The organism is Mesorhizobium sp. M1217 (assembly GCF_040318275.1).
Classification (GTDB): Bacteria; Pseudomonadota; Alphaproteobacteria; order Rhizobiales; family Rhizobiaceae; genus Mesorhizobium.
Window position 1 is genome coordinate 227385 of the sequence record NZ_JAMYMA010000007.1, and the last position, 94133, is coordinate 321517.

General features: G+C 62.7%; 77 protein-coding genes, 1 tRNA gene and 4 pseudogenes (1 of these 82 only partly in view). 35 read left to right on the forward strand and 47 right to left on the reverse strand.

Going from position 1 to position 94133, the window contains the following annotated elements; genetic code table 11:
- Window positions 1-428, forward strand: the end of a protein-coding gene (locus NKH37_RS14685) for a gamma-aminobutyraldehyde dehydrogenase (RefSeq protein WP_352483988.1). 1000 nt of this gene lie to the left of the window's left edge; only the last 428 of its 1428 coding nucleotides appear in the window; its start codon lies beyond the left edge, outside the window; it ends in the stop codon at window positions 426-428.
- Between the two features lie 49 nt (window positions 429-477).
- Here the strand turns inward: NKH37_RS14685 and nhaA are convergent, their stop codons facing one another.
- The 5 genes from nhaA to NKH37_RS14710 all read right to left on the reverse strand — a co-directional run bounded on the left by nhaA (window position 478) and on the right by NKH37_RS14710 (window position 7355).
- Window positions 478-1671 carry a Na+/H+ antiporter NhaA gene (gene nhaA, locus NKH37_RS14690; RefSeq protein ID WP_352640675.1) on the reverse strand — a complete coding sequence of 398 codons (1194 nt, stop codon included), beginning with the start codon at window positions 1669-1671 and terminating at the stop codon, window positions 478-480.
- Window positions 1672-1762: 91 nt separating this feature from the next.
- Window positions 1763-2326 carry an ActR/PrrA/RegA family redox response regulator transcription factor gene (locus tag NKH37_RS14695; RefSeq protein ID WP_023676342.1) on the reverse strand — a complete coding sequence of 188 codons (564 nt, stop codon included), beginning with the start codon at window positions 2324-2326 and terminating at the stop codon, window positions 1763-1765.
- A 63-nt stretch (window positions 2327-2389) separates the two neighbouring features.
- Window positions 2390-3715, reverse strand: a complete 1326-nt coding sequence (locus tag NKH37_RS14700) for an ActS/PrrB/RegB family redox-sensitive histidine kinase (RefSeq protein ID WP_352717814.1) — start codon at window positions 3713-3715, stop codon at window positions 2390-2392.
- Window positions 3716-3806: 91 nt separating this feature from the next.
- Complete coding sequence (gene hrpB / locus NKH37_RS14705; RefSeq protein ID WP_353005335.1) at window positions 3807-6389, reverse strand: ATP-dependent helicase HrpB; 2583 nt, start codon at window positions 6387-6389, stop codon at window positions 3807-3809.
- 75 nt (window positions 6390-6464) lie between these two features.
- Window positions 6465-7355: a DMT family transporter gene (locus NKH37_RS14710; RefSeq protein WP_352640679.1), complete on the reverse strand. Its 891-nt coding sequence runs from the start codon at window positions 7353-7355 to the stop codon at window positions 6465-6467.
- Between the two features lie 26 nt (window positions 7356-7381).
- On the opposite strand from NKH37_RS14710, the gene NKH37_RS14715 reads away from it, so the two are divergent.
- The 14 genes from NKH37_RS14715 to dhaK all read left to right on the forward strand — a co-directional run bounded on the left by NKH37_RS14715 (window position 7382) and on the right by dhaK (window position 20098).
- On the forward strand, window positions 7382-8071 hold the full coding sequence (locus tag NKH37_RS14715; RefSeq protein WP_352717818.1) for a PIG-L deacetylase family protein: 690 nt from the start codon (window positions 7382-7384) through the stop codon (window positions 8069-8071).
- A gap of 210 nt (window positions 8072-8281) precedes the next feature.
- On the forward strand, window positions 8282-9613 hold the full coding sequence (locus tag NKH37_RS14720) for an ABC transporter substrate-binding protein (protein ID WP_023717957.1): 1332 nt from the start codon (window positions 8282-8284) through the stop codon (window positions 9611-9613).
- 122 nt (window positions 9614-9735) lie between these two features.
- Window positions 9736-10683, forward strand: a complete 948-nt coding sequence (locus NKH37_RS14725; RefSeq protein WP_031211681.1) for a carbohydrate ABC transporter permease — start codon at window positions 9736-9738, stop codon at window positions 10681-10683.
- Window positions 10680-11630: a carbohydrate ABC transporter permease gene (locus NKH37_RS14730; protein ID WP_023717959.1), complete on the forward strand. Its 951-nt coding sequence runs from the start codon at window positions 10680-10682 to the stop codon at window positions 11628-11630. Before NKH37_RS14725 ends, NKH37_RS14730 begins: the two co-directional genes overlap by 4 nt.
- Window positions 11627-11827 carry a hypothetical protein gene (locus NKH37_RS14735; protein ID WP_352640685.1) on the forward strand — a complete coding sequence of 67 codons (201 nt, stop codon included), beginning with the start codon at window positions 11627-11629 and terminating at the stop codon, window positions 11825-11827. Before NKH37_RS14730 ends, NKH37_RS14735 begins: the two co-directional genes overlap by 4 nt.
- A 3-nt stretch (window positions 11828-11830) precedes the next feature.
- Window positions 11831-12943, forward strand: coding sequence for an ABC transporter ATP-binding protein (locus tag NKH37_RS14740; protein WP_352495753.1), 1113 nt, complete (start codon window positions 11831-11833; stop codon window positions 12941-12943).
- Window positions 12936-13949, forward strand: a complete 1014-nt coding sequence (locus NKH37_RS14745; protein WP_353005336.1) for an ABC transporter ATP-binding protein — start codon at window positions 12936-12938, stop codon at window positions 13947-13949. The genes NKH37_RS14740 and NKH37_RS14745 overlap by 8 nt, the downstream gene beginning before the upstream one ends.
- Before the next feature lie 67 nt (window positions 13950-14016).
- Window positions 14017-15660 carry a dihydroxyacetone kinase subunit DhaK gene (locus NKH37_RS14750; RefSeq protein ID WP_353005337.1) on the forward strand — a complete coding sequence of 548 codons (1644 nt, stop codon included), beginning with the start codon at window positions 14017-14019 and terminating at the stop codon, window positions 15658-15660.
- An 81-nt stretch (window positions 15661-15741) separates the two neighbouring features.
- Window positions 15742-16344: a dihydroxyacetone kinase subunit DhaL gene (dhaL, locus tag NKH37_RS14755; RefSeq protein ID WP_352847840.1), complete on the forward strand. Its 603-nt coding sequence runs from the start codon at window positions 15742-15744 to the stop codon at window positions 16342-16344.
- A complete protein-coding gene (gene dhaM / locus NKH37_RS14760) occupies window positions 16341-16730 on the forward strand; it encodes a dihydroxyacetone kinase phosphoryl donor subunit DhaM (RefSeq protein ID WP_172220312.1) in 390 nt (129 codons plus the stop codon). The genes dhaL and dhaM overlap by 4 nt, the downstream gene beginning before the upstream one ends.
- A 22-nt stretch (window positions 16731-16752) precedes the next feature.
- The gene (locus tag NKH37_RS14765) at window positions 16753-17055 is read left to right on the forward strand and encodes an HPr family phosphocarrier protein (protein WP_353005338.1); all 303 of its coding nucleotides are present in this window, start codon (window positions 16753-16755) and stop codon (window positions 17053-17055) included.
- The gene (gene ptsP / locus NKH37_RS14770; RefSeq protein WP_352495749.1) at window positions 17039-18655 is read left to right on the forward strand and encodes a phosphoenolpyruvate--protein phosphotransferase; all 1617 of its coding nucleotides are present in this window, start codon (window positions 17039-17041) and stop codon (window positions 18653-18655) included. The genes NKH37_RS14765 and ptsP overlap by 17 nt, the downstream gene beginning before the upstream one ends.
- A gap of 7 nt (window positions 18656-18662) precedes the next feature.
- Complete coding sequence (locus tag NKH37_RS14775) at window positions 18663-19085, forward strand: hypothetical protein (RefSeq protein WP_023717968.1); 423 nt, start codon at window positions 18663-18665, stop codon at window positions 19083-19085.
- A 26-nt stretch (window positions 19086-19111) separates the two neighbouring features.
- A complete protein-coding gene (gene dhaK / locus NKH37_RS14780) occupies window positions 19112-20098 on the forward strand; it encodes a dihydroxyacetone kinase subunit DhaK (protein ID WP_352495748.1) in 987 nt (328 codons plus the stop codon).
- A 282-nt stretch (window positions 20099-20380) separates the two neighbouring features.
- Here the strand turns inward: dhaK and NKH37_RS14785 are convergent, their stop codons facing one another.
- Complete coding sequence (locus tag NKH37_RS14785; protein ID WP_353005339.1) at window positions 20381-21178, reverse strand: DUF2259 domain-containing protein; 798 nt, start codon at window positions 21176-21178, stop codon at window positions 20381-20383.
- A 171-nt stretch (window positions 21179-21349) separates the two neighbouring features.
- On the opposite strand from NKH37_RS14785, the gene NKH37_RS14790 reads away from it, so the two are divergent.
- A complete protein-coding gene (locus tag NKH37_RS14790) occupies window positions 21350-23257 on the forward strand; it encodes a propionyl-CoA synthetase (protein WP_352817051.1) in 1908 nt (635 codons plus the stop codon).
- Window positions 23258-23442: 185 nt separating this feature from the next.
- On the forward strand, window positions 23443-24150 hold the full coding sequence (locus NKH37_RS14795) for a metallophosphoesterase family protein (protein WP_353041119.1): 708 nt from the start codon (window positions 23443-23445) through the stop codon (window positions 24148-24150).
- 102 nt (window positions 24151-24252) lie between these two features.
- On the opposite strand, the gene NKH37_RS14800 is transcribed toward NKH37_RS14795, so the two are convergent.
- Window positions 24253-24420 (reverse strand): Thivi_2564 family membrane protein, encoded by a 168-nt coding sequence (locus NKH37_RS14800; RefSeq protein WP_023717974.1) that lies wholly within the window; start codon window positions 24418-24420, stop codon window positions 24253-24255.
- A 207-nt stretch (window positions 24421-24627) separates the two neighbouring features.
- On the opposite strand from NKH37_RS14800, the gene NKH37_RS14805 reads away from it, so the two are divergent.
- Window positions 24628-25080, forward strand: coding sequence for a BA14K family protein (locus NKH37_RS14805; RefSeq protein ID WP_353005340.1), 453 nt, complete (start codon window positions 24628-24630; stop codon window positions 25078-25080).
- 110 nt (window positions 25081-25190) lie between these two features.
- Here the strand turns inward: NKH37_RS14805 and NKH37_RS14810 are convergent, their stop codons facing one another.
- Together NKH37_RS14810 and NKH37_RS14815 are read right to left on the reverse strand one after the other, a co-directional pair.
- Window positions 25191-25379: a hypothetical protein gene (locus NKH37_RS14810; protein ID WP_352495744.1), complete on the reverse strand. Its 189-nt coding sequence runs from the start codon at window positions 25377-25379 to the stop codon at window positions 25191-25193.
- A gap of 164 nt (window positions 25380-25543) precedes the next feature.
- Window positions 25544-26613, reverse strand: a pseudogene (locus NKH37_RS14815) (sensor histidine kinase).
- Between the two features lie 730 nt (window positions 26614-27343).
- Here NKH37_RS14815 and NKH37_RS14820 point away from each other — a divergent pair.
- Window positions 27344-28056 (forward strand): annotated as a pseudogene (locus tag NKH37_RS14820) (glucoamylase family protein).
- 65 nt (window positions 28057-28121) lie between these two features.
- Here the strand turns inward: NKH37_RS14820 and NKH37_RS14825 are convergent.
- From NKH37_RS14825 to NKH37_RS14850, 6 genes are all read right to left on the reverse strand, one after another.
- Window positions 28122-30542: a polysaccharide biosynthesis tyrosine autokinase gene (locus NKH37_RS14825; RefSeq protein WP_353005341.1), complete on the reverse strand. Its 2421-nt coding sequence runs from the start codon at window positions 30540-30542 to the stop codon at window positions 28122-28124.
- 149 nt (window positions 30543-30691) lie between these two features.
- Window positions 30692-31588: a UTP--glucose-1-phosphate uridylyltransferase GalU gene (gene galU / locus NKH37_RS14830; RefSeq protein ID WP_352483974.1), complete on the reverse strand. Its 897-nt coding sequence runs from the start codon at window positions 31586-31588 to the stop codon at window positions 30692-30694.
- 76 nt (window positions 31589-31664) lie between these two features.
- The gene (locus NKH37_RS14835; RefSeq protein ID WP_023717979.1) at window positions 31665-32615 is read right to left on the reverse strand and encodes a glycosyltransferase family 2 protein; all 951 of its coding nucleotides are present in this window, start codon (window positions 32613-32615) and stop codon (window positions 31665-31667) included.
- On the reverse strand, window positions 32605-33555 hold the full coding sequence (locus NKH37_RS14840) for a glycosyltransferase family 2 protein (protein WP_023717980.1): 951 nt from the start codon (window positions 33553-33555) through the stop codon (window positions 32605-32607). Before NKH37_RS14840 ends, NKH37_RS14835 begins: the two co-directional genes overlap by 11 nt.
- Entirely contained in the window at window positions 33555-34550 is a 996-nt protein-coding gene (locus tag NKH37_RS14845; protein WP_353005342.1) for a glycosyltransferase family 2 protein, read from the reverse strand. The genes NKH37_RS14840 and NKH37_RS14845 overlap by 1 nt, the downstream gene beginning before the upstream one ends.
- Window positions 34551-34561: 11 nt before the next feature.
- Window positions 34562-35734, reverse strand: a complete 1173-nt coding sequence (locus tag NKH37_RS14850; protein WP_353005343.1) for a glycosyltransferase family protein — start codon at window positions 35732-35734, stop codon at window positions 34562-34564.
- Window positions 35735-36026: 292 nt separating this feature from the next.
- Between NKH37_RS14850 and NKH37_RS14855 the strand changes: the two are divergent.
- A pseudogene (locus tag NKH37_RS14855) lies at window positions 36027-37079 on the forward strand (polysaccharide pyruvyl transferase family protein); the annotation flags it as partial.
- A 222-nt stretch (window positions 37080-37301) separates the two neighbouring features.
- Here NKH37_RS14855 and NKH37_RS14860 read toward each other — a convergent pair.
- From NKH37_RS14860 to NKH37_RS14895, 8 genes are all read right to left on the reverse strand, one after another.
- Window positions 37302-38765, reverse strand: a complete 1464-nt coding sequence (locus NKH37_RS14860; protein WP_023717984.1) for a lipopolysaccharide biosynthesis protein — start codon at window positions 38763-38765, stop codon at window positions 37302-37304.
- A complete protein-coding gene (locus tag NKH37_RS14865; protein ID WP_353041121.1) occupies window positions 38762-40048 on the reverse strand; it encodes a glycosyltransferase in 1287 nt (428 codons plus the stop codon). Before NKH37_RS14865 ends, NKH37_RS14860 begins: the two co-directional genes overlap by 4 nt.
- A gap of 70 nt (window positions 40049-40118) precedes the next feature.
- A complete protein-coding gene (locus NKH37_RS14870; RefSeq protein ID WP_023717986.1) occupies window positions 40119-41198 on the reverse strand; it encodes a glycosyltransferase in 1080 nt (359 codons plus the stop codon).
- Between the two features lie 31 nt (window positions 41199-41229).
- Window positions 41230-42561 (reverse strand): UDP-glucose dehydrogenase family protein, encoded by a 1332-nt coding sequence (locus NKH37_RS14875; RefSeq protein WP_023717987.1) that lies wholly within the window; start codon window positions 42559-42561, stop codon window positions 41230-41232.
- A gap of 85 nt (window positions 42562-42646) precedes the next feature.
- The gene (exoK, locus tag NKH37_RS14880; protein WP_352483971.1) at window positions 42647-43513 is read right to left on the reverse strand and encodes an endo-1,3-1,4-beta-glycanase ExoK; all 867 of its coding nucleotides are present in this window, start codon (window positions 43511-43513) and stop codon (window positions 42647-42649) included.
- Window positions 43514-43649: 136 nt separating this feature from the next.
- Window positions 43650-44051 (reverse strand): hypothetical protein, encoded by a 402-nt coding sequence (locus NKH37_RS14885; RefSeq protein ID WP_023717989.1) that lies wholly within the window; start codon window positions 44049-44051, stop codon window positions 43650-43652.
- Between the two features lie 256 nt (window positions 44052-44307).
- A complete protein-coding gene (locus NKH37_RS14890; RefSeq protein WP_352483969.1) occupies window positions 44308-45330 on the reverse strand; it encodes a glycosyltransferase family 2 protein in 1023 nt (340 codons plus the stop codon).
- Window positions 45331-45728: 398 nt separating this feature from the next.
- Window positions 45729-46001 (reverse strand): exopolysaccharide production repressor protein, encoded by a 273-nt coding sequence (locus NKH37_RS14895; protein WP_023717992.1) that lies wholly within the window; start codon window positions 45999-46001, stop codon window positions 45729-45731.
- Window positions 46002-46606: 605 nt separating this feature from the next.
- Here NKH37_RS14895 and NKH37_RS14900 point away from each other — a divergent pair.
- The gene (locus NKH37_RS14900; protein WP_292659405.1) at window positions 46607-47284 is read left to right on the forward strand and encodes a sugar transferase; all 678 of its coding nucleotides are present in this window, start codon (window positions 46607-46609) and stop codon (window positions 47282-47284) included.
- A gap of 193 nt (window positions 47285-47477) precedes the next feature.
- Window positions 47478-48701, forward strand: coding sequence for a polysaccharide biosynthesis/export family protein (locus NKH37_RS14905; protein ID WP_084642532.1), 1224 nt, complete (start codon window positions 47478-47480; stop codon window positions 48699-48701).
- A 124-nt stretch (window positions 48702-48825) separates the two neighbouring features.
- On the opposite strand, the gene NKH37_RS14910 is transcribed toward NKH37_RS14905, so the two are convergent.
- Complete coding sequence (locus tag NKH37_RS14910) at window positions 48826-50097, reverse strand: O-antigen ligase family protein (protein ID WP_352483968.1); 1272 nt, start codon at window positions 50095-50097, stop codon at window positions 48826-48828.
- A 330-nt stretch (window positions 50098-50427) separates the two neighbouring features.
- Here NKH37_RS14910 and NKH37_RS14915 point away from each other — a divergent pair, with 330 nt between their 5' ends.
- On the forward strand, window positions 50428-51180 hold the full coding sequence (locus NKH37_RS14915) for an SDR family NAD(P)-dependent oxidoreductase (RefSeq protein WP_352483967.1): 753 nt from the start codon (window positions 50428-50430) through the stop codon (window positions 51178-51180).
- Window positions 51181-51220: 40 nt separating this feature from the next.
- On the opposite strand, the gene NKH37_RS14920 is transcribed toward NKH37_RS14915, so the two are convergent.
- Together NKH37_RS14920 and NKH37_RS14925 are read right to left on the reverse strand one after the other, a co-directional pair.
- Complete coding sequence (locus tag NKH37_RS14920; RefSeq protein ID WP_023717996.1) at window positions 51221-51802, reverse strand: DUF1349 domain-containing protein; 582 nt, start codon at window positions 51800-51802, stop codon at window positions 51221-51223.
- Window positions 51803-51848: 46 nt separating this feature from the next.
- Window positions 51849-53285 (reverse strand): aldehyde dehydrogenase family protein, encoded by a 1437-nt coding sequence (locus NKH37_RS14925; protein WP_353005355.1) that lies wholly within the window; start codon window positions 53283-53285, stop codon window positions 51849-51851.
- 177 nt (window positions 53286-53462) lie between these two features.
- Here NKH37_RS14925 and NKH37_RS14930 point away from each other — a divergent pair, with 177 nt between their 5' ends.
- Window positions 53463-54494 (forward strand): hydroxyacid dehydrogenase, encoded by a 1032-nt coding sequence (locus tag NKH37_RS14930; protein WP_352483965.1) that lies wholly within the window; start codon window positions 53463-53465, stop codon window positions 54492-54494.
- A 27-nt stretch (window positions 54495-54521) separates the two neighbouring features.
- Here the strand turns inward: NKH37_RS14930 and NKH37_RS14935 are convergent, their stop codons facing one another.
- The 10 genes from NKH37_RS14935 to NKH37_RS14980 form a co-directional block, all read right to left on the reverse strand.
- Window positions 54522-55007 (reverse strand): hypothetical protein, encoded by a 486-nt coding sequence (locus tag NKH37_RS14935; protein ID WP_023717999.1) that lies wholly within the window; start codon window positions 55005-55007, stop codon window positions 54522-54524.
- Between the two features lie 104 nt (window positions 55008-55111).
- On the reverse strand, window positions 55112-57943 hold the full coding sequence (locus NKH37_RS14940) for a nitrate reductase (RefSeq protein ID WP_353041123.1): 2832 nt from the start codon (window positions 57941-57943) through the stop codon (window positions 55112-55114).
- A gap of 3 nt (window positions 57944-57946) precedes the next feature.
- On the reverse strand, window positions 57947-58276 hold the full coding sequence (gene nirD / locus NKH37_RS14945; RefSeq protein WP_352483963.1) for a nitrite reductase small subunit NirD: 330 nt from the start codon (window positions 58274-58276) through the stop codon (window positions 57947-57949).
- Between the two features lie 66 nt (window positions 58277-58342).
- Window positions 58343-60793 carry a nitrite reductase large subunit NirB gene (gene nirB, locus NKH37_RS14950; protein ID WP_023718002.1) on the reverse strand — a complete coding sequence of 817 codons (2451 nt, stop codon included), beginning with the start codon at window positions 60791-60793 and terminating at the stop codon, window positions 58343-58345.
- A 19-nt stretch (window positions 60794-60812) separates the two neighbouring features.
- A complete protein-coding gene (locus tag NKH37_RS14955) occupies window positions 60813-62114 on the reverse strand; it encodes an MFS transporter (protein WP_352483961.1) in 1302 nt (433 codons plus the stop codon).
- Window positions 62115-62661: 547 nt separating this feature from the next.
- Window positions 62662-63459 carry an ABC transporter ATP-binding protein gene (locus NKH37_RS14960; RefSeq protein ID WP_352483960.1) on the reverse strand — a complete coding sequence of 266 codons (798 nt, stop codon included), beginning with the start codon at window positions 63457-63459 and terminating at the stop codon, window positions 62662-62664.
- An 11-nt stretch (window positions 63460-63470) separates the two neighbouring features.
- The gene (gene ntrB / locus NKH37_RS14965; RefSeq protein WP_352483959.1) at window positions 63471-64367 is read right to left on the reverse strand and encodes a nitrate ABC transporter permease; all 897 of its coding nucleotides are present in this window, start codon (window positions 64365-64367) and stop codon (window positions 63471-63473) included.
- A gap of 74 nt (window positions 64368-64441) precedes the next feature.
- Complete coding sequence (locus NKH37_RS14970; RefSeq protein ID WP_352717849.1) at window positions 64442-65758, reverse strand: CmpA/NrtA family ABC transporter substrate-binding protein; 1317 nt, start codon at window positions 65756-65758, stop codon at window positions 64442-64444.
- A 358-nt stretch (window positions 65759-66116) separates the two neighbouring features.
- Window positions 66117-67355, reverse strand: a complete 1239-nt coding sequence (locus tag NKH37_RS14975; protein WP_352483957.1) for a CmpA/NrtA family ABC transporter substrate-binding protein — start codon at window positions 67353-67355, stop codon at window positions 66117-66119.
- Window positions 67356-67357: 2 nt separating this feature from the next.
- Window positions 67358-67957 carry an ANTAR domain-containing response regulator gene (locus tag NKH37_RS14980; protein WP_352548924.1) on the reverse strand — a complete coding sequence of 200 codons (600 nt, stop codon included), beginning with the start codon at window positions 67955-67957 and terminating at the stop codon, window positions 67358-67360.
- 468 nt (window positions 67958-68425) lie between these two features.
- On the opposite strand from NKH37_RS14980, the gene NKH37_RS14985 reads away from it, so the two are divergent.
- Complete coding sequence (locus NKH37_RS14985) at window positions 68426-69361, forward strand: hypothetical protein (protein ID WP_353041125.1); 936 nt, start codon at window positions 68426-68428, stop codon at window positions 69359-69361.
- Between the two features lie 193 nt (window positions 69362-69554).
- On the opposite strand, the gene NKH37_RS14990 is transcribed toward NKH37_RS14985, so the two are convergent.
- From NKH37_RS14990 to NKH37_RS15010, 5 genes are all read right to left on the reverse strand, one after another.
- Window positions 69555-71054 (reverse strand): helicase HerA domain-containing protein, encoded by a 1500-nt coding sequence (locus NKH37_RS14990; protein WP_353005356.1) that lies wholly within the window; start codon window positions 71052-71054, stop codon window positions 69555-69557.
- A gap of 204 nt (window positions 71055-71258) precedes the next feature.
- Complete coding sequence (locus NKH37_RS14995; protein WP_353041127.1) at window positions 71259-71621, reverse strand: alpha/beta fold hydrolase; 363 nt, start codon at window positions 71619-71621, stop codon at window positions 71259-71261.
- 153 nt (window positions 71622-71774) lie between these two features.
- On the reverse strand, window positions 71775-72134 hold the full coding sequence (locus tag NKH37_RS15000; protein ID WP_353005348.1) for an alpha/beta fold hydrolase: 360 nt from the start codon (window positions 72132-72134) through the stop codon (window positions 71775-71777).
- Between the two features lie 143 nt (window positions 72135-72277).
- Window positions 72278-74242 carry a PAS domain-containing hybrid sensor histidine kinase/response regulator gene (locus NKH37_RS15005; protein ID WP_353041129.1) on the reverse strand — a complete coding sequence of 655 codons (1965 nt, stop codon included), beginning with the start codon at window positions 74240-74242 and terminating at the stop codon, window positions 72278-72280.
- 52 nt (window positions 74243-74294) lie between these two features.
- Entirely contained in the window at window positions 74295-80000 is a 5706-nt protein-coding gene (locus NKH37_RS15010) for a HAMP domain-containing protein (RefSeq protein ID WP_353041134.1), read from the reverse strand.
- Window positions 80001-80186: 186 nt separating this feature from the next.
- Between NKH37_RS15010 and NKH37_RS15015 the strand changes: the two genes are divergently transcribed.
- Together NKH37_RS15015 and NKH37_RS15020 are read left to right on the forward strand one after the other, a co-directional pair.
- Complete coding sequence (locus NKH37_RS15015; protein ID WP_023718016.1) at window positions 80187-80594, forward strand: hypothetical protein; 408 nt, start codon at window positions 80187-80189, stop codon at window positions 80592-80594.
- Between the two features lie 1286 nt (window positions 80595-81880).
- Complete coding sequence (locus tag NKH37_RS15020) at window positions 81881-82078, forward strand: hypothetical protein (protein ID WP_031193688.1); 198 nt, start codon at window positions 81881-81883, stop codon at window positions 82076-82078.
- Window positions 82079-82209: 131 nt separating this feature from the next.
- On the opposite strand, the gene NKH37_RS15025 is transcribed toward NKH37_RS15020, so the two are convergent.
- From NKH37_RS15025 to NKH37_RS15035, 3 genes are all read right to left on the reverse strand, one after another.
- Window positions 82210-82413: a hypothetical protein gene (locus NKH37_RS15025; RefSeq protein WP_352548929.1), complete on the reverse strand. Its 204-nt coding sequence runs from the start codon at window positions 82411-82413 to the stop codon at window positions 82210-82212.
- Window positions 82414-82633: 220 nt separating this feature from the next.
- A tRNA-Ala gene (locus NKH37_RS15030) sits at window positions 82634-82709 on the reverse strand.
- Between the two features lie 162 nt (window positions 82710-82871).
- Window positions 82872-83261 carry a TIGR02300 family protein gene (locus NKH37_RS15035; protein ID WP_023676282.1) on the reverse strand — a complete coding sequence of 130 codons (390 nt, stop codon included), beginning with the start codon at window positions 83259-83261 and terminating at the stop codon, window positions 82872-82874.
- 194 nt (window positions 83262-83455) lie between these two features.
- Between NKH37_RS15035 and aroA the strand changes: the two genes are divergently transcribed.
- The 4 genes and pseudogenes from aroA to rpsA all read left to right on the forward strand — a co-directional run bounded on the left by aroA (window position 83456) and on the right by rpsA (window position 87672).
- Window positions 83456-84814 carry a 3-phosphoshikimate 1-carboxyvinyltransferase gene (gene aroA / locus NKH37_RS15040; RefSeq protein WP_353005351.1) on the forward strand — a complete coding sequence of 453 codons (1359 nt, stop codon included), beginning with the start codon at window positions 83456-83458 and terminating at the stop codon, window positions 84812-84814.
- Window positions 84811-85089: pseudogene (locus NKH37_RS15045) on the forward strand (DUF6881 domain-containing protein); the annotation flags it as partial. The gene aroA and the pseudogene NKH37_RS15045, both read left to right, overlap by 4 nt.
- A gap of 30 nt (window positions 85090-85119) precedes the next feature.
- Window positions 85120-85770 (forward strand): (d)CMP kinase, encoded by a 651-nt coding sequence (gene cmk / locus NKH37_RS15050; protein WP_023718022.1) that lies wholly within the window; start codon window positions 85120-85122, stop codon window positions 85768-85770.
- A gap of 204 nt (window positions 85771-85974) precedes the next feature.
- Complete coding sequence (rpsA, locus tag NKH37_RS15055) at window positions 85975-87672, forward strand: 30S ribosomal protein S1 (protein WP_023676278.1); 1698 nt, start codon at window positions 85975-85977, stop codon at window positions 87670-87672.
- Window positions 87673-87762: 90 nt separating this feature from the next.
- On the opposite strand, the gene NKH37_RS15060 is transcribed toward rpsA, so the two are convergent.
- From NKH37_RS15060 to NKH37_RS15070, 3 genes are read right to left on the reverse strand one after another with little or no spacing between them, the layout of a single operon-like run.
- Entirely contained in the window at window positions 87763-88470 is a 708-nt protein-coding gene (locus NKH37_RS15060) for an SDR family NAD(P)-dependent oxidoreductase (protein ID WP_023718023.1), read from the reverse strand.
- Between the two features lie 57 nt (window positions 88471-88527).
- Window positions 88528-90108: a 5-guanidino-2-oxopentanoate decarboxylase gene (locus NKH37_RS15065; protein ID WP_352495727.1), complete on the reverse strand. Its 1581-nt coding sequence runs from the start codon at window positions 90106-90108 to the stop codon at window positions 88528-88530.
- Window positions 90105-90953: a dimethylarginine dimethylaminohydrolase family protein gene (locus NKH37_RS15070; protein ID WP_031193690.1), complete on the reverse strand. Its 849-nt coding sequence runs from the start codon at window positions 90951-90953 to the stop codon at window positions 90105-90107. The genes NKH37_RS15065 and NKH37_RS15070 overlap by 4 nt, the downstream gene beginning before the upstream one ends.
- 218 nt (window positions 90954-91171) lie before the next feature.
- Here NKH37_RS15070 and NKH37_RS15075 point away from each other — a divergent pair, with 218 nt between their 5' ends.
- From NKH37_RS15075 to NKH37_RS15090, 4 genes are all read left to right on the forward strand, one after another.
- Window positions 91172-91981 carry an ABC transporter ATP-binding protein gene (locus tag NKH37_RS15075; protein WP_023718026.1) on the forward strand — a complete coding sequence of 270 codons (810 nt, stop codon included), beginning with the start codon at window positions 91172-91174 and terminating at the stop codon, window positions 91979-91981.
- 54 nt (window positions 91982-92035) lie between these two features.
- The gene (locus NKH37_RS15080) at window positions 92036-92830 is read left to right on the forward strand and encodes a transporter substrate-binding domain-containing protein (RefSeq protein WP_352483947.1); all 795 of its coding nucleotides are present in this window, start codon (window positions 92036-92038) and stop codon (window positions 92828-92830) included.
- A gap of 126 nt (window positions 92831-92956) precedes the next feature.
- Window positions 92957-93688 (forward strand): ABC transporter permease, encoded by a 732-nt coding sequence (locus NKH37_RS15085; protein WP_036244431.1) that lies wholly within the window; start codon window positions 92957-92959, stop codon window positions 93686-93688.
- The coding region (locus NKH37_RS15090; RefSeq protein ID WP_352609988.1) for an ABC transporter permease subunit at window positions 93688-94133 on the forward strand (446 nt) is incomplete at its 3' end. The genes NKH37_RS15085 and NKH37_RS15090, both read left to right, overlap by 1 nt.

Below are 94133 nucleotides of genomic sequence, written 5' to 3' on the forward strand. Positions count from 1 at the left end.
TCGTCGAGCGCGCGTCTGAGCTCAAGCACATCGAGATCACCACGGGCGGCAAGCCGGGCGAGGGCTCCGGCTTCTTCTACCAGCCGACCGTCGTCGCCGGCGCGCTGCAGGAAGACGAGATCGTGCGCCGCGAAGTGTTCGGCCCGGTGGTTTCGGTCACCCGTTTTTCCGAAGTCGACGAGGCGGTGAACTGGGCCAATGACTCTGACTATGGCCTGGCGTCATCGGTGTGGACCAAGGACGTTTCGCGCGCCATGGCGACGGCCGCCCGCCTGCAATATGGCTGCACCTGGATCAACACCCACTTCATGCTGACAAACGAGATGCCGCATGGCGGGTTGAAACAATCCGGCTACGGCAAGGACATGTCGCTCTATGCGCTGGAGGATTATACAGCCGTCCGCCACGTCATGATTGCGCACGGGTAGGGTCCAGATGCGGGAGAAGGTGGCCTGAAGGCCGGAAGTGGCGGCGCGACTATTCTTCCGCCTCGTCCGTCCCGTCCGCCGCCGGCGCCACCAGCAGCACGGTGGCGCCGAGGAGCGCGGCGATGAAGGAGCCGGCGAGGATGCCGACCTTGACCGCGTCCTGCAGAGCGACGTCGCTGGCGAAGGCGAGCAGGCCGATGAACAGGCTCATGGTGAAGCCGATGCCGCAGAGCAGCGAAATGCCGATCATGTGCAGCCAGCCGGCATTGACCGGCAGATCGGCGAAGCCGAGCCGGATGGCAAGCGCAGAAGACCCGAACACGCCGACCAGCTTGCCGGCGACGAGGCCGGCGGCGACGCCGAGCGTCAGCGGCTCGGCCAGGGCGGCAGCGCTGAGACCGCCGAGCGAGACGCCGGCGTTGGCAAAGCCGAAAATCGGAATGACGAAAAAGGCGACGACTTTGTGCAGGCCGTGTTCGAGCCGGTGCAGCGGCGAATGGTCGAGATCGTGGCCGCTGCCCAGCGATATCTTCAATGGAATGGTGAGGGCCAGCGCGACGCCGGCAAGCGTCGCATGGACGCCCGATTTGAGCACCAAAACCCACAGAACGATGCCGAGCAAGACGTACGGCAGCAACGTCAGCACCCGCATGCGGTTGAGCACCACCAGCAGCGCGATGACCGAGAAGGCGGCGCCGAGATAGGCGAGCGACAGGCCGCTGGTATAGAACACCGCAATGATGAGCACGGCGCCGAGATCGTCGATGATGGCGAGCGCGGTGAGGAATATCTTCAGCGAGCCCGGCACGCGGCTGCCGAGCAGCGACAGCACTCCGAGCGCAAAGGCGATATCGGTGGCGGTCGGGATCGCCCAGCCGGACAGAGCGGCCGGATCGTTGCGGTTGATGGCGACGTAGACCAGTGCCGGCACCGCCATGCCGCCGGCGGCGGCGATGCCGGGCAGCACGCGGCGCGGCCAAGTCGAGAGCTGGCCGTCGAGCATCTCGCGCTTGATCTCGAGGCCGACCAGCAGGAAGAACACCGCCATCAGGCCGTCATTGATCCAGTGCGAGACGCTGAGCGGTCCGAGATAGGCGTGGAGGGCGGAGAAATAAGCCTCGCCCAGCGGCGAATTGGCGACGATCAGGGCCAGCGCCGCCGCAGCCATCAGGATGAGGCCGCCGGCCGCCTCGCTGTCGAGGAATTCGCGGAGCATGGAGACCAGCCGCTTTTCGTCCTGCATGTCGCCTCCGTCGTATCAGCGGCAAGGTCCGACACCGCCAAGCGATGATGCGCAAACAGCGCTGGCCGGGCAAGCCTGCAGTCAGAGCCTTTTAGCGCGGCGCGCGCTTGGCGAGGATACGCTGCAGCGTGCGGCGATGCATGTTCAGCCGGCGCGCGGTTTCCGAGACGTTGCGGTCGCACATTTCATAGACGCGCTGGATGTGCTCCCAGCGTACCCGGTCGGCCGACATCGGATTTTCGGGCGGTGCTGCGCGTTCGCCCGCCGTGCGGGTCAGGGCTGCAAAGATGTCGTCGGCGTCGGCCGGCTTCGACAGATAGTCGATAGCGCCGAGCTTCACCGCCGTCACCGCGGTGGCGATGTTGCCGTAGCCGGTGAGGATGATGGCGCGGGCATCGTCGCGCTTCTCGCGGATCGCGGCGACGACGTCGAGGCCGTTGCCGTCGGCCAGCCGCATGTCGACCACCGCATAGGCCGGCGGATTGGCGCGCGCCTTGGCAACCGCTTCCTCGACGCTCTCTGCCGTCTCGACGACAAAACCCCTGGTTTCCATGGCGCGGGCAAGCCGCGTCAGGAACGGCTTGTCGTCGTCGACGATCAGCAGCGAGGTGTCCTCGCCTTCGACCATTGCGCCAATCGTTTCGTCAGTACTCATCGTGCTGAAAATCCTGCTGCCTGATTTTTACGCAAATATAGTTTCGCAACGCTATTGTCCAATTTAGGCCGTGTCGAACATGGTGGCCGAAGCCTGCTCGGGATTGAGGAAGACGCTGCGCGGCCACGATATCTGCACGATAGCGCCCTCGCCGGGCTCGCTCGAATTGCGGAAATCGAGCGTCGCGCCGGAGCGTTCGAGCAAGGTCTTGGCGATGAATAGGCCGAGGCCGAGGCCGCCGCCGGCTTCGGTGCCTTGTCGCGTTGACATATAGGGTTCGCCGATGCGGTCGATGATCTCGGGCGGAAAGCCCGGCCCGTCGTCGATGATCGTGAAGCTGACAACGGCCTCGTTCCAGCTCCAGCGCACGGTGACATTCTTGTGGGCGAAGTCGACGGCGTTCTCGACCAGATTGCCGAGGCCGTAGATGACGCCGGGATTGCGCCGGCCCACCGGTTCCGGGCCGATGCGCTCGCCCGGCCGAAGCTTAATCGAGATGCCGAAATCGCGGTGCGGTGCCGTCACTTCCTCGACCAGTGAGGTCAGCGGCAGGCGCGAGAGATGCACCTCGCTCTCGGAGGACAGGCTGGTCAGGCGCTTCAGGATTTCGCGGCAGCGCTCGCTCTGCGAACGCAGCAGCTTCACGTCCTCGCCGTATTTGGGATCTTCGCCAAGCGCCTTCTCCATCTCCTTGGCGACAAGCGCGATCGTGGCGAGCGGCGTGCCGAGCTCGTGCGCGGCGGCGGCGGCGAGGCCGTCGAGGGCCGAGAGATGTTGCTCTCGCTGCAGCACCAGTTCGGTGGCGGCAAGCGCGTTGGCAAGCAGCCGCGCCTCCTCGGCCACCCGGAAGGCATAGATCGCGGTAAAGGCGATGGAGCAGAACACCGCCATCCACATGCCGGCGACATAAATGAACGGCATCGCCAATGGCGCGCCCTCATGCCAGGGCAGCGGCAGGTGGTAAAAGACCAGCAGCGTCGCCGCCACGATCACCAGCGCGCCGAGCATGGCGGTCAGCCGTAGCGGCAGCGACGTCGCCGAGACGACGACGGGCACGGTCATCAGCAGCGAAAACGGATTGGTGAGGCCGCCGGTCATGTAGAGCAGGCCGGCAAGCTGCAGGCTGTCGAAGGTCAGGATGGCAAAGGCCGAGGGCGGGGTAAGCCGATGCGCCGCCGGATAGCGGAAGGTCAGCAAAAGGTTCATCCAGGCCGAACAAGCGATCAGCGCAAAACACATGCTGACCGGCAGCGGAAATTTCAGCCCGTAAGCGACGACAAGCACGGTCAGGCTCTGGCCGACGATGGCAAGCCAGCGCAACCTGATCAGCGTGTTGAGGCGCAGCCGCTGGCTTTGCTGGAAGTCGGGTGCGTGCAGGATGTTTATCATGGCCAATGATTATAGAGGGGAAACAGCCGGAGGTCTTTTCCGAAAAAGCGCCGAAGCTGGCCTTCCGTTCGGGATAACAGTCCGGGAATCATTAGGTACCGCGCGGTTTGGCGCGGCTCGTTGCGGCGGCGAGAAGCGGGTTCTCCGGCCAGACATGCCTGGGATAGCGGCCGCGCATGTCTGTCCGCACATCGGCCCAGGAGCCGCGCCAGAACCCGGGCAGGTCGCGCGTCGTCTGGATCGGCCGGCGCGCCGGTGACAGCAATTCGAGCGTCAGCGGCACAGTGCCGTTGGCGATCGCGGGATGCCGGTCGAGGCCGAACAGCTCCTGCACGCGGATTGCCAGTACCGGCCATTCGCCGTCATAGCGGATCGGCAGCCGACTGCCCGACGGCGCGTCGAAATGGGTCGGCGCCAATGTGTCGATCTTGCGCTGCAATTCGTGCGGTACCAGCGTCATCAGGCCTTGCGAAAGCACGCTGGGATCGATCGCGGCAAAGGATGCGGCGCCGGAAAGGAACGGCAGCAGCCAGTCGTCGAGGCGCTCGACGAGCGCCGCATCGGAGACATCGGGCCATGGCGCACCGAGGCCGCGATGCAGCCAGCCGAGCCGCTGCCGCAACGTCTCCGCTTCCCTGCTCCACGGCAGCAGCGACAGGCCGTGTTCGCGCAAGGCGTCGAGAATGGCGCTGTCTGCGTCGGCACCGGTCGGCGCCGGCAGCATGCGTTCGGACAACGTGATGGCGCCGAGCCGAGCCGTTTCGCGCACCCGCACCGCGCGCCTATCGCGGTCGAAGCTCACCTCGCGGCGAGTCTCGATCTTTTCCGCCAGCGCGGTGCGGATGTCGGCCTCGTCGAGCGCCGCCGCCGCGGTGATGCGGGCGTTCTGCGCCTTACCCTGCAGATCGGCGACGACGAGCCAGGTCTCGCCGGCCAGCGGGTCGGAGGCGTCGAGCATGGCGCCGGAGCCGTTGGCAAGCACGAAGCGGCCACGCTCGCCGCGCGCTTTAGCGACCCGGTCCGGCCAGGCATGGATGAGGAGAGCGCCGGCGGTGCTGCCCTCTCCCTTGAGGGGAGGGTCGATCCGCGTAGCGGACCGGGGTGGGGTCGGTTCGGGCACGCCATCGGCGACCCCGCCGCGTCTCCCTCGTCTCGCTGCGCTCGGCTCGCTCGCCGACCCTCCCGTCGAGGGGGAGGGTGAAGCCTGCTTTGCCAACCTCTCGGCCAGCTGCCGGGCAGCGGTGGCACGCGGCGATCTTTCGGCATGAAAGCGCATCAGCCGCCGTTCGAGATCGGCACCATCGCCGCCAAGGCCGCGCTCGGTGAGCAGCATGGCCAGCATCGCCGCCTCGAGCGCCTGGCCGGTCCTTGCCGCCTCGGCGACCATGTGGGCGAGCCGGACCGGCAGAGCCAGCTTGCGCATCGCGGCACCGGCCTCCGTCAAGCGCCCTGCCGCATCGACGGCATCGAGCGCGCGCAGCAGCGCCCTTGCCTCGTTGAGCGCCGGAGCCGGCGGGGGGTCGAGGAAGGACAGGCTCGTCGGATCGGCAACGCCGAACGCCGCGCAATCGAGCAACAGGCCGGAGAGATCGGCTTCGAGGATTTCCGGTGGCGTGAAGGCCGGCAGTGCCGCTGTCTGCTCGGCCCGCCACAGCCGGATAGCGACGCCCGGCTGTGTGCGCCCGGCCCGGCCGGCACGCTGGTCGGCGGAAGCGCGGGAAGCACGCACCGTCTCCAGCCGCGTCAGGCCGCTGGCCGGCTCATAGCGCGGCAGCCGCGACAGGCCGGAATCGATGACGACGCGCACGCCGTCGATGGTGATGGAGGTTTCGGCGATCGACGTCGCCAGCACGACCTTGCGACGGCCGGGCGGCGCCGGCTTGATCGCTGCGTCCTGCGTCCTGTTGTCGAGCATGCCGTAGAGCGGCACGATGTCGGTGTCGGCGCCGACCTTGCCCGCCAGCCGCTCGGCGGTGCGCTCGATCTCGCGCTGGCCGGGCAGGAAGACAAGCACGCTGCCCTCCTCCCCGGCAAGCGCCGAGCGGATCACCCTGGCCATGGCATCCTCGATGGTGACGCCGGCCGGCCGCTCGTCATAGCGGATGTCGACCGGAAAGGCGCGGCCTGCGCTCTCGATCACCGGCGCGCCGGAAAGCAATTTTGCGACACGCGCGCCATCGAGCGTCGCTGACATGACCAGCAATCTGAGGTCGGGCCTCAGCGCACCCTGCACGTCGAGCGCCAGCGCCAGCCCGAAATCACCGTCGAGCGAACGTTCGTGGAACTCGTCGAACAACACCGCCGAGACACCAGGCAGCTCGGGATCGTCGAGGATCATGCGGGACAACACGCCTTCGGTGACGACGACGATCCTGGTCTTCGCGGAAGTCCGGTTTTCCATGCGCATGGCATAGCCGACGGTTTCACCGGGCTCTTCGCCAAGCAGTTCGGCCATGCGGCGGGCGGCAGCGCGGGCGGCGAGGCGGCGCGGCTCGAGCAGGATGATCTTTCCGGCGCCGAGCCATTGCGCATCGAGCAGCGTCAGCGGAACCAGCGTCGTCTTGCCGGCGCCGGGCGGAGCCACCAGCACGGCGCTGTTACCATGGCTCAGCGCTTCATTGAGCGCCGGCAAGACCGCGGAGACCGGCAGGTCCGGCAAAGGTTTTGTCGTCATTGTCCTATGATGTGCAGCCAGTTGGCAGCGATCGCATATCAGCGGTGGCGGTCGCCGCGCAACCTTGGTACCAGCTCAAAGTCGGGTCCGCGAAAAAGGGTTCCAGCGCACCGTGCCAAGCCGCACCTCCTCGCGCACCATCGTCAGCAGGCCCGAGCCGCCGACCACGGCGAGCCCGACCAGCGACAGAAAATCGGGATATTCCCTGAAGAACAGCGCGCCCAGAACCACCGCCCAGACGATTTGCGAATAATGCGTTGGCGCGATGCGGTTGGCCGGCGCGTATTTGACCGCCAGCAGATGCAGCAACTGACCGCCGGCGGTAAAGGCGCCGGCCAGCACCAGCCACGCCCATTGCCTGCCATCCGGCAGCGAGAACGAGGTAGCCGCCGCACCGACGCCGTTGAAGAGCAGGCCGTAGCCGATCAGCACGCCGAGCATCGTCGTGCGCTTTTCCTGCGCGGCGAGCGAACGCATCAGGATGACATTGGTGGCGGCCAGGAAGGCGATGATGAACGCCGCCAGATGACCAAGATGCAACTCGCGAAACCCAGGCCTGACGACCAGCATCACCCCGGCAAAGCCAGCGACGACCGCCAGCCACCGCCATGGGCCGACCTTCTCTTTGAGGACGAGCGTGGCCAGGATGGTGACGAACAGCGGCGCCAGGAAGATCAGCGCATAGACTTCCGCCAGCGGGATGGTGGTGAAGGCGTAGACGCTGAGCACGCCGGAGGCGATGCCGGCCCAGGCGCGGGCCTGTACCGCCCAAGGCCGTGTCGTGCGCCAGAAATCGCGCCAACGCTCGCCTGGCGGCCTGGCAAAGAGCAGAAAGCAGCCGGCAAACAATGTCGAGAAGAAGCCGATCTCGAAGACGTTGAACTGCCCGCCCAGGCTTTTGACAACCGCGTCGCTGCACGAATAGCTTGCATAGGCGATGAGAGCGAGCAGAATTCCGTTGGGCACGTTTTCCATTTCCGGGAGGGATGAGAGTGAAGATATTGGCGCTTGGCGCGCATCCGGACGACATCGAGATCTTCATGTTCGGTACGATGGCCGCCTATGCCGCGCAAGGCGCAGAACTCTTTTTTGCCGTAGCCACGGATGGCGCCAGGGGCGGCTACGGCGATCCGGCCGCGCTTGCCCGCACGCGCCGCAAAGAGGCGACGGCGGCGGCCGGTCTGCTTGGCGTGACGCCGCGCTTCATCCATTTTCCCGATGGCGCGCTGGTGGCGGACGCCGCCCTGATCGGGGCGCTGAGAGCACTGATCGGCGAGATAGGGCCGGATCTGGCGATTACCCATGCGCCGAACGACTATCATGGCGACCACCGCGCGCTGTCGGACGGCGTGCGCATCGCCGCGTCATTCTCGGTGCCGGTACTGCATGCCGACACGCTCGGCGGCACCGGGTTTTCGCCGACGCATTACGTCGATACCTCCAGGCATTTCGATCTCAAGGCGGAGGCGATCCGGGCGCATCAGTCGCAGGATCCCGAGCGTTTCGTCAATGCGGCGCGCACGCTGAACGCCTTTCGCGCCGGCCAGTGCAACGGCCCAGCCGGAGCGTTCGCGGAGGCCTTCCGCTTCGAGCCGGTCTTCCCCTTCGCCGACATCCGCGCCCTGCTGCCGCCGCCCCCAGCGATCCGTCCGGTGACGGTCAGCAACAAGACGGTGACCTAGGCGGGCGCCGCAACTCCGACATTGCTCCCCGATTCGACATGCTGCGGTGCAGCAACGAATTCGCTTGCCTTGTTTAGTAAAAATTGCATCACTAAACAAATTACTAAACATCCGACGTGTTGCCGCGCCGTTGTGTTTAGGCCCCGGAGGAGGGGTTTAGCGGGCTCTTGAAACCGTCATCCGGACGCGTTTCGCAAATGGGAGGAAGGCATGAAATCGACCTTGAAACTGGCGTTGGGACTGGCATCGACACTCCTCGCGTCGACAGCCGTTTCGAACGTCGCGCAGGCAGAAGATCTGACGCTTTGCTGGGCAGCCTGGGACCCGGCTAACGCGCTCGTGGAATTGTCCAAGGACTTCACCAAGGAAACCGGCATCGGCATGAAATTCGAATTCGTGCCGTGGACCAACTATGCCGACCGCTTTCTCAACGAGCTGAATTCGCACGGCAAGCTGTGCGACATGATCATCGGCGACAGCCAGTGGATCGGCGGCGCCGCCGAGAACGGCCATTACGTCAAGCTGAACGACTTCTTCGACAAGGAGAAGATCAGCATGGACGATTTCGTGCCGGCGACTGTCGTCGGCTACTCGGAATGGCCGAAGAACTCGCCGAATTACTGGGCGCTGCCGGCTATGGGCGACGTCGTCGGCTGGACCTATCGCAAGGACTGGTTCTCCAAGCCGGAACTGCAGAAGGAATTCAAGGAGAAATACGGTTGGGATCTCGGCCCGCCGACAACCTTCGACCAGCTGAGGCAGATCGCCGAATTCTTCCAGAAGCGCGAGATCGACGGCAAGACCGTCTATGGCGCGTCGATCTACACCGAGCGCGGCTCGGAAGGTATCACCATGGGTGCCATGGACGTACTCTACAGCTTCGGCTTCCAGTATGAAAATCCGAAAAAGCCCTACGAGATGGAAGGTTTCGTCAACTCCGATAAATCGGTGAAGGGCTTGGAGTTCTACAAGGCGCTCTATGATTGCTGCACCCCTCCCGGCGCCTCGAACAGCTACATGGGCGAAGGCGTCGACGCCTTCAAATCCGGCCAGGTGGCGATGCACATGAACTTCGCCTTCACCTGGCCAGGCCTGCAGAAGGACGAAAATGTCGGCGGCGACAAGATCGGCTATTTCGTCAATCCCAAGGGTCCCGACGGCGACCAGTTCGCCCAGCTCGGCGGCCAGGGCATCTCGGTGGTCTCCTATTCCGACAAGCAGGAAGCCGCGCTCAAATACATCAAATGGTTCGCCAACAAGGACGTGCAGTCCAAATGGTGGTCGCTCGGCGGCTATTCCTGCCTCAACGCGGTCGTCAAGGACCCGGGCTTCCCGGCCAGCCAGCCTTATGCGCAGACCTTCCTCGACTCTATGGCCATCGTGAAGGATTTCTGGGCCGAGCCGAGCTACGCACCGCTGCTGCAGGCATCGCAGAAGCGCTTCCACGACTATGTCGTTGCCGGGCAAGGCTCGGCCAAGGACGCGCTCGACGGCCTCGTCAAGGACTGGACCGAGGTCTTCCAGGACGATGGCAAGATGTAATCGGATGTAACCGGCTCCTCCCGAGCCCATGACCGAACCGTCCCGTGCCGCCCTTGGCACGGGACACAGTTCAGATAAATTCCATTCTCGAGACGATCCAAGTGACCGAAGCAGGACTGACTATGCTCAATCGGACGGCGGACAGCGTTGCCCGGGCTACGCCTGAGCCGTTGGCCCGCAAGGTCCGGGGCATCAGCGACAAGGGCCTCGCCTGGCTGTTCATCTCGCCGACGATCCTGTTGCTTCTCGCCATCAATATCTTCCCGCTGTTCTGGGCGATCTATCTGTCCTTCACCAACTTTCGCGCCAATCGCCCCAACGAGGTGGTGAAGAACCTTGGGCTGGCCAACTACAAGCGCATCCTCGCTGACCAGGACATCTGGATCGCCATGCAGACGACGGCGCATTTCGTGTTCTGGACCATCCTGCTGCAGACGCTGATCGGCTTCACGCTGGCCTGGCTGATCGACCGTAAGTTTCGTGGCCACGCCTTCTGGACGACCATCATCCTGGTGCCGATGATGCTGTCGCCGGCGGTGGTCGGTAATTTCTGGCGCTTCCTCTACGAGCCACAGATCGGGCTGTTCGCCTACGCCGTTTCGTTCGTCACCGGCATTCCGGCAACCGAGATCAGCATGCTGTCCAACGTCTCGCTGGCGCCATGGTCGATCATCATCGTCGATACCTGGATGTGGACTCCCTACGTGATGCTGATCTGCCTCGCCGGCCTGCGCTCGATCCCCGAATACATCTACGAAGCGGCCGAGGTCGACCGCGCCTCCAACTGGCGGCAGTTCTGGTCGATCACGCTGCCGATGGCGCTGCCCTTCATCATGCTGGCGGTGTTGTTTCGCGGAATCGAGAACTTCAAGATGTTCGACATGGTCAATTTGCTCACCGGCGGCGGGCCGGGATCGACCACCGAAGTGGCCTCGATCACGCTGAAGCGGCAGGCCTTCGAAAGCTGGCGGACGGGCTATTCCTCGGCCTTCGCCATCATCCTGTTCGTCGCGGTGTTCGGCCTGGCGAACATCTACGTCAAGGCGCTCAACAAGGTGAAGCAGAGATGAGCCTGACGTCAGCCCATTCGGTCGTCGCACCCTCGGCCACGTCGAAGCGCGTCGCCGGCACGATTATCGTGGCCTACGCGCTGATCTCGATCGTACCGCTGCTGTGGATCTTCGCGACAAGCTTCAAGACGCCGCCGGATTCGATTGCCTATCCGCCGAAGATCCTGTTCCAGCCCAGCGTTGAGGGCTACTGTAACCTGTTCACGACGCGGACAAGGCAGACGCCGGAATACATCAACTCGCTGGGGCCGGCGACGGGCCTTTGCGACGAGACGGTGCGCAAGCGCAACATGGTGATCGCCGGCCCCTCGAACTTCATGCCGCGCTTCGTCAATTCGCTGATCATCGCCTTCGGCTCAACCTTTTGCGCAGTGTTCCTCGGCACGCTGTCGGCCTACGGTTTTTCGCGCTTCAAAGTGCCGCTCGCCGACGACCTTTTGTTCTTCATCCTGTCGACGCGGATGATGCCGCCGATCGCGGTCGCGATTCCCATCTACCTGATGTATCGCGAGCTTGGCCTGTCGGACACGGCTCTCGGCATGATCCTGCTCTATACGGCGGTTAACGTGTCGTTGGCAGTGTGGCTGCTGAAAGGCTTCATCGACGAGATCCCGCGCGAATATGAAGAAGCGGCGATGATCGACGGCTACACCAGGCTGCAGGCGTTCTGGCGCACGGTACTGCCGCAGGCGACCACCGGTATTGCCGCAACCGCCATTTTCTGTCTGATCTTTGCCTGGAACGAATATGCCTTCGCTGCGCTACTGACCTCGGGCACGGCGCAGACCGCGCCGCCCTTCATCCCGACCATCATCGGCGAAGGCGGCCAGGACTGGCCGGCGGTCGCGGCCGGCACAACGATCTTCCTGGTGCCGATCCTGGTCTTCACCATCCTGCTTCGCAAGCAATTGCTGCGCGGCATCACCTTCGGCGCGGTGCGCAAATGAGCATGACCGCAAAACGCAAATCGCGCTGGCCCGTTTGGGCCAGGCGCGGGCTGATGGAAAACGTCGCCACGGCGATCATCGCCATCGGCTTCCTGATGCTGTTCCAGCCCTTCGCGCTGGCGCTCTACACCTATTCCTTCATCACCATGCTGGCCGGCACGGCGATGTTCATCATCGTCTCGAAATTTCCGGAGTAGACGATGGCCGAGATCAGGGTCGAACATCTGAGAAAGGCATTCGGCGATTTCGTCGCCGTGCAGGATTCCAACTTCGTCGTCGAGGACGGCGAATTCTTCGTCATGCTAGGGCCGTCGGGCTGCGGCAAGACGACGACGCTTCGTATGATCGCCGGGCTCGAACTGCCGACCGGCGGCAAGATCCTGCTTGGCGGCGAGGACGTCACCATGCGGCGTGCCCGCGAGCGCGACATCGCCTTCGTATTCCAGCTGTTCGCGCTCTATCCGCACATGAATGTGAGGAAGAACATCGGCTTTCCGTTGCTGGCGCAAGGCATGCCAGGCGCTGAAATCCGGGCCAGGGTGGAAGAGACGGCGAAGCTTTTGCGGATCGACCATCTGCTCAACAAATCCGTCTCCGGGCTTGCCGGCGGCGACCGCCAGCGCGTAGCGCTCGGCCGCGCCATCGTGCGGCGGCCAAAGTGTTTCCTGATGGACGAGCCGCTCGGCACGCTCGACACCGAATTCCGCGACCTGATGGTCCATGAGCTGCGCGACCTGCACAACCGCATCCACGCCACCACCGTCTATGTCACGCATGACCAGATGGAAGCGATGTCGATGGCCGACAAGATCGCGGTGATGAACCATGGCGTCATCGAGCAGTTCGGCACGCCGCGCGAAATCTACGACCGGCCGGCAACGATGTTCGTCGCCGACTTCATCGGCTCGCCGCCGATGAATTTCCTCGGCTTCGGCGGCGGCCTTTCAAAGGGCGCCAGGGAAATTGTTGTGCAAGGCGCGAAGGTGGCCGTGCCGGAGGTGCGGGAGGATATTGCGCCGGCCGAGATGGCGCTTGGCATCCGGCCGGAGCACATCCGTTTCGATGACGCTTCGAAGCTGCGCGGCGCCATTTATGGCACCGAATATCTCGGCACCACGCAGATTGTGGCGGTGGAGACGGCAGACGGCATCATCAAGGCCAGGGTACCGGCCGAAATCCGGCTCAATCCGGGCGATCATGTCGGCCTGGCGCTGAGCAGCGCGCGGCTGTCGCTGTTCGCAAAAGGATCCGGCCGTGCGGTGCGCACCGAAATCCATGAGTCGGCCTCCCAGGGGAGAGCGCATCATGGCTGACGTTCACATCAAAGGCGTGACCAAGGTTTTTGGCGAGCATGTCGCCGTCGACAATCTCGACCTGCATATCGCCGACGGGGAATTCGTCGTGCTGCTCGGGCCGACTGGCGCCGGCAAGACGACGACGCTCAGGCTGATCGCTGGGCTGGAGCGGCCCGAAGCGGGCTCGATCCATATTGCCGGCCACGACACGACGACGCTGTCGCCGGCCGAGCGCGACACCGCTTTCGTGTTCCAGCAATATTCGCTCTATCCGCATCTGTCGGTCTACGACAACCTCGCCTTTCCGCTACGCTCGCCGGCGCGCAAAATGCCGGAGGATCAGATCCGCCGCCGCGTCGAGGACGTGGCCAAGATGGTGCGCATCCACCACAAGCTGAATAATCGCTCGACCAAACTGTCGGGCGGCGAGATGCAGCGCGTCGCCATCGGCCGCGCTCTGGTGCGCAAACCGTCGATCTACCTGATGGACGAGCCGCTGTCGTCGCTCGACGCCAAGCTGCGCGCCGATCTCAGGCTCGAGCTGAAGCGCATCCAGGCCGAACTCGGCGCTACAATGCTCTACGTCACACACGACCAGATCGAAGCGATGACCATGGCCGACCGCATCGGCATCCTCGCCGACGGCGTGCTGGTGCAGATCGGTTCGCCGCGCACGATCTATTCTGAGCCGGCAAACCTTCACGTCGCGGCAAGGCTAGGCCAACCGGCCATCAATTTGTTGCCGGTCGGACTGCTGCCGGATGGCGGCGCGCCGGCGGGAACCAAGACGATCGGAGCGCGCACCGAACATCTTTCGATCGAGAAGGCGGCGAACGGCCATGCCGACGGCGTCGTCGATTGGGTCGAGCATCTCGGCGACCAGAACCATCTGCACGTGACGGTGGGGACCAAGAGGCTGGTGACGCTGACCGACCCCGACACCGACCTGGCGCAGGGCGACAAGATCATGATCCGCTATCGCTCGCCGCTGTATTTCGGCGCCGATGGGCGACGGCTGATGTGAGCGCTGCGCGAGTGTTTTCCTGGCACCTTTCAACCGGCAATTTCGGGCACCGGACTGGACCAATTCGATGAAGCATTTTTTCAATCGCAGGGATACGATCGTAACTGAGGCACTGGACGGCTTTCTCGGCACGACCGGCGCCGGCGATCTCGCTCGCCTCGACGGCTATCCCGAAATCAAGGTCGTCCTCCGTGCGGACTGGGATAAGAGCAAGGTCAGCATCATCTCCGGCGGCGGGGCCGGGCACGAACCCGCGCATGCCGGCTTCGTCGGCGTGGGCATGCTGACGGCGGCAGTATCAGGCGAGATCTTTGCTTCGCCGAGCGTGGAAGCAGTATTGGCCGCCATCCGCGCGGTAACCGGTCCCGCCGGGTGCCTGCTGATCGTCAAGAACTACACCGGTGATCGCCTCAACTTCGGCTTGGCAGCCGAGAAGGCGCGCGCCGAAGGCTTCCGCGTCGAGATGGTGATCGTCGCCGACGACATTGCCCTGCCGGATATTGCCCAGCCGCGTGGCGTTGCCGGCACCTTGTTCGTGCACAAGATCGCCGGCCACCTGTCGGAAGCCGGCAACGATCTGGCGACGGTTGCCGCTACGGCGCGGGCCGCGGCGGTGGACATCGTTTCACTCGGCATATCGCTGTCGTCCTGCTCGATCCCCGGCCAGAGCCATGACGAAAGATTTGGCGCCGACGACGCCGAACTCGGCCTCGGCATCCATGGCGAACCGGGCGTTGAGCGGATTGCGGTGCAAAGTGCCGAAAGGCTGGTTGCGATCATGTCGGAGCGCCTTGCCGCGCGGCTCGATCCCGCCAGTGACTACGCCTTGCTGATCAACAATCTCGGTTCGGTGCCGCCGCTGGAAATGTTGCTTGTCACCAATGCGGTGTTGGCTTCACCGCTGGCACGAAAGGTGACGCTGACGATCGGGCCCGGGCAGCTTATGACGGCGCTCAACATGAACGGCTTTTCCCTGTCGCTGATCCGGCTCGATGCGCCTCGCGAAGTAGCCTTGCGGGCGCCGGTCGGCCCTCACGCCTGGCTGCCGGCAAGAGCCGTTCGCCCAGTGAGCGTCGTGCCGGTGGCCAAAGCCACCGGCCCGAACAACGCGTCAAAAGCCAGCCAGGATGCACGCACCGAGCAGTTGGTTGTCGCGGTCTGCGAACGGCTGATCTCGCTTGAAGGCGCGTTGAACGGACTGGATGCCAAGGCGGGAGACGGCGACACCGGATCGACTGTGGCGGCCGGTGCGCGGAGCGTGCTTAGCCGCCTTGAGACACTGCCGCTCGCCGACCCTGCCGCAACGCTCGCCACCGTCGGCGACATACTGAGTACCAGCATGGGCGGCTCCAGTGGCGTGCTGCTGTCGATCTTCTTAACCGCCGCCGCGCAGGCGTCGAAATCTGGCGAAACGCTTCCCAAGGCGCTTCTCGTCGGCCTGGATCGGATGTCCTTCCATGGCGGAGCGAGGGTCGGCGATCGCACGATGATCGATGCCCTGGAACCCGCCTTGAGGGCGTTGGATAGCGGCAGTCTGGAGGACGCGGCGGTCGCGGCGCGACGCGGCGCCGAGGCCACCGCGGCCATGCGCAAGGCCAAGGCCGGGCGGTCCGCCTATATTGGCAGCCAGCTCGACGGCGTGGTCGACCCCGGCGCCTTTGCCATCGCCGAGGTCTTCACTGCCCTCGCTGCGTTGCTCGAACCCGCTTGACTGGGGAAAAGAATGCTTCAATTGCCGGATATGCAATTTTCTCGTACTGCCGGCAGCGCGGAGGCCAGGAGCATGGGTGATATGGCGGTAGCGGATCTTTCCAGGCTAATCGAGGCGGCGGCAAACACCATCGCCGCCCATGCCGAAGAGCTGACCGGGCTCGACCAGGCGATCGGCGACGGCGACCATGGGCTCAACATGAAACGCGGCTTCGAGGCCGTGCGGGCCGAGGCCGGCGCGTTCGCGGCAAAGCCGTTGCCCGAGGCGCTGAAGGCGGTCGGCACCAAGCTGGTGATGACCGTCGGCGGAGCCTCCGGACCCTTGTTCGGCACGCTGTTCATGGCGCTCGGCAAGGAGATTTCCGCCGCGCCGGATCGCGCCAATCTGGCTGCGGCCTTCGGCAAGGCGATTGAAGCGGTGGCCGCCAGAGGCAAGTCGCAGGCCGGGCAAAAGACCATGCTCGACGTACTGCAGCCGGTGCATGAAGCGCTGGTGCAGGGAAAGACGGCAGCGGACATAGTCGATATTGCCGACAATGCAGCCGACGCAACGGTGCCGATGAAGGCCTTGCGCGGGCGCGCCTCCTTCCTTGGCGACCGTTCGATCGGTCATATGGATGCCGGCGCACGCTCGACCGCGCTTCTGGTGCGGGCCGTCGCCGAAGCAATCGAGGCGCGCGCATGAGCAATGTCGGCATCGTCATCGTATCGCATTCGCCGCTGGTCGCCGAAGGCACCGCAGACATGGTGCGGCAGATGGTCGGCGACGAAGTGCCGCTTGCATGGTGCGGCGGAAACGGCCATGGCGGGCTGGGAACCAATGTCGAGGCGATCATGGGCGCCATCGACAAGGCGTGGTCGGAGGCGGGTGTCGCGATCCTCGTCGATCTCGGCGGTGCCGAGACCAATAGCGAGATGGCGGTAGAGATGATCGGCGAACCACGCGCCCAGAAGATCATCGTCTGCAATGCGCCGATCGTCGAAGGCGCGGTGATGGCGGCGACCGAGGCTTCCGGCGGCGCCTCGCTCAAGGAAGTGGTGGCGACGGCGCACGAACTGTCGCCGTCGTGAGTGAACGGGAACTTTGACAAGCATGTCCGCAGCAGCCGAAGCCAGCGTCCTGATCACCCATGAGGTGGGACTGCATGCGCGTCCTTCGGTGAAGTTCACCAAGCTTGCCAAGACGTTTTCGGCCGACGTCGAAGTGGCGGTCGCCGCCAACGGGCCGTGGTACGACGCCAAGAGCATCGTCAAGGTGATGGCGGCCAAGGCGCCGAAAGGCACTGTGCTGCATATCCGAGCCAGAGGCGACGGCGCCGGCGAGGCGGTCGACGCGCTGGTCGAGCTGGTGCGGCGCGATTTCGACGAGGGCAAGGACCATGCCCGAACCGCTTAGGCTGCAGGGCATTTCGGCATCGGCCGGCTATGCCGAGGGGCCGCTGTTCGACCTCGACCAGGCTGCTGTGCGTTATGTCCGCAAGGCGACTGCCGCGGACGAGAAAGCGGCGCTTGAGGCCGCCATCTCCATTGCCGCAGGCCGGCTCGCGATATTGATCGAAACCAGCGACAGCGAGGCGGCCGGGATCCTCGAATTCCAGCTCGCCATGCTGGAGGACGACGCGCTGACCGGCCCGGCTTTTTCGCACATCGCCGAGGGCATGGCTGCTGATGTGGCTTGGCGAACAGCGCTCGACGCCGAGATCGCCGGCTACGAAACATCCGAGCAGGACTATTTCCGGGCGCGCGCGGCCGATATGCGCGATATACGCGACCAAGTGCTACGCGCGCTGACCGGGGGCGGCGACATTGCCGCGCCGGCGGGTGCGATCTTGTATGGCGAGGATATCGCACCGACGCGCTTCCTCGAGACCGACTGGAGTGCCGGCGGCGGCATCGCGCTTAAGGCCGGAAGCGCCGCAAGTCATGTCGCAATGCTGGCACGCTCGCGCGGCGTGCCCATGGTGGTGGGGCTTGGGCTCGTGGGGCGTGGGGTAGCCGGGCCTGGTGCTTCGCCGGCTCACCTTGCCGGAATCGCACTGCTCGATGCCGAACATGGCGGCATCGTGTTGGGGCCTTCGAAAGCGGAGATCGACGCGTTCCGGCGATCGTCGTCGTCTTTCGCGGCGCATCGCGGCAAAGCGGCAGCCTATCTGACAAGGCCGGCGGCAACGAAGACCGGCATAGCGATCGGGGTGCAGGTGAATATCGCCGATCCGTCCGATGTAGACAGCATCGATGTCGCGACGTGCGACGGTGTCGGGCTGATGCGGACCGAATTCCTGTTCGGCAAGACGCTGCCGGACGAGGAGACGCAATATCACGCCTACCGCAAAGTGCTGGAATGGGCCAGCGACAGGCCGGTAACAATCCGTACCGTCGATGCCGGCGGCGATAAGCCTGTGCCGGGCCTGACCGTCGAGGAAGGTAATCCATTCCTTGGCCTGCGCGGGATCAGGCTGTCGCTGGCGCGCCCAGAGGTCTTTCGCGTGCAGATCCGCGCCTTGCTCCGCGCCGCCATGCACGGCAATCTGAAGGTGATGTTCCCGATGATCGCCGTTCCGGAAGAGTATGAACGCGCCACCGCGCTGTTCGCTGAGGAGCAGGCTGACCTTTTGGCGCGCGGCATCGCGCAAAAAATGCCGCCACTTGGCATCATGGTCGAGGTGCCTTCGGTGGCGATTGCGCCGGAGGCATTCGCCAGGGCCGCCTTCTTCTCGATCGGTTCGAACGATTTGACCCAATACGTGATGGCCGCCGCTCGCGATAACATTTCGGTCGCACATCTGAATTCCGTCAGGCACCCGGCCGTACTCCGGCTGATCGCGTCGGTTGCCGCCTTCGGGCGCGAGCATAATATCCCGGTCAGCCTGTGTGGCGATGCCGGCGGCGACCCCGCCTCGATCCCGGCGCTGCTCGAAGCCGGCCTGCGTGACCTCTCCGTCGCTCCCGCCCAACTCGCGATGGCCAAGGCGGCCATCGCGGACGTTTGGATCTAGGCCCGGCATGTCAGACAAGGCGTCGCAATCCGGCCCCGAAGAGGCGATCCGCGCCTACAAGACGATCCTGTCGCAGGTGATCGATCAGCGCCCGTCCGGCATGCGCCAGCGCCTCGCCGACGCGCTGGGCAAGCATCGCAGCTTCGTCACGCAGATTTCCAGCCCGGCCTATTCGACGCCGATCCCGTCGAAGCATTTGCCGGCTATCTTCTCCGTCTGCCATTTCAGCCCGGCCGAACGCGATCATTTCCTCGAAGCCTACCATCGGGCGCATCCGGGAAAGATGTCGCTGGCTGCAGGCATGCGCAAGACACGCCATGTCTCGCTGATCGTTCCCGATTTCGGCGACGACAAGCAGAACGCGGCGCTCGACCGGGCGGTCAATGATTTCATCCAGAAGATCACCAGCATCGCCGGCAAGGGCAGCTGACGCTGGGCTATTTCGGGAGGACAGCCATGAAGAAATTTCTGAATTCGGTCGACACGGTGCTGACCGAGAGCCTCGACGGCTTCGTTGCCGCGCATGCCGACATTCTGGCGCTTGGCGAGGAACACAAATTTGTCCGCCGCAAGCTGCTCAAATCGGGCAAGGTGGCGCTGATCTCCGGCGGCGGCTCGGGTCACGAGCCGCTGCATGGCGGGTTCGTCGGGCACGGCATGCTGGATGCCGCCTGCCCTGGCCAGGTGTTCACCTCGCCGACGCCGGACCAGATGATGGCGGCCGTGGAAGCCGTCAATACGGGCGCCGGCTGCCTGTTCATCGTCAAGAACTACGAGGGCGACGTGATGAATTTCGACATGGCCGCTGAAATGACAGAAGGCGTCATGCAAATCGTGACCAATGACGATGTCGCGGTCGAAAACTCGTCCTACACCACCGGCCGGCGCGGCGTCGCCGGCACGCTGGTGGTCGAGAAGATCGTCGGCGCGGCGGCCGAGCAAGGCATGGCACTGGAGCCGTTGAAGGCGCTCGGCGAGCGCGTCAACGGAGCGACGCGCTCGATGGGCGTGGCGCTGACCAGCTGCACCGTGCCGGCGGCGGGCAAGCCGACCTTCGACATCGGCGACGGCGAGATGGAGTTCGGCGTCGGCATCCATGGCGAGCCCGGAAGGCGGCGCGACACGTTGAAGAGCGCCGACGCTATCGTCGAGGAGATCTGTACCGCGATCCTCGGCGATCTGGGCGACAGCGCCAAAGGCCGGGCGCTGCTCTTCGTCAACGGCTTTGGCGGCACGCCGCTGATGGAGCTTTATCTGATGTACAACAGCGCCCGCAAAACCTTCGAGAAGCACGGCGTGACGGTGACCCGGTCGCTGGTTGGCTCCTATGTGACTTCGCTCGACATGGCCGGCTGCTCGATCACGCTGAGCATGTTCGACGACGAGGCGGCGGCGTTTTGGGATGCGCCTGTGCACACCGCCGCGCTGCGCTGGGGCATGTAGCGGCGGAGAATGCCTCAGAGATAGTCGGTGATAAGACCGACAGCAGCAGCGTGGTGCATCGCCAGACTGTTGTCCTCCTCACCCTAGGTAAGATAAGGGACTCAGCGGGTTTGGGGAGTTGGGGCATGCGTTACAATTGGGATCGGGCGCCGACAGGTTTCGAGCGTCATGGGAAAATGCTGGCAGCCGCCTTGCTGATCGCCGGCGGGGTTGGCCTTATGCTCACTGCGCTGCCGCTTTAGGAATCAACTCGAGTAGCAGACTACTTCTCAGCGGGTTATCTCAACGCGCCCGCCCTGTCACGGCGATGAAACGGCGGTCACGCCCTTCAAATCCCTGGCTGAAACGCTGCACGAGTACGACAAGCACGCCTGCTTTGCGGTCGGGGGTGAATGCGTAAGATTCCGACAGGCTGTAGGAAGTCGGGCAATTCCCCGAACCCGGCACCGCCTTGTCCTCATGCAGCAGCTTGATCGGCTTGCCGTCCTGACCCTGCAGCGTCAGGCGAAAGCCGAGCGCCTTGCCGGTCGTTTCGCCTTGCTGCGTCCCGTCGAAACTCGGTGAACAATCCGCCGTACTGTCGGCAAGGATCTGCTCGAGCTGGATGGTCGAGATGCCAAGCTCGTCATAGTTCGGCGAAAGCCATTTTTGCGAGACTTGCTCGAGGCGCGCAATGTCGTTGTAGGCGACCATGTCGTCGGGAAAGGTGAATTTGTCGAAGCCCGTCCGCTCGCCGCGCAGTGCGATGGCATATTTGGCCAGCAACGGCGCTGCCAGCTCGGCGGCCTGTGCCCTCGCCTGCGCAAGTGTCAGCGTCGAATCCTCCGTCTCGTCAACGATGAGGATCGGCTTGCCGCCGACGAACTCATCGGTGCGGGTGTCGATGATTTCGATCTCCGACCAGCCCGAATCCGAAGCACCGGCATCGAGCGTGCCGTACTGCTCGAAGGCGAAATAGTTGCCGTCGGGCGAAAAGCCGATGATGCGCCGTGCCGCCGCATCACCGGCCTGAGCAGCTGAAGCGAGTGCGAACGCCAGCGTCGCAACGACGGCAAATCCAAGCTCGTATCGCAGTTTCATCGCGCCCTGCCCCTATGTCGAAAATTCGGCCGATATCAGCCCCGCAGACCACGACGACCCTGGATTTGCGGCCGAATTGGAACGACGGCAAACGAAAAGCACAAATACATGGTTACAGAAAGCAGCATACGCTATTTCAAGGACAGCAAACATTCCTGGGGAGGAAGCTGGATGGCGTCACGCTACCACGAGGTCTATGACGGCTGGAAACGCGACCCGGAAAAATTCTGGGCTGATGCCGCCGGCGCAATCGACTGGTTCTCGCCCTTCGAGACCGTGTTCGATGCCAATGCCGGCGTCTATGGCCGGTGGTTCAATGGTGCCTCGTGCAACACCTGCTTCAATGCCGTCGATCGTCATGTGGCGGACGGCCGCGCCGACCAAATAGCGCTTATTCATGACAGCGCGATTTCGGGCACAATCAAGAAATTCACCTATGCCGAGTTGAAGCGCGAGGTGGTTGCACTGACCTCGGTACTCAAGAATCGCGGCATCCAAAAAGGCGATCGCGTCATCATCTACATGCCGATGGTGCCGGAAGCAGCCTTCGCCATGCTTGCCTGCGCGCGGATCGGCGCCGTGCATTCAGTGGTCTTCGGCGGTTTTGCCTCACATGAGCTCGCCACGCGCATCGACGATGCCAAGCCGAAGCTGATCATCTCGGCGTCCTGCGGCCTGGAGCCCGCGCGTGTCGTTGCCTATAAGCCGCTGCTCGACAAGGCGATCGAGATGTCGCGGCACAAGCCCGAAGCCTGCCTCATCCTGCAGCGCGACCAATTGCGCTGCGAGCTCAGGGAAAACTACGACATCGACTATGCCGACGCTGTGGCGCGGGAGCGGGCCGCGGGTGCCAATGTCGACTGCGTTCCGGTGCTTGCCACCGATCCGCTCTACATCATCTACACGTCCGGCACGACCGGCCAGCCAAAGGGCATCGTGCGCGACAATGGCGGCCACATGGTCGCGTTGAAATGGTCGATGGAAAACGAGTTCGGTGTGAAACCCGGCGAAGTGTTCTGGGCGGCTTCGGACGTCGGCTGGGTGGTCGGCCATTCCTACATCGTCTACGGCCCGCTGCTGCATGGCTGCACGACGGTGCTGTTCGAAGGCAAGCCGGTCGGCACGCCCGATGCCGGCACCTATTGGCGTGTGATCGCCGAGCATGGCGTGGTCGCACTTTTCACCGCGCCAACCGCCTTCCGCGCCATCAAGGGACAGGACCCGAGGGGCGAGTTCGTCCCGAAACACGATCTGTCCCGGTTCCGCACGCTGTTCCTTGCCGGCGAGCGCGCCGATGCGGAAACCATCAAATGGGCCGAGCAGAAATTGAACGTGCCGGTGATCGACCACTGGTGGCAGACCGAGACCGGTTCGCCGATGACCATCAATCCCGCCGGACTGGGCCTGCTGCCTGTCAAATACGGCTCGCCCGGCATGCCGATGCCCGGCTACGACATTCGCGTGCTCGACGATGCCGGGCATGCGGTCAAGCGCGGCACACTGGGCAACGTTGTGGTCAAACTGCCATTACCGCCCGGCTGTCTGCCGACGCTGTGGAATGCCGACGAGCGGTTTCGCCAAGCCTATCTCGAGGAGTTCCCCGGCTTCTACAAAACGGCGGATGCCGGCATGATGGACGAGGACGGCTATCTCTATGTCATGGCCCGCACCGACGACATCATCAACGTCGCCGGCCACCGGCTGTCGACCGGCGCCATGGAGGAGGTGTTGGCCGCGCATCCCGACGTTGCCGAATGCGCCGTCGTCGGCATCGCCGATGCGATGAAAGGCCAGGTTCCGCTCGGCTTCGTCGTGCTGAATGCCGGCGTCGACCGCGACGCGGGCATCATCGAAAACGAGGTGGTCGCGCTGGTGCGCGAACGGATCGGCCCGGTCGCCGCCTTCAAGACGGTGGTGACGATCAAGCGCCTGCCGAAGACGCGCTCCGGCAAGATCCTGCGCGGCACCATGCAGAAGATCGCCGACAAGGAGGCATGGGCCATGCCGGCAACGATCGACGACCCGGCCATCCTCGACGAGATCACCGCCGCGCTGAACGGCCGTGGCATCGGTGTGTAGGAGGCCGAAGCCGAGTTGCGTCCGAAGCTCCGGTATGGAACGACCGGCGCCAGACATGGTATCCAGGCGCTGCGTCTTCATGTTGTTTCGGAATCGAGACGCCCCCACAGCCATGCGAGACGCCATTCGTGACCCTGTTCCAACGATCGAGAAAGCCCCCGACGGCGGCGCGCCAGCGGCTCGAGATGGATCTGCAAGACACGGTCGTCTATGCGATCGGCGACGTGCATGGCTGCTATAAGGAGCTTCGCTCCCTGGAGCAGAACATCCTGGTCGATTCTGCGTCTTTCGAAATGCGCAAGCTCATCATCATGCTCGGCGACTACGTCGATCGTGGCCCCCAGTCGGCGCGCGTGCTCGATCATCTGCTGGCGCCGCCACTCCAAGGCTTCCAGCGCATCTGCCTTGCCGGCAACCACGAAGTCGTGATGCTGAACTACCTCGACGGGATCATTTCGAGAGAGTCGTGGCTGGCGATAGGTGGCCTGCAAACGCTGTTTTCCTACGGCGTTGATCCGTCGCGCATGGCCGATCTCTACGGTTCAAGCGAGGAGGTCGACCGGCGCATTCGGGAGATCATTCCAGCCGGCCATGTCAGCTTCATGCGTGCGCTGCCGGTCATGGTCTATTCGGCCAAATTCGTGTTCGTACACGCCGGCATCAGGCCCGGCATCGAGCTGGCCGCGCAAGACGAGGACGACCTGCTCAACATCCGCTCGGAGTTCTTCGAAGCCGCGCATCTTCTCGAACGTTATGTCGTGCACGGGCATACGCCGGTCGACATTCCGAAGCTCGAGGGACGCCGGCTTGGCATAGACACCGGCGCCTTCCAAACCGGCCAGCTGGCCGCCCTCAGGATCGTCGACAACCGCGCGAGGCTGATATTTTCCTAGAGCGGGAAGGTCTCAAGCCGCCTGCTCATGAGTGGGTGTAAAGCGCTGGGTTGTCTTGCTCGCTCGGACGCCAGCAGCGTCGCATATCCCAACCGTGATGGCTTAAAACACTGCGAGGTACTTCAGCAGCGAAATGATGCCAATAATGATCACGACAATCTGGGCAATCTGACGAGTGCGACCATCAAGCGGCAGCCGATTGACCAGATACAGCACCAGAATTATGACAAGGAAAGTGATCAGAATGCTGATCAACGGAGTGCCGGCCATTGTCCCTCACTGTATGAAACGTAGAAAAAAGCCAGCACACCGCATCGTGTGAAGTGCCCATGCTTGTTCGAGCCGTAGCACCTGACAAGTGATTCGAACAGCCTGGCTGGCGGTGTCGAAGGCTGTCTGGCACGCCACGGAATCTTAACCTCTTTAAATCGTTTTAAATCCGAGAAGGGATATCAACCATTCCTTCAAAGGAGATTTATGAACAAGATATTATCCGGTTTGCTCGCGGCCACGTTGTCAGTTTCATTCGTGACGGCAGCCGGATCAGCCGACGCAGCTCAAATGTTTCTGCCGCAGGCACCTTCTGTTTCGTCCGATGTGGCGACGGTCGACTACAAGCCGTGGATGAAGCGGAAATTCAACCGCAATCGCAATTTTTCGCGCAACGATGGCGTAAACTGGAACGGTCATCGCGGCTATCGTGAATACCATCGCGGTTATCGCCGTCATGGTGACTACTGGTTTCCGCTGGCGGCCTTCGCTGCCGGCGCGGTGATCAGCGGCGTGATCATCAACAACAACCAGAACCCGGTCGATCGCGGCGATTCGCATGTACAGTGGTGCTACGACCGATACCGGAGCTATCGAGCTTCAGACGATACATTCCAGCCTAGCTATGGCCCTCGGCAGCAGTGTAATTCGCCGTACTGAAACGTAAGGTTTTTGACCGCATCAACAACCTCGCATCGCGCGGGGTTTTTCGTAGCGGCGCCAAGGCGGCGATGGAAAAGCGAAAGTAGCGTGGATCTCGGCTTGAGTGTCTATTCCAGACGGAATTCGACAGCGTGCGCTTCAGCCTCGGCAATGAGGCCGCCGTCGACGGCGGCTTCGAACGCTTTGGCAAAATACTGATCATCGGAAGTCTGGTGATCCTGGCCCGAAAGATCGATCGGATACGCGCCGATCACCCGGCCCGTAATTTTCTCGATTACTGTCACGGTCCGCTGCATTGGTTTCTTCTTCAATTAAACGGAACCTATAGCACAGAGAATAGGAACATCAGCGGCAGCCGCTCGCGAGCGGCTTCGCAACGTTCGAGCTACACCACCTGAGGGGACACGACCTTCAAGGCGATATTCGGAACAGCCGCTTGAAACGCATGCCAAGCACCAAACTATGCTGCTTTCGGCATTCGCGACGTGAACGTCGCTCTGGTAATGGCAATCGTCGTGCCAGTATTGCCCGTGACCGTGTCAATGCGTGCTTCAAGCTGTTTAACAAGCGCCTCCACGATCGCTGTCCCCAGTCCCGCACCTGGAATGTCGCGAACGGGTTTGCCCCACCCGTTGTCCGATACGGTCAACTTCCAATCCTCAGCATCGGTCTCATAGGTCACCAAGATCAGCGCATCGACCTTTTCTGTCGAGAATGCATACTTGATGGCGTTGAGAACGAGCTCGGTCACGATCAGGCCAAGGCTGACCGCCTTCTGGGAGTCTATCCTTCCATTTTCCGCCATAACGTTTACAGCAATAGCCTGTGCTTCCCCGATCATCGAAGCGGCCAAACTACTGCAAAGCTTCGACAGATAAGAACCAACCTCGATTTCGTCGGCACCGGTTGAGGCATGGAGATGCCGCTGCACTTCTGCTACCGACAGCACGCGTTGATGGGCATCCTTCAGGTGCTGCCGCGTTTCATCTGAGGTGACGGACCGAGCCTTCAGCAGCAAAATGCTGGCGATGATCTGCAAGCTGTTGGCGACCCGGTGCTCCATTTCGCGCAGCAGCACATCCTTCTGCCGCAGCAGGTCTTCGGTGCGGCCGAGAAGTTCTTCCTTTTCCCTTTCTATGGCGCGGCGCGCCGTGATGTCATTGAAGGCAGCAGGATGGTCGCGGCTGAACTGTGGTCGTAAAGGACCTTCCGCGCGTTGAGCAGCATCGTGCGCCGGCCGATATCGGGGAAATCATGCTCGACCTCGAAGCCGTCCATGGCGGTCTTCTCGGGAATGATCGTCTCCAAGAGCAGGTGAAGCGCTGGAATGTCCCACTGGCCGTCGCCCAGCGCGTAGAGCAGCGAGCCGTGCATCTGCTCGGGGTCGACCCTGAAGGTCTGATAGAAGGAGTGGTTGGCCGCCAGCACGCGAAAGTTCTCATCGAGAACGAGGAAGGGTTCGACCATCGTATTGACGATGGCCTGCGCCAGCGTCTGCGCGTCTTCGATATTCGCAATGGGATGGAACATAGGCTTCGAGGCCAATCCAGGGGCTGTTTCCCCTTGATTTTCTTTCTACCGGGTCGCCAGGCACCTGTCGCGAATTGAATCGGCCTGACACGAGTGAGCGGCCGGTCCGTGCGCACAATTGTTTTAGGAATGGCCTTAGGACACCCGAGGCACTAACACCGGCTCGATGATTCCAGCACTCGACCTCCCGGAAAATACTCTCGAGCTCGACGATGATGCGCTGTTGGATGTCGTGCAGCGGCAGACGGTGCGCTATTTCTGGGAAGGCGCGCATCCCGTCAGCGGTCTTGCCCGCGACCGGCAAAAGACCACAGGTGATCCTGCCAACGATCTGGTGACGATCGGGGGGGCCGGTTTTGGCATTGCAGCCATCATCGTTGCGGTCGAGCGGGGATGGATCGACCGCACCGTGGCTTTGCTGCGATTGCACGGCATGCTCGATTTCTTGGAGAACTCCCCGCGCTACCACGGCGTTTTTCCGCATTTTATCAACGGGCGAACTGGTGCGACGATCCCGTTTCGTCGCAAGGACGACGGCGCTGATCTCGTCGAAACCACCTTCCTGTTTCAGGGTCTGATTTGCGCCCGTGAGTATTTCGCCGGGATGACAACTGGCGAAGTGCGCCTGCGCCAGCGCGTGGACGCGCTGTTGCTACAGGCCGAATGGAACTGGTTTACACGCGGCGCTCGGCAACTCATGTGGCATTGGAGCCCTAATTTTGGCTGGGCGATGGACAGCCCGATCAGGGGTTGGAACGAATGCCTGCTCACTTTCGTGCTGGCGGCGGGATCGGCGCGCCACCCTACTGATCCGGGAATCTATCACGAGGGTTTTGCTGTAGGACCTGGCTTTCGAAACGGGCGGGACCATGACGGGATCGTGCTGCCGTTGGGAATGAATTCTGGTGGCCCGCTCTTCTTTTCGCACTATTCTTTCTGCGGGCTCGATCCCCGGGGCCTAAGTGACCGCTACGCCGATTACTGGCAACAGAACGTCAGTCATACGCAGATCATCGGCATTGCGTTCGCAATCCCCATAGCCATTTGGGATATGGACCGGACTGCTGGGGTCTGACCGCGAGCCATGGGCCGCGAGGATACGTCGCGCATGCACCCGACAGGGACTTTGGCGTGATCACTCCGTCTGCTGCCCTGTCGAGCTTTCCCTATGCCCCGGCGGAGGCGATGCGCGCACTGCGTGGCTTCCTGGGCAAGCCTCGAAAACGCATATGGGGCCGCTTCGGCTTTGTTGACGCGTTTTGCGAAAGCCGCAACTGGTACTCCCGAACCTATCTGGCGATCAATCAGGGGCCGATCATCGCGATGATCGAGAACTATCGTACAGGGCTGTTGTGGCGGCTTTTCATGAGGGCGCCGGAAGTGCGCAGAGGCTTGGAGAGGCTTAGCTTCATCAGCAAGCATCTCAGAATGTCAACACCCTAATAGATCTTTGCGACGCCGGGTGATTCCGCTTCGGTGCAAAAATGCTCGAAACGCGCGGACCGCACTCAGGCAGCCGCCTTTGTGCGCGCTTCCGATTTTTCCAGATAATAGCTCGAATATTTGTCGAAGAATTTTTCCGAGCCGCCGATCGCGCCATACTTGGCGAGTTTCTTCAGCTCGACCTTGTTCAGGACCGCGCCAATGATCTTCTTCGCGATATAGGGTTCCGAGCTCAGCATCGATTGCACCATCGCACGCGGCGTGCGTCCCCACTCGGTGACCAGCACGAAGCCGTCGACAAGCGGAGCGAAGGCCTTGGCGTCGACGACGGGCCCGAGCGGCGGCAGATCGACGATGATGTATTCGAAGGTTTCCTTGGCGTTGTCGATGAAACGCCGCATGCCGGCTGAAGACAGAAGCTCGCTGGTATGCGAAAACTGGCCACGCAGGACGGCCGGGATGATCGCCAGTTTGGTCTGCCGGTCGATCTTGCCGACCGACTGCCAGGTCTGCCCGCTCACCACCGCTTCCATCAAACCCTGCTCGGCCTCCATGCCGAGGCTGCGGCTGAGGCCGGGATTGCGCAAGTCGCCGTCGATCAGCAGCGTTTTCGATCCGTTGGCGGCAAGCAGCCCGGCAAGATTGGCCGCCACCGTCGACTTGCCTTCGCCGGGAAGCACCGAGACCACGCCGATGACCCGGCTGCCCTGGCCTTCTATCACGACGTCGAAGGCGATCTTTGCGTTGCGCAGCGTCTCGGAGAACATCGATGCCGGTGCATCGACGGTTACCCGCATGCGCGCACGTTTTTCGGCTGCCGACAATGTTTTGGAGGGCTGGGATTTGGACGACTTGGCGCTCTTGGATTCAACGACTTTGACGTCAGGCTGACCGCCATTGCGCTGGTCATCCTTGCCAGCCTTGCCGATGACCGGGAGATAGCCGAGGAATTTGAGGCCGACACGGTCGCGCACATCTTCGCCGGTCCTGAAGAAGCGTTCTCTGAATTCATTCAGGCCACCAACCCCGGCCCCCATCATTATGCCAAGCGCCAGCGAGAGCCCCAGCACGATGGCCGTGCGCGGGGTTGCGGCCGACTGTGGCATCGTCGCGTCCGAGATGACCCGGATCTTGCCGACTGGGAAGGATTGCTGTTGGGCAGCCTCCTCATAGCGGTTCAGGAATGTCTGGTAGAGCGTCGACAGCGCCGTGGCCTTTTGGTCCAGCTCACGCAGCTTGACCTGCGACTGGTTGTCGATGGAGCTCTTGCCAGCCGCCAAGGCGACATTTGCGCGGAGCGCGGTTTCGCGCGCCAGAGCGACCTCGTATTCGTTGCGGTAGCTTTCGGTCAGTTGCTTCAGCTCGCCGAAAATCTGCGCCGATATGTCGGCCTTCTCCTTGGCGAGCGCGACGGCCTGCGGATGTTGCGGGCCGAAATTGGCTTCGACGTCCTGCTGCCGCTTGGCGACGGTGAGATAGCGGTTCTTCAGCGTCGTAATGACGGAGCTGCTCGGCTGGTCGTTCGATATCGCGGCGTCCTTGAACGCATTGTCCGAGCCGCTTTCGACGATCGACTTGTACTGCTGATAGCGGGCGCCAGCACGTGCGGTATCGGCCTGCGCGACGATCAGCTGAGTGTTGAGATCGGACAATTGCTTGTCGCTGATCAGCTGGCCGTCATTGACGGCCAATCCATGTTCGGCCCTGAACTTTTCGACCGCGAGTGCGGCCGCCTGGGAGCTCTCACGAAGCTCGGTCAGCCGGCCTTGCAGCCAGACAGCCGCCCGCTCGGTCGCGTCGAAGCTGGCATCAAGCTGATCGGCGAGATAGGCGTCGGCATAGGCCTTGGTGATGGCGGTCGCAAGCGCCGGATCCGTCGCCTGAAAGGAGATGCTGATGACAAAGCTTCGGCCGATCCGCTCGGCATCGAGTTGGTTCTGCAGTTTGAAGATTGCGTAGTCGCGGGGCAACGACGATGCGGTGATCGCGTCACGCGTCGCGGCATCAAGCTGAGTGACATCGGTTGTGCTCGCGGCGCGCTTGGGGCGGACAGACTGGATGATACCGCGTACAAAGCTTGCGACCTTAGACAGGGCCGATGTCGGAGGGTTCATGAAAGCATCGTTCTGATCGAGCTTCAGCTTGTCGACGACCACCCCCGCCAGCCTGGCCGACTGTAGAATTTCGATCTGGCTCAGAACGGCGGAGTCGGTCTGCATGCTGACCGACGCCGCCGAAATATCGTCGACGACCTTGTTCAATCCTTCGTCGATCAGCACGCTGCTCGTCGCCACATAGGTAGGAGGCGTGGTCTGCAAATAGAGCACGCCGAGAAAGAGACCGATGATGGCGCAGGCGGCAACCACTTTCGCCTGCCGCGCGGCCATGCCAAGCAGACGCTCGATGTCGATGAAGTCTTCGGCGTTTGCCGCACTCGAAGTCGGCAATGGCGTCCTCTTGTCGACAGGAAAATTGGCATAGTTCATCTTCGGTCCAATTCTAGTTTGCAGGCGCTACCGCCTCGAAGATCGGCACATAGGGTGCAAACCCTGCGCCGGACAGTGCGCGTTACGCGCGGCGCAACGGCCTGTCCTGCGTCATCAGCCGCACCCACAATGCCTCGAAAAAATGGACATTATGCGGCTTCTTCCCGACGCTGATGCGACCGGACGAATTCCTGCAGCATCTCGAAGATCGGACCCTTCATGTCCTCACGCGCCAGCGCGAAAGCGACATTGGCCTGGATGAAGCCCTCCTTCGAACCGCAGTCGAACATGCGGCCGTTGAAAGGCTGGGCGAAGAAGGCCTGCGTCTGTGCGAGACGCACCATTGCGTCGGTCAGTTGGATCTCGTTGCCGGCGCCGCGTTGCTGGCTGCCCAGCAGCGAGAATATCTCGGGCTGCAGGATGTAGCGGCCGTTGATGTAGAAGTTCGACGGCGCGTTGGCCGGTGCCGGCTTTTCGACCATGGCCGTCACCTCGAAGCCGGTGCCGACATCCGCGCCGCGCCCGACAATGCCGTATTTGTTGGTCTCGGTCGGATCGCAACGCTCGACGGCGATAACGTTTGCGCCAGTCTGCGCATAAAGATCGGCGACTTCGGCAAGACACCCTCGCCCGCCAAAGGACACCATATCCGGCAACAGCAACGCGAAAGGTTCGTCGCCGATGACCTCTCGCGCGCACCAGACGGCGTGGCCGAGGCCTTGCGGCGACTGCTGACGGATGAAGCTCGTCGCGCCGGCGACGGGAAGCAGGCTCTCGAGTGATTCGAGCTGCGCCTTCTTGCCGCTCTGCTCCAGGGTTCCGATCAGTTCAGGATGCAGATCGAAATAGTCCTCGATCACCGCCTTGTTGCGGCCGGTGACGAAGACGATGTGCTCGATGCCGGCCTCGAATGCCTCGTCCACCGCATATTGCACCACAGGCTTGTCGACCACCGGCAGCATTTCCTTCGGCATGGATTTGGTCGCCGGCAGGAACCGCGTTCCAAGCCCCGCCACCGGTATGACTGCCTTCCTGACTTTTTTCATTGCATGTTCCTTCTGAGGAGATCGATTTCAACCCTGTCGCAGGCGGCGAAATTTGTCTTCATTCGCCTGCAGCCCTTTACCTCCCCGCCACCACGGCAAACTGTGCCGCTACCCTTCGCAGCCGGACGGCGATCGGCATGCTCATATGCCGAACCGCCGCCGGATCGCTGAGCGCCGTCCATATCGCCTTGAGCGGGGACCGCGCCTTGATGTGCTGAACCAGCGACAGGAATGATGCCGCCCGCCGCAGGCTGCGAGCGCGCCTGGCGAACGCCGCCGCGGCCGCAGCATCCATGGAATGGGTCGCGGCGAAGGTGGCATCGGCCCGGCGCATCGCCTCGACGTGATGAAGTTCGAGCACCCGGGAGATGGAACCGGTGCGAATGTGGTAAATATAGCCCGTCGTCGGCTCGACCACGCATTTGCCGCCTTTGGCCAGAGCACTGGCCAGGAGGATGTAGTCTTCGCCAATGATCAGGCTTTCATCGTAACGAAGCCCGTTCTCGTTCAGGAACCGGCGCTGGAAGATCGGCTTGAGATAGCCGAGATTGAACCTCGATTCGAAGAGGACATTGCCGCCGATGTAATCCGCCAGCGAGATTTCACTGAGCCCTTCCAGATAGTCGGCCGGGAACATCGTCTCTTCCGCAACGCCGTCCTCCCGAACGACCTGCAGATTATCGACCGCGATCTCGGCGCCGGCTTTTTCCGCGCGTTCGATCATGGTGCAGATTCGCCCGGGATAGACCGCGTCGTCGGAATCGAGAACCGCTACCCACCTGCCGCGGGCAAGCTCAAGGCCGGCATTCCTGGCGCCGCCAGGCCCACGGTTTTGCTCAAGCGCGACAACGCGTACGATGTCTTCGGGGTAGGATCTCGCCAGGTCGAGCGTCCGGTCGCGCGACTTGTCGTCGACGACGATGACCTCGAGGCTGACATTGCGCTGGGCGACGGCGCTGGCAATCGCCCGATCGATGGTCGCCTCGGCATTGTAGGCGGCAATCACGAAGCTCACGTCAGGCTGCACGCTTGCCCCCTTGCTGCGGCGAAGACAGGCCGTATTGGCGGATTTCACGAACCCCGACGAGGCCGCTGACGACGCCGACATGCATAATGCCGCGAAGGACGCTGCGGTTCCGTCGGACGGGGTCGATGGCGACCGGAATTGCCGACAGGAAACTATAGCCGGCCTTTGCCGCGGCAATGCCGACCTGCTTGAGCCGGGCAAGGCCGCGCGCGTTGCGCCCCAGGAGGTGACCATGCGTCTGCCCGACGCGGAACCGGCGGCGGCCGAGCCAGTCGAATGCCGCCCTGGCAGGCGGCACCACTTCATCGACCCAAGCCTCTGGCGAAAAGGCGATACTGCCGCCGGCCTTGACCATCTGGTCGAAGAATTCCGTATCTTCGCCGCCGGTCTGGCCACGTGCCAGGCTGAAGCGCCGGCCGCGCAGGCTCTCAGCGCCAATTCTGAGCAGGACGTTGCAGGTGTAGCCGGTGCGGATCTCGCCGCGCACCCAGACCGGCGAGGTCGAGTGGAAATCGCCTTTGCGCATCCAGTCGGGCGCATCCGGCAGGTAACGGGCTTGCACCGGCCCGAGCACGGCCGCAGCACCAGTTGCTTCCACCGCCGCCACCAGTTCGGCAAGCCAGCCAGCGGTGGCCGTCTCGTCGTCGTCGATAAAGGCGACGAAATCCGCCGCACTGGCATCGAGGCAAGCGTTGCGCGCGATCGAAATGTTGCGGGCCGGGGCGTGCCGGTAGGTCACCGGCAGCTTCAACTCCCCCGCTAGCTTGGCGACCAGCGTTTCGGCCGTCGGCGTATCGTCGTTGTCCGCGATGATGACACCGACATCGAATCCCGCGGGCATATCCATGGCTGCTACGGAGCGGAGCGTGTCGACAAGCTCCGGCCGGCGAAATGTGCAGACGCAAATATCGATGCTTCGATTTTTCTTGACCGGGTCCATCACGCTACCCCGCGCTGCGGTCGCGGTGCTAGCAGCTGCAGCCAGAAGCCGACCGACCAGCCGAAATGCATGACCATTGCCGAGACCCCGGCAAGCGCAATGTCGGGTTTGCGCTGACTGACCGCGGTCCAGAAGCCGTAGCCAAGGCAGACCGAGACCCATAGCAAAAGCGGCACGGCCGCCAGCCAGTGGACGAAGGAAAAGGCGGCGAGAAGAACCACGGGAAACACCAGAAGCGGCACCATCTGCCGTATCTTCGGGATCATGCGGTGCTTGAGAGCGTTCTTCGCCCGGCCGCGGCCATAGCCGAGATACTGAAAATAGAGGCCCTTCAGCGAGGAGCGCGGGTAGTAGACCATTTGTGTCTTACCGGTCATCCAGATCCGGTAACCGGCCTGACGGAGCCGATAGTCGAGTTCGGCATCCTCATTGTGGCTGAACGTCTCGTCATAGCCGCCGACCGCGGTGAAGACCGATATCCGGATCAGCGCATGGTGGCCATGATCGACCCATTCCCCCGCCGAAAGGTGCCGATGCTTGGAGCCGCCGGTGCCGAGCCTGGAATTCTGGGCCGCGGCCGCCGCCTTCTGCACCATGCCGCTGCCACTGGTCAGCATCGAGACGACGACCGAATCCGCCCCGGTGGCCTGCGCTTCTTCGACCAGCCGGTCGCAATAGTCGGCGGGATAGCCGCCATGCGCGTCGATGCGAATGAGATAGTCGACGCCCTCCCCGAACCTGGCAACGGCGAGATTGATCGCCGCGCTCTGCAAGCGCTTTTCATTGTGGAGCAGGACCACCCGCTGATCTTTTGCGGCGATATCCGCGACGATCGTCCTGGTGCCGTCCGTACTGCCGCCATCGGCAACGATGATCACGGCGCCCAGCCTCTTGGCCGCAGGGCGGAGCTCTCGAAGCAACGCGCCGATATGGGGCGCTTCGTTCAGGCACGGAACCACGATCATGCAGGATGGGAGCGTTTCGGTTTGCGTCATCGGCCGTCCTTCTATGCCAATGCTTCGGCAGCATATGGACCGGGCGCCGCGGCAAGGCCGCGGAGTTTTTCGACGAGCGCCCGGCAATCGGCGCGGTCGTAGCTCCAGGTGCGCGGATTGCGGGCGAGAACACGTGCCCTCAATGTCTCGAACCGATGCTGCTCCATGGTGCCGAGGGCAGCTTCGAGCGCCTCGGGCGTGGCTTCTGGCAAAAGAACGCCGATGCCTTGCCGATCGAGGAACCGGCCGGTCTCGGTGTTGCCCATCGAGATCGGCACGGCTCCGAAGCGGCAGCCCTCATAGAGACGGTTGGGCAGCAGCCATTCGGAATTCAGGCCCTGCTCAAAAAAGTCGATGGCCCAGGAAAAGTGAACCTCGCGGTAGATCGCCGCCATATCCTCCGGATTGCGATAGGGTCCGCCAAACGAGAGCCAGGGTTCCGATTCAACAAAACCGTGGAAATCGGGAAATTCGGACAACGCCGGGCGGCCTCTGAGGACGATTTCGAAGCGGCCGTCGAGGCGGCGCGAAAATTCGGCCAGAAGCTCCAGGGAGCGGCGGCAGCGGAGCGCCCCGAACCAGCCGATTCGCCAAGGCGGCGCAACGGGATTCTCCTCCGTCATGCGGTCATCCAGGGAAGCCGCGGCTGGCTCGAAATACTTGTTTTCGAGCAGTTCGACCGGCGCGGCAATCTGTCCGAACGGCTTGAAATAATTGGCGATGAAGGCCGGAGAGCTGGTCACCAGAAGCTTCACATCCCTGGCCAGGAAGCGTTCTGCGCCGCGCATCGCCCAGCCCAGCGAATCGTCGCGGAGCAGCAGACGATGGATGTCGAGGCACTCGTAGACAATCGGCACCGTTGCCTGGAAAGCCGACCTGGCCCGCCGGGCAAGCGCCAGCATTTCCAAATTGCGCGCGATAATGAGGTCGGGCCGTTGCATTGAACCCAGCTTGGAGCCGGTCGAGACCACCGCCTTCATGATCGCCGCCAGACGCTGGGCGAATCGGCCATCACGCGTCGGGCCGAGATCGATCGGCTGCAAGCCCTCGACATCAGCAACCGCGCTTGCCGTTCGACGAAAGCCCGCCAGCGTAACCTGGGCGCCGCCTGCCTTGAGCATTATGATCCGCCGGCGCACTGCCGGGTCGGAGACGTCGTGTACCAAGTACAAGACATGCAGCATGAAAACTCGACCGCTGTTGGCCCGCCCGCGACAATGCTAGTACAGCTCTTGCTGCATCGCAACATTTTTGGTTGCAGCGTAGCAAAGATCCACATTTTTTGTTGCACTGCAAAATCGATGGGTTAATCTCGCTCTGCTTGGGCCGCATGGACCGCGCGTTGGCCCTGCCATTGGGCTGCGCGCCAATAATCACGACGCGAGGACCATCCTTGGCGTGCAGCATTTTCGGCCAACCCGCACCTCGGCATCCGTCGACCGAACCGCGGGACTACTCACGAAATGAGGTCATTCAATGAAGATCGCGGTTGAAAACACCGTCTGCCTGAATACCGGAGACGCAGCGATTCTCCTGGCGATTCGCCATGTTTTCAAGACGATCGTGCAGGACGATATCCAGTTCTACGTCTTCGACAGCCAGCCGGAGGTGGCGGCGAGGCTCTACACGAAGAAGGAGTATCCAGATCTCGAATTCCACAAGCTGCTGTCGGAATCGCTGTTCCGCTACAAATACGGCAGTGGGCTGAAGAACCTGTTCAAGCCGATCTACAATCGGCTCGTACTCAATGCCCTGCGGCGGTTCGGCATCCGCGGCGTTCTCGGGCGTTTGTTCAGCTCAAGCAATCGCCGTGTTCTCGAGATCTACAAAGACGCCGACCTCGTGGTCACGACAGGCGGAACCTATCTCGTCGAGACCTACAATCTGGAACGGCGCCTCAATCAATTCCGGATCGACGCGATTCTGGGCAAGGACCCGGTCTTCTTCACGCAATCGCTCGGCCCGTTCAACAAAAGTTACAATCGCCAGGAGTTGAGCCCGATCTTCGACCGGAGCCCGCTCATCCTGCTGCGCGATGAACGTTCGAGAGGCCACATTGTGGACATGGTGAAAGACCCCGGCAAATGCCACGTCGTGGCCGACGCCGTCTTTGCGCTGGCCGATACCGACAGGATCGGAAGTTTTCTGGCCTCCGGCCAGTCGGCGACTGTCACCGGCCGCGTCGCCATTTCCGTCCGTCACTGGAACTATGTCAGCGACGGCGAGGGCGGCATGCGCCGCTACATCGACTCGATCCGCGAGATTGCGACCATCCTGGTCAGGGACCACGCCAAGCAGGTGACCTTCGTCTCTACCTGCCAGGGCGTGCCGGAATACGCCCATGACGATTCCAAGACGGCGCGGGCGATCGTTGCCGAACTCGATCCGGAGATCGCCACGCATGTGAGCGTGGACGCTTCGTTCCACACGCCGGAGCAACTGATGGCCCTGGTGAAAGGCTTCGACTTCGTCGTCGCGACGCGCATGCACATGATGATCATGTCGCTCTGCGTCGGCACGCCGGTGCTGCCGATCGCCTATGAATTCAAGACCAAGGAACTCGCCAAGCGGATCGGCGTCGCCGACCTGCTGCTCGACATCGACACGGTAACGCCCGAGGAAGCGAGCGAGAAGCTCGGCAGACTTACCGCCAATCTCGACCTCTATCGCAGGACGAGCCTTCAGGCAGTGCTTGAGGAGCATGCGTCGGCGATGTCGGCAGGTGAGCTTTTGAGGCCGGTTATTGCCTGCCTAGCGGGCGTTGCGCATGGCGCTGGAAAGCGTGGTGAACAACGCACTGCGCGACTGGCGAAGGGCAAGCATGAGGATCAGGCCGATCGAATAATTGAGGGCAACCGCCAGGACCACCGCGAGCAGGTCTGACTGGCCGGTCAGCGATACGGGCAACTCCCGGTAGACGGACCAGGCAAGCAGCGACGACATGATGAAAAGCCCCTGCATGATCAGGAAGTCGGCTGCGGTCACCGGGCCGACCCGGTGGACAAGAACGGCAAGCACCGGGACGCGCAGCATATAGCCGCTGATCGCGTAGGCCGCGGCGACACCGACGGCGCCCCAGTGCAGGCCGATAATGAAGGCGGCGACCGTCGTCAGCGACGAGTAGATGCCCCAGTGGAACATGGTCTTGGTCTTGCCCTGGCAGATGAAGATCCATCCGGTGGTGCTTGAGACGGACTGGATCAGGCTGGCGATGCCCAGCCAGGCGAAGATCGGCGCCACCGCTGTCCAGCGCTCGCCGAAGAGAAGCCCGACGACCTGGTCCGACGTCAGCGTCAGCGCCGCGATGCCGGGCATGGTGATGGCCGCCAGCATCCAATTGGTCCGCACATAGATGTCGCGAAACCGCGCCTTGTCCTCATGGATGCGGCTCAGCAGCGGCACCATCACGCGTGTCAGCGGCTGGTTGATGTTCTGCAGCGGAAACAGCAGGAGCTTATAGGCGCGGTCATAGTAGCCGAGTTCGATCGCGCCCGAATATTTTCCGATCAGGATGTTGTCGAGATTGCGCGAGAAGAAGTTGGCCAGATTGAAGCCGGTCAGATTGGCGCCGAAGGACAATATGTCGGTATCGACCTTCAGGTCCGGCCGCGACGGCGTCCAGCGCGCCACCTGCCATGCCGCGGCCAGCGCGACAACAGCCGAAACCGCCGGGCCGATGACCAGCGACCAGTAGCCCAGTCCCGCATAGGCGGCGATTGCGGTAGTCGCAAGTCCGGCAGCGGCGGTTATCACATCGTTCAGCGCGAGCTGGCCAAAGCGCAAATGACGGTTCATCAGCGCCAGCGGCACCGCGGCGAGGCTGCCAAGAAGCAGCGGCAAGGCAGAGCCGATGGTGATCCCGACCATGCGTTGATCGCCGTAGAAGGCGGCGATGGCGGGCGCCAGGCATGCCACCACCACGGCACTGCCCAGCCCAACCAGCGCACTGATCCAGAATACCTGGTTGAGCTGTTCGGTGCTGATGTCCTTGCGCTGGACCACAGCCTGCTGCAGGCCTAGGTTTTGAAGCAATCCGACAAAGGCCACGATCGGCCCGACGGAAGCCACGAGACCAAAATCCTCGGGGACCAGCAGACGCGCAAGCACGATGACCGAGAGAAACTGGATCGCCATCTTGAAGCCTTGCGCGCCGATCGTCACCACGCCGCCGCGCAGAGCGACGCGACCGAACTGGGGGGGCGGGTTGGCGTTCATGCCGGGCGCCTGGCTTCGGCCAGTTGAGCAACGATCTGCGCAAAACGTTCGTTGAGCAGGTCCGCGTTGAAATCCTGCTCGATCTTGCGGCGCGCCGCACGTGCGATGCGCTCGCATTTGTCCGGGTTCTCGGCCACCCAGACAAGCTTGCGGGCCAACGCCGCAACGTCTCGCTCCGGTGCGAGGAAGCCTGTCTCCTGATCCTCGATCAACTCGGGGATGCCCGAGTGATAGGTGCTGACAACAATCAGCCCGGCGGCCATAGCTTCCATCAGCGCCACCGGAATACCCTCGAGATCGCCGTCCTGTGCAGCAACGCTGGGCAGCAGGAATACGTGGGCGTCGCGCAGGCGCTGCTTGACCTCGGCGTGCGGACGCGGCCCGAGGAAAGTCACCCGGTCGGCAATGCCGAGATTTACGGCGAGCTTCTTCAACTCTTCCAGCAATTCGCCGCCGCCAATCACCGCATAGACCCAGTCACGCTGCGGCAGGCTGGCGAGCGCCCGAAGGGCGAATTCGATGCCCTTCTTTTCGGTCAGCCGGCAGACCGAGATGAAGGACAGCGTGTCCCGGTCCCAGGAACGCCAATGGTAGCCGATCTCACCGGGCCGCACGCCCATATGGTGAACCATGACTTGCGCGGGGGGTGCGCCGACGCCGATCAGGGCGTCGCGGAAAAACGCGTTCACCGGGAGCTGGAGAACGCCCTTGTCGAAGACAACCTTGTAGCGCGTGAGCGTGTCGTCATGCAGCGGTTCGCCGACATCGCGGCCGTGGAATATGGTCACCAGCGGAGCGGAAATCCGGCCTCGTTTCATGGCGCGGGCAACGCGCATGCCGTTATTGCCGAAATGCGCGACGATCACATCGGCGTTCTGCAATTTGCGCGCAAAGGCGATGTCGATAACGGTCGAGAGCTTATCCCAGAACCTGCCCGACCATCTCCTGAGCGTCGGGCGAAAGCGCCCCAGTCCGCCCCACCAGCAGACGACCTTGCCAGGCAGCGCCTGCCAGCGGCGATCGTCGATGTTGCTGTCCTTGCCGAACGACGTCTCGTTGCAGACGACGCCGACTTGCATGCCGCGCTCGAGGCACCCTTCTATCTGGTCGAGGACGAAGGTCTCCGACAAAGAGGGGAACTTATCAACTACGAAGCAAATCTTCATCGAATGGACGATCTTTCGAGGCCGGTCGGCGATCTGCTCGCGCGGATGAGGGCTGAAGCCCGTCGCCGCCGTGCGAGGCGCCCCAAGCGTCTGGTGTTGTGCGTGCCGTTGTCCCAAAGCAGCTCCCACCCCGGTCAGGCGCGAGAGCCGGCTTTTGGGCAACGTGTATGGTTTTGGACGAAATGCATCAGGCGGCATGCTCCAGCGCGCCTTGCCTGGCGTTGTCGAGAACGCCGAGGAAGGTCGCGAACTGAATGTCTGGATTCATTTGCGGCCGCTCCGAAAACAGCTGCGCCGCCGCCGACAGCCTGTCGTACTCGGCCTTGTCGCTCCATAGCCGCCTGACCGCGGCGACCCAGTCGTCGAGCGGTGCGTCATAGTCAAGTACAACGCCGCCGGCGCCGATCGCTTCCGGCAGGCCGCCGCGGCGGGACCCGACGACCGGAATGCCGCTGCAATGGGCCTCGGATGCCACGCGCCCCCAGGCCTCTTCCCATTTGCTGGGCGCCAGCAGGATCTTGGTGCGGCCATAGACCGTCTTCATGTCGCTGGTACGGCTTTCCAGCCTGACGTTGCGCAGCGGCGCGATGGTCCGTTCGATCTGCGCCCGGTGGTCGTCGTCGAGCTTCCAGCTTTCGACGAACAGAAACGGGATTTCGGGGCATTGGCCGGCGATGCGCACGGCGAGTTCGAACCCTTTTTCATTGTAAGGGTTGATCAGCGTGACGAATTCGCCGGTCGTCGGGGTGCTGTAGAGCCCGGGATTGATGGTCGGCGGAATCACGGTCGAGTCGATGCCGAACCTTTCCTTATAGGTGCGCGCGGTGAATTCGGAGTTGGCGATATAAAGCGCCGAATGCAATTCGCGCAGGTCGCCGGCCAGCTCGTGGAATTCGACGTTCCGCAGATAGACCACCAGCGGCACGCCGAGCGCCTGCAGCGCCTTTCCGATCGGCACCGATTTGTGGCACTGCACGACGGCGACATCGGGATCGAGCCGTTCGACCGCGAAGCGCGCCGCCTCCCAGGGAAACCACGCCCGCACGACCGGATAGCCGGGATAGCTGTCGATGACCGCACGCTGGCGAAGCAGTTTCATCTTGGCGCGCGCCTTGAAGCCGAACATGCCATCACCGAACAGTGCCGCCAGGACCGAGGCGTCATGACCGTGCTCGCGCAGCTGCTCGACCAGATGGTGCGTGCTCGACTGAACGCCACCGCTGAACTGCGGCGTGTAGCCGTTGCCGCCTGCAAACAGAACTTTCATGGACCTGGCTCCTTGCTGGACCGCCCTATCGTCACGCCGCCATTCTGCCGATGCTGTGGTATTCGATGCCGTGGCGGGCGATGACCTTGGGGTCGTAGAGGTTGCGTCCGTCGAAGATGACGGGCGTGGTCAGCGCGTCCTTCAATGCATCGAAGGACGGCGCACTGAAGCTCTTCCACTCGGTCACGATCAAGAGCGCGTCGGCACCTCGCACAGCGGCCTCTTTGGTGCCGCACAGCTGCAGGTCGTCGCGCAACCCGTAGATCGCCTGGCATTCCTGCATCGCCTCGGGATCGTAGGCCTGCACATTGGCACCGGCGGCCCAGAGCGCCTCCATCAGCGTGCGGGCCGGGGCTTCGCGCATGTCGTCGGTATTGGGCTTGAAGGCCAGGCCCCACAGCGCAAAGGTCTTGCCCTTGAGATTGCCCTTGAAATAGCGGTCCACCTTCTCGAACAGGACCGACTTCTGCTGGTTGTTGCGCTCCTCGACGGCACGCAGCAGCTTGGCGTCGAACTTGATGGCTTCGGCGGTCTTGATCAGGGCGCGCACATCCTTCGGGAAGCACGAGCCGCCATAGCCGAGGCCCGGATAGATGAAGTGGTAGCCGATCCGCGGGTCGCTGCCGATGCCCTTGCGGACCTCCTCGATGTCGGCGCCCAGTTGCTCGGCCAAATTGGCCATTTCGTTCATGAAGCTGATCTTGGTCGCCAGCATGCAATTGGCCGCGTATTTGGTAAACTCGGCACTGCGCACGTCCATCACGATCATCTTTTCGTGGTTGCGGTTGAACGGCGCGTAGAGCTCGCGCATCACCGCCTCGGTGTCCTCGTTGCTGGTGCCGACGATGATGCGGTCGGGCTTCATGCAGTCGCTCACAGCGGACCCTTCCTTGAGGAATTCCGGATTGGAGGCGACGTCGAAAGCCAGATCCTCGCGCCCGCGCGCCCTCAGCGTCTCGGCAATCCTGGCCTTTATCCTTTCGCAGGTACCGACCGGCACGGTCGACTTGCCGACGACGATCTTGGGCGCGTCCATCTCACGACCGATGGCCTCGGCGACGGCCAGCACATATTTCAGGTCTGCCGAACCATCCTCGCCCGGAGGCGTGCCGACCGCGATCATCTGGATCTGGCCATGCTTGATCGCCGCGGCGGCGTCGGTGGTGAACTTGATGCGGCCGGCGGCATGGTTCTCCTTGACCATGTTTTCGAGCCCAGGCTCGAAGATCGGGACATGACCCTGGTTGAGCCGCTCGACCTTTTTTGCATCGATGTCGACGCAGACCACCTGATGGCCGACTTCGGCAAGCACCGCCGCCTGTACAAGACCGACATAGCCGATTCCAAAGACAGTCAAATTCATTCGGTTTCATTCCTGTTCAAGGCTTCGGGGCCTGTTCGAGCTTCGGGCTCGGACCACCTTCGGCCCGGCGGGTTCAGATGCGCTTCTAGTTCGTTTTGCATGCCAGCGATTCCGGGAATTGGCAGGGCTGGCCGAGTGCGGTGAATGCAACGCGGTCCACTTGCATGGCGAGCTTGCGGCCCGGATCCGAGAACGGCCCCATCCAGCCCTTCATCGTATCGCTGCCCCACAGGCTGAAATAGATTCTTTGCGAATGGGTGGGCAGCTTCGCCGGATCGGTGATCTCGTGGACAAGCTTGCCGTTGACGTACCAGCGCAGCCGGTCCTTTTCCCAGACGAAGGCGTAGTCGTTGAAGGCCTTGTCGGTGCCCCCGGCGACGTCGACCAGCTTCTCGTTCTTGCCCTTGCCGGCTATGTAGGCGTTGACCTGGACCTTGGACGTGTCCTTGGTCAGCACCTCGAAGTCGATTTCATCATGCGGCTGCTTGTCGGCATCGCCGACGAAGCTGAAGAATGCCGCGTTGACGCCGGAGCCCGTGTCGGTCTTCATCCGCGCCTCGTAGGTGCCGTAGCCGAAGCGCTGCTTGGTCTGGATCTCGGCGCAGGCGAATTCGCGATCCTTCAGCTTGCGCTTCTCGAAACCGAGCGTCAGCATGCCGTCGGAAAGGCCGATCAGGCTTTTGGACCAGGTGCAGTTCTGATGCTTGCCGTTCGTCCAGCCGTCGGAAATGTACCAGCGCGCGCGACTGAGGCTGGTGAAATCATCGACAAAGGACGGCGCGGTTGGGAGATCCTGGGCGCGGACGGGCACCAGGCCCGCAACCAGGCTGCCGAGAACGATCAGCAGAAACGCGCCGTCTGAACGGAGCCGCCGCAGCTTGCCTGGGATCGGGCGCGTGAACGGGGTGCCGCCGGTTGCCGGGGTGGACGTGCTTTTAGGATCTGCGTTCATATCAAACTCACCTTTGTGCTGTGCGCCCCCAAAGCGATCGTTCGAACCGTGACGAAACAAGCTAATCTTGACCTCTGTCGCTCCTAGGCTCCGTGTAGCGTGCCCAAAACCATTGCGCCGACTCCGGGATATTCGCTCAACCTGTGCCGGGACCGGCGGGTTTCACAAAATCGGTCCTTATGTCTGGGCCGTTCTGCCGATCCTCCTCGAAGATTTCATCCAGCGAATGACGGAGATCCTTCATCATCTGCTTCTGGCGCGAGAGCGCAGCGATGCGCCGCTCGCAATTCAGGATCGACCTGGTCAGTTCGCCAACTTCGGAAGACCTGCGGGAGGAGACCGCCCCGTTTTCCATGGCCTCGACCAGGAAGGCGGCATTGGTGGCCGTTGTCCTGTAGCGGTTCTCAAGTCCGTTCTTCTCCGCCTCGACCTCGGCCGCGATCTGGTCCAGCAGCTTCGCCAAGCGATCGAGTCGCGCGGTGTCGGTCTGCGTGTCGCGCGCCGGATCTCTCGATCGGAAGCGAAAGATCGAGGCCATGCAGTCAGCGCCCCATCATCGTCGAGATGATGACCGGACTTGGCGCCCGTCCACGTTCAAAAGACATTTCTCGCATCGTCCAGCTCCTCTGACAGGGGATGCCTCGGGCCAGTTCGGTTGGCCGTCCAAAATTGCTGCACCGCAACATAGATTGCCATTCCCCGCGCGCATAGGCAACCACCTAGATCGTAAACTCATAAATCGCGTCGAAATGGTGCGAGCCGACCGAGGTAAGGCGATCGCCACGTTGACGAGCCTAGCTTTCGCCGGCTGTGCTGGTTCCGGCCATGAGGAAGCGCAGCGGCGGCACATGCTGACGCTTAGCGGCGAAGCCAGCGCGGCGAAACAGCGCATCCAGCTTGTCGGAGGCAACGCCGCGGACGACGGCCGTGAGGTTGGACGAGCCGGCCAAGGCATAGGCCACAGCCGGCGCCAGCCCGCGCTCAGTCTTCACGTCTAAGAACTTCCGCAACCGGTATTTGTCGCGAATGTGCCGCTCGTGCCTTCTCAGCGCAGCCTTCGATGCCTCCGGCAAACTGTCGATCGCAAGCAGTGCCAGGTCGGCATCGGCCAGATGCTTCAGATCCTGGGTGTTGTGCCGTCCGCTCAGCGAATCGGCGCGCACGATCGCGCCGTAGCCACAGGATTTGATGACCTTGAAGCGCGCGCCATGCGCAACCGCGCGCGCATAGAGTTCATAGTCTTCGCCAAGGCGCAGCTTCTCGTCGTAGCGCAGCTCATGCCGATCGAGGAAGGCGCGGCTGATCACGGGTTTGAGGAAGCCCAGTTCCCCTCGTTGCACACGGCGCCTGGAGATGTTGGCGTCGATGAAACCCTCGAAATCGAGGAATTCCGGCTCGGGCGAAAACGGTGGAGCGACGATTTTCGAGACGTCGGTTGCCGCGTCATCCCTGACAAGCATGATGTTGTCTGCCGCGAAATCCCAATCGGTGCTGGCGAACAGTCTGTGAAACCTGCCTTCGAAAAAGAAATCATCAGCGTCCAGGATGCTGATGAACGGCGACCTGGAACCGGCTATCGCGGCGTTGCGGGCAAAGGAGGGGCCGCGATTGACGTCGAAGCGGATGACGGAAAGGCGGCCCGTGCCGTCGTCGGCTGCATGGGCGACTTTCGCGGTATCGTCGGTGGACGCGTCGTCGACGACGACGACTTCCGCAACCTCCGGCTCGCGCAATGCCGATGCAATGGCAGCCGGGATTGTCCGCGCCGCGTTACGGGCAGCGATGATCACGCAGACTTGGGATGATGTCATGGACATGCCTCTCGATTGCAGAAATCGTTGCGGATTTCCTCGCCCTCCCCGCTCAATGCCTCACCGCCCGTCTGACATGCATCGGCCCAAATGCCTATGCTGCAAGTGCGAAGCAAGCATCGCCAAAATCATCGGCGCCGTCCAGTTTTTCATTTGGCTGGGTGTCATGACGCGGATGGGCAGGCGGCGAGCCGCAATCGGGATAGCTCCCGAAAGGCGCCGCTTGGCAGAGCCGCTCCTGCACGGCCCGGATCAAGCCACTGGCGCGCTCAGTTGGCCAACCAGTCACTGCCGAGTAGGTCGTGGCGATGGAGAGCGGCCGCTTGGTGGAGGCCGGGAGCATCGAGGAATTGAAGAAACGGGATGCCGACTTGCGGCGTGTTGCTGGAGGCCAACGCCCGAAATCAGTGAAGGCCTCTCCTGGCGCTTAATTTCTCGCCTTCGGCCGCTTCGTTCGAACTCAGCTTTCGTTCTGCGTCGCGAATTTTGTCGGCCGAGGTCGGGGCATTTCTTGCGACCATGGCAAAGACCAGCAGAAAATAACCGAGTTGGATGACTATGGCGCAGCCGATGACGCGAAAAAGCGTCGTGCCGAGCGAGGCGCCGCCCAAATAGGACCAGACGACCACGATCGCCAGCGCAAAACACATTCCGATAATGAACTTTGGCAGTGACATACCCGATAGCCCATCAACCGGCTCGGGAAAAAATGTCGACAAGCCCACCCCGAGCACCTCCCTTAAACTCTGCGAGCTTGTTTAGGTTGCCCGCTTCTGGCCGGTTGCTTCCGGCCTTGCCCAATCTGTCCATACTCCGACAGAAACAATTTGCAACTCTATTGAGGCGAGCAATAGGCGGCAAGGGCAGCTACGGAATAATTTTAAGCGAATCCTCAGGATCGCCTCTGCCATGGTGCAATGCACACGTCGGCATCACCACTGATTGACGGATATCGACTCGCTCCAGTAAGATTTATAATATTGACCAGTATCTTATCATAACATCAGTCGATATTTTGAACTTCTAAGTGACGGCAAAGCTCCACAACCGGGTATAAAGAGCGATTCGCCCAAAATCAGCCCCAAAATTGGACTAGATTTTCCAAAATTGCTCATAATCTGTCGCCTTTGCGACATAAAGGCAAAATTTTGTGCAGGACGAGTTCATTATTTAGTCAGTTCATGACGCGACTATTACAGCCGGCTGGGAAATTGTGTGTTGCGCTGCAGCATTTTTTTGGTATCGTGCGCTAAACCATCCGTTCAACGTATGGAGTTTACGCATGAGGGACGTAGCCAAGCCGGCCGACGCGGATTTTTCGCAGGCCGGCGTCGATTTTCCGCCGCCGATCGGCGGCCTGCTCAAACGCAGCTTCGATATTGCCGGTTCGCTGATCGGCCTGATCGCTCTCAGCCCGCTGTTCGTGATGATAGCGCTGCTTGTCAGGTTTTCCGATGGCGGGCCGATTTTCTATGGTCATAGCCGGATCGGCCGCGGAGGACGGATTTTTCCGTGCCTCAAGTTCCGCACTATGGTTCCAGACGGCGAGCGGGTGCTTGCTGCCTATCTCGCCGCGAATCCGGAGGCCAACGCCGAATGGATAGCGACCCGCAAGTTGAAGAACGACCCGCGGATCACGCGCGTCGGAGCGGTGCTGAGGAAGCTCAGCCTCGATGAGTTGCCGCAGATCATCAACATCCTGCAGGGGGATATGAGCCTGGTTGGGCCTCGTCCCGTGGTACGCGATGAGTTGGAGATCTATGGCAATTCGGCCGTCTATTACCTGAAATCGCGCCCCGGCCTGACCGGGCTCTGGCAGGTTAGCGGACGCAACGATGTTTCCTACGACAGCCGCGTCGCGTTCGATCGACACTATGTCGAGAACTGGTCGATGTTCGAAGACATTCGCATCATCATCAAGACCGTACCTGCGGTCTGGATGTCGCGAGGCTGCTACTGACGGCCGCTTGCTGGCCGTGCATCGAGGAGCGACTGTCCAGAATTCGAGCCCGGAACTCAGGCCCCGGGACTCAGGCATCGGGACTCAGGCATCGGGCGGGGCAAACCAGATCGGAAACGCTCAGTTGAAAGCAGATATAATCGATATCTTTTGCACCGGCATTCTCTCCAGACGCATGCGGCGAGTACGACTTTTGACGACTTGCCTCACGCTGGCGACCGGCCTGTCGCTGGCCCTGCCGCAGTTTGCCTTCGCCGATGACTATCGGCTTGGAGCACAAGACAAGCTAACCATCCGCGTAGCGGAATGGCAGACCGTCGAAGGCACGTTCCGTGACTGGTCGGCCATCAATGGAGAATACACGGTCGGGCCGGCAGGAACCTTGTCGGTGCCGTTCGTCGGCGAGATGCCCGCATCCGGCAAGACGACCTCGGAGATCGCGGCATCGCTCGGCGAGGCGCTACAGCGTAAGCTCGCCCTGGCTGACAAGCCCGAGGCCTCCGTCGAAATGGCGCAGTACCGGCCGTTCTATATTTCTGGCGAGGTGCAATCGCCCGGACAGTATCCTTGCGTGCCTGGGCTGACGGTGCTGAAAGCGATGAGCATTGCCGGCGGAACGCGGCGGAACTCGGAGAGCGGGCAGCGCTACGACCGCGACCTGATCAATGCCAAGGGCAATTTCGACGTACTTCAAGACCAACAGGTCAGGCTGATCGTCAAGCGCGCCCGCATCGAAGCGGAACTGGCGAACAAACCGTCATTCGAAGTGCCGAAAGAAGTGGCCGACGATCCGAAGCTGCCCAGCATCGTTGCCGATGAGACGGCGATCCTGGCGGCCGACCAGAAGAAACTCAACCTACGCTTGCAGGCGCTCGACGACTTGAAGGCGCTGCTGCAGAGCGAGATCGATTCGCTGCAGAAAAAGATCGTCAACCAGCAGAAGCAGGTCGATCTGGCGAAGGAGCAGCTCAACGGTATCGGCTCGCTGGCGCAAAAAGGCCTGGTCGTCAACACCCGGGTTTTGAATTCCCAGCAAACCATCGCCGACCTCGAAGGCCAGATACTGGATTACGAAACGGCGATTCTCACGGCCAAGCAGTCGATCAGCAAGGCCACTCAGGACGCTATCGATCTGGAGAACACCCAGAACTCCACCCTCGCGACCGACCGGCAACAGACGGAAGCCGACCTCAACGAAGCGACGCTGAAGCTGAATATGGAAAAAGGCTTGATGACCGAAGCCCTGTCGGGCAACCCCATGCCGCAATTCTATGGCAACAACGAACCAGCCGCCATGTCGTTTTCCCTGGTGCGGGTGGTCGACGGCAAGACCAGCGAAATCACCGCCGACGAAGACACGCCGGTACTGCCCGGGGACGTGATCAAGGTCAAACCGGCGCCCCTGGCCATCCAGTAGCTTCTTTCCACCGGAGCGAAGCACCCACCTCGCAGGCGGCGGCCTGCGGGGTTTTGGGCTTCGTATTTTATGGATCAGAAAACAAGGCGGCCTTTGGGCGACGAACAGCCCGGATCGGCCCGCTCTAGCCTCGCACGGCGTCCGGTTCCTCGAGATGGTTCGCGGCGCTCCACCGGGAACGGGCGACGGACGGCACCTTCACCAGCTTGAAGTAGCTGTAATACAGCAGGAACGATCCCATGATGTAGGGATTGAGGGTCTCGACCTCGACGAAGGAGCGGATGAACAAAAGCACCATGACGCCGGCGAGAATCACAGACTCGGCTTGCCATGTCCTGAATATCAGCGCCGAGACGTGCCCCCAGAGCGTGCGCAGGATGATCAGCGACAGCAGTGTCGCTCCGACGAAGCCGAGTTCCACCAAGGTCTCGATGTAGGTGTTGTGGAAGTGGAAGCCGCTTCGGGCGGCGATGTAGAATTCATTCCACAGCCGCTCGGCCTCGGAGAAGCCCTGCACCCAATACGCCGCGTAGCCGACGCCGAGGATGGGCGATTGCTGCGCGGCATTCCAGCCCTGCTGCCAGAGGTAGGTCCGTCCGGTGAGCGTCGAATCCTTGCCAAAGAGGCCAAGGACAAAGTCCATTAACCCGAGATTCAGCGCAACCACGGTGCAGGCGACCAGCCCGCCTGCACCGATCACGAAAATCACCCGGCGATGGCGGAGCGAAAGCAGCTTGCCCATGGAAAGCAGCGCGACCAGGGCGAGAACCGCCGGGGTCGATGCCATCGACGTGGCCGAATGCGACACGACCAGCAGATAGCCCGACAGCAGGACGATCGGTACAATCAATAAAAAACCTATGCGGCCGCGCCTGAGAAAGGCCAGGTAGACAACGCAGAAATAGATGCCAAGCGATGCGACAAAGCCGATCTGGTTCTTGGAGCTGAAGGCGCCGACGAAATTATATGTCCCGTCGAGAACGTCGTAGGAATAACTCGCGACCTTGAGCGAGTAGAGCAGGACGACGAAAATCCCTATTAGGGCGCCTATGGTCAAGGTCCGGACGCTGACCGTGCGCGCGGCAATGTAGGCGCATGCGATATGGGAACAATATTGCACGGCCGTCCTTGCCGTGGTGCCGGGAGCTGCCGACCAGAACACCGAGAAGCAGACATAGGCTGCAAACGCCAGCGGAAGCCAGGCGCTGGAAGCGTGCCTTAATATTTTCCGGTAGTCGACCAGGATGAGCGGCAGCCAGACTGCATAATAGGCCAGGATCATGGCCTGGCCGAAAATGGTCGAGTAGGAGAACGCCCAGATCGAGACTGCAACGGCAAAGCTGCCATAGACCGTGTTCTTGTCCGGATCGATCAACAGAGATTTTGGAATCTTCATCTCGGTATCGGTTTTCCGCCCTTGCAGCTCAATGCCGATTTCATGGGCCGCTCATGGGTCGATTCATTGGATCGATGGGAGCCTCGCCTGCAGGCGCTCGCATTGTGCAGTGCAATATAGCGCATCCGGCGCTGCATGTCACCCGGATGACAAACTGGGCGAAGTCGTTCCTGCAGTTCTCCCATGCCGGACGAGACGATTTGGCCAGGAGGCAGTGCCGTTCAATTGCCTGGTGCTGGCCCATCACGAAGCTGTTCGGAGGCTGCAAGTCCGCGCTTGAACTTGTCCGCCGTTGACTTCACATTCGCCGCCGATTGGGAGGAAGACCACATGCCGATGAGTTTCGCGGGACGATTTGCCGGACGATCTGCTGTTATCACCGGCGGCGCCTCAGGCATCGGCCTTGCCGTCGCGCAAAGGATCACTAAGGAAGGCGGGCGTGTTTCGGTCTGGGATCGCGATGCCGCCCAGATCGAGCAGGCCAAGGCCATTGTTCCAGGCCTGCACAGCGTCACCTTAGACGTCGCCGACCCCATAGCGGTCGAAGCCGCCGCCCGAGAGACGATCGAAGCGATTGGCGCAGTCGATGTCCTTGTCACCAGCGCTGCCATCACCGGACCGAACATGACGACCTGGGAGTATTCCGTAGAGGATTGGCGCCGGGTCATCGACATCAACATCAACGGCGTCTTCTTCTGCAACAAAGCGCTGGTCCCGCATATGCTCGAACGCAATTACGGCAGGATCGTCAACATCGCCTCGATTGCCGGCAAGGAAGGTAACCCGAACGCCTCGGCCTACAGCACCTCCAAGGCCGCGGTGATCGGCATGACCAAATCGCTTGGCAAGGAACTGGCCAAGACCAGGGTAACGGTGAACTGCGTCACGCCGGCGGCCGTGCGCACCGCGATCTTCCAGCAGATGAGCCAGCAGCACATCGACTTCATGCTGTCCAAAATACCAATGGCGCGGTTCGGCGAGGTCGAGGAGGTGGCGGCGCTGATTTGCTGGATCGCGTCCGAGGAATGCTCGTTCACGACGGCGGCCGTCTTCGACGTCTCCGGCGGCCGGGCGACCTACTGAGGCCGGCCGGACGCAAACCGCCCGACCGGATCGCGGCGCCTCAGTCGTGGAGCTGCCGCGAGATCGGCGGGCCGATCGAAAAGTCGCTGAATGTGACCTCGAAGCCCTCGCGCTGCGGCGAACAGCACATCATGCCGACATCGACCGTTTTCGAGGGTGGGAAATAGGCAAGCCGCACCGGCTTCCAATGCTTGTCGGACGCGTCCAGATACTGGACACGGATCGTCTCGGCATGACGCGTCAAGCGGATCCTGACGCCGTCCGGGTCGGCCGGAATATTGGCCAGCGACCAGTCGGAGGCATCGTTGGTGACGACGACGGAAAAATACATCAGCCCGTCGGTGTATTCGATGCCGGCCTTGATCCAATGGGTCTCGCTCAGGCGGACCATAAGCCCGGCTTGGTCGTAAAGCACCTCATAGTGCCCCTTGACCGTGACTTCGGCGCTGAAATCGCCCTCGACCTCACGATAGAGGAAATGGCCATTGTCACGCCAGAAGCCGTAGAACGTCTCTCGCCAGAAGTCGGTCTCCTTGCCGGTCCGCACATGCACCGTATTGTCGCCGAACTCGTAGTGCGGCGGCGGATTGAGCCAGGTCAGGTCCGTATTTTCAGATGCCATCGATTTGCTCGCCTGCCTGGCTGGTCCCGGATGAGTGCCGCCGTGATCAGCCAGCGAAGGTATAGGCGGTCTTCACGGTGGTGTAGAACTCCGCGGCGTAACGGCCCTGCTCGCGCGGGCCATAGCTCGATCCCTTGCGCCCGCCGAAAGGCACGTGGAAGTCGACGCCCGCCGTCGGCAGGTTGACCATGACCATGCCGGCTTCCGAATTGCGCTTGAAATGCGTGGCATGCTTGAGGCTCGAGGTGCAGATGCCGGACGTCAGCCCGAACGGTGTGTCGTTGGCCACCGCCAGCGCCTCATCATAATTCTTGACGCGGATGACGTTGGCGACCGGTCCGAAAATCTCCTCACGGGAAATGCGCATGGCGTTGGTGGTTTCGGTGAACAGCGCCGGTTGCAAATAGAAGCCGCGGGTTTCGCGATCGAGCCGCTCACCGCCGAAAGCGAGATCGGCACCTTCCCGACGTCCGATGGCGATATAGTCCTCGTCCTGTTTGAGCTGGCTCTGGTCGACCACCGGCCCGATCTGGGTCTTGGCATCGAGAGCGTCGCCGATGACCAGCTTGCCCAGGCGATCTTTCATCGCCTCGACGAAGCGGTCATGGATGCCGTCCGTCACCACCAGGCGGGACGACGCCGTGCAGCGCTGGCCGGTCGAGAAGTAGGCGCCGTTGACCGCGCAGTCGACGGCGACGGCAAGGTCGGCATCATCGAGCACGACAAGCGGGTTCTTGCCGCCCATTTCGAGCTGGAACTTGCGCATGTGCTCGACGCTGGCGGCGGCCACGCGCTTGCCGGTGCCGACCGAGCCGGTGAAGGTGATGGCGTTGAGATCAGGGCTGTCGAGCATGGCCTGGCCGACCACCGAACCTTTGCCCATCACCAGGTTGAGCACGCCGTTGGGCAGTCCGGCGCGGTGCAGGATGTCGACAATTGTCCAGGCGCTCTCCGGAACGAGTTCCGCCGGCTTGAAGACGATAGTGTTGCCGTAGGCCAGCGCCGGAGCGATTTTCCAGGCCGGAATGGCGATCGGGAAATTCCACGGCGTGATGATGCCGACGACGCCGACCGCTTCGCGGGTGATCTCGACGCCGACGCCGGGCCGCACGCTTGGCACCAGCTCGGCCGACAGGCGTAGCGTCTCGCCGGCGAAGAAGTCGAATATCTGGGCAGCCCGCACAGTCTCGCCAATGCCCTCGACCAGCGTCTTGCCTTCCTCGCGCGCCAAGGCCCGGCCGATTTCATCTTTCCGCGCGGTGATCTCGTCCGACGCCTTCCTCAGCACCGCGTGGCGTGCCAGCAGGCCCGATCGGGACCATGCCGGAAATGCCGCCTTCGCCGCCGCGATGGCCTGCCGGGCGTGCTCGGCGCCTCCCGATGCATATTCGCCGACCACGTCGTCGAGATTGGACGGGTTGATATTGCGGGAGCCGGCATCGCCCACCCACTCGCCGTCGATGAGGTTCTTTCGAAACGGGATCATGTCGCTGTCTTCCTTGTCGTCCTTCGATCGCCGTCTATCTGGACCACCGACCGCCACACCGCAAGGCCGAAAGGCGGGCAAACTTCTCCTCCTCGACAGGCATGTGATAGGGGTCGGGCTGGAAAAGATGATTCCAGTATGGTGCGTCGTGGATCGCACGGGAGGAAAAGTATCATGTCCGACAACGCGTTGCCGCTGGTGATCAGCGCACCCCATCCACGCACGCTCGACCTGATCTTCACGCCGGCTGCGCTGACGAAATTTCGGTCGAAATACCGCATCGTCGAAACATCGCCCGAAGGTGTCGCGGCGCTGCCGGCCGATATCCTTGGCGAGGCGCGCTACATTGTCGGCCAGCCGCCGATCGCGCCAGAGACACTGGAAAAAATGAAGGCGCTGCGCTGCATCTTCAATGTCGAGAGCAACCTCATCAACAACATGCCATATGAGACGCTGTTTTCGCGCGGCATCCATGTCGTCACCACTGGGCTGGTCTTTGCCGAACCGGTGGCCGAGCTCGGCCTTGCCATGGCGCTCAACCTTGCCCGCGACATCGTCGATGCCGACCTCGCTTTTCGTCAAGGCAAGGAATTGTGGGGCGGCGACGGCAACCGGACGGCGCGGCTTCTTTCCGGCGCGGATGTCGGCATCATCGGCTTCGGCGATCTCGGCCGCGCGCTCAACCGGCTTTTGACGGGTTTTCGCACGCGGACAAAAGTCTTCGACCCGTGGCTGCCGCCGTCGATCCTGATCGAGAACGGCGTTGAGCCGGCCTCGCTCGATGAAGTCCTGTCGAGCAGCGATTTCGTCTTCGTCGTCACTTCGGTGACCAGCGAAAACCAGGGTTTCCTCGGCGCCGAAGCCTTTGCCAGGATGCGCGAGGGATCCGCTTTCATCCTACTCAGCCGGGCTGGCGTGGTCGATTTTCCGGCACTGATGGATGCTGTCCGCAGCGGCCACATCGTCGCCGCCAGTGATGTTTTTCCTGAGGAGCCGCTGGCCCAAGATCACCCGGTCCGCACATTGCCGGGGTTCCTGCGCTCCGCCCACCGGGCCGGCGCACTCGACATCGCTTTCAAGCGGATGGGCGACATGGTGCTGGAAGACATGGACCTGGTCGACCGCGGCCTGCCGCCGATGCGTTCGAAGCGGGCCGAGCGTGAGACCGTTTCGCGAATGCGCTCAAAGCCGGTCGACAAGAATTAAGCCGTCTGTCCCGACGGTCGCACATGCTCAGATCGTGAAGGACCAAAACAGGCAGGCCAGTGTCGCAGCGGCGAAGACGACGAAGAACAGGCTTCTCAACAGGATGTTGCGCCGCAGTTCGTTGATGAAGAGATGGCATCCGACGATGGCTGCGACAAACAGGAACCGCCAGTTCAGCAGTGCCGAGAGCACATCGTGCTGACCGAAAGCAAATCTGGCGGCGAGACATCCAACGATGACCGCGAACAACACGATGACCGTCCAGAAGATTGCATCGGCGGCATGCGTCAGGACGATGCCGGCGAGCCTGATCGGCAGAACCATCATCAGCAGTGCGCTGAGGAAGTAGACCGCCGCGAGCGGAATGAATGCCCCTGCATCGGCGACGTCACTCAAGCGCTTGGCGCCGATCGCGCCATAGGGATAGCCATGCCTGGCCACCGCCAGGCTGAGCGCCATCAGCAAAGCCGTCAGCACGGCCGCAAGCGCGAATGAGGTCAGGGCTTTGCTCATGGGGCTCCCGTTCCGAACGAATCGAAGTCAGAACGGTGGTAGCCTATGGTTTGTAAATTGCTAGTAAGCATCATGCAGCGGCGCGGCAGAGTTCCTCGGCGCATTCACTCTGCAGCTTGCAGACGCCGCCCGTCGATAATGGTCTTGATCTCGGCGCGGCAGGAGCCGCAATTGGTGCCGGCGTGAAGGGCGGCGCCGATTGCCGCGACGCTGGTGCAGCCGCCGCGCACCGCTTCCGCGATCTGGTTGGCACCGACCCCGAAACAGGCGCAGACGATGGCGCCGCGGTCGACGCTCTTGCCGCCAGGCCTGCCGGCGACGATCGCCAGCCGCGCCTGCCGATCGGCATGGTCGGCACCCAGTTGTTCGGCCGCCCAGCCGCGCGACACCGCTACCGGGGTAGGCGCAAGATAGAGCGCGCCGACCAGCCGACCGCCCGCGAAACGGGCGAAGCGATGGTGCCCGCCGGCGATGTCGTGATAGGCGAGCGCCTCGCCTTCCGGGCCGAACAGCGCGGCGGCAAACCCGGTCCAGTCGCGGCTGTCCTGCAGCGCAATTTCAAGGCGCCAGCCGGCGGGGCAGCGGGCGAGGCTCCAATAATCGGCGTCGATGGATGCGGGCCGTTCCGCAAGCACCGCGAAGCCGAAGGCCGTGGCGGCGAACCGCTCGATTCGGGCGGCAACGTTCTTTGAAGCCGGCTGGCCTGAAATCGCATCAGTCGTCGGCGCGACCAGGGCATCGACGCGCGCGCGCGCGGAAAACTGATCGGTCCAGTGCATCGGCACGAACACAGAGCCTTGGCGTTGGCGCCCTGTCACCAGCGCGCGGACCACGACCTCGCCATAAGCTGTCGAGACGCGCACAATATCGGCATCGCCGATGCCGTAGTGCTGCGCATCAGCCGGGTGAATTTCGACGAAAGGCTCGGCCATGTGCTGCGACAGGCGCGGGCTCTTGCCGGTTCGCGTCATGGTGTGCCAGTGGTCGCGCACGCGCCCGGTGTTGAGCACCAACGGGTAGTCCAGGCTGGTGCGGGTTTGGGCGGTTGGGCGGATGGCAATAAAGCGTGCCTTGCCGTCGGGTGTGTAGAAATTGCCGTTGGCAAAGAAGCGGGTGCTTTTGTCCTCCGGCTGGCGCCACGCACCCCCCTCTGGCCTGCCGGCCATCTCCCCCCCTGGGGGGGAGATTGGCAGTTTTGCCGGCACCGCCTTTTCAGCAATGGTAACGATTGGCGAAACCGGTGGCGACATCCAATCTCCCCCCTTGAGGGGGAGATGGCCGGCAGGCCAGAGGGGGGTGCCTTGGCTCGGCGCTGGCCATTGGAATGGCGCCAATTTCTCAAAGGTCCCTGAATCAATCGCGCCATACGCGCCTATATCAAAATCGCGCGCGCCGTCATTCTCGAAACCCGACAACGCCGCGTGCTCGGCGAAGATGTCGGCCGCCGACACATGCGAAAAAGCTTCGGCAAACCCCATCCGCCTGGCAACTTCAGCGATGATCCACCAATCTGGCCTTGCCTCGCCGGGCGTGGCCAAAAAAGCCCGCTGGCGCGAGATGCGGCGCTCCGAATTGGTGACGGTGCCGTCCTTCTCGCCCCATGCCGCCGCCGGCAGCCGGACCTGAGCATGGCGGACCGTGTCGGTCTCGCCCAGCACGTCCGAGACAACGACAAACGGGCACGCCTTGATCGCCGCCTCGATGGTATCGGCGTCCGGCATCGAATCGACCGGATTGGTCGCCATGATCCACAGCGCCTTGATGCGTCCGTCGGCCACCGCTTGGAACATCTCGACCGCTTTCAGGCCGGGCTTTTCGACGACGGTCGGCGCGTTCCAGAAGCGCTGCACGCGGTTGCGGTGCTCGGGGTTTTCGATCTCCATGTGGGCGGCCAGCATGTTGGCCATGCCGCCGACCTCGCGGCCGCCCATAGCATTGGGCTGGCCGGTCACCGAAAACGGCCCGGCGCCGGGCTTGCCGATGCGGCCGGTGGCGAGATGGCAGTTGATGATGGCGTTGACCTTGTCGGTGCCCGAAGACGACTGGTTTACGCCCTGGCTGTAGACGGTCACCGTCTTCGCCGTCGCGGCAAACAGGCTGTAGAAGCGGGACAGTTCGTCCTCACTGAGACCCGTGGCAGCCGCGATGCCGGCAAGGTCGAGCGCCGAGGCAGCGAAAAGGGCTTGCCCGAATCCGGTCGTGTGCGCCGTGATGTAGGTACGGTCCAGCGCGTTGTGCTGGCCGAGATAGGCAAGCAGCCCTGTGAACAAAGCGACGTCGCCATCGGGGGCGATCGCCAGATGCATGTCAGCGATATCCGATGTCATGGTGCGGCGTGGGTCGATCAGCACCACCTTCATCTCGGGCCGCTTTTCCCGGGCAGCGGCAATGCGCTGGTAGAGCACCGGATGACACCAGGCGAGATTGGAGCCGACCAGCACGATCAGGTCGGCAAGTTCCAGATCCTCGTAATTTCCCGGAACCGTGTCCGAGCCAAAGGCGCGGCGGTGGCCGGCGACCGACGAGGCCATGCACAGGCGCGAATTGGTGTCGATATTGGCCGAGCCGACAAACCCCTTCATCAGCTTGTTGGCGACGTAGTAGTCCTCGGTCAGCAACTGGCCGGAAACATAAAAGGCGACCGAATCGGGGCCGTGTTCGGCAATGGTTTGCGAGAAGGTCGAAGCGACTAGATTGAGCGCTTGGTCCCAGTCGGTACGGCGACCGTGGATTTCCGGATGAAGCAGCCTGCCGTCGAGATCGATGGTCTCGGCCAGTGCGGAGCCTTTGGAGCAGAGGCGGCCGAAATTCGCCGGGTGGTCCGGGTCGCCACGAACGGTTATTTCACCGTCCGCGGCGACCTTCGCCAGCACGCCGCAACCCACCCCGCAGTAGGGGCAGGTGGTCCTCACCTCGCGCGCTTTATCAATCTGCATGGTTCACGCCGCGCGGCTGGCCAGCGCTTCCAGCGCAATGAACAGCCGCTCGCCGTCGATCCGCACCGGAATGGTGCGCACCACGCCCTCGTCGGCGCCGAGCGCCTTGCCTGTCTCGAGCGAGATCACCCAATTGTGCAAAGGACAGGTCACCGCCGTGCCATGGACGATGCCCTGGCTGAGTGGCCCACCCTTGTGCGGGCAATGGTCGTCGATGGCGAAGACTTGATCGTCGGCCGTGCGAAAGACGGCGATCTTTCCTTCGGGTGTGGCGACGCAGCGCGCACCGCGACGCGGAATGTCCGAGAGCGTACCGATGGATACCCAATTCATGTGGCTATTCCTCTTTTGCGCGTGTTCTTGTCCGGAAACCGCATTCCACTTTTCGGGAACACGCGCCTACTCCGCCGCCTGCGCAAAGCCGACCGAAGCCATCGGCCGGAATTCATGCTTGTCCTTGCCGGAAGCACGTTCCGACCACGGGTCGACCTGGGCGAATTTCTGCGAGAAGACGAAGCGCGCGAAATAGGCCTTGCGCTTCTCGCCATCGTCCATGATCTGGCGCTTGATCTCGGCGATGCCGACGCGCTTGGCCCATTTGTAGATACGCTCGAGATAGCGGCCCTGCTCGCGATACATCTGCGTCAACGCCACGATATGCTCCAGCGCCTCGTCCTCGGTCTTGACCAGGCCGAGCACTTCGGTGCCCTTGATGTCGAGCCCGGCGGCGCCGGCGAAATGGATCTCGTAGCCGCTATCGACGCAGATCACGCCGACATCCTTGCAGGTCGCCTCGGCACAGTTTCGCGGACAGCCCGATACCGCCATCTTGACCTTGGCAGGGGTCCACGAGCCCCACATGAATTTTTCGATACGGATGCCCAAACCGGTCGAATCCTGCGTGCCGAAGCGGCACCAGTCGGAACCGACGCAGGTCTTTACGGTGCGCAGCCCCTTGGCATAGGCGTGGCCGGAGACGAAGCCAGCCTGGCCGAGATCGGCCCACACCGCCGGCAGGTCTTCCTTGCGGATGCCGAGCATGTCGATGCGCTGGCCGCCGGTGACCTTGACCATCGGGATTTCGAACTTGTCGACGACGTCGGCGATGGCGCGCAATTCGGCGGCATTGGTGACGCCGCCCCACATGCGTGGCACCACCGAATAGGTGCCGTCCTTCTGGATGTTGGCGTGGACGCGCTCGTTGATGAAGCGCGACTGGTAGTCGTCGGCGTATTCGTCGGGCCAGTCGCAGACGAGATAATAGTTTAGCGCCGGCCGGCATTTGGCGCAGCCGCAGGAGGTCTTCCATTCCAACTCCTGCATGACGGCGGGAATGGTCTTCAGGCCCTTGGCCTTGATCAGCCGGCGGACCTCGTCATGGCCAAGCGCGGTGCAACTGCACATCGGCTGGACCGCCGCGGGGTTGTATTTGTCGCCGATGGTCAGCACCATCAACTTCTCGACCAGTCCGGTGCACGAGCCGCAGGAGGCAGACGCCTTGGTGTGCGCGCGCACGTCGTCGAGCGAGGTCAGGCCCTTGGCCGTGATCGCGCCGGTGATCTTTCCCTTGCATACGCCGTTGCAACCGCAGATTTCCGCATCATCCGGCAAGGCTGCAACGGCCGCCATAGGGTCCAGGGGGGCGCCTCCCTGGTAGGACTGGCCGAAGATGAGCGTATCGCGCATCTCGGATATATCGGTCTGCTTCTTCTTGAGGTCGTTGAACCAGGCGCCGTCGGCCGTCTCGCCGTAGAGCACTGTGCCGATGATGCGGTCGTCCTTGAGCACCAGGCGCTTGTAGACGCCGGCCGCCGCATCGCGCAGCACGATCTCCTGGCGGTCATCGCCCTCGGCGAAGTCGCCGAGCGAGAACAGCTCGATGCCGGTGACCTTGAGCTTGGTCGGCGTGTCCATATGGACGAAAGCCGCCGCCTCGTTGCCGGCCAGATGGCTGGCGGCGACGCGCGCCATCTCGTAGAGCGGCGCGACCAGTCCGTAGACCTGGCCGTTGACCTCGGCGCATTCGCCGATTGCGTAGATATCGGGATCGTTGCTGCGCATGCCGGCGTCGACGACGATGCCGCGATTGACCGCAATGCCGGCTTCTTTTGCCAGGACCGCGTTCGGCCTGATGCCCACCGCCATGACGACGAGCGTTGCGGGAATGACAGTGCCGTCGGCAAGTTCCACCCGCTCGACCTTGCCGTTGCCGGTGATCGCCTGGGTGTTGGCCTTGGTGATGACCTTGATGCCGCGCTGCTCGACGGCGCGCTGCAGGAGATATCCGGCGGCCGGATCGAGCTGACGCTCCATCAGCGTCGGCATGACATGCAGCACGGTGACGTCCATGCCTTGCGCATTCAAGCCCGCTGCTGCCTCGAGCCCGAGCAGGCCGCCGCCAATGACCACAGCCTTGGCCCGCGACTGGGCGGCAAGCATCATGGCCCGGACGTCGTCCAGATCGCGATACGTGAGCACGCCCGGCAGGTCATGGCCCGGCACCGGAATGATAAACGGCACCGAGCCGGTGGCGATGACGAGTTTGTCATAGGGCTCGGTCACGCCATGATCGGAGGTGACGGTCTTTGCCTGCCGGTCGATGGCGACGATCTTGTGGCCCTTGTAGAGGGTGATGCCGTGCTTGATGTACCAGCCGTCGCCATGGATGATGATCTCTTCATAGGCCTTTTCGCCCGACAGAACCGGCGACAGCATGATGCGGTCGTAGTTCACGCGCGGCTCGGCGTTGAAGATGGTGACCTGGTAGCGCCCAGGCGCCTTTTCCAGGAGGTGCTCCAGCATGCGCCCGGGGGCCATGCCGTTGCCAATGATAACGAGTTTCTCGGTCATGTCCTGATCCACTCCGGTCTCACTCAGCCGCGTAGGAAAGGCCTGAAGCTTCGTCAGACGCCGTGCGCTCCATCCGCCGGATGGAAAAATGCATCCAGGCAAAGCAGGTGGCGACGATGACGAAGAGCAGCATGAAGCAGCTCGACCAGACGCCGGTGAGGTCGTTGAGCGCGCCGAAGACGATTGGCAGGATAAAGCCGCCGAGCCCGCCAATCATGCCGACAACGCCGCCGACCGCGCCGACACTCTGCGGATAGTAAGCCGGGATGTGCTTGTAGACGGCAGCCTTGCCAAGGCTCATGAAGAAGCCGAGCACACAGGCAACGGCTATGAAGGCGAGCGGGCCGACCTCGAAATGGAAGGCGATCGGCCCGCTGACACCGCGCACGACGTAGTCTGCCGAGGGGAGAGACAGAACGAGAGTCGCGGCGGCACTGACAGCGAAGGTCCAGTAGAGCACGGTGCGGGCGCCGATCCGGTCGGAAAGCACGCCGCCATAGGCGCGGAAAATACTTGCCGGAATTGAATAGGCCGCGCCGATCATACCGGCGGTCGCAAGCCCGAAGCCGTAGACGCCGATCAGGTAGCGGGGCAGCCATAGCGAGAGCGCCACGAATGCACCGAAGGCGAAGAAATAATAGAAGGCGAAGCGCCAGACCTGCAGGTTCTTGAGCGGCGCGAATTCCTGCCAGAAGCTTCTCGAGGGCGCGGCCTTGCCGGCGCGGCGCTCGCGGATGACCGGATCGTCGCCGGTCGTGAACCAGAAGACGGCGGCCATGACGACGAGTGCTGCCGCCCAGATCAGCGCGACCGACTGCCAGCCCCAGGAGAGAAGCACGAACGGTGCCAGGAACTTGGTGACCGCGGCGCCGACATTGCCGACACCGAAAATGCCAAGCGCCGTGCCCTGCTTGCCGGCCGGGAAGAAGCGCGAGACATAGGCGACACCAACGGCGAAGGAACCGCCAGCGAGCCCGACGCCCAGCGCAGCGACCAGCATCTGCCCGTAGGTGTGCGCAAAAGCGAGCAGAAAGGTCGCGACCGCCGCCGCAAGCATGGTCGCGGTGTATACCAGCCGTCCGCCAAAACGGTCGGTCCAGACACCGAGCACCATACGCACGAGCGAGCCGGTGAGGATCGGCGTGCCGACGAGCAGGCCGAACTCCGTCTCGTTCAGCCCCAGCTCCTGCTTTATGCGCACGCCGATGATTGAAAAGATCGTCCACACCGCGAAGCAGACGGTGAAGGCGATGGTGGACATGACAAGCGCCTGCCGGGGAGCACTGTCCTGGCTGGGCGCGGCTGGGAGATTTGCGGTCATTTTCTGGCTCCGGTTAGCGGCGTGGGAAGCACCGCCCTTGTGCTGTTCGTTCGCGACTGTCAGCGGCGCGGCATCGCCCGCAGCGCGCTGACGGCGAGAAAATCGCGGCGCGTGAAGTCCGCGAGGGACGCGCCAGTTCCGATCCGTTTCGTCATCGTCGTCTCCGGTTGGGCGCCGCTTGGGACCAGCGCCGTCGATTGCGTCAAAACAAAAAAGCCGCCGGCCAGGTCTTCGCGTCCGGAGTTCCGGGAGCGCGTGTGGACCTGAGCGGCAGCTTTGCCTGTGGCGCCCGCCATTGGACGCCGTGTCACTTGGCCCTTGCGGACCTACATGTTGAAAAGCAGGAAGCGTGCCAATTCGACAGCGCTCTGAATTATCGAATGAAACCAATGTGAACCGCAGCCGCGCGACTTTTGACCAAGCTCGGCAGCGGATCAAAGATTAGTCAGAATGCCTTGCACAGCAGCATAATATTTGTGCAATGCGGTAGATTGCCCATTGCCGATGCAGATTGCCAATGATGATGACGAGTTTTCCGGTTATTGCCTTACTCCGCGGCTTCGACGAAGCGGTGGCGTTCGTAGAGGAATTTCAGCACCGCCTCGCGGCAGCGCAGGAAGGTGCGGTCAGAGGAAAGCTCGATCCGCCGACGCGGCCGGGCCAGCGGCACGGGAAGCACCTCGCCGATGGTGGCCGCCGGGCCGTTGGTCATCATGACGATGCGGTCGGACAACAGCACCGCCTCGTCGACATCGTGGGTGATCATGATCGTCGTCGAGCCGAGCCTCGAATGGATATCCATCACCGCGTCCTGAAGATGGGCGCGCGTCAGCGCGTCGAGCGCGCCGAAGGGCTCGTCGAGCAGCAGGATCTTCGGCTCCATGGCCAGCGCCCGGGCGATGCCGACGCGCTGCTTCATGCCGCCCGATATCTCGGCCGGACGTTTATCCTTGGCATGCGCCATCTGCACGAGATCGAGATTGCGCATGATCCAGTCATGCCGTTCGGCCCGGCTCCTGCTCCGGCCAAAGACCTTTGATACTGCCAAATTGATGTTTTCGTAGACGGTCAGCCATGGCAGCAGGCTGTGGTTCTGGAACACCACGGCGCGTTCCGGGCCGGGACTATCGACCTCCTTGTCCTCGAGCAGAACGGCGCCGGCCGAGACCTTGGTCAGGCCGGCGATCAGGTTGAGCAAGGTCGACTTGCCGCAGCCTGAATGGCCGATGATCGAGACGAATTCACCTTTGTCGATGGTCAGCCGGATGTCCTTCAGCACGTCGCTGACCTGGCTGCCGCGGGCGAAGGATTTGTCGATGTGGTCGAGTTTCAGATAGGCCGTCATCGTCCCTCTCCTCACTTTGCCGTTGTGCCGCGGGTGACGAAGACGCCGACCGCCGCGACCAGGCGGTCGAGGCAGAAGCCGGTGACGCCGATATAGGCGAGCGCGACGATGATGTCGGGCAGCCGCGATGAGTTCCACGCGTCCCAGATGAAGAAGCCGATGCCGACGCCGCCGGTCAGCATTTCGGCGGCGACGATGGCGAGCCAGGACAGACCGATGCCGATGCGCAGGCCGGTGAAAATGTAAGGTGCAGCTGCCGGCACCATGATCTTCACGAAGAATTCGAACTGGTTGAGCCTGAGGATGCGGGAGACGTTGCGGTAGTCCTCAGGGATGTTGCGGACGCCGACCGCGGTGTTGATGATGATGGGCCAGATCGAGGTGATGAAGATGACGAAGATCGCCGACGGGCTGGAATCGCGGAACGCCGCCAGCGACAGCGGCAGCCAGGCGAGCGGCGGCACCGTGCGCAGGATCTGGAACACCGGATCGAGGCCGCGCATCGCCCAGATCGACTGACCGACAAGCGCGCCGAGCGCAACGCCGACGATCGCCGCAAGGCCGAAGCCGACGGCGACGCGCTGCAGCGAGATCAGCACCCGCCAGGCGAGCCCGATATCCTGCGGGCCGTTGTCGAAGAACGGATGGGCGATCAGGTCATAGGCCTCGTTCCACACCTGGCTTGGCGGTGGCAGGCTGGCTGTGGGCGACGAACAGGCGACCTGCCAGACGACGAGCATGATGGTGATGACAATGACCGGCGGCACCAGCGTGCTGGCCAGCTTGCCGGCGATCGCGGCCGGGTCGAAGCGGCGCCGCGCCCTGGCGGTGAAAGCGATGACCTCGGCGGGCTTGGCCGGCGCGGGGAACGGCTTCACCTTGCTGTCCTCGATGGCTTGGATAGACATTTCTCGAAAACTCCTTGGCAGCACATGCACAACGGGCGGCGTTGCCAACGCACTGTCGCGCATCTATGTCGGGCTCAGGCCGACGCCTTGATCTTCAGGCTGTCGAGATAGGCCGACGGATTCTCCGGATCGAAGATCTTGCCGTCGAAGAAGGTTTCGGTGCCGCGCGACGAAGACGCCGGAATATCGGCCGCGGCGACACCAAGATCCTTGGCCGCCTCGCGCCACAGATCCTCACGGTTGACCTGGCCGACCAGTGCTTTGATGTCGGTGGTCGGCGCGAACTTGCCCCAGCGGATGTTCTCGGCGAGGAACCAGCTGTCGTGGCTCTTGAAGGGATAGGACACGCCGCCCTGCCAGAACTTCATGTAGAGATCGGTGCCGTTGGCGACGCGGCCATTGCCGTAGTTGATGTCGCCCTTGAGGCGGCCGATGATGTCGGCGGTCGGCACGTTCATCCACTGCCGCTTGCCGATGATGGCGGCCATCTCGTCCTTGTTTTCTTTTGCCTCGCACCATTGCTGGGCCTCCATGACGGCCATCAGGATCGCCTTGGTGGCGTTCGGATATTTGTCGATGAAGGCGGCGCGCAGGCCGAGCGCCTTTTCCGGATGGCCCTTCCACAGTTCGCCGGTGGTGGCGGCGGTGAAGCCGACGCCCTGATGGACGAGCTGCTCGTTCCATGGCTCGCCGACGCAGAACACGTCCATGTTGCCGACCTTCATGTTGGCGACCATCTGCGGCGGCGGCACGACGATGGTCGAGACATCCTTGTCGGGATCGATGCCGCCGGCAGCCAGCCAGTAGCGCAGCCAGAGGTCGTGCGTTCCGCCCGGGAAGGTCATGGCGGCCTTGACCTCCTTGCCCGCGGCCTTCTTGGCGGCGAAGGCTTCCTTCAGCTTTGAGGCATCGAGGCCGACGCCGGTGGCGGCATATTCCTGGGCGACGGAAATGCCCTGGCAGTCGTAGTTGAGCCGGGCCACGATCGCCATCGGCAGCGGCTGTTTGTTCTGCGTCACCTTGCCGGTGTGCATCAAATAGGGCATCGGCGTCAGGATATGGGCACCGTCAATGCCGTTGGCTTCGCCGCCGAGCACCAGATTGTCGCGCGTTGCGCCCCACGAGGCCTGCTTGAGCACCTCGACATCGGGCATGCCGAATTTCTCGAACAGGCCTTTTTCCTTGGCAATCATCAGCGGTGCCGCATCGGTCAGCGCAATGAAGCCGAGCTTGGCGCCGGTGACTTCCGGCGCGGCGGGTGCCGCATAGGCCCCGGAGGGCAGCAGCGCACGCGCCGCCGCCAGCGTTGCCGCGGTGGCCGCGCTGATCCTCAGGAAATCGCGGCGGCTGATCGCCGGTTGGGCGGAATGGCTATTGGTGCGTTTCGTCATCGTCATCTCCGGTTGGGCGCGGCTTGGGATCGGCGCCGTCGATTGCGTGTTCGACCAAAACAAAAAGCCGCCAGCCAGGCCGCGCGCGTCCGTCATCCGGGATCGCGTGTTGACCTGAGCGGCAGCTTTGCCTGTAGCGCCCGCCATTGGACGCGTATTCCGTGACCCCGAGAAGAGTCTGCCTATTGCGATGCAGGAACCGTGCCAGTTTTCGGAATGGATGGCAAACATCAATGAGATCAATGACATACCACAATCGTCGGCGCGCCGGCCCGCTGGGCGCGCAAGCTAAGGATTGTTCATTAGCGCAGTTGCACGCACATTTTTTGTGCAGTGCACAAGAATGGCGCGGAAATGATCAGGCTTCGGCGCGCGCCAATTTCTGGCCGGCAATGTAGGCGTCGATCTCGTCGGGATCGAAGATCTGGCCATCGAAGAACCCGTCGGGACCGAGCACCAGGCTTGCCCCCGCCGAACCAACTGGAGTCGCGGCCTTCAGCGCGCCCTCGACCTTGGCATTAGCACCGGGAAGCGCCACGCCAAGCGGCTTCAACGCCGAGCGGTAGAGATCGGGGCGGTAGCAGTCGCGGGCAACAGCGAGGTTTTCCGGCGTGTGCGCGACATGCCCCCAGCGCACCATCTGCGTGTAGAACCACAGCGCATGGCTCTTCCACGGGAAGTTTGCCGCCTTGTCGAAGGGCAGAAAGAAGTCGCCGACGCTCAGTTCGGCGCCGCCGCCGAGCGCAAGATGACCGCTGAGGATTGGCATCTGCAGCGCTGGCGCCAGGCCGAGGAGGGCCGGCTGCGCCATCAGGGCCGTGAGTTCGCCGCGGTTTGCCGGATCCTGGCACCAGCGCGCCGCATGATGCAGCGCGCGCAGCAGGGCCGAAAGCGCGTCCGGCTGTTTTTCCGCCCATGCCTTGCGCACGCCGATGACTTTCTCCGGGCTGGTCTTCCAGATGGCCGCCTTGACCGTGGCGATATGGCCGGTGCCGGCGACGACAGAGGCGCTGTTCCAGGGTTCGCCGACGCAGTAGCCGTCGATCCTGCCGGCGGCGAGCGCGTCCGCCATGAAGGGGGGCGGCACGATGACGATTTCGATCTCATGCGACGGGTCGATGCCGCAGGCGGCGAGCCAGTAGCGCAGTTCGTAATTGTGCCCGGAGTGCGGATGGACGACGGCGAAGCGAAGCGGATCGCCGCCGGCATTCGCCCGTTTGCGGATCAGCGCCCCCAACGCCCTGCCGGCCCGCGCCGGATCGAGGTCGGGTCGGGCGCCGTGCGCGGCCATGCCCGCCCAGACCGCGTTCGAAACCGTGACGCAATTCCCGCCAAGGCCGAGCGAGAACGGCACGACCGTGTCGGAGGCGAGCGGCGTCAGCCCCAGATTGCAGGCGATCGGCATCGGCCCCAGCATATGCGCGAGATCGAAATGGCCGATGGCGATGCGGTCACGGATGTTGGCCCAGGATGTTTCCCGGTTGAGCGTCAGATCGATGCCTTCGCGCAGCGCGAAGCCGATTTCCTTTGCCGCAACGAGGACAGCGCTGTCGAAGAGCGGCATGAAGCCAGCATTGATCCGGTGCTCGGCCGCCATCGTCAACTCTCCTCGGGATCCAGAAGGCCTGCCGCCGTCACCAGGCTCTGGGCGATTTCGCCGATCTTGCGGTTCTGGTTCATGGCGGTCTTGCGCAGCAGCGTATAGGCCGCGTCCTCCGACAAGCCGCGCGACTTCATCAATATGCCCTTGGCGCGATCGATCACCTTGCGGCTTTCCAATTCGCTGCGGGCCTCCTCCAGTTCGCGCGCCATGCGCGAAAACGCGTTAAAGCGGCTGATCGCCATGTCGAGGATCGGCTTGACCCGCTCCTGGCGCAGGCCGTCGACGACATAGGCCGACACCCCGGCTTCCACCGCGGCTTCGATCGAAGCCTGGTCCGAGCGGTCGACGAACATGGCGATCGGCCGCTTCACCACGCGCGAAAGCTGGAACATGTTTTCGAGCATGTCGCGGTTTGGATTTTCGAGATCGATGACGATCACGTCGGGTTCGATCTCGGCGATCCGCCGCGCTATGCCGGTGACGTCATGGATGACCGTGACCTGCTGATGCCCGGCCTCCCGCAGTCCTGCTTCGATTATCGAAGCGCGGATGTGGTTTTCATCGATCACCAGGACAGTGAGGGATTTGCGGATCATGCCGCATTTTGCGCAGGCGAGGCGATTGTGCAATGCGGTATGGCGAGATTCACGGAAACAAAGCCGGCGTCCAGGCGCCGCCTGAGGCATTAGATGCAACGGCCGCAGCGACCAACTTGATGCCGCGGGCGCCGGCACCAGCCTTCACCTTGAGCCGCACCGGCTTTGACCGCCTTCTCTATGCCGTCGGCGACAACGAGGCGGATCGCCAGGGAAGCGAGGCAAGCGAGGCAAGCGAGGGAAGGCAGCGTCAAGTTCGAGCCAGAGATTAAGAAGAACGGAGCCATCGCCGCATAGGCGTCTGCCTCCGTGGGTATGGACGGATTCACTCATGCGCAATATGGATGGGGAGGCCTGCCGTGGCGTTCACATTTTCGCCGCGTCGCTAAGGCAGGTGACGATCGTTCAATGACGCTACGCAGGGCGGGTTGCCGCCCGCAGAAGTGTCGATATCAGGGGATCTGGTCGATGACCGACAACAAGCCAGACGTTACCAAGGATTGGCAAGCGACGCAGGGCCAGAAATCCTCCGCCACGCGTCTTCGCCTTTTCGCCGCACTCTCGTGGATCGTCGCCATTGGCGGCGAGATCTACGGGGTTATTCTGCTTCGCCAGAACAAGTTCGACCAGGGACACCTGCCGCTGATCATCGGCCTTCTGGTCGGCATCGCGATTTTTGCAATCGCCGGCAACTTGCTGTGGAAGGCGGCCAACAGGCACGATCCGGCCCGTGCATCCGACGCGGCCAGGTTCTTCTTCCAAAACCAGCTCGGCGCAATCATCACGCTGATTGCCTTCCTTCCGCTGGTTTTCCTGATCCTCACCGACAAAAACATGGATCCGCAAACCAAGAAGGTTGCCGGCGGCCTCGGCGCTGCGCTGGCCGTGCTCGCGACGGTCATGGGGATCAGTTTCAAACCCCCGTCGGTCGAACAGTACACCCAGGATATGAACGCATGCGCAGCCCAGATCAAGTCGGGGCAGCCCACCACCGCCTGTTCGCCCGATGTCGCCGCTCAGGCGCAGGCGATCGCGACGGACACCGCCGCGGTGGCGGCGGCGACGCGGGACGCGAGCCACCCCGCCGGTCAGGATGTCGTCTACTGGATCGCGCCCGAAAACGGAGCCGCGAAGTCCACCGAGCCGCATGTTTTCCACCTGTGCGCAGGCGTGAGTCCGCTGAAGGACAAGACCGTGAATAGTGGTTCCGTGACGGAGGCCTACGCACAGAACGCCGTCCGCATCACGAAGCAGATCGATATGGAACAGAAGCAGTGCGGGTTCACCCCCCACAACCAGCACCAACTGAACCCGCCTGCGCTCGATCCCGTCCAGCCGTTGGTCTTGTCGAGAGGGATGGCGCGCAAGCGCAGGCTCAGTATTGACCCGCCGAAGCAACGCTAAATACCGGGATCGCCCGGCTGGCCATTATTGTCCAGCTGCAAACTTATCCGCGGCGGGCAATGACTGGGCGTCCTTACGCACGGCAGCTTCCGGCCTGAGCGCTTCGAATGGAGAATGACGTTAATGCGGCGCAAAGCAGACTTCACCCCGGCCTGATCCAGCGGCGCTTTCTCAGTGCGCCTGCCCCGCCGCTTCACCCCGCCAAGCTCCCCTGCTCCGCCTCCTCGGCATTCGGATCGCCCGGCGCCGTCGCCCAGGCCAGTTCCACGAGCGTCACCGTCCGCCGTCCGCCCCCGTCAAGCTGACACACGATCAGCCTCTGCTCCTCGATATAGGTCAGCAGGCGCCGTGCGCGGCGTAGCGAGTGCGAGCCGTAGGCGCGGGCGATCGCGGCGTCGCTTGGGCAGGGCCAGCCCTCCTTCGCGGCGCGGGCGATCATCATGAACACGCCTTGCATGTCCTCGGGCAGCAGCGAGGCGCGCGCCGAGACGTCCTGCCAGGCGTCGTTGCCTGCCATGTCGGAGCCGAGCCCGGCGCGGGCGCGGGTCAGCATGCGGCGAAACTCCGGCAGGTCCGGCACGACCGCGGCGAGGCCCTCGATGCGGCAGCGGACCACGAACTCCTGATAGAGCACGCCGATGACGCGGAAGCCGGCATCGGGTTGCGCCAGCACGGCGCGCAGCACCCGGTCGACGCGCTCGCGCCGCTCCGCCAGATCCTCGGCGCTGATCGGCGGCTCCACCGGTTCGGGGCGGATTTCCAGCGCCGCCGATTTCGCCGCCATCAGCTGATCGAGCAGGTCCGGCGAGGAGCGGCGCTGCGGCCGGACGGTTTCCGGCGGCGGGGCCGCCAGGATGATCGCGCGGGCATCCTCCAGCGCCGATTCCGGCAGCGGCATCAGGCGCGGGGTCGCGTTGCGCGGACTCGTATCGGTCGGGCCGATGCGCAGACCGAGCGGACGGCGCGACAGCGCCGGGCCGAGCGCCATGAACTGCCCGCGCTCGAGGTCGCGAAAAGCCTCCGCCTGGCGCCGCTCCATGCCGAGAAGATCGGCGGCGCGCGCCATGTCGATGTCCAGAAAAGTCCGGCCCATGAGGAAATTGGAAGCCTCGGCGGCGACGTTCTTGGCGAGCTTGGCCAGCCGCTGGGTGGCGATGATGCCGGCCAGCCCGCGCTTGCGGCCACGGCACATCAAATTGGTCATGGCGCCGAGCGAGAGTTTGCGCGCCTCGTCGGAAACCTCGCCGGCAACCGCCGGCGCGAACAGCTGCGCCTCGTCTACCACCACCAGCATCGGATACCAGTGGTCGCGGGCGACCTCGAACAGCCCGCCGAGAAAGGCGGCGGCGCGCCGCATCTGGTTCTCGGCGTCGAGCCCTTCGAGATTGAGCACCGTGGAGACGCGGTGGATGCGCGCCCGCTCGCCGGCGCTCTGCAGGCCGCGCTCGGTATGCTCCTCGGCATCGATCACCAGATGGCCGAAACGGTCGCCAAGCGTGACGAAGTCGCCTTCGGGATCGATGATGGTCTGCTGTACCCAGGGCGCACTCTGCTCCAAGAGCCGGCGCAGCAGATGGGATTTGCCGGAACCCGAATTGCCCTGCACCAGAAGCCGCGTCGCCAGCAGTTCCTCAAGATCCAGCGCCGCCGGGGCGCCCGCGCTCGTCTGGCCCATCTCGATCGCAACGGTCATGTCCGACTCTCCTTGGGGAGAGGGCTTATCAACCGCATCACAGCCCGTCGAGCGCGCCATGGCCGGCGCTCCGTGTTGCGCACAGGCTGGATGCTGCTAGGGTCAAAGATACGAAACGTACCGTTTCGATTCGAGACTGCCGCTAAGGGGTGGATTCCTGTCCTTGGCATCGGCAACCCGGATCAAACCGATCGCCCAAAGCCTTCATTGACGCGATGGAGATCGAGCGGCCGAAGCCGGTTTTTTGCGGACATTTGCCCGCTCCTCCAGGTCTCGCCAGAAGCCAAGCACTGTCGCCACGATCGCTTCCGGCGCGTCCTCCTGCATAAGATGCTTCGCGTTCGGCACGACATGGAAGGAAGCACTCGAAATGCGGCGCGCGAGCTCGCGACCGTCATCGATGGGAATCCACTGGTCGTCCTCGGCCCACAGGATGGCAACGGGGCAACGAATCTCGCCGTAGCGCCACTCGACCTCTTGCGAGTATTTGTCATCCATCTGAGCGATCTGGCGCCAGAAAGCTTTTTGACCTTCGGCTCCCAGCCACGGCGCGAGGTAGAGCGCCATCTCTTCCTCGCGCAGCGCATTCGCTACGGCGGCGCCGATGTAGGCGCAGGATTGCTTCATGAATGTAGTGCGGAAGGCCGGAAAAGACCGCCTCGTGTTTCTTGGCGGCCTGAACAAGTGGTGAGCCTTGCGGGCTGATTGCGACCGGATCGATCAGCACCAGCGACCGATAGTCGAGCCCATTGAGCAAATGACCGCGTAACGCTGTTGAGCCGCCGAAATCATGCGCGACGACATCGGGGGCACGCAGGCCCCAATGATCGCGAAAAGCTCGTTCTGAATGCCACGAGACACGTCGCTATCGGGTTTATCAGATCGACCATAGCCGAGCATGTCAAAGCAATAGATTCGCCTCTGTTGGCCGAGCAAAGGCGCAATTCTACGCCATGCCGACGATGAGAAAGGCGTGCCATGCAGCAATACCGCGGGTGAGCCCTCACCCATCGCGCCCCAGGCGATCGAGTTCCCTTGAAAGGTGAAGCGTTCAGGAAGAGGCCAGTCCGCTGTCGCCATCAGTCTCTCCTCCGATCCTAGCGCAGCCAGAGACCTACCCAACGGCAACCCATGGATCAGGTTCCAATGGTCCGCCTTTCACCGGCTGGCCTGCTTGGCCCTCGGCGATCCGGCGCGCGCAGCCGCTGCAAGAATGCTCTCCATCAGGTCCTTTTCGTGCCGAGCAGCGGCACGTCGGGGGGCCGGTCGGCGATCGCGTCGGCGTCGGCATATCCGGTTATCATCACCGCCGGCCAATCGGACCGCAGATTGCGGGCGAACCGGATGACCTCGAGCCCCGAGACGAGCGGCATGGCAAAATCGGTGACGATGACATCGAAATCGTACGGCGCCCGCTCGATCATCGCCAGCGCTTCCGCACCGCCCCCGGCGCAGGTAACCGCAAAGCCATGTTGGCGAAGCGATTGCGCCGTCAGTTCCCGCAGTACATTGCTGTCGTCAATCAGCAGGACCGACGGATAGTCCTCGCCGGCATTCACGACGGTGTTGTCGGCATCGGACTTGTCGGCGATTTCCACCGGGCGCTCGATTGAACGCGGCAGCCAGAGCTGGACGGATGTTCCACTGCCGACGGTGCTCTCAATGCGGAGCGTGCCGCCCGATTGCTTGACGAAGCCATGCACCGTGCTCAGACCGAGGCCAGTGCCCTTGCCGACCGGTTTTGTGGTGAAGAACGGTTCGACGACCTTGGCGAGAATGTCGGCCGGTATGCCCGACCCCGTATCCTTGACGGTGACCACGACATAGTCGCCCGCCGAAATATCCTCGGCTGCACTGCCTAGCGTTCGATTTTGCGCCTCCACGATTATCGTGCCGCCGGACGGCATGGCATCGCGCGCGTTGAAGACCAGGTTCATCAGCGCGAGCTCCAGCTGGCTGGCGTCGACATGCGCCAGCCACACAGTGTCGTCGACAAGCCAATCGAAACGGATCAGGCCTCCCAGGACCGGGGCCACCAACCCGTTCATGGTGTCGCCGAGCGCGGCGAGGCGCACGGCTTGCGGCCTTAGTGTCTGGCGGCGCGAGAAGGCAAGCATGCGGTTGACGAGCTCGGCGCCTTGTTTTGCCGACCGGCGTGTCAGTTCCAGAACCTGCCTGGCCTGTCCGTCGAACTCGGCGTGGCGCTCGAGCAATCCCAATCCGCTGAGAATGGCGGCAAGCAGATTGTTGAAATCATGCGCCAGGCCGCCGGTAAGCTTGCCGATCGCGTCGAGGCGCTGCGATTGCAGCAGCTGGTTCTCAAGCTCGCGCCGCTCGGTAATGTCCAGCAATGTGCCGAGGATCTCGGGCTTTGGGCCGTCGGAGCCGTTCGACAGGACGCCCTGGTCGAGAAAAATCCGGTAATTGCCGTCGGCGCATTGCCAGCGGAATTCGCAGGTGTAGGAGCCGGTGGCCTTGGCCGCGAGCAGGGCTTGCCTCACTCTCGGCAGATCGTCGGGATGAACGCGGCTCAGGCCGAAGCCCGGATCGGAGGTCAGCCGTTCGGCAGGAAAGCCGGTCAGGCGTTCGACCCCTTCGGTGACAAAGCTGGCGCCGAACGGCGGCTCCGCCGCCCGCGCATGAAAGCAGACCGGAAGAGAGCTCAAAATTGCATGCTGCCGCTCTTGGGCGCTGCGCAGCGCCCGCTCGGCCTCGAGCTTCTCCTTCTGCGCCTGCAGTGCCTGGGCCAGCAGCCCTTGCTCGGCAGCCGCCTTTTGCTGGATTTCGAGCGTCTTCTCATGAAGTTCGACGAACACGGCGACCTTGGAACGCAGCATGGCAGGGTCGAAGGGCTTGAACACGTAATCCACCGCGCCTGCGTCATAGCCACGCAGCATGTGGGCGTCTTCCTTGTTGATAGCGGTGAGAAAGATTATCGGCGTTCGCCTGGATTGCTCGCGCTGGCGGATCAATCCCGCCGTCTCGTAGCCATCCAGCCGGGGCATCAGCACATCCAGCAGGATGACGGCGAAATCCTCCTTCAGCAGAGCGCGCAGCGCCTCTTCGCCCGACTGCACGCAGACGACATCGCCGATAGGGGCCAGAACCTCGCCGATCGCCAGCAGATTGCGCTCGTCGTCATCCACGGCCAGGATGCGCGCCTTTGCCGGCCCTACGGCCGGGGCCACAACCTCCGGCTTCCTTGCTCCGTGCCTCGATAGTTTCTGCATCGAGCGGCCGTCAGTTCACTGCCATGAGCGTCTTTTCCGGACCATGGACACGGGATCGCGAGCGGCCGATCCAGACACGCAGCAACGCCAGCAGCAGATCGAGGTCGACAGGCTTGGCGATATAGTCGGAGGCGCCGGCGTCGAGGCACTTCTGCCGGTCGCCCTTCATTGCCTTGGCGGTAACCGAGATCAGCGGGATATGGGCGATCGCCGACATGCCGCGGATCTGCCGCATCGTCTCGTAGCCATCCATCTCCGGCATCATGATGTCGATCAATGCGGCGTCGATATCCGGGCTCTGCTCCAGAAGCGCAATACCTTCCCTACCGCGCTCCGCGTGCAGCACCTGGATGTCATAGGTCTCGAGAACGCTGGTGAGCGAATAGATGTTGCGGATGTCGTCGTCGACGATGAGGACCTTTGCGCCGGCGAGGTCGAATTTGTCCGGCTGTTCGGCTGCCGAACTTTCGTGGCCTCGCCCCGGGAGCGTTGCGGATATCAGGAGAGCCAGCTGCGCGAAATTCTCCGCCCGCGGAACATCCGCCAATGCCGGATGCAAGGCGAGCGACTGTTGCAGCGCTTCCGGATGCGGCGCGAAGAACAACAGTCGCGACACGGACTGCCCGAACAGGACGGCAATCTCATCCAGCATCTGGGCGTTGTCCTTGGCCGAGCGGCCAAGGCCGAGCACAACGGCATCATAGCCGGCGATGCCGATGTCGTCGGCATTCGCCGCGACGCGGCCGATCGCGGTGACCGAGGTGACGCCGTCGCGGATCGCCTCGATCAACGAGAGACGGCGCTCGGGATCGGTATCGGCAATCAGAACGCGGCGCTGGACGCGGAGCTTTCTGGAGTGAATGTCCTGGAAGACCTTCATCAGTTCGTCCGACGACACGGGCTTGGTTGAAATGGTGGATGCGCCCTTGCGGGCAAGCACCTCGATATCTTCGGCACCCGAGATGACATGGACGGGAATGTCCTTGGTTTTCGGGTCATGGCGAAGCAGATCGAACAACACCCAGCCGTCGATATCCGATAGTCCGAGATCCAGCGTGATCGCATCGGGAACCAGCTTGCGGGCCAAAGCCAGCGTGCCAGAGCCCGCGGTCGACAGGACGCCCTTCAGCCCGGCCGAACGCGCCAGGCCGAGCAGCAAACCGCCAAAGGTCGGGTCGTCCTCGACGATCAGCACGACCCTATCTTCCGGTGAGATCGTATCGCGGTCATCAAGCAATTCGGAGGATGGCGGGCTCGGCTGCGCCGTCGTCGCGACCACCTCCATCGCCGGCAGCAAGGCCGCTTGCGGGGCCAAGGCCATCCGAGGTCCGTCGAACGGGATGACCAGCGTGAACGTCGAACCCTTGCCCGGCGTGCTCTCGACCCGCAATTCGCCGCCGATCAGCCGGGCGATCTCCCGGCTGATCGAGAGCCCAAGCCCGGTGCCGCCATATTTGCGACTGGTGGTGCCGTCGGCCTGCTGGAAGGCCTCGAAAATCAGCTTCTGCTTGTCCTGCGGAATACCGATGCCCGTATCGGTGACCTCGATAGCGAGCGCTTCCATCGGTTGCACCGAGCCGTTGTGACGGCCAGTCTTTTCGGCCCGGAAATTCAAGCTGACTTCGCCCTCGGAGGTGAACTTGAACGCGTTCGACAAGAGGTTGAGCACAATCTGCTGCAAGCGCTTCTCGTCGGTGCGGACGGTCTCCGGAAGCTCGGGATCGACGTTGATGGCGAAGCCAAGCCCCTTGTCGGTCGCCAGCTGCCGGAAGGTTCGCTCCATATGCTGGCGAAGATGCACCACCGGCATGTCGTTGATATCGATCGAGACGGTACCCGATTCGATCTTCGACAGATCGAGGATATCGTTGATGAGGCTCAAAAGGTCGGTGCCGGCCGAGTTGATGGTGCGCGCGAACTCGACCTGCTTGTCGTTGAGATTGCCTTGCTGGTTGGTTGCGAGCAGGTTTGAAAGGATGAGCAGCGAGTTCAGCGGCGTACGCAGTTCGTGGCTCATATTGGCGAGGAATTCCGACTTGTATTTCGAGGTAAGCGCCAGCTGCTCGGCCTTCTCCTCCAGCGCACGGCGCGCCATCTCGATTTCGAGGTTCTTGTTCTCCACCTGCTTCTTTTCGTTCTCGAGCAGCTGCGCCTTTTCCTGCAGCTCCTCGTTGGTGGCGTGCAGCTCTTCCTGCTTTTTGGTCAGCTCGGTCTGACGCGCCTGCAGCTCCGAGGTCAGCAGCTGCGACTGCTTGAGCAGGCCTTCGGTGCGCATGGTGGCGGCGATGGTGTTGAGAACGATGCCGACGGATTCCATCAGCTGGTTGAGGAATGACTGGTGCGTGTCGCGGAATTCGCTGAACGAGGCGAGTTCGATGACGGCCTTCACCTCGTCCTCGAACAGAGCCGGAAGAATGATCACGTTGGCCGGCGCGGCATTGCCAAGGCCCGACGTGACGCGCAGGAAATTCGGCGGCACATTGTCCAGCATGATGGCGCGCTTGTCGGCGGCACTTTGCCCGACAAGGCCTTCGCGCAGATCGAGGCGTTGCTTGATCTCCGCCTTGCTTTCGGCGCCATAGGAGGCGGCGAGTTCCAGATAGAATTCATCCTCGTCGCGGTTGGTCACGTAGAACACGCCATATTGCGCATTGACCAGCGGCGCGAGTTCGGACATGATGAGACGCGAGACCGTTGCCAGGTCGCGCTCGCCCTGCAGCATGCGCGAGAACCGGGCGAGATTGGTCTTCAGCCAGTCCTGCTCGGCATTCTTCAGCGTCTGGTCCTTCAGATTGCGGATCATCTCGTTGATGTTGTCCTTCAGCGCCGCGACCTCGCCGGAGGCCTGGACGCTGATCGAGCGGGTCAAATCGCCCTTGGTCACCGCAGTCGACACTTCGGCGATGGCGCGCACCTGGGTGGTCAGGTTGGCCGCAAGCTGATTGACGTTGTCGGTCAGGTCGCGCCAAAGGCCGGCGGCGCCGGGCACGCGGGCCTGGCCGCCGAGCTTGCCTTCGATGCCCACCTCGCGGGCGACGTTGGTCACCTGATCGGCGAAGGTCGCCAACGTCTCGATCATGCCGTTGATGGTGTCGGCGAGCGAGGCGATCTCGCCCTTGGCATCGACCGTCAGCTTGCGCTTGAGATTGCCTTGCGCGACCGCGGTCACGACATCGGCGATGCCGCGCACCTGGTTGGTCAGGTTCGTCGCCATCAGGTTGACGTTGTCGGTCAGGTCCTTCCAGGTGCCGGCGACGCCCTCGACCCGTGCCTGGCCGCCGAGCTTGCCCTCGGTGCCGACCTCGCGGGCGACACGCGTCACTTCGCCGGCAAAGGAGTTCAGCTGGTCGACCATGGTGTTGATGGTCGATTTCAGCTCCAGGATCTCGCCCTTGACGTCGACCGTGATCTTCTTCGACAGGTCGCCGCGCGCCACAGCCGTCGTCACCTCGGCGATGTTGCGGACCTGGCCGGTCAGGTTCTCGGCCATTGAATTCACATTGTCGGTCAGATCTTTCCAGGTGCCGGCAACGCCGCGCACCTGCGCCTGGCCCCCGAGCTTGCCCTCGGTGCCGACCTCGCGCGCCACGCGCGTCACTTCCGAGGCAAAGGAATTCAGCTGGTCGACCATCGTATTGATGGTGTCCTTCAGCTCGAGGATCTCGCCGCGCACGTCGACCGTGATCTTCTTCGACAGATCGCCAAGCGCCACCGCAGTCGTCACCTCGGCGATGTTGCGCACCTGCCCGGTCAGGTTGGCGGCCATCGCATTGACGTTGTCGGTCAGGTCCTTCCAGGTGCCGGCAACGCCGCGCACCTGCGCCTGGCCGCCGAGCTTGCCGTCGGAACCGACTTCGCGCGCCACGCGCGTCACCTCGGAGGCGAAGGAATTCAGCTGGTCGACCATCGTGTTGATGACGTCCTTGATCTGCAGGATCTCGCCCAATGCATCGACCGTGATCTTCTGGGTGAGGTCGCCGGTCGCAATTGCCGTCGCCACCTTGGACACGTCGCGCAACTGCACGGTCAGATTGCCGGCCATGGCATTGACGTTGTCGGTCAAATCTTTCCAGGTGCCGCCGACACCCTCGACATGCGCCTGGCCGCCGAGCTTGCCTTCCGATCCCACTTCGCGCGCCACACGCGTCACTTCGGAGGCGAAGGAGTTCAGCTGGTCGACCATCGTGTTGACGGTGTCCTTGAGCTCCAGGATTTCGCCCTTGACGTCGACGGTGATCTTCTTCGACAGGTCGCCGCGGGCCACGGCGGTCGTCACCTCGGCAATGTTGCGCACCTGGCCGGTCAGGTTGGCGGCCATCAGGTTGACGTTGTCGGTCAGATCCTTCCAGGTGCCGCCGACGCCCTTCACCTCGGCCTGGCCGCCGAGCTTGCCTTCGGTGCCGACCTCGCGCGCCACACGCGTCACTTCCGAGGCGAAGGAGTTCAATTGGTCGACCATCGTGTTGATGGTGTCCTTGAGCTCGAGGATTTCGCCTTGCACGGCGACGGTGATCTTCTTCGACAAGTCGCCCGAAGCAACCGCGGTCGTCACCTCGGCGATGTTGCGGACCTGGCCGGTCAGGTTCTCGGCCATCGAATTGACGTTGTCGGTCAAGTCCTTCCAGGTGCCGGCAACGCCGCGCACCTGCGCCTGGCCGCCGAGCTTGCCCTCGGTGCCGACTTCGCGGGCGACGCGCGTCACTTCGCCGGCAAATGAGTTCAGCTGGTCGACCATGGTGTTGATGGTTGATTTCAGCTCGAGGATCTCGCCCTTGACGTCGACCGTGATCTTCTTCGACAGGTCGCCAAGCGCCACAGCAGTGGTCACCTCGGCGATATTGCGCACCTGGCCGGTCAGGTTCTCTGCCATCAGGTTGACGTTGTCGGTCAGGTCCTTCCAGGTGCCGCCGACACCTTCGACGCGCGCCTGGCCGCCGAGCTTGCCTTCTGTACCGACCTCGCGCGCAACGCGCGTCACTTCCGAGGCGAAGGAATTGAGCTGGTCGACCATCGTGTTGATGGTGTTCTTGAGCGCGAGGATTTCGCCCTTCACATCGACGGTGATCTTCTTCGACAGGTCGCCGGAAGCGACGGCGGTCGTCACCTCGGCGATGTTGCGCACCTGCCCGGTCAGGTTCGTCGCCATGGCGTTGACGTTGTCGGTCAGGTCCTTCCAGGTCCCGGCCACACCTTTCACGCGGGCCTGGCCGCCGAGCTTGCCTTCGGTGCCGACCTCGCGCGCCACGCGCGTCACCTCCGAGGCGAAGGAGGCCAGTTGCCCGACCATGGTGTTGACGATCTTGCCGATGCGCAGGAATTCGCCGCGCAACTGCCGGCCGTCGATTTCGACCATCATCGTCTGCGACAGGTCGCCTTTGGCGACCGCGCCGATGACGCGCGCCACTTCGGCCGTCGGCTGAACCATGTCCTCGATCAGATCGTTGACGGAACGGACGCTCGATTCCCAACTGCCGGTAGCGTTGCGGACACGGCCGCGTTCGCCGATCCGGCCATCCTTGCCGACGACCTTGCTGAGGCGTTCGAACTCGCGCGTGACCTGATCGTTGAGTTCTACGATTTCGTTGAAGGTGTCGGCGATCTCGGAATCGAGGCCGGTGTAGACATTATCGATGCGAACGGAGAAATCACCGCTCCGAAAAGCCTTCAGCGCGTTCAGTATTTGACGGTGGTCCAATTGCCTTGTGGATGCAAGCACGCTCACAGCGCCCCTCCCAGCTCACGGATTTCTTGAATGTCCTGGTGAAACTGTCCCCTGCGGCCGACACAACTCCCCGCAAGCGCCATAACGCGGCATGCTCGATTTGGTTCCAGACGAAATTGCCGCTATGCGGCAGGAATTTCGCAGCCGCATTCACGAAACGACGAGCAACAAAGATCCATAATGGTTGTATCGATCACTATTTATGCCAAACGGAACATCTCGAAAAAACTCTCGTTGGGTATAGATCGCGATAGAGCGATGCAACTCGATGGAGACACTAAGATGATGAAAATTCTCTCTGCATTCCTACTTGCTATCGGCCTGGCCACATCTGCCATGGCACAATCGATGGGCTCCGGGACCGGTAGCGCCGATGGCAATACCGGCGTCAACACAGGCACTTCCGGCGGCAACATCGGGACCGGCAGCGCAACTACCCCGAACACGATCGATCCGAACGCAACGAACGCCACCACGCCGCAGACAAACGGTATGGAGGACCGCTGCAAGGATACGGCGGGCAGCGATACCGACAACAATACCCCCAGCGGCGCCATGACGTCGGATATGCAGAACTGCAACAAGTAACGGAGTTTTGCTCAGCGGTCATTTCAGCCCGCTGCCTGGTTCAGACCCGGCGCTCGCGGTTCAAACCACAGCCAGAAAAATGCACTGACCGGGCACGGGCTCACTACTTTTGGACCGGCGAGCCCAAGCCGGGCGGCCGACTACACTAGTCTCAGCTAGGTTCCGCGATAGGCGGCGGGCAGCCCGGGAGCGCAAAGAGTGGGGGAGTCATTTCCAAGCCAGTTATATGCGACGATGGCTTAGTCCAATTTAATGGACGATTTCGGTTAAGCGCTGCAACTGATAAAACAGTTAGGAAACAGTTGGCACTCTCGCTGAAAACAGCGGCGGAACAGTGTCCGATGCGCACTGAAAACAGTGAAGGAACAGCGACCCGGGCAAGGGAATTTCATGCCTGAAAACAGACCGGAAACAGACGGGACGCGACCCTGGATTCTGGCGCACTATATCCAGACTCCAATAGCGCGCGACGAATGGGATTCGCGACCAGTACGCGCGCCAGGGGGAGTTAGCTCAAAGAACCTGTATTAGGTGGCAGTTAGATAGTGTCTCAGTTTGAAATTTTGCCGCTCGCCGCTCGCCTGTCGCACCGCGCACGGCGCACGACCGGCCGAACCAAAGAAGAGGCGCGCTCCCTTGTTTCGCGCCGTATCCCCATCTAGCCTGCACTACTTTCAGTTGTGGGGATCGGGTATGAAACAGAATCAGGTTGGCACTCGGCGATCATTCGCAGGCAACGCATTGGCCATCGGGCTTTTGATGTCGAGCATATCTCTGGCAGGGTGCACTACAGTTTCGACTAGCGGCGCGGATGGATGGCTTACGAAGCGAACTGCTTACGGGGTTTCCGACGCAATGGCTAAGAAGGGCATGATGCCCGTAGCCGTCGACTGCCGGTTCGATAGAACAGATCCGGACAATGCGGCCTTTGGATCCAAGGTTACGTGGAAACCTGCCCCACCAAACTTCCTCTGGCAGTGGCATGTCGGCTATCCCGATTACGTTGCGACGAAGGAAGCTAGATCACGCGCAATGGGCCTCCATCGCGTGTTTTCGAAAAGGGTTCGTGATCAGGCAACGGGTCAAGTGGTTCAGTGTTCGATCTGGACGAATTGAAGCCGCTCGGCCTCGGCCCAAAAGGGAATCGATTCCGGCTTGGGGGTGACTACCGATAAACGCGATTATCGCTGGCGTCCGTCACAGCTGAAGAGGGAACCGATGGCAGAAGCTCAGCACATCACGAAGATCGTCGACGGCGTGGCAGCCTACGGCTCGGAGAAAGCGAAATGAGCCACCAAGCTGCAATAATGCGAGCACTTCTCGTTGGCATCCCTTTCCTGATTCTTATGGCGTTTCTGCTTTGGATGGCAAACCGCTCAAGGATCGTCATGGCAAACGCCGCGAAAGAGATCGCCAAAGAAATTCGGGAAAATACGGCAGCGGTGAAGGCTCTTAGCGAGCGTATCGACAAAATGAAGCGTTAGTCCAAAAGACCGATTTTCATGTGGCGATACCGGGCGCCGTCGAGCCACCGCATCCAATTGGCCGGTATAATTAGCGGTATCCCGGTCGACCGCTGCAGCTGAAAACAGTTGGGGAACAGTAGCTTCGGACCTCAGTCTTGGCTCGGCTTACCAGACATGCGGTTGTCGATATCAGTCAACTTGGTCAAGATGCCTTCTTGCGCCTGCACCATCGCTTGCTGAACGTGGATGAGTTTGAACGTGAGCCAGATAGAAACCCAAAGGCTTGCTGCGAGATAAATCAGCATCGGCATCCAGGAGATGAAGATCCCGAGCAGCGAGTTTTCCGATTCCATATTGCCCCCACATACGATGTTGCCGCGATATCCTTGCCGCCGGGCGTGCATGAACGCAAGCTACTGGCGCCAAGATCGATATCTCGTCCACCGCTGTCAGGCATTGCTGCTTCGGACCTGAAAAATGTTTTGTGCGGTGCGCTGGCGGTGCCCCGGACCTTTCCAAGGCAAGGCCCCTGAGGGGGTGGAAACTAATTTTCTGAAAACGTGAAAGAACTTTTGGTGGAGCCAATCGGAATCGAACCGACGACCTCTTGAATGCCATTCAAGCGCTCTCCCAACTGAGCTATGGCCCCACTCCGGCAGTTCGCCGGCGCCGTTTCCGGCGAAGAGATCCGGCGCGGGTTGAGACCGCGTCGTTAGTGCAGGCGGCTTCTAACCCCGCCTTCAGTCAATATCAAGCCTTCAAGAACCGCTTTTTCTAGGCAGCGCCGCGAAAGCCGGCGAATGCGGTTCGCTCAGACTTCGTCGTCGTCTTCGCCGACGCCGATCATGTCGGCAACGTCGTCGTCTTCTTCCTCCTCGTCGGCAAGGAACGTGTCATCCTCGTCATCGCCAAGGTCAACGTCGTCCTCGTCATCGCCGAGATCGGGAAGCTCGTCGGCCTTCGCGTCCTCGTCCGCCTCTTCGAGAGAGACGACCTCGACGCCCTCTTCCTCTTCGGCGTCCACTTCCTTCTCGGCAACTTCCTCTTCCTCCTCGAGGGCGGCTATCTTGCCTTCCTCGAAATAGGAGCGCGGATAGCTCTTGCCCGTGTAAGGCGAGACGATCGGGTCCTTGTTCAAGTCATAGAATTTTCGACCCGTCTCCGGGTCGATGCGTTTGGTGCCAAGTTCGGGTTTTGCCACAGCAAGCCTCGTCGATGAAAGTTTGGTCCCCTTAACCAGAGTTTACGGCGCTGTCAAAGCGAAAAGCCGGCGTCCCAAAAAGCTTGAATTCGAAGGCCTTCGTACCAAGGGGATGACCATCTCGATCCGCCATGATAGGAGACCGCGCAAACCACAAGAAAATGGCCGGCCGCCGGCGTTTCCAGGAAAGAACCATGTCGCACACTGCCGCCCCGAAGCAGGCCACCGCCCGAAAATCATCTGGTCTTTCCGGCGCGGCACGGGTGCCGGGCGACAAGTCGATCTCGCACCGTTCCTTCATGTTTGGCGGGCTGGCCTCCGGCGAAACCCGCATCACCGGACTACTGGAAGGCGAGGACGTGATGCGTACGGGCGCTGCCATGAAGGCGATGGGCGCTCATATCGAGAAGCATGGCACTGAGTGGGTGATCCGCGGAACCGGCAATGGCGCGCTGCTGCAACCGGAGGGCCCGCTCGATTTCGGCAATGCCGGCACGGGCTCCCGCCTCACCATGGGCCTGGTCGGCACCTATGACATGGAAACCACCTTCATCGGCGACGCCTCGCTGTCCGGCCGGCCGATGGGCCGCGTGCTCGAACCGCTTCGCCAGATGGGCGTGCAGGTGCTGAAGGCGACACCCGGCGACCGCATGCCGATCACGCTGCGCGGGCCCAAGCACGCCGCGCCGATCACCTACCGCGTGCCGATGGCATCGGCGCAGGTCAAGTCGGCGGTGCTGCTGGCGGGGCTGAACACGCCGGGCATCACCACCGTCATCGAGCCGGTGATGACGCGCGACCACACCGAAAAGATGCTCAAGGGATTCGGCGCCAATCTGTCGGTCGAGACCGACGAGCGCGGCGTGCGCCACATTTTCATCGAAGGCCAGGGCAAGCTCACCGGCCAGACCATCGCGGTGCCTGGCGACCCCTCCTCGGCCGGCTTTCCGCTGGTGGCGGCGCTGATCGTGCCGGGCTCGGACATCACCATCGAAAACGTGCTGATGAACCCGACGCGCACGGGGCTTCTTTTGACGCTGCAAGAAATGGGCGCCCGGATCGACATTCTCGACCGCCGCAATGAAGGCGGCGAGGATGTTGCCGACCTGCGCGTGCGTTACTCCGAGCTGAAAGGCGTCACCGTACCGCCCGAACGGGCGCCGACCATGATCGACGAATATCCGGTGCTTGCCGTGGCGGCCAGCTTCGCCGAGGGCGAAACGCTGATGCTTGGCCTGGAAGAGCTGCGCGTGAAGGAATCCGACCGGCTGTCGGCGGTGGCCGAAGGGCTGAAGCTCAACGGTGTGGACTGCAGCGAAGGCGAGGCCGCGCTTGTCGTGCGCGGAAAACCGGGCGGCAAGGGCCTCGGCCAGCATCCCAACGGACAGGGCACCATCGTCCAGACCCATCTCGACCACCGCATCGCCATGAGCTTCCTGGTGATGGGGCTGGCGACGGAAAAACCGGTAACCATCGACGACCAGGCGATGATCGCAACGAGCTTTCCGGAATTCATGGGGCTGATGAAGGGGCTGGGTGCGGAGATCGAGTGAGATACTTTTACGTTCATTGGAAACATCGCATACCGGGGGAGCCGTCCCATCTCTGGTATGAAGTTGCCGACGACAATTTCCAGAACCGGACTATCGAGTTCTATACCGATGGCTCCGTGGGTTTTGCCATTCGCGGCGCTGCCCTCGACGGGTCGGAGGATATCGAGATCGGGGGCACCAGAAATTCCGTAGAAGGCTTTCCCGATCTCACAGAGATCAATTCCGACAATCAGTTCGAGGCCTCGGAGGTCAACGCGGTTGACTTCGAGCGCCGATGGAGTGAGGCACTTGCATCGAGGTTTCGAATGACGACAGGCTTCACCATCGCCATCGACGGCCCTGCAGGCGCTGGAAAGGGCACCCTTGCCCGACGGCTCGCCGATCACTACCGGCTAAACCTGCTCGACACCGGCCTCACCTATCGCGCGGTGGCGCACTCGCTGCTCCGGCTCGGCCTGCCGCTCGACAATGTCTCGGCCGCTGAAACCGCGGCTCGTCAGGTCGATCTGGCAAAGCTCGACCGCGCCGTGCTTTCGGCACACGCCGTCGGAGAGGCTGCCTCGAAAGTGGCTGTCATCCCGTCGGTGCGGCGCATCCTGGTCGACAAGCAGCGCGACTTTGCAAAAACCCCGCCGGGCGCGGTGCTCGACGGCCGCGACATCGGCACTGTCGTCTGTCCCGATGCCGACGTAAAACTCTATGTCACGGCCAGTGCCGAGGTGCGGGCAAAGCGGCGGCTGGACGAAATCGAGAGCATCGGCGGCACTGCCAATTTCGATGAAATCCTTGCCGATATCGTGCGTCGCGACGAGCGCGACATGGGCCGCATGGACTCGCCCTTGAAACCGGCAGCCGATGCGCACTTGCTCGACACGTCGGAAATGGCTATAGAAGCCGCGTTTCTGGCAGCTCGGGCGATCATCGATGACGTCCTGGCCAAGAGAAACGAAGCCTGAGCCGGGTTTTCCTGCCGCCGCCGATTGCCGGCGACAAAAAGAATTCCCATATCGGGCATGGACCAGCCTGCCAGCATTCTTCATGCGCCGGAATTGCCGCCCAAAGGCGGCCAGGGCTTTTTGCCCGGAACGCCGGCAGGCCAACGCAACGCTAACCCACGGCGCCCGCCCCGCGACAGATTGCGGGGCATTCCAGGAGAAACTATGTCAGTTGCAAATCCCACTCGCGATGATTTCGCGAGCCTGCTCGAAGAATCATTTTCCGCCGGCCATTCCGGCGAAGGCCAGGTCGTCAAGGGCATCATCACCGCCATTGAGAAGGACATGGCCATCATCGACGTCGGCCTCAAGGTCGAAGGCCGCGTGCCGCTGAAGGAATTCGGCGTCAAGGGTAAGGACACGACGCTCAAGGTCGGCGACACGGTCGAGGTCTATGTCGAGCGTATCGAGAACGCGCTTGGCGAAGCCATGCTGTCGCGTGAAAAGGCCCGCCGCGAAGAGAGCTGGGTCCGTCTCGAAGAGAAGTTCACCAAGGGCGAACGCGTCGAAGGCGTCATCTTCAACCAGGTCAAGGGCGGGTTCACCGTCGACCTCGACGGTGCCGTGGCTTTCCTGCCGCGCAGCCAGGTCGATATCCGCCCGATCCGCGACGTCTCGCCGCTGATGCACAACCCGCAGCCCTTCGAGATCCTCAAGATGGATCGCCGCCGCGGCAACATCGTGGTGTCGCGCCGCACCGTACTCGAGGAAAGCCGCGCCGAACAGCGTTCGGAAATCGTGCAGAACCTCGAAGAAGGCCAGGTGGTCGAAGGCGTCGTCAAGAACATCACCGACTATGGTGCGTTCGTCGACCTCGGCGGCATCGACGGCCTGCTGCACGTCACCGACATGGCATGGCGCCGCGTCAACCATCCGACCGAAATCCTCAATATCGGCCAGACGGTCAAGGTGCAGATCATCCGCATCAACCAGGAAACCCACCGCATCTCGCTCGGCATGAAGCAGCTCGAGAGCGATCCGTGGTCCGAGATCGGCACCAAGTTCCCGATCGGCAAGAAGATCAAGGGTACCGTTACCAACATCACCGACTACGGCGCATTCGTCGAGCTGGAGCCGGGCATCGAAGGCCTCATCCACGTTTCGGAAATGTCGTGGACCAAGAAGAACGTGCATCCCGGCAAGATCCTGTCGACGACGCAGGAAGTCGACGTGGTGGTGCTCGAAGTCGATCCGGCCAAGCGCCGCATCTCGCTCGGCCTCAAGCAAACGCTGGAGAACCCGTGGGAGGCCTTCGCGCGCAGCCATCCGGTCGGCAGCCAGGTTGAGGGCGAGGTCAAGAACAAGACCGAGTTCGGCCTGTTCATCGGCCTCGAAGGCGATGTCGACGGCATGGTCCACCTTTCCGACCTCGACTGGACCCGTCCGGGCGAGCAGGTGATCGAGGAGTACAATCGCGGCGACATGGTCAAGGCGCAGGTGCTCGACGTCGACATCGACAAGGAGCGCATCTCGCTCGGCATCAAGCAGCTGGCCAAGGACACGGTCGGCGAAGCGGCGACGTCAGGCGAACTGCGCAAGAACGCAGTCGTCACCTGCGAGGTTATCGGCGTGAAGGATGGCGGTCTGGAAGTGCGGCTGGTCGACAGCGGCATCGAGACCTTCATCAAGCGCTCCGACCTCAGCCGTGACCGCGACGAGCAGCGCCCCGAGCGCTTCACTGTCGGCCAGAAGGTCGACGCCCGCGTCATCGCCTTCGACAAGAAGACCCGCAAGCTGCAGGTCTCGATCAAGGCGCTGGAAATCGCCGAAGAGAAGGAAGCGGTCGCCCAGTACGGTTCGACTGACTCCGGCGCTTCGCTGGGCGACATCCTGGGTGCCGCGCTGAAGAAGCAGGGCAGCTAAGCCAACACTGCGCCTCGCGCAGGTTGTAAACGAAACAAAAAGCCCCGCCGGAGCGATCCGGCGGGGCCTTTTTTGCACCCGACCTGAATTTCAGGCCCTGCCGTAAAGCGGCACCAGCGTGCCGCTCATCGCCAGATTGGCCGGCGAAGCGAGGTAGGCAATGGCCTCCGCGGCTGCTTCCAAGCTGACCCATTTGCTGAAATCGGCGCCCGGCATGTCAGCCCGGGTGGCCGGCGTGTCTAGGGTCGAGGGCGCCACGGCGTTGACCAGTATGCCCTTGCCCTTCAGCTCTTCGGCCATCGCCACGGTCATCGCGGCGACCGCCGCCTTGGCGGCAGCGTAAGCCACCTTGCCGGAGCCGCGCCGCGGATCGAGCCCGGCTCGCGCGGTGACATTGACGATGCGGCCCGATACGGAAGATTCCAGCATCGAGCGTATCGCCGCGCGGCAGCACAGGAAGGTGGTGCGGGCGTTGGTGTCCATCATCTCGGCAAAGGAGGCGGGCTCGATCTTCTCGACCGGTGCGGCGGTGAAGCCGCCGGCCAGATGCACCGATGCCCACAAATCCGGAACGCTAGCATAGAAGGCATCGACCTTGGCAGCGTCGGCGAGGTCGACATTGTGCGCCAGCCTGACGCGGTCATGTGCCGGGAAGGGAAAATGGGCAGGCGCGGCAGCGTGGGCATTGGGCACATGGCAAATCGCGCCCTGCTCCAGCAGTTTCCCTACGACCGCGCCGCCAAGCGCCCCGGTGCCGCCGGTCACCACGATATGTCTGCCGTCCAGTGTTTCCGTCATATTCGACCGCTCCGTCGTTGCGCGCCGCCGATGCGGAAGGTCGCGCCTTTCGCGCAATCACTCAACCGAAATCTCGATGACGTAGGGTCGTCCAGCCGCCCGCGCGCGCCGTAGCGCGTCCGCCAAGCCGCCGGCGCCGGAAATCCGCTCGGCGGCAATGCCATAGGCTTCGGCCAATTTGCAGAAATCCGGCGGTGCCGGGGAGACGCCGACCGGCTCGACGCCGACATCGAGCATCGAGGTTTCGATCTCGCGGTAGCCGCGATTGTTCCAGACGGCGAAGATCACCGGCGCCGCCGCGTCGAGCGCGGCGCCCAGTTCCGGCAGGGTGAACTGGAAGCCGCCGTCGCCGGTGAGACAAACGACCGGCGCCTCAGGCCTGGCAAGGGCAGCACCGATCGCCGCCGGCGGGCCATAGCCGAGCGCGCCGAAGCCGGTAGCGGCGTTGAACCAGCCGCCCGGCCGGTCGTGATCGTAATAGAGGTTGGCGGCGTAGACCGGCTGGGTCGAATCGCCGACGATGATCGAGCCAGGCAGCGCATCACGGATCGTCTCGACGGCGCGCAATTGCGCCTGCATAGCTGGGCCAATCTCGGCAAAGGCCGCTTGCCGCGTCGCGGCCGCGAGAGCGGCGCCGTCGCCTGATTGCGCCTGGCCCATGCCGAGTTCGGCATGCAGCGCCTCGAGCGCTGCGCCACAATCGGCCTGGATCGAAATCCGGGCCGGCCGCCTGGTAAGTTGGTCGGCGCCGATGTCGATGCGGATCAGATTGGCGGGCAGGACAAAACCGCCGTCGCCATAGCCGTCATAATCGGTCGGACCGAATTCGGTACCGGCGGCGATGACCAGGTCGGCATCGGCCATCAGCGCACGCACCGCCTTCAGGCTGGGGCTGGCCGGCACGCCAAGCGGATGGCGATAGAGCAGGCCGCGCGCATTGGCGGTCTGGACGACCGGCGCTCCCAACCTCTCGGCCAGGCGCTGCAACGGCGCTTCGGCAGCTTTGGCGCCGCCGCCGGCCAGGATAAGCGGCCGGCGGGCGGCAGCGCAAAGCCTGGCTGCCTCAGCGATCACCGCGGCGCCCGGCTCGGGCGGGGCCGAATTCCGCAGCAGCGCCACGATGCCGGTGGCGGGCATGGTCATGACATCGGTCGGGATCTCGATATGCACTGGCCCCGGACGCGAGGATGAAAAAAGTGCAAAAGCGCGGGCGAGCACGCCGGGCAATTCGCCGGCCTCGGTGACACGGTGCGAAAACAGCGCCACCTTCTCCATCATGCCGCGCTGGTCCGGCAGTTCATGCAGATGGCCAAGGCCCTTGCCCAGCGTCGGCGTGGCGTTGACGCCCGAGATTACCAGCATCGGCACCGAATCGGCGCGCGCCTGGCCCATGGCGGTGATGGTGTTGGTCAGCCCCGGCCCGGTGATGACGAAGGCGACACCCGGCTTGCCGCTGGCGCGCGCATAGCCGTCAGCCATGAAGCCGGCGCCCTGCTCGTGGCGCGGCGTGACGTGACGGATCTTCGACCGCGCAAGCCCGCGGTAGAGCTCGACCGTGTGCACGCCGGGAATGCCGAAGACGGTGTCGACGCCGTGCGCTTCCAGCAAGGTGATGAGCGCTTCGCCGATCGTCGTCATTGTCTTAGCACCGGGCGCGTGAGGCAGGTTGGGCCGCCCTCGCAGGCAATGCACAGCGCATCGGCCTCGAATGTCGAGACCGTACAGCCGGCGGCCTGCATGGCAGCCGCCGTCTTCGGAAAACCGGCAACGGCGATAACCTGGCGCGGCGCGGTCGGCAGGACGTTCAGGCTGAGCCCGCTCGAGGCGAAGAATTCGTCGGCGTCGCCCTCGACCAGGCGAATGCCATGCGCACGCAGCATCTGGTGGAAGGCGACCGGCAGGAGCGGCCCATAGACCAGCGCCAGATCGTCGGCGAGCGGGCTGATCACCGACATCAGATGCAGGCAGGCGTCCTCGCCTTGCCAGAGCGGCAGGTCGAAGCCATAGACCTGGATGCCTTTGGGTGAAAGCAGGTTGGAGAGCTGCTGGATGCCGTGCTGATTGGTGCGTACGCCGCGGCCGACCGCCAGTGTGTTTGCATCCATCCACACGCAGTCGCCGCCCTCGACCTGGCCGGGAGTCTCGATACGGCCGAGGACAGGTATGCCCATGCGCCCATAAGCTGCCTCGTGCAGGCCGGGCTCGGGCCGGCGCAGCGCCTTGCCCATGGCAAGGATGACCGCGCCATGGTCGGTCATCAGCGAGGGATCGTGGGTAAAGACAGAATCGGCAAGCCCGTCATCGGCGTCGCTCAGCCATTCGATCTCGGCGCCTGAGCCGGAAATCAGCCCGGCCAGCGCTTCATGCTGGGCCGCCGCTTTTTGCGGATCGAAGCCGGGACCGTAGTGCCATTCCAGTGCTTCGGCCCGATGCATGGCGCTGGCGGCGGAGCGCATCAGCACGCGCTGCAGCGGCCCGGCCATCGACTGCGACCCGTATGCTTTGCCCACTAAATTCTCCTGAAACGCGCTCCCTCCTGCCAATAGCCACTCGGCAGGCCGTGATCAATGGTCCAAAAACTGCGGTTGACGGAGGCAAGCGGAACGGTCCATCTTGAGAATCGGAACGCTGTCCAGTGACGGGTAATGGGTAATAAATTCCAGCAAGGACTGCCTCGGCTGCTCCGCGGGGCACCGCGACGATGACAGCGCCGGCCACCGCCCTGAAGCATACGGTGCAGAACGGCGCCGCCGAAGCCATCCACGTCGAGAACCTGCACAAGAATTTCGGCAAGCTGCACGTATTGAAGGGCGTTTCGCTGTCGGCGCGCGATGGCGAGGTGATCGCCATCATCGGCGGCAGCGGCTCGGGCAAGTCGACGCTGCTGCGCTGCATCAATTGCCTGGAGAACCCGACCAGCGGCATCATCCGCGTCAATGGCGAAGAGATAAAGCTGAAGGCCGACAGCCACGGCCACACCGTGCCCGCCGACCGCAAGCAGATCGAACGCATCCGCTCCAAGCTCGGCATGGTCTTCCAGAACTTCAATCTTTGGAGCCACATGACGTTGATCGAGAACGTCATCGAGGTTCCCGTGCATGTGCTCGGCGTCAAGCGCGATGTAGCGATCGGCGAGGCGGAAAAGCTGCTCGCCCGCGTCGGCCTGGCCGAAAAACGCGACGTCTACCCCGCCTATCTGTCGGGCGGCCAACAGCAGCGCGCAGCGATAGCCAGGGCGCTGGCCATCAATCCGCGCGTCATGCTGTTCGATGAGCCGACCTCGGCGCTCGACCCGGAGTTGGTCGGCGAAGTGCTGAAGGTGATCGGCGACCTGGCGCGCGAAGGCCGCACCATGGTGCTGGTCACGCATGAGATGAAGTTTGCCCGCGAGGTGGCGACGCATGTCGTCTATCTCCATAACGGGCTGGTCGAGGAAGAAGGGCCGCCGGAACAGATCTTCGGCGCACCAAAATCCGAAAGGCTGAAGCAGTTTCTGCGCAATGTTGGATGACTTGCGAGAAAAGCAGACGGGAACGTCAAAACCAAAAAACGGGAGAACTGAAAAATGAAACCTTTTCTCAAAACGGCGCTCGCGGCCACGCTGATCGCATTGTCGGGCGCATTTTCGGCAAGCGCCGAACAGATCAAGGTGGGTTTTTCGCCGGAAGCCTATCCGCCGTTTTACTCGCAGGATGCTTCCGGCAAGTGGGGTGGCTGGGAAGTCGACATCGTCAACGCCATTTGCGGCGAAGCCAAGCTGGATTGCGCATTGACGCCAGTCCCGTGGGACGGCCTCATCCCGGCGCTTAAAACCAAGAAGATCGATGCGATCATGAATTCGATGTCCATTACCGACGAGCGCAAGAAGGAAATCGACTTCTCCGACAAATACTATAACACGCCGACTGCGGTGATCGGCGCCAAGGATCAGAAATTCGATGCGACGCCAGAGGGGTTGAAAGCCAAGATAGTCGGCGTTCAGGCGTCTACGGTGCACGCCGCCTACGCCAAGAAGCACTTCACCGACGCTGCGGAAATCAAGGAATACCAGACGCAGGACGAGGCAAATCAGGATCTCGCCGCCGGCCGGATCGATGCCACTCAGGCCGATTCGATCGCGCTCGACGCGTTTTTGAAGTCGGACCAAGGCAAGGCGTGCTGCGACCTCAAGGGTTATGTCGCGCCGGACCTTGAAGTGCTCGGGCCGGGCGTCGGCGCCGGCATGCGCCAAGGCGACACCGAGCTCAAGGACAAGATCAATGCCGCCATCAAGGCCATTCGGGCCAATGGCAAATATGCCGAAATCACCAAGAAGTACTTCGATTTCGACATCTACGGCGAAGCGTCGCAGTCCAACTGACGGCAACGGCGTCAAGCCGGGCATGCCTAGCCGCCGTCGTCGCGGTGGGCATGTCCGGCTTGACGCATCATTGGCGCCTCAACCCGCAAGTCCAGGGGACATAAGCTGAGCGACGTTCTCGCCACCATGTTCGGAGCCAGTTCGCTGGAATTGCTGTCCTTCGAACCGCCGAACGGCAGGGGTCTCAGCCTTCTGCATGGGCTGGCAAACTCCGTCGGAATTGCTTTCGGTTCCTTTGGGGTTGGTCTTTTGATCGGCGTCGGCGGCGCCTATGGCAAGCTCTATGGCGGGCCGGTGGTCCGTGACCTGCTGGAAGTTTACACCACAGTGGTCCGCGCCGTGCCCGAGTTGGTGCTGATCCTGCTGCTTTATTTCGCTGGTACCGACCTCATCAACCAGTTGCTTACCGCGCTCGGCTATGCCGCGATCGACATCAACGGGGTTGTCGCCGGCATAGGCGTGCTCGGGGTCGTGCAGGGCGCCTACTCCACCGAAGTCTTGCGCGGCGCAATCCGCGCCGTTCCGCAAGGCCAGATCGAAGCCGCGCGGGCCTATGGAATGCCTCCCGGCCTGCTTCTCAGGCGTATAACGCTGCCGGCGATGCTGCCCTTCGCCATTCCGGGGCTGGCAAATTTGTGGCTGATCGCCACCAAGGACACCGCGCTTCTCGCGATCGTCGGCGTCAATGAACTGACCCAAACCACACGGACGGCAGCCGGCGCGACGAAGGCTTATTTCACCTTCTTCATGGCGGCGGGCGCGCTTTATCTCGTTCTGACCCTCGTCTCCAACGTCGTCATCGGGCGGGTTGAGCGCTGGGCGCGACGCGGCATGCCGTCGATCGCGGGATCGCACTGATGGCGACCGAAACCCCGGTCATTGACGCCGTCGCACGGGCCTCGCTCTGGATGCAGCCACACCGCATAGCTCTGATCCTGATCGCGCTGGTTGTCGTACTGGCATCGATTTTCCTCATGCGCTGGGATTGGCTTCCCACCTATCTGCCGCTGGCTTTGCAAGGCATATGGCGGACCATCTGGCTGCTTGTGGTAACGTCGGCTCTGGGCATCGCGCTCGCCATCCCCCTCGGCCTGGCGCAGGTGATCGGCCCGCCGATCTTGAGCGTGCCGGCCAAGGTGTTCTGCACGATTGTTCGCGGCACGCCGCTGCTGCTCCAGCTCTGGCTGCTCTACTACGGACTGGGTTCGCTGTTTCCGCAATTTCCGTGGATACGCGAGTCGTTCCTCTGGCCCATTCTAAGGCAGGCATGGCCCTACGCCGTTCTTTCTCTGACGATCTCGTA

Excerpts from the sequence above, each read along its gene's own strand:
- NKH37_RS15020 (WP_031193688.1), top strand. The coding sequence starts at position 81,881 with ATGAGCCACCAAGCTGCAATAATGCGAGCACTTCTCGTTGGCATCCCT.
- NKH37_RS14890 (WP_352483969.1), bottom strand. The coding sequence starts at position 45,330 with ATGTCCATGACATCATCCCAAGTCTGCGTGATCATCGCTGCCCGTAAC.
- NKH37_RS14725 (WP_031211681.1), top strand. The coding sequence starts at position 9,736 with ATGCTCAATCGGACGGCGGACAGCGTTGCCCGGGCTACGCCTGAGCCG.
- NKH37_RS15075 (WP_023718026.1), top strand. The coding sequence starts at position 91,172 with ATGACAGCGCCGGCCACCGCCCTGAAGCATACGGTGCAGAACGGCGCC.
- NKH37_RS14985 (WP_353041125.1), top strand. The coding sequence starts at position 68,426 with ATGACCGACAACAAGCCAGACGTTACCAAGGATTGGCAAGCGACGCAG.
- NKH37_RS15065 (WP_352495727.1), bottom strand. The coding sequence starts at position 90,108 with ATGACGACGATCGGCGAAGCGCTCATCACCTTGCTGGAAGCGCACGGC.
- ptsP (WP_352495749.1), top strand. The coding sequence starts at position 17,039 with ATGCCCGAACCGCTTAGGCTGCAGGGCATTTCGGCATCGGCCGGCTAT.
- NKH37_RS14790 (WP_352817051.1), top strand. The coding sequence starts at position 21,350 with ATGGCGTCACGCTACCACGAGGTCTATGACGGCTGGAAACGCGACCCG.
- NKH37_RS14900 (WP_292659405.1), top strand. The coding sequence starts at position 46,607 with ATGAGGGACGTAGCCAAGCCGGCCGACGCGGATTTTTCGCAGGCCGGC.
- dhaM (WP_172220312.1), top strand. The coding sequence starts at position 16,341 with ATGAGCAATGTCGGCATCGTCATCGTATCGCATTCGCCGCTGGTCGCC.
- NKH37_RS14975 (WP_352483957.1), bottom strand. The coding sequence starts at position 67,355 with ATGGCGGCCGAGCACCGGATCAATGCTGGCTTCATGCCGCTCTTCGAC.
- NKH37_RS14920 (WP_023717996.1), bottom strand. The coding sequence starts at position 51,802 with ATGGCATCTGAAAATACGGACCTGACCTGGCTCAATCCGCCGCCGCAC.
- galU (WP_352483974.1), bottom strand. The coding sequence starts at position 31,588 with ATGAAAAAAGTCAGGAAGGCAGTCATACCGGTGGCGGGGCTTGGAACG.
- NKH37_RS14970 (WP_352717849.1), bottom strand. The coding sequence starts at position 65,758 with ATGACGAAACGCACCAATAGCCATTCCGCCCAACCGGCGATCAGCCGC.
- NKH37_RS14940 (WP_353041123.1), bottom strand. The coding sequence starts at position 57,943 with ATGCAGATTGATAAAGCGCGCGAGGTGAGGACCACCTGCCCCTACTGC.
- NKH37_RS15085 (WP_036244431.1), top strand. The coding sequence starts at position 92,957 with ATGTTCGGAGCCAGTTCGCTGGAATTGCTGTCCTTCGAACCGCCGAAC.
- NKH37_RS15000 (WP_353005348.1), bottom strand. The coding sequence starts at position 72,134 with ATGGCGACAGCGGACTGGCCTCTTCCTGAACGCTTCACCTTTCAAGGG.
- NKH37_RS14750 (WP_353005337.1), top strand. The coding sequence starts at position 14,017 with ATGAAGCATTTTTTCAATCGCAGGGATACGATCGTAACTGAGGCACTG.
- NKH37_RS14845 (WP_353005342.1), bottom strand. The coding sequence starts at position 34,550 with ATGACGCAAACCGAAACGCTCCCATCCTGCATGATCGTGGTTCCGTGC.
- NKH37_RS14995 (WP_353041127.1), bottom strand. The coding sequence starts at position 71,621 with ATGGCGCTCTACCTCGCGCCGTGGCTGGGAGCCGAAGGTCAAAAAGCT.
- NKH37_RS15070 (WP_031193690.1), bottom strand. The coding sequence starts at position 90,953 with ATGGCCGGGCCGCTGCAGCGCGTGCTGATGCGCTCCGCCGCCAGCGCC.
- NKH37_RS14885 (WP_023717989.1), bottom strand. The coding sequence starts at position 44,051 with ATGGCCTCGATCTTTCGCTTCCGATCGAGAGATCCGGCGCGCGACACG.
- nirD (WP_352483963.1), bottom strand. The coding sequence starts at position 58,276 with ATGAATTGGGTATCCATCGGTACGCTCTCGGACATTCCGCGTCGCGGT.
- NKH37_RS15015 (WP_023718016.1), top strand. The coding sequence starts at position 80,187 with ATGGTTGTATCGATCACTATTTATGCCAAACGGAACATCTCGAAAAAA.
- NKH37_RS14795 (WP_353041119.1), top strand. The coding sequence starts at position 23,443 with ATGGATCTGCAAGACACGGTCGTCTATGCGATCGGCGACGTGCATGGC.
- NKH37_RS14955 (WP_352483961.1), bottom strand. The coding sequence starts at position 62,114 with ATGACCGCAAATCTCCCAGCCGCGCCCAGCCAGGACAGTGCTCCCCGG.
- NKH37_RS14930 (WP_352483965.1), top strand. The coding sequence starts at position 53,463 with ATGTCCGACAACGCGTTGCCGCTGGTGATCAGCGCACCCCATCCACGC.
- NKH37_RS14785 (WP_353005339.1), bottom strand. The coding sequence starts at position 21,178 with ATGAAACTGCGATACGAGCTTGGATTTGCCGTCGTTGCGACGCTGGCG.
- NKH37_RS14840 (WP_023717980.1), bottom strand. The coding sequence starts at position 33,555 with ATGGACCCGGTCAAGAAAAATCGAAGCATCGATATTTGCGTCTGCACA.
- NKH37_RS15060 (WP_023718023.1), bottom strand. The coding sequence starts at position 88,470 with ATGACGGAAACACTGGACGGCAGACATATCGTGGTGACCGGCGGCACC.
- NKH37_RS14735 (WP_352640685.1), top strand. The coding sequence starts at position 11,627 with ATGAGCATGACCGCAAAACGCAAATCGCGCTGGCCCGTTTGGGCCAGG.
- exoK (WP_352483971.1), bottom strand. The coding sequence starts at position 43,513 with ATGAACGCAGATCCTAAAAGCACGTCCACCCCGGCAACCGGCGGCACC.
- NKH37_RS14720 (WP_023717957.1), top strand. The coding sequence starts at position 8,282 with ATGAAATCGACCTTGAAACTGGCGTTGGGACTGGCATCGACACTCCTC.
- NKH37_RS15080 (WP_352483947.1), top strand. The coding sequence starts at position 92,036 with ATGAAACCTTTTCTCAAAACGGCGCTCGCGGCCACGCTGATCGCATTG.
- NKH37_RS14730 (WP_023717959.1), top strand. The coding sequence starts at position 10,680 with ATGAGCCTGACGTCAGCCCATTCGGTCGTCGCACCCTCGGCCACGTCG.
- NKH37_RS14805 (WP_353005340.1), top strand. The coding sequence starts at position 24,628 with ATGAACAAGATATTATCCGGTTTGCTCGCGGCCACGTTGTCAGTTTCA.
- NKH37_RS14860 (WP_023717984.1), bottom strand. The coding sequence starts at position 38,765 with ATGAACGCCAACCCGCCCCCCCAGTTCGGTCGCGTCGCTCTGCGCGGC.
- NKH37_RS14765 (WP_353005338.1), top strand. The coding sequence starts at position 16,753 with ATGTCCGCAGCAGCCGAAGCCAGCGTCCTGATCACCCATGAGGTGGGA.
- dhaL (WP_352847840.1), top strand. The coding sequence starts at position 15,742 with ATGGCGGTAGCGGATCTTTCCAGGCTAATCGAGGCGGCGGCAAACACC.
- cmk (WP_023718022.1), top strand. The coding sequence starts at position 85,120 with ATGACGACAGGCTTCACCATCGCCATCGACGGCCCTGCAGGCGCTGGA.
- NKH37_RS14810 (WP_352495744.1), bottom strand. The coding sequence starts at position 25,379 with ATGCAGCGGACCGTGACAGTAATCGAGAAAATTACGGGCCGGGTGATC.
- dhaK (WP_352495748.1), top strand. The coding sequence starts at position 19,112 with ATGAAGAAATTTCTGAATTCGGTCGACACGGTGCTGACCGAGAGCCTC.
- NKH37_RS14740 (WP_352495753.1), top strand. The coding sequence starts at position 11,831 with ATGGCCGAGATCAGGGTCGAACATCTGAGAAAGGCATTCGGCGATTTC.
- nirB (WP_023718002.1), bottom strand. The coding sequence starts at position 60,793 with ATGACCGAGAAACTCGTTATCATTGGCAACGGCATGGCCCCCGGGCGC.
- NKH37_RS15025 (WP_352548929.1), bottom strand. The coding sequence starts at position 82,413 with ATGGAATCGGAAAACTCGCTGCTCGGGATCTTCATCTCCTGGATGCCG.
- NKH37_RS14700 (WP_352717814.1), bottom strand. The coding sequence starts at position 3,715 with ATGATAAACATCCTGCACGCACCCGACTTCCAGCAAAGCCAGCGGCTG.
- NKH37_RS14825 (WP_353005341.1), bottom strand. The coding sequence starts at position 30,542 with ATGAACTATGCCAATTTTCCTGTCGACAAGAGGACGCCATTGCCGACT.
- NKH37_RS14990 (WP_353005356.1), bottom strand. The coding sequence starts at position 71,054 with ATGACCGTTGCGATCGAGATGGGCCAGACGAGCGCGGGCGCCCCGGCG.
- NKH37_RS14695 (WP_023676342.1), bottom strand. The coding sequence starts at position 2,326 with ATGAGTACTGACGAAACGATTGGCGCAATGGTCGAAGGCGAGGACACC.
- aroA (WP_353005351.1), top strand. The coding sequence starts at position 83,456 with ATGTCGCACACTGCCGCCCCGAAGCAGGCCACCGCCCGAAAATCATCT.
- hrpB (WP_353005335.1), bottom strand. The coding sequence starts at position 6,389 with ATGACGACAAAACCTTTGCCGGACCTGCCGGTCTCCGCGGTCTTGCCG.
- NKH37_RS14980 (WP_352548924.1), bottom strand. The coding sequence starts at position 67,957 with ATGATCCGCAAATCCCTCACTGTCCTGGTGATCGATGAAAACCACATC.
- NKH37_RS14800 (WP_023717974.1), bottom strand. The coding sequence starts at position 24,420 with ATGGCCGGCACTCCGTTGATCAGCATTCTGATCACTTTCCTTGTCATA.
- NKH37_RS14875 (WP_023717987.1), bottom strand. The coding sequence starts at position 42,561 with ATGAATTTGACTGTCTTTGGAATCGGCTATGTCGGTCTTGTACAGGCG.
- NKH37_RS14895 (WP_023717992.1), bottom strand. The coding sequence starts at position 46,001 with ATGTCACTGCCAAAGTTCATTATCGGAATGTGTTTTGCGCTGGCGATC.
- NKH37_RS14910 (WP_352483968.1), bottom strand. The coding sequence starts at position 50,097 with ATGAAGATTCCAAAATCTCTGTTGATCGATCCGGACAAGAACACGGTC.
- ntrB (WP_352483959.1), bottom strand. The coding sequence starts at position 64,367 with ATGTCTATCCAAGCCATCGAGGACAGCAAGGTGAAGCCGTTCCCCGCG.
- NKH37_RS14775 (WP_023717968.1), top strand. The coding sequence starts at position 18,663 with ATGTCAGACAAGGCGTCGCAATCCGGCCCCGAAGAGGCGATCCGCGCC.
- nhaA (WP_352640675.1), bottom strand. The coding sequence starts at position 1,671 with ATGCAGGACGAAAAGCGGCTGGTCTCCATGCTCCGCGAATTCCTCGAC.
- rpsA (WP_023676278.1), top strand. The coding sequence starts at position 85,975 with ATGTCAGTTGCAAATCCCACTCGCGATGATTTCGCGAGCCTGCTCGAA.
- NKH37_RS14870 (WP_023717986.1), bottom strand. The coding sequence starts at position 41,198 with ATGAAAGTTCTGTTTGCAGGCGGCAACGGCTACACGCCGCAGTTCAGC.
- NKH37_RS14960 (WP_352483960.1), bottom strand. The coding sequence starts at position 63,459 with ATGACGGCCTATCTGAAACTCGACCACATCGACAAATCCTTCGCCCGC.
- NKH37_RS14745 (WP_353005336.1), top strand. The coding sequence starts at position 12,936 with ATGGCTGACGTTCACATCAAAGGCGTGACCAAGGTTTTTGGCGAGCAT.
- NKH37_RS14850 (WP_353005343.1), bottom strand. The coding sequence starts at position 35,734 with ATGCTGCATGTCTTGTACTTGGTACACGACGTCTCCGACCCGGCAGTG.
- NKH37_RS14935 (WP_023717999.1), bottom strand. The coding sequence starts at position 55,007 with ATGAGCAAAGCCCTGACCTCATTCGCGCTTGCGGCCGTGCTGACGGCT.
- NKH37_RS14915 (WP_352483967.1), top strand. The coding sequence starts at position 50,428 with ATGCCGATGAGTTTCGCGGGACGATTTGCCGGACGATCTGCTGTTATC.